The following is a 113,633-nucleotide window of genomic DNA, read 5'->3' on the forward strand; positions in this document are numbered from 1 at the left end:
CACGCCTTGCTGGCGCCGGTCGGCACCTGGATCGACACGCCGCTGAACCAGCCGGTGGATTTTGCCGGCACGCCACGCCAGCGTTCGGATTTTCTGACCTGGGCGCAGATACGCGAAATTTCCAGGTCCGGGCTGGTAGAGATTGCTGCTCACACCGATGCCAACCACAAAGGCATCCTCGCCAACCCGCAGGGCAACCTGCAGCCGGCCGCTGCGACCCGGCGCTATGACCCTGTGACCAAGCGCTACGAATCCGAAGCCGATTTCCAGGCGCGCATTCGTACCGACGTGAAAAATATCTCCGAGAAGATTCGCAAGGTCACTGGCTACAAACCACGGGTCTGGGTCTGGCCGTACGGGGCCGCCGACGGTACGTCGCTGACCGTCGTCGGCGAGGAGGGCTATGAAATGGCCCTCACTCTGGACGACGGTCTCGACACGCTAGACAACCTGATGAGCGGGCCGCGCTTTCTCGTCGCCTCCGATCCTGACGGCGAGCATTTTGCCAACAGCATCGTCTCGGTGCAGGCCGAAGGGCCGATGCGCGTGGTGCATGTCGATCTCGACAACGTCTACGACCCGGACCCGGCGCAGCAGGACATCAACCTCGGCAAACTGGTGCAACGCATGTCTGATCTGGGCGCCAGCACGGTATTCCTGCAAGCCTTCGCCGATCCCAAGGGCGATGGACTGGTGCACTCACTGTACTTTCCCAACCGTCACTTGCCGGTGCGCGCCGACCTGTTCGACCGCGTCGCCTGGCAACTGCGGACCCGCGCTCATGTGAAGGTCTATGCGTGGATGCCAGTGCTGAGTTTCGAACTGGATTCGAAGCTGCCGCGCGTGACCCGCTGGGACCCGGAAACCGGCACTGCATCGGTCGATCCGAAGCAGTACAAACGCCTGTCACCGTTCAATCCCGAAGTGCGCAAGATCATCGGTGAAATCTACGAAGACCTCGCGCGCCTGACCTCGGTCGACGGTGTGCTTTATCACGACGACGCGGTGCTGTCGGATTTCGAAGATGCCACGCCAGACGCGCTGAAAGCCTACGCCGCCCAGGGCTTGCCCGGCTCGATTGCCGCGCTGCGCGACGATCCGGCGGCGATGCAGCGCTGGACGCGCTTCAAGAGTCGCTACCTGATCGACTTCACCAACGAGCTGACCGCCAAGGTCCGTGCGATTCGCGGCCCGCAGGTGCTGACCGCGCGCAACATCTTCGCCGAACCGATGCTCAATCCGCAGAGCGAAGCGTGGTTCGCGCAGAACCTCGATGACTTCCTCGCCACTTACGACTGGACGGCGCCGATGGCGATGCCTCTGATGGAAAAACAGACCGTGGCCGAGTCTGGCCCGTGGCTGGAAGCCTTGGTAGCGACGGTGAAAAAACGCCCCGGTGCGCTAAATCGCACGGTGTTCGAATTGCAGGCGCGCGACTGGAACCAAAAGGATCAGGCCGACATCGATGCCGCACAACTGGCGGACTGGATGGGCCGGCTCAAGCGTCAGGGTGCGACCAGTTTCGGCTACTACCCGGACAACTTCCTCGACAATCTGCCAGACCTGAAAACCGTAAGGCCTGCACTCTCCAACAAATGGAATCCATAACATGCTGGATAGACTGTTAGCCCTGCTTGTTCTGGCGATCGTGCTCGGCGTTCCGCTGGGGCTGATCTTCGTGGTCACCGGCCAGTTCCTGATGTCGTTCGTGTTCTTCTACCCGCTGTTCATGTCCGGGTTGTGGATCGCCGGCGGCCTGTATTTCTGGCTGCACTGGGAGCGCCACTGGCCGTGGCAGGACGACACGCTGCCGCCACCGCTGGAAGGCGAGCCGCTGATTTCGATCCTGATCCCTTGCTACAACGAAGGCGATAACGCCGCCGACACCATCCACGCGGCGCTGGCGCAGCATTACCCGAACATCGAAGTCATCGCGATCAACGACGGCTCCAAGGACAACACCGCCGAAGTGCTCGATGCGCTGGCCAAGGAAGATCCGCGCCTGCGGGTTCTGCATCTGGCGGAAAACCAGGGCAAGGCTGTGGCCCTGCGCATGGGCGCGATTGCTGCGCGCAGTGAGTATCTGGTGTGCATAGATGGTGATGCGTTGCTGGCGCCCAATACTGCGGCTTATCTGGTCGCGCCGATGCTGGATAACGCACGCCTTGGCGCGGTGACCGGCAACCCGCGCATTCGCACGCGTTCGACTTTGATCGGGCGCGTACAGGTTGGCGAATTCTCCTCGATCATCGGGCTGATCAAACGCACTCAGCGGGTGTTCGGACGCATCTTTACCGTTTCCGGTGTGATCGTCGCGTTCCGCCGCACTGCACTGAACCGGGTTGGCTACTGGAGCCCGGACATGATCACTGAAGACATCGACATCAGCTGGAAACTGCAGCTCGATCACTGGAGCATTTTCTACGAACCGCGTGCACTGTGCTGGATCCTCATGCCCGAGACCCTCGGCGGCCTGTGGAAGCAGCGTCTGCGCTGGGCTCAGGGCGGCGCCGAAGTGCTGTTCAAGAACATTCGCGGCATTTGGCAGTACCGCCATCGCTACTTGTGGCCGCTGCTGTTCGAATACTGCCTGTCCACCGGTTGGGCCTTCACCTTCCTGTTGTCGGTGATTTTCTGGGGCATGGGCAAGTTCATGGTCATGCCCGATGCGATCGCTGTCGATCACTTGATGCCACCGGCCTTCACCGGCCTGCTGCTGGCGTTCGTGTGCCTCGTGCAGTTCGGCGTCAGCATCATCATCGATCGCCGCTACGAGCCGGGCCTGGGCAAGACCATGTTCTGGGTGGTGTGGTACCCGTTGGTGTTCTGGCTCGTCAGTCTGCTGACCACGTTGGTCAGTTTCCCCAAGGTGTTGTTCAGCCAACACAAGAAACGCGCGCGCTGGGTCAGTCCTGATCGGGGCATCCGCCCGCTGGGCGACGACCAGGAGGAAGTCATCAAATGAAAATTATCCGCACTCGCCAACGGCCATTTCTGCTGGTGATCGACATCATCCTCACGGTGCTGGCCTGGGTCGGCCTGCTGTTGCTACTGGTGCGCGGCTTATGGCCATTGATCGAGACCACCGGCGGCCCGCGCATCGATAATTCGGCATTCGATGCCTTGGGCACTCTGCAGGTGTATATGTGGGTCGCGCTGGTCAACGCGGTGATCCTGATCGGGTGGGCGCGTTATCAACAACGCAAAAGTCGCAGTTTCGCCCAGCGTCGTCTGCCGTCGCCGGTGATTGGCGATGAAGGTCTGAGCCAGAGTTTCAAACTGTCCGACGAGCGTTTCCAGAAACTGCGCGCGCCGGGGGTTATGACCATTCACAACGATCACGAAGGCGACATCAGCCACGTCGAAACACACTTCTGGCCGGTACAGCAACAAGCCCTCCCCGCGCCCCTGGCGCCACTGGAAAACCCGCGGGTGATCTTTCTGCATGCCGAAGAAGACGACAGTCGCGAGCCGGTGAAACGCCTGACCTGATCTCCACGCGGCCTGTGTAGGAGCTGCCGAAGGCTGCGATCTTTTGATTTTGCTTATGTAAAAACAAGATCAAGAGATCGCAGCCTCGTTGCACTCGTCAGCTCCTACACCGCTCCTAACAGCTTCTGCGGGTCGATGTCAGGCCTGAATCAGCGTCCAGGCTTCTTTCATTCGTAAAGGTTGCTTCATCCGCTCGGCCAGCAATGCCATGGCGCGCTGTTTGTCGCAAGCCACCGCCGCAACGACGATACCGTTTTTCGCGAACAGGCCAATGAATGGCGGCTTTTCCGGCTCGCCGCTGAACTCGATTTCGTCCCATTCTGTCGCGTGACCGAGATAGTCGTAATTCTTGCCAAAGTGGTAGGTCCAGAAGAACGGCACATCCAGATAATGCTCCTCGCCGCCAAGCATGTTGGCAGCGGCGATGCGCGCGTGTTGCTGGGCCAGCCGCCAGTGTTCGATGCGGGTTGGCTGGCCGCTCAGCGGGAACGTGGCGATATCGCCAATGGCCCACAAGCCATCGGTCACGCGCATGCCGTCATCGACGCGCAACGATAGGTCTTCTTCCTTGGGCAGTGAGCCGAACGCCTCGGTAGCCGGATGGACGCCGACGCCGACGAGAACCAGATCTGCCGCCAGACGCAAACCATTGTCGAGCAGCACGCCCTCGACCTTGTCTTCGCCAAAGATCTCAGTAGCCTCGTGCTCGCTGATGAACTTCACCCCGTGCTCTTCGTGCAACGCGCGAATCGCCTTGCCCACGGCGTCGCCCAATTGCTTGGCAAACGGGACTGCGTGGCGGGCCAGAACGGTGACGTCGAGGCCGTACTCGCGCAGCGCCGCCGCGCATTCGAGGGCGATGAAGCTGTCGCCGACGATCACTGCGCGCTGCCCCGGTTGCGCAGCGTTGATGATCTGTTCAGCCTGGGCTTTTGAGCGCAGGACGAAGACGTTGGCCAGTTCGGCGCCGGGCAGTTTCAGCGAATTGGGCGCGCCACCGGTGGCGAGTACAGCAGCGTCGTAGTGCAGGATGCCGCCATTGTTCAGATGAAGGGTTTTGCCTGGAGCGTCGAGTGAACTGACTTCACCTTGCACGCGCTCGATGCGCTGCGCTTGATAGAAGGCTTCATCGCGCAGGGGCGGAACCTCTTTCGGTGACATTTCCCCCGCGAGCACAAATTTGCTCAACACCGTGCGGTCATAGCCGGCATCCGGTTCGCCATCGACCAGCACGATGCGTCCGCCGAAACCCTTCTCCCGTAGCGCCGCCGCGCAAGCCGTGCCCGCCGCCCCGGCGCCGACCACCACGAACGTTCTTGGATCGTCAGCGGGCGGGGTGTGCGGATCGGGCAGGGGCTGGTCATCAACCCACACATCATCACCGCGTAACTCCAGCGGGTAGCGCTTGAGACTGTCCAGCGATGGCGGCTCGCACAGGCCGCCGTCCTCGGCGCGGTAAGCGGCTTTATGCCAGGGGCAGATCAACCTGCCGTGACACAACGCACCCTCGGCCAACGGCGCACCGGCGTGTGGACACTGCCCCTGAAACGCCCGCAATTCTCCGTTGGCCCGCAGCAGAACAATCTTGCAGTCACCAATTTCGACTTGCAGACCACGGTCTTGCGGGACATCGGATAGGCGGGCGACACGGTGCAGGGACATCTTCGGTTTCCTCGCAGGCATTTCTCATGTGAGTTGAGGTCGCCGCGCGAGGTTCAGCCATTTGCTAGTGCCAAGGCACGAACGGTACAGCTATAGTTTGCGGGCCGACGACGGCCTCACTGCACAAGGTGCTCCCGGAATGACCCGATTGACCTCTCTCAACCCATGGCTGGCGGCCATTGCCGTGACCCTTTGCGTGCAGTTCCCGGCACAGGCCCAGGAGCGCTTCACCCTGAGCATCCCCGGCGTGTCGGACAACCGCCTGTTCACTGCGGCCGCCGCCAGCGACGCGCCTGGTTGCGGCGGCAAGAACCAGTCGCCGGCGCTGAGCTGGAACGCCGGCCCGGCCGGTACCCAGAGCTACGCGATCGTCATGCACGACCCGGATGGGCAGAAAGGCCTGGGCGTGGATCACTGGATTCACTACGGCATCAAACCCACCACCCACCAGATCGCGGCCGGTGTCGGCGCCAAATCCGCGCTCGAAGGCGTCGGCGGCACCAACAGCAAAGGCAACACCCATTACATGGGCCCATGCCCGCCAGTGGGTGACAGCGCGCACCACTACATCATCCAGATCTACGCCCTCGACCTCGCCCCGGACGCCCTGCCCGCCGGCCTGACCCGTGCCGAACTGATGGAAAAAATCAAAGGCCATGTGCTGCGCAACAGCAGTGCGGTGCGACGCTATCACCGCTGAGGTTCGCCGCTCCCGAGCGGCGGACTGCCCTGATACCCCAGGCATTTGGCATTGCCCCGCGAAAACGCGCACTATCAAGCCATTGCCAATGCGCTGGAGGACACCGTGGCAGCAAAAATCGACCGCATCGCCCAACTGCTCAACTGCCCGGAGAAGGGCGAACAAATGCGGCGTGCAGTAACCGAGACACGTAAGGAATTTCTGCTGAATCAGCCGGAAGAAGACCTCGTTGAAGAAGATGAAGTGTTTGACGAAGCTGAGGAGGAGGGGGATGACGACGATGAATATGATGAGTTTGACTGGACGACGGAGTGACGGCGTTCCAGCAACTTTGTCATTGGCCACAAAAAAGCCCCGGACCATCACAGCCCGGGGCTTTCTCGTTTGATTCATGGTGCACCAGGCGGGATTCGAACCCACGACCCCTGCCTTCGGAGGGCAGTACTCTATCCAGCTGAGCTACTGGTGCAGCGGGCGACATCATACCTAGGTCGGCTCGGGGCGTCCATGCCGGGTTTGGCGGGTTTTGTCAGTGTGCGTGTCGGCGCAAATCGCTGCATTCCTTAAAGCGGTAACGTCCTGCAAAACCCTCGCTTGGCGCTTTGCCGGGGTTGATCTAAGGTTTTTCCTGCGGCAAGGGTTTTTGATGCGTTGATCTGAAAAGCGGCATTTTTGTTCTTTTTTTCGAACGACCTATTGTCCTTTACCCCCTTTGAACCTACGATCCGTTTGAGATTTCAAACGCTCGTTGACGGGATGTTGCAGCGCAGGTGCGCCCGCTCGTGCACTGTAGATGCGCCACACTCCGCTCACTGATTTCCCTGACGGCAGCCTTGCGAGGCGCCTTTCTACAATCATAATTTGCTCCGCGCAGGCCGCGGTGCTGTTAAGGAAAGCCGACATGCAGCTTAAAGACACCCAGTTGTTCCGCCAGCAAGCCTTCATCGATGGCGCTTGGGTCGATGCGGACAACGGTCAGACGATCAAGGTCAACAACCCGGCCACTGGCGAAATCCTCGGTACCGTGCCAAAAATGGGCGCCGCTGAAACCCGCCGCGCCATCGAGGCCGCTGACAAAGCGCTGCCGGCCTGGCGTGCGCTGACCGCCAAAGAGCGTGCCGGCAAGCTGCGTCGCTGGTTCGAACTGATGATCGAGAACCAGGACGACCTCGCGCGCCTGATGACCCTCGAGCAAGGCAAGCCGCTGGCCGAAGCCAAGGGCGAAATCGTTTACGCCGCATCGTTCATCGAGTGGTTCGCCGAAGAAGCCAAGCGCATCTACGGTGATGTGATTCCGGGACATCAGCCGGACAAGCGCCTGATCGTGATCAAGCAGCCAATCGGCGTCACCGCCGCGATTACTCCGTGGAACTTCCCGGCAGCGATGATCACTCGCAAGGCCGGCCCAGCACTGGCCGCCGGTTGCACCATGGTGCTCAAGCCGGCTTCGCAAACTCCATTTTCCGCTTTCGCCCTGGCCGAACTGGCTCAGCGCGCAGGCATTCCGGCGGGTGTGTTCAGCGTGGTGTCCGGCAGCGCCGGCGACATCGGTAGCGAGCTGACCAGCAACCCGATCGTACGCAAACTGTCCTTCACCGGCTCGACCGAAATCGGTCGCCAGTTGATGGCCGAATGCGCCAAGGACATCAAGAAAGTCTCGCTGGAACTGGGCGGCAACGCGCCGTTCATCGTGTTCGACGACGCCGATCTGGATAAGGCCGTTGAAGGCGCGATCATTTCCAAATATCGCAACAATGGCCAGACCTGCGTCTGCGCCAACCGTCTGTACATTCAGGACGCGGTCTACGATGCGTTCGCCGAGAAGCTGAAAGTGGCAGTGGCCAAACTGAAGATCGGCAACGGTCTGGAAGACGGCACCACCACCGGCCCGCTGATCGACGAAAAAGCCGTAGCCAAGGTGCAAGAGCACATCGCTGACGCCGTGAGTAAAGGCGCCACCGTTTTGGCTGGCGGAAAGGCGATGGAAGGCAACTTCTTCGAGCCAACCATTCTGACCAACGTGCCGAAAAACGCTGCGGTGGCCAAGGAAGAAACCTTCGGCCCGCTGGCGCCACTGTTCCGCTTCAAAGACGAAGCCGAAGTGATCGCGATGTCCAACGACACCGAGTTTGGTCTGGCTTCGTACTTCTATGCGCGCGACCTCGGTCGTGTGTTCCGTGTTGCCGAAGCGCTGGAATACGGCATGGTGGGCGTCAACACCGGGCTGATCTCCAACGAAGTCGCGCCGTTCGGCGGCATCAAGGCTTCGGGTCTGGGCCGCGAAGGCTCCAAGTACGGCATCGAAGATTACCTGGAAATCAAATACCTCTGCCTGGGCATCTGAGCCGGGAAAGGGATCGCTGCAAACGCAAAGGGCACGAGAGCGCTGTCCCTTTGCGTCGTTTGAAACCTGCATTTTCTCCGCGGCCGGGAACGCCGTGGCAGTCGATCATCGCATGCTGCCACCGCCGCTTCCTCACGCTTCATCCTTGAACCGCGCCGCCCGATGAGCGGCGAATGAGGACTGTAATGAGCAAGACTAACGCTGAACTGATGGCCCGCCGCACCAATGCCGTACCTCGTGGTGTTGGCCAGATTCACCCGATCTTCGCCGAGTCGGCCAAGAACGCCACCGTGACCGACGTTGAAGGTCGTGAGTTCATCGACTTCGCCGGCGGCATCGCTGTACTGAACACCGGCCACGTGCACCCGAAAATCATTGCCGCTGTGACTGAACAGCTGAACAAGCTGACCCACACCTGCTTCCAGGTGCTGGCCTACGAGCCGTACGTTGAGCTGTGCGAAAAAATCAACGCCAAGGTGCCCGGTGATTTCGCCAAGAAAACCCTGCTGGTCACCACCGGTTCCGAAGCGGTGGAAAACGCCGTGAAGATCGCCCGTGCCGCCACTGGCCGCGCTGGCGTGATCGCTTTCACCGGCGCCTACCACGGTCGCACCATGATGACCCTGGGCCTGACCGGTAAAGTCGTGCCGTACTCGGCTGGCATGGGCCTGATGCCAGGCGGCATCTTCCGTGCGCTGTACCCGAACGAACTGCACGGCGTGAGCATCGACGATTCGATCGCTTCCATCGAGCGCATCTTCAAGAACGACGCCGAGCCGAAAGACATCGCTGCGATCATCATCGAGCCGGTGCAGGGCGAAGGTGGTTTCTACGTCGCGCCGAAAGAATTCATGAAGCGCCTGCGCGCGCTGTGCGACCAGCACGGCATACTGCTGATCGCTGACGAAGTGCAGACCGGCGCTGGCCGTACCGGTACCTTCTTCGCCATGGAACAGATGGGCGTTGCCGCCGACCTGACCACTTTCGCCAAATCCATCGCTGGCGGTTTCCCGCTGGCCGGCGTCTGCGGCAAAGCCGAATACATGGACGCCATTGCTCCGGGCGGCCTGGGCGGCACCTACGCCGGTAGCCCGATCGCTTGCGCCGCTGCGCTGGCGGTAATGGAAGTGTTTGAGGAAGAGCAACTGCTGGACCGCTGCAAGGCTGTCGGTGAGCGTCTGGTCACTGGCCTGAAGGCGATTCAGGCCAAGTACCCGGTGATCGGCGAAGTGCGTGCGTTGGGCGCGATGATCGCGCTCGAGCTGTTCGAAAACGGTGACAGCCACAAGCCAAACCCGACCGCTGTAGCCGCTGTGGTGGCCAAGGCGCGTGACAAGGGCCTTATCCTGTTGTCCTGCGGCACTTACGGTAACGTGCTGCGTGTGCTGGTGCCGCTGACTTCGCCGGACGAGCAACTGGACAAAGGTCTGGCGATCATCGAAGAGTGCTTCTCTGAACTCTGATCCATTGCTGTGACCTGCTCGACAAAAACCCGCTTCGGCGGGTTTTTTTATGGCTGTAGAAACACATCGGACGTGTTTGCGCTGTATCGAATCGCCAGCATTGGCTAAGGTTCAGGCATTGCAAGGAGAGCGCGCATGACTGCCGTTGATTTACCCGCCGTACCCCGGGTGCTGATTGCCGAGGCCGATCCGTGGTCCCGCGACCTGCTCAAACAAGTGCTGCTCAACGTGCGCTGCGATGCGCGGCTGGATCTGTGTGCCGATGGCCAACAAGCGTTGTCGTTGCTTGGCGAGGTGCCCTATGACCTGGCCATCGTCGATTGGGAGTTGCCCGGCGTCGATGGCTTGAATGTGCTGCGCAGCGTGCGTCAGCGCAAACGTAATCCGCCGCTGCCGTTCATTTTGATGAGCAGCCGCAACGACAGCGCCAGCGTGCGCGAAGCGATTCCGCTGGCGCCGACGGCGTACCTGACCAAACCGTTGAACATGGAAGGCCTGACCGAGCGTTTGCAAGGTTTGCTGCTCAATGCTGGCGAAGCGGTGGTTTGCGAAGTGCCGGCATTGGCGCCGGGCATGACCCTGTCGGTGTTCCTTGAGCGGCGTCGCGAGCAGGCTGATGGCGCGCCGCTGATGACCGATGTGCAAGTGGCGGTCAAGCGCAGCCTCAATCCCGAGGGGCTGGACCTCAAGCTGCTGGAGGAAGAGGCGCGTACCGATCCGCAGATTACCGCCGTGCTGATCGCAGCCGCCAATAGTGCCGCGCAACACTACGGCGCGCCGGTGCAGACCCTGGCTCAGGCGCTGCATCGACTCGGCACCGGGCAGAGCATGAACCTGATTCTCGGGCTGGCGCTCAAACGCAGCGCGCGGCTCAGCGATCCATGCCTGGCGGACTACGCAGAGCGTTATTGGGGGCTTTCTCTGCATACTGCGGAATATGCGCGTACGCTGGCGCGCTTGCTCGATCTCGATCAGGAGCGCTGCTATTGCGCGGGTATGCTGCATCGGCTCGGTGATCTTGCGCTGCTGCGCTGTTTGCAGGAATGGCAGCAGGCCGGCGGCGAGCTGGACGAGTTGGAAGAGGTCGGTGAAGCGTTGGCGAAGTATGGCGCTTCTTATGGCTCGGCATTGCGCACTCGCTGGCGACTGCCGCTGGAGTTGCGCGAGTTGATTGCTTCGGTCTATCAGCTGGGCGGCGGCGTGTATTCCCGCGAGGCGCTGGTGATGAACATGGCGGCGCAGATGGCGCGGCTGACCGAGCACGAAGGCGTCGAGGAGCTGGCGAAGAGCCGGACGGCGCGTTTGCTCAAGATCGGCTTGCCGGAGTTGATGCGGATGCGCAAATAACCCGATTCCGCATTTCAAACTGTGGGAGCGGGCTTGCTCGCGAAGGCGTCATGTCAGTGCATACAACACTTGACGGACACGACGCTTTCGCGAGCAAGCCCGCTCCCACTTCGAATATTCATATGACTGAACGGTGTGCTCAGGCCGCAATAATCCGGTTCTTGCCCTGCCGCTTCGCCTCGTACATCGCCGCGTCCGCCCGGGCGAACAGGCTGTCTAGGCTCTTGTCTTCGTCCGTGAGGTTGGTCAGGCCCTGGCTCACGGTGATGCTGAACGGCTGACCGTCGTGGTTGAAGCGCAGTCGCTGGATCTCCTGCTGCAATCGTTCCGCCACCTGCACGGCCATCTCCGGCGCACAGCCGGGGAACACCGCCGCGAACTCCTCACCGCCAATCCGCCCGAACAGGTCGCCACGGCGCAATGAGCCGCGGCCGCACTCGGCAATCCGTTGCAGCACGTTGTCGCCTTCGGGGTGGCCGTAGCTGTCGTTGATCACTTTGAAGTCATCGATGTCCAGTAGCAGGAAGGCCAGCGGCGTGCCTTGCCGGCGCGCCTCGGCGAACTCGCGATGGGCGCATTCGAAGAAGTGGCGGCGGTTGCTGCTTTGCGTCAGCACATCGGTGGTGGCCAAGCGCTGCAGCTCGGTTTCCATGTGCTTCTTGTCGGTGATGTCTTCGGCGATGCCGACGATGATCACCGGTTGCCCAGGCTCGTCCTGCCGATTGATAAAACATTTGTCGCTGAGCCAGCGTACCTGGCCGTCAGCAGCGATGATGCGGTATTCGCGATCTTCCACCGCACCTCGGTGCAGAACTTCGGCGAGGCTCTGTTCGGCGCACTCCAGATCATCTGGGTAAATACTGTCACGCCACTGGTTGTAGTCAGCGAGCAACAGCGCGGCGGAACGGCCGAAAATCCGTTCATAGGCCGGACTGACGTACAGCACCTGTCGGGTTTCCCAGTTGAAGGCCCAGAGCACGGCATTGACGCTGACCAGCAGCGAACTGATCAGCTGTTCGCGCTCGCTCAGGCGCGCCACTTCGCCTTGCGCATGCATCAGCGCCATCAGCGTTTGCGCGGCCTCGGGCCATTGGGTGAAGGATGTGTCTTTCTGGTTGTTGTTGACCATCGGCACAAATCTCAAAGGGCGCGTCGCAATGTCGACAACGGCCACAGGACAGCCCGCCGGGATGGCGAAGTGTCATTGAGATAAAGGATTTTCGGCGAAGTTCCCGGCCACTACCGAGTCCCGCCAGGCGGCGAGGTGCAGGAGCTGATGCAGGCAACGAGGCTGCGATCTTTTGATCCAGAATCAGAAGATCGCAGCCAATGCCGGGTCAGACAGCCGCAGGACGCAGCGAGTAGGTTTTCAGCTGATCGGCAAAGTCACGCAACGACTGGATGCCACTGGCCTCCGCCTCGTGAATCCATTCCTTGATGGCGGCGAGCATGTCGTGGCCATTGGAGCTGGTCTTGACCCAGATCTGCTGCAGAGCCAAACGTTTTTCGTAAATGACTTTCAGCGCCTGGCTGTGTTCGAGCATGGTCTGGATGCGCAGGTGATGACGGTCTTCCAGCAGGCTGGTTTCCCGCGACAGCAGGCGTTTGGCCCGGTGGAACTGGTGGCGCACCGAATGATCGACCTTGGCCAGCTCTTGCTTGACCAGCGGGCCGATCACCAACTTGCGGTACTGGGCCATGATCTGGAACCGGTTGTTGAGGATCGCCATGGCGGTGTCCATATCCAGGCTGCCCTTGCCTTCGACGCGGTGGGCGATCGGTGCGACTCGCTGCACCTTGGCCAGACGCAGGAAGCAGAAGACCTTGATCCACGCCCAGCCGAGGTCGAATTCCCACTTCTTCACCGACAGCTTGGCCGAGTTGGGGTAGGTGTGATGGTTGTTGTGCAGTTCTTCGCCGCCGATCAGGATGCCCCACGGCACCAGATTGGTCGCCGCGTCACGGCATTCGAAATTGCGATAGCCGACAGCATGGCCCAGACCATTGATAACCCCCGCAGCCCACACCGGAATCCACATCATCTGGATGGCCCAGATAGTGATGCCGATGGTGCCGAACAGCAGCAGGTCGATGACGCCCATTATCGCTACGCCCAGCAGTGGGTAGCGGCTGTAGACGTTGCGTTCGATCCAGTCTTCAGGGCAGTTCTTGCCGTAGATGCGCAGGGTTTCCGGGTTCTGCGCTTCGCTGCGGTACAGCTCGGCACCGGTGCGCAGCACCGTGGACAGACCCTTGATCACCGGGCTGTGCGGGTCATCTTCGGTTTCGCATTTGGCGTGGTGTTTGCGGTGGATGGCAGTCCACTCGCGGGTGTTCTGTGCCGTGGTCAGCCACAGCCAGAAACGGAAAAAGTGCTTGAGACCCGCATTCAGCTCGAGCGAGCGGTGGGCCGAGTATCGGTGCAGATAGACCGTGACGGCAATAATAGTCACATGGGTCATCAGCAGGGTGACCGCGACCAGTGACCAGGCCGACAAGCCAAGAAAACCTTCGTACCACATAGGCTATAGGGCCCTCGATAAAGATAAAAACAGCCGTTGCATTATCACCAAGCACACAGATAAAACCAGTCGGCCTTTCAGATAAGAAGTCGCTGAATGTTTCTTCACCTATAATTCCAACCTTTTTGTAGGGACATGGACGACCGAATGTCTGCGACTTACCGCGATGCCCTGCGTGCAGCGCTGCTCTACCTCGTACTGGCCGCCGCATGGCTGCAGGTTTCTGATCATTTATTAAGCAAATTCTTCGATGACTCCGCTGAGCTGGCCCGTTGGCAACTGATCAACGGTTATCTGCTGGCGGCGGTCAGCGCCGGGCTGATTTTTCTCGCGCGGGCGCGTCTTTGCCGGTTTCTCGGCATTGGTGCGCGTCTGCGCGAGCGCCATAGCGACCGTGAGCGCCTGCGTCAGGCGGCCGCCGTGTTCGACTGCACCCGCGAAGGTGTGCTGGTTACCGATCATCGGGGCCTGATCGTGCACGTCAATCGCGCCTTTATCGAGATCACCGGTTATCGGCGCGACGAGGTGATCGGCCAGCAGCCCAGCCTGTTCAAGTCCGGCCACCATCCGTCGGGCTTTTATCAGGCGATGTTTGCCACTCTACAAGCCGAAGGTGAGTGGAGCGGGGAGATCTGGAACCGACGCAAGACCGGCGAGATTTATCCACAGTGGCAAACCATCCGGGCGATTCACGATGATTTCGGTCGGCTCAGTCACTACGTTGCGGTGTTCTCCGATATCAGTGCGATCAAGGATTCCGAGTCCGAGCTCAAACACCTGGCCCATCACGATCCGTTGACCGATCTGCCCAATCGTCTGCTGTTCAGCGACCGCGCCGAGCAGGCGCTGGCGTCGGCGCAAACGCACAAGCGTGGCTGTGCGCTGCTGATGCTCGATCTGGATCACTTCAAGATGATCAATGACAGTCTCGGGCATAACGTCGGTGACCGATTGCTCAAAGCGGTGGCGACGCGTTTGCAGGAACTGTTCGGTTCCGGCATCACCCTGGCGCGGTTGGGTGGCGACGAGTTCGCGGTGCTCGCGGAAAGTTGTCCACAGCCTGCGCAGGCGGCGGCATTGGCGCAACGGATGCTGGACGCGTTAAAGGAGCCGATGCTGATTGACGGCAATCAACTGTTCATCAATGCCAGCATCGGCATCAGTCTGTTCCCCAGCGATGCCTTGAGCGCCGAGCAGTTGTTGCGCAATGCCGACAGCGCGCTGTTCAAGGCCAAAAGCAGCGGGCGCAATGGCTACGCACTGTATACCGAAGAGCTGACCGCCCACGCCCAGCAACGGGTCGAAATCGCCTTCGAACTGCGCCGCGCACTGGAGCAAGAGGAACTGCGCGTCTATTACCAACCAGTGCATGACCTGCAAAGCAGCCGTCTGATCGGCGTCGAAGCACTGGTGCGCTGGCAACATCCGCAGCGCGGGCTGGTGTCGCCGGCAGAATTCATTCCGATTGCCGAGCGCACTGGGCTGATCGCCGACATTGATGCCTGGGTGATGCAGCAGGCCTGCCGGCAGATGTGCCAATGGCAGCAGAGCGGTGTGGTGCTGGCGTTCGTCGCGGTGAATGTTTCGTCGCGGCTGTTTGCCCGGCGTGAGCTTTATCAGCAGGTGGCGCAGGTGCTGCACGACACGGGGCTGGATCCGGCGTATCTGGAACTGGAAGTTACCGAAAGCGCGGTGATGGACGATCCGGAGGTGGCGCTGGAGCAGATGCATCGTTTGCGTGAACTGGGTGTGCGCCTGGCCATTGATGATTTCGGCACCGGTTATTCCTCGCTGCTGCGGCTCAAGCGGCTGCCGGTGCAGAAACTCAAGATCGATCAGGGCTTCGTCGCAGGTTTGCCGTGGGATGAGGATGACGTGGCGATTGTCCGGGTGATCATCGCGCTGGCGCGGAGCATGGGCATGCAGGTGCATGCCGAAGGGATCGAGCAGGTTGAGCAGGCGGCGTTTTTGCTGGAGCACGCGTGTGATCTGGGGCAGGGGTATTGGTTTGGGCGGCCGTTGCCTGCGCAGGATATCGATTGGGCAAGAGCGCCTGTGATTGAGTGAAGGATCAAAAGATCGCAGCCTTCGGCAGCTCCTACATGGATCGGTGTAGGAGCTGCCGAGGGCTGCGATCTTTTGCTTTTAGAGGCTGCAACCCCCTGTGAAGGCAGGTAAACAATTCTGGTTATATAAACATTCTTAAATAGTCTTTTTAAGAATATCCATGCCTCTCTTATATTGCTCCCACGCCGAACGCAGTGCCGCCCACTGCCAGGCAAATCCCCTTCAAAGGAGCAGCACCATGAGCGCATCCCTTCGCAGCGTTGACGGTCAGGACGAAAGCACCATCTTGCGTGAAATCCAGAGCGCGCTGCGCGATCTGCGGTTTGGCGCGGTGGAGATCACTGTGCATAACGCCCAGGTCGTGCAGATCGAACGCAAGGAGAAATTCCGCTTGCAGCAGCCCGGTAAGCAGCCGGGCTGAGATCAAAAGATCGTCCGATCGCGGCCCGAGCCTTCGGCGGCGCCTGCAGGGGGCTGTGTGTGTAGGAGCTGCCGAAGGCTGCGATCTTTAAAACGGCACCACAATTTCCGAAATACATAAGAAAAAGCCACCACCAGGAATTCCAGGAGCTTTCACCATGTCGTCGATTCGCCGTTACGCTTTGGCCGCGCTGGTCAGTGCCGTGTTTGCCGGTTCCGCCGTTGCCAAGGATTACGAACTGCTCAACGTGTCGTATGACCCGACGCGCGAGCTGTATCAGGAATACAACGCCGAATTCATCAAGTTCTGGCAGAAAGATCATGCCGGCGACACGGTGAAAATCCAGCAATCCCATGGCGGTTCGGGCAAGCAGGGTCGTGCGGTCATCGACGGTCTGCGTGCTGACGTGGTGACCCTGGCGCTGGCTGGTGACATCGACGAAATCGCCAAGCTCGGCAAGAGCCTGCCCGCCGACTGGCAGACGCGCCTGCCGCAAGCGAGCACGCCGTACACCTCGACCATCGTGTTCCTGGTGCGCAAGGGCAACCCGAAAGGCATCAAGGACTGGGGCGATCTGGTCAAGAACGACGTCTCGGTGATCACGCCGAACCCGAAAACGTCGGGCGGTGCGCGCTGGAACTTCCTCGCCGCGTGGGCCTATGGCCTGAAAGCCAACGGCGGTGATGAAGCCAAGGCCAAGGAATATGTGCAAACCCTGTTCAAGCATGTGCCGATCCTCGACACCGGCGCCCGTGGTTCGACCATTACCTTCGTCAACAACGGCCAGGGCGACGTGTTGCTGGCTTGGGAAAACGAAGCGTTCCTGGCGCTGAAAGAAGACGGCGGCGCAGACAAGTTCGACATCGTCGTGCCGTCGCTGTCGATTCTTGCCGAACCACCCGTGGCGGTGGTCGACAAGAATGCCGAGAAGAAAGGCAACGCGCAGATCGCCGAGGCCTACCTCAAGCACCTGTACAGCCCGGCCGGCCAGGAAATCGCCGCGAAAAATTTCTACCGACCTCGTGACAAGGACGTAGCGGCCAAGTACGCCCAGCAGTTCCCGAAACTGGAACTGGTGACCATCGACAAGGACTTCGGCGGCTGGAAATCCGCGCAGCCGAAATTCTTCAACGACGGCGGCGTGTTCGACCAGATTTATCAGGCGCAGTAATCTGACCCATAACGGGCCTGAAGCTCAGGCACGAAACCATGTGGGAGCGGGCTTGCTCGCGAAGACGGTATGTCAGGCGACGTAAATGTTGAATGAATACCCCCATTCGCGAGCAAGCCCGCTCCCACATTGATGCGTTTTCAACCAGGGACTTTTATGTCGCGTCGTATCTCCCCCGTCATACCCGGCTTCGGGCTGACGCTGGGTTACACCTTGGTGTACCTCAGCCTGATTGTGCTTATCCCGCTGGCGGCGATGTTCGTCCACGCCGCCCAGCTGACCTGGGATCAGTTCTGGACGATCATTTCCGCACCGCGGGTGCTGGCGGCGTTGAAGCTGAGCTTCGGCACCGCGCTGTGCGCGGCGATCATCAACGGCATCATCGGCACGCTGCTGGCCTGGGTGCTGGTGCGCTACAACTTCCCGGGGCGCAAGGTCATCGACGCGATGATCGATCTGCCGTTCGCGCTGCCCACCGCCGTGGCCGGTATCGCACTGACTGCGCTGTACGCCCCGGCCGGACTGGTCGGGCAGTTTGCCGCTGACCTGGGTTTCAAGATCGCCTACACCCCGCTGGGCATCACTTTGGCGCTGACCTTCGTCACACTGCCGTTCGTGGTGCGCACGGTGCAACCGGTGCTGGCCGACATTCCCCGTGAAGTCGAAGAAGCGGCGGCGTGCCTGGGTGCGAAGCCATGGCAAGTATTTCGCCACATTCTGGTTCCGGCACTGCTGCCCGCCTGGCTGACCGGTTTTGCTCTGGCGTTCGCCCGAGGTGTCGGCGAGTACGGTTCGGTGATTTTCATCGCCGGCAACATGCCGATGAAAACCGAGATCCTGCCGCTGCTGATCATGGTCAAGCTCGACCAGTACGATTACACCGGCGCCACGGCCATCGGCGTGTTGATGCTGGTGGTTTCCTTTGTCCTGTTGCTGCTGATCAACTTGCTGCAGCGGCGCATCGAAACCCCATAGGGAGGCGCGAACATGTCCCAATCGTCTATTGCGGCTGCCTCTGCGGCCAACGCTGCGCGGCGTGGCAGTGCGACTTCGCGCAGAGTCCTGATCGGCCTGGGCTGGCTGATCTTTTTCCTGTTTCTGCTGCTGCCGTTGTTCATTGTGGTATCGCAGGGTTTGAAGAATGGCCTTGGTGCATTTTTCACCGCGATTTTTGAACCGGACGCGCTTTCGGCATTGAAACTCACCGTGTTTGCGGTGCTGATATCGGTGCCGCTGAACCTGGTGTTCGGCGTCAGCGCCGCGTGGTGCGTGAGTAAATACTCGTTCCGCGGCAAGAGCATGCTGGTGACACTGATCGACCTGCCGTTTTCGGTGTCGCCAGTGATCGCCGGTCTGGTCTACGTGCTGATGTTCGGCGCTCAGGGTCTGTTCGGGCCGTGGCTGCAGGATCACGACATCCAGATCGTCTTCGCCCTGCCGGGCATTGTGCTGGCGACGATTTTCGTCACCGTGCCATTTGTGGCCCGCGAGCTGATTCCGCTGATGCAGGAACAAGGCACGCAGGAAGAAGAAGCGGCGCGCCTGCTCGGCGCCAATGGCTGGCAGATGTTCTGGCACGTCACCGTGCCGAACATCAAGTGGGGCCTGATTTATGGCGTGGTGTTGTGTACCGCGCGGGCCATGGGTGAGTTCGGTGCGGTGTCGGTGGTGTCCGGGCACATTCGCGGGGTGACCAACACCTTGCCGCTGCACGTCGAGATCCTCTACAACGAATACAACCACGTGGCCGCGTTCGCCGTGGCGAGCCTGTTGCTGATCCTGGCGCTCTTCATCCTGCTGCTCAAGCAGTGGAGCGAAAACCGTATCAACCGCCTGCGCGCCAGCGCCGCGGAGGAATAATTCATGTCGATCGAAGTGCGTAACGTCAGCAAGAATTTCAATGCGTTCAAGGCGCTGGACAACATCAGCCTGGACATTCAGAGCGGTGAGCTGGTGGCGCTGCTGGGGCCTTCGGGCTGTGGCAAAACCACTTTGCTGCGTATTATTGCTGGCCTGGAAACTCCGGATCAGGGCAACATCGTCTTCCACGGTGAAGACGTCTCCGGGCACGATGTGCGTGATCGCAACGTCGGTTTCGTGTTTCAGCACTACGCCTTGTTCCGGCACATGACGGTGTTCGACAACGTCGCGTTCGGTCTGCGCATGAAACCGAAAAACCAGCGCCCGAGCGAAAGCCAGATTGCAGGCAAGGTTCACGAACTGCTGAACATGGTGCAACTGGACTGGTTGTCGGATCGTTACCCGGAGCAGTTGTCCGGTGGTCAGCGTCAGCGCATCGCCCTGGCCCGTGCCCTGGCGGTGGAGCCGAAGGTGTTGCTGCTCGACGAGCCGTTCGGCGCCCTCGATGCCAAAGTGCGCAAGGAGCTGCGCCGCTGGCTCGCGCGGCTGCACGAAGACATCAACCTGACTTCGGTGTTCGTGACCCACGACCAGGAAGAAGCGATGGAAGTCGCCGACCGCATCGTGGTGATGAACAAAGGCGTGATCGAGCAGATTGGCTCACCGGGCGACGTCTACGAAAACCCGGCCAGCGATTTCGTTTATCACTTCCTCGGCGATTCGAATCGTTTGCTTCTCAGCGACGACAATCACGTGCTGTTCCGCCCGCACGAAGTGTCGTTGTCCAGGCATGAACTGGAAGATCACCACGCGGCAGAGGTGCGTGATATCCGGCCGTTGGGCGCGACTACCCGAGTGACGCTGAAGGTTGAAGGGCAGACGGATCTGATCGAGGCTGAAGTGGTGAAGGATCACGACAGCCTGATCGGCCTGGCCAAGGGTGAAACCCTGTTCTTCAAGCCGAAGGTCTGGCAGAAAGTCGCCAGCCTCTAAGATCAAAAGATCGCAGCCTGCGGCAGCTCCTACAGGGGTTTCGGTTGGTCACACATTTCGTGATCGACCAAACCCAATGTAGGAGCTGCCGCAGGCTGCGATCTTTCAAGCGGCCTAAGCCGCCGCTTTGCGATTCGGATTGACCCGCACCACCCCCGCCCGCAACTCGATCTCTTGTTTCAATTCCTGCCGCATCCCCAGCAAAAACGCCAACTCGGCGACGACAAACAGCGGCCCGACAACCAGCCCGCTGATGTCATCGACAAACGCTGGTTTGCGTCCTTCATAGTGATGCCCGACAAACTGGATCACCCAGCCCACCACAAACATCGCCAGGCCACTGCTCAGCCAGACCATGGTGCTCTGCTGCGCCAAAACATGCCCGGCCCAGACCGACAAACCCATGAGCACGGTCATTAACACCCCCAACTTCATCTCGAGGCGCAGGTAAAACCAAGCCGACGCCAGCGCGACGACAACGGCTGGAGATATCCACAACCCGCCCAGCGCCCATTGCGGCCGAGACAGCAGAACAGCCACCGCCACCACAATCAGCGGAATGCCGATAAAGTGGCTGGCAATGTTGCGCGGGTCGCGATGATAGGTGGCGTATTGACTGAGGTGGTCGACGAGGCTTTTCATTGTTGTTCCTCCAGTGGGGTTGGATGCATCATCCCTCGGGATCCGCGTTCGCTCTGTCGGGCAGGCGACACTCCAGGAGTGGTTATGCAAATTCGTGCACGGTTGCTCAGCGGCCAGTGGTTCAGTCATCTGCCTGGATCTTTTCAGGATAGCCTGCTGGCGCTGGCCCGGGAGCGGCGGCTGACGGCGGGGCAACGGCTGTTCCAGCGCGGCGATGCGCCGTGCGGTCTGTACGCGGTGCTCGATGGCGCCGTGCGCATTGGCGCGGTGAGCGAGCAGGGCAAGGAAGCGTTGTTGAGCCTGGTGGAGGCGCCGCACTGGTTCGGCGAAATCTGCCTGTTCGACAGTCAGCCACGTACCCATGACGCCTATGCGGTCGGGCCGTGTACCTTGCTGAATATTGCGCAGGCGGCGTTGCTCAAATTGCTCGACGAACAGCCGCAGTATTGGCGGCATCTGGCGTTGCTGATGAGCCACAAGTTGCGCCTGGCCTTTATTAATCTCGAACAGCTGAGCTTGCTGCCGGCCCCGGCGCGTCTGGCCCATCGCTTGCTGATGATCGCCGAAGGCTATGGCGAACTCGACGCACCACGCCGGGTGCTGCAACTGCCGCAAGAGCAACTGGCCGCAATGTTGTCGCTGTCGCGGCAGACAACCAATCAGATCCTCAAGGATCTGCAGGGGCAGGGGATTATTGGTTTGGCGTACGGCGAGATCGAAATCCTCGATGCCGCGCGATTGCGTGCACTGACCACGATTTGACTAACGCCTCACATCAACTGCGGAATCGGGCTTGCTCGCGAAAGCGGTGTGCCTGTAAACGCGTCCGTCGACTGACACTGCGCCTTCGCGAGCAAGCCCCCACATTTGATTGGCGTAGAGATCAAGAACCGCGATAGGTCGAGAAACCGTACGGGCTCAGCAGCAGCGGGATGTGGTAATGCTGATCGGTCTGCTTGACCTGAAAGATCACCGGAATTTCCGGGAAGAACGTCTCGTGCTTGATCTTCTGGTAGTACTCACCGGTCTTGAACACCACGCGGTATTCACCGGCTTCAAAAGTCTGTTTGGCCGGGAACAGTTCGGCGATTCGCCCCTGTTCGTTGGTGGTGCCCTGGGCCAGTGGCTGCCAGTTTTCACCGACGTGTTTTTCCAGGGTGACGTTGATGCCCGGTGACGGCAGGCCGTTTTCCAGGTTGAGCACGTGCACGCTCAGCGGGTTGCCAGCGGCCAGTGCCAGGCTTGAAACAGCGCTCAGGCCGAGGGCTGCAAGGGTCATGCGCAAGGTGGTCATGGTTGGATCTCCTTAGTGGAACGGGTGGTGGTCAGGCCGGCTTTGTCGGCGGCGGCGCGAGCGCAGTTTTCGTCTTGCTCACCGCCGCCGGAGCCTGCCACGCCCATGGCGCCGACCAGTTCGCTGCCGGCGAACAGCGGAATGCCGCCGCCGAGCAACAGCAATTCATCGAGTGTGTTGAGGTTGGCGGTTTCCGGGTTGCTGCGGGCGCGCTCGGCGAACAGCCGCGTCGGCGTCTTGGTCGAGAGCGCGGTGTAGGCCTTGCGCTGGCTGGCGGCGGTGTTGTGCGGGCCGACGCCGTCACCACGCAAGGTCACCAGCAGATTGCCGCCATGGTCGAGCACCGACACTGTGCCGGTGCAACTGCTCATCGCTTTGTCGGCCAGCCAGCGTGCGGTTTTCAGGTCGAGATCGGCGTGGCGCGGCAGTTCTGGCGTGGCGCTCGCGGCGCCGCTGAGGCCGAGGATCAGGCTGGCGACAAGGTATTTGACGGTCATGTGCAGGCTCCGATTGGGAAGGTCTGCACCTTAACCGGCGCACTTCGTCAGAACCCCGTCAGGCGGATTACAAGTTTGTAATGGGCAACGGCGCCGAACACGCCTAGCCTGTGTACCTGATCAATCGAGGTGTGCCATGCGTTTGCTGGTCGTAGAAGATGAAGCCAAAACCGCCAACTTCCTCGCCAAGGGCCTGGGCGAGTCGGGTTTTGCCGTGGATGTGGCGCTCAATGGTCTCGATGGCCGCTATTTCATCGAGCAGCAGGAATACGACCTGATCATCCTCGATGTGATGCTGCCGGGCCTCAACGGCTGGCAATTGCTGCAACTGATCCGCCAGCGCGGCGCCACGCCGGTGCTGTTTCTCACCGCCAAGGACGCCATCGAAGACCGCGTCCGTGGTCTTGAGCTGGGCGCCGATGATTATCTGCTCAAACCTTTCGCCTTCGCCGAACTGCTCGCGCGGGTGCGCACACTGCTGCGACGCGGGCCGATGCGCGAAGCCGAGTCGTACAGCATCGCCGATCTGGAAATCGACGTGCTGCGCCGCCGCGTCAGTCGTGGTGGCCAGCGCATCGCCCTGACCAACAAGGAGTTCGCCCTGCTGCAATTGCTCGCCAGCCGCCAGGGCGAAGTGCTTTCGCGCACGCTGATCGCTTCGCAGGTGTGGAACCTGAATTTCGACAGCGACACCAACATGGTCGAGGTCGCCGTCCGGCGTTTGCGCGCCAAGGTCGACGATCCGTACATGCCGAAACTTATCCACACCGTGCGCGGCGTCGGTTATCAACTGGAAGCGCCGGACGATGTGGAGTAAATCGATCGCCTGGCGTCTGGCACTGGCGTTCGCCGTAGTCTGCGCGCTGGTGCTGAGCGCAATCGGCGTTTTTCTCTACCGCTCGCTGGCCTCGGAATTGGCCTTTCGGGACGACATGGCCCTGCTTGGTCGTCTCGAGCAAGTGCGCGCCTTGCTCGCCGACAGCGACAGCCTCGACGCCTTGCAGGCACGGCCACGGCTGTACCAAAACATGCTCGGCAACCTCGACAGCCTGCTGCTGGTGCGCCGGGCTGACGGTTCCAGCGTGATCGCGATCAACCCGCGCCAGCGTGAGTTGCCGGCGCTCGATGCGTTACCGCAAGAGCAAATGCCGCAGCGCCGCGACGTGCTCACCTGGCAGGCGCACGACGGTGCCGAACTGGCCTTGCTGTCCGGCCAGGCGCTAGGCCCCAACGGTGAAACCCTGACCGTGATTGCCGGCAAGGTGCTCAGCGAGCGCGAGCAGATGCTCGGCATTTATCGCCTGCGCCTGTATTTGTCCGTCGGCCTCGGCGCGTTGCTCGCTTTTGCGCTAGGCCTGTTGTTGCTGCGTCGGGGACTGCAACCGTTGCATCAGTTGAGCGAGGCCGTACGCAGTATCGATCTGCGCAGCCTTGATCGACGCCTGCCGGTTGACGGCACGCCGACCGAGTTGCGCGAACCGGTGCACGCGCTCAACGCCATGCTCGTGCGGCTGGACGACAGCGTGCAGCGCCTGTCGCAATTCTCTGCCGACCTCGCCCATGAAATCCGCACGCCGCTGCACACCTTGCTCGCGAGCAACGGCCAGGCCCTCAACCACCCGCGCAGCACGGCTGAATATCAGGAAGTGCTGGCCTCGAACATGGAAGAGTTCGAACGGCTCAAGCGCATGGCCGAGAACCTGATGTTCCTCGCCCGCGCCGAACAGGCCGAACGCGCGCTCAATCTGCAACCTCTGGACTTGCGCAACGTTGGCGACGAGCTCTGCGATTACTTCGAAGCCCTGGCCGATGATCGCGAACTTCAGCTGCAAAACCGCATGCACGGCAAATTGCTCGCCGACCAGCAACTGCTGCAACGCGCCCTCGGCAACCTGCTGGCCAACGCTGTCCGCCATGCCGACCCCGGCACCCTGATCAGCCTGCAACGCCGCGACGAACCGGATAGGTGCTGGCTGCAAGTGCACAACCACGGCCCGGTCATCGCGCCTGAGCATCTTGGCAAACTGTTCGACCGCTTTTATCGCGTCGATCCTTCGCGTGCTGAACCGGGGGATTCGGGTGGGTTGGGACTGGCGATTGTGCAGTCGATCATGCAGTTGCATGGCGGACAGGTGCGGGTGAGGAGTGATGCTGACGGCACCGTGTTCGAGCTGGGCTTTTTGATGATTTGAAGGACGCCTTCGCGAGCAAGCCCGCTCCCACAGGGGAATGCATTTCAAATATGGGAGCGGGCTTGCTCGCGAAGAGGCCAGTCGATGCACGGCAAATGCCGAGTTACTCAACGCAACCCATCGCGAAACTGCCCCGGCGTCATACCCGTCCAGCGCTTGAACGCGCGGCTGAAGCTGCTGGTGTCGGCGAATCCCAGCAGATAACTCACCTCACTCAACGAGCATTGCGGGTCGCGCAGGTGCAGCAGCGCGAGGTTTTCGCGGCTTTCGTTGAGCAAGGTGTCGAAGCGGCAACCTTCATCCGCCAGATGCCGTTGCAGGCTGCGCAGGCTCAGGTGCAAGGCCTGGGCGATGCGTTCGGCGCTCGGTTCGCCTTCGGGTAATTGTTCTTCAATGGCATCGCGCACTTTGCGTTCCCAGGTCAGCGGCTTGAGCTGGGCGAGGGTGCGTTTGAGCACCGCTTCGTTGTGTTCGGCCAGTTCCGGGTTGGCGTCGTCGAGGTGGCTATCGAAGTCGGCGAGGGCGAATTCCAGGCGATCCTCGGCGCAGCCGAAATGCACAGATGCGCGAAAGACTTTGTGCCATTGATGGGCATCGGTCGGTTCAGGGCGGCGCAGATAAACCGCCAGCGGCGCGTAATCACGGCCGAGTCGATTGCGGCAGGTGCGCACATAGATCGCGGCGAAGGCGTCGATGGCTTCGAAGGCCGGCGCCGGGTTGCCTGGGGGAATTTTCAGGCGGAATTGATAGCGGTCTTCGTGGCGGCTCAGCTCCAGTTCCAGCGCATCGCTGACCACCGGGTGATAACGCACGATGCGCTCGAACACCTCGCGCAAACTGCCGCTGGCTACCAGCGCATAACCGAGCGCGTGGAAGGTAGTCGGGCTGACAAAACGCGACACGCGCAAGCCCAGCGCCGGGTCGCCGCTGGCCTCGACGGCAAGCGCCCATAAACGCGTGGTGCCGGACAGCGGATAGCGCGCGTTGGGGTCGTCCATCAGGCTCGGGTCGAGCCCGGCCTGTTGGCACAAGGCAAAGCTGTCCAGCCCCAGCGCGTCGAGTTGTTTGCGCAAGGCGCGGGTCCAGCTGGCAAGGGAGGTCGGTTCCTTCATGCGGATTGGCGCGTCCGGTCAACAGGTTGGCGTTCTTGGCTAGCGCGGATCGAACCACGGCGAGGCACGATGCATTCATCTTAGACCCGAGGATGGAAGCATGGACGGTACTTCTGCAAGCCCCGAACGACTGAATGCGGCGCAGCGCTCGGCACATATTCGCCAGGTGGTGCTGGCCAAAGGTGTGGAATTGCGTGAGCGCTACCCGATTCTTCAGCATCAGGATGCTCTGGGCACGGGGATTCTGGCGTTCGCGCTGGCCGGAATGATCGGCTCGGCGGCGCTGTACATCACCGGCCATATGGCTTGGTGGGTGTGCCTGCTGCTCAATGCGTTTTTCGCCTCGCTGACCCATGAGCTGGAACATGACCTGATCCACAGCATGTACTTCCGCAAACAGCGCGTGCCGCACAACCTGATGATGGCCCTGGTCTGGCTGGCGCGGCCGAGCACGATCAATCCCTGGATCCGTCGGCATCTGCACCTCAACCATCACAAAGTGTCCGGCACCGAAGCCGACATGGAAGAGCGCGCGATCGCCAACGGCGAGCCGTGGGGTTTTGCGCGACTGTTGATGGTGGGCGACAACGTGATGTCGGCGTTCATCCGCCTGCTCCGCGCCAAGACCTGGGCGCACAAGCTGAGCATCGGCAAACGCGTGCTCAAGGTCTACGCACCGCTGGCGCTGCTGCACTGGGGCGCGTGGTATGTATTTCTCGGCTTTCACGCGGCCAACGGCATCGCGCATTTGCTCGGCTCGCCCATCGAGTGGTCGGCCACCACGCTCTCGGTGATGCAGGTGATCGATATCGCCGCCGTGGTGATCATCGGCCCCAACGTATTGCGCACTTTTTGCCTGCACTTCATCAGCTCGAACATGCATTACTACGGTGACGTCGAACCGGGCAATGTGCTGCAGCAATGCCAGGTGCTGAACCCTTGGTGGCTGTGGCCGTTGCAGGCGTTCTGCTTCAACTTCGGCAGCAGTCACGGGATTCATCATTTCGTGGTCAAGGAGCCGTTCTACATTCGCCAGATGACCGTGCCGGTGGCACACAAGGTGATGCGCGAGATGGGCGTGCGCTTTAATGATTTTGGGACGTTCGGGCGGGCGAACCGGTTTGTTCGGCAGGCTGAGATGGTGAGCGAAGAGGTACGTTCAGCTCAGGCCTGATGGGTTGTTTTCAAGCGCCTCTTCGCGAGCAAGCCCACATTGGATCTGTGATCGACACAAATCCCCTGTGGGAGCGGGCTTGCTCGCGAAGGCGTCAGATCAGGCAACGTCAATCCGGCTGAAACGGCGAAGCACTGAGGATCACTCCGGTCTCCTCGACATAGCGCTGCCAATGCCCGATCAGATCAGTGAGTTTCAGCGGCTGACTCAACGCCAGATCATGAATCTCCCCCGGATCGCTAGCCAGATCATAGAGCTGCCAGGTCGCCGGCCCGACAGGCCCGGGAATCCACACGGCCTTCCACGAGCCCTGGCGAATCGCCCGTCGGCCGAACAACTCCCAACCGGTCACCGTGTGTTCGTCATGCACCTGCGCGGTCTCGCCGGACAAAAAGCCCAGCCACGACTTGCCGCGCAGTGGCGCCACCGCTTTGCCTTTCCACTGTTTGCCCGGATGCCGCACGCCAGCCAGATCGAGAATGGTCGGGGTAATGTCCATCACCGTGCCGAAACCATGGCTGATCTGCCCTTTGAGTGGCAGTTGCGGATAGTGCAGCAGCGCCGGCACGCGAATCCCGCCCTCGGTGGTGAAAGCCTTGAACAAGCGTGACGGCGCGGTTGCCACTTGCGCCCAGTTCGGCCCGTACCAGACGTAGGAATTGGCCCGGCCGATGTTGTCGAGGCTGTTGTCGTAATGCTGGTTGAGGTAGGTCATCAGCTCCGGGCCGAACTTGGGGAACGCTTCCAGCAGCGCGCCTTCGGCCCCGTTGTCGGACATGAACAGGATGAACGTGTTGTCGAGCTGGCCTTGCTGGCGCAGGTAATCGATGACCCGGCCGATGTTCCAGTCCATGCGCTCGACCATCGCCGCGTAGACTTCCATGGCGCGTGCGGAAATCTGCTTTTGTTCATTGCTCAACGCGTCCCATTGTGTGCTGAGTTGTATGAGTGGATGCGGTTCGACGTCCGCTTCGATCAGGCCCAGTGCCTTGAGTTTTTCAAGGCGCTCGAGGCGCAGCACTTGCGGGCCAGCGTCATAGCGGCCGCGGTATTTCGCGACGATCTCGGCCGGTGCCTGCAGCGGCCAGTGCGGCGCGGAGAAGGGCAGATAGGCAAAGAACGGCCGGGTCTGATCGCGCTCCTTGAGGTACTGCAGCAGCTTGTCGCCGAAGGCATCGGAGGAATAGAAATCCTTCGGCAACTCGTCAACAAACTGATCGTCCTCGATGTACAGCGCCGGGGTGGATTTCAGCAGGCCCGGCGTTTGCTCATCGTAGGTCGGCTCGAAACCATAGTGGTTGGCAGCGCCCGGCAACAGTGAAAACGAGCGCTCGAAACCGCGCGCATGGGGCGCCAGTTCGGCCTTAAGACCGAGATGCCATTTACCACTCATCAAAGTTTGGTAACCAGCCTCACGCAGCAGCTCAGGCAGCGCGACGACGCGGTCGTTGAGGTAGCCCTCGTAACCGGGTTTGCCGATCAGTTCCGGGGTCAACGCTTCGGCCATGGTGCCGATGCCGGCGATGTGGTGATCGGTGCCGGTCAGCAGCATCGAGCGCGTCGGCGAGCAGGTCGGTGCGGTGTGGAAATCGGTCAGGCGCAGGCCGTTCTCGGCCAGCGCATCGAGGTTCGGCGTAGCGATTTCGCCGCCGAACGCACCGATGTCGGAAAAGCCTAGGTCGTCGGCCAGAATCACTAGAAAGTTGGGACGTTGCGGCATCGCGAAACTCCTGTTCAGCAGGCAATGAACGTCAGCGGCAGATCGCGGATCTGCACCGGTGCGCTCGGTTGGTAATGGTCATCACTGGTCAGCTCGTGCAGCAGTTCTTCGCGCAGCTGATGAAAGTCGTAACTGCTGCGCTGGCGCGGGTGCGGCAGGGCGATGTCGACCACTTGCTTGATCCGCCCCGGACGCGGCTCCATCACCACCACGCGGTCGGCCAGAAAAATCGCTTCCTCGACATCGTGGGTCACCAGAATCGTGGTGATCTGTGCCCGCTCGCGGATCGCCAGCAGCTCGTCCTGCATTTGCTGGCGGGTCAGTGCGTCGAGGGCGCCGAAGGGTTCATCGAGCAACAGGATCCGCGGGCTGGCGACGAGGCCGCGCGCTATCGCCACGCGCTGCGCCATGCCGCCGGAGAGTTGATGCGGATAGGCTGCGGTGAAATCGCTGAGGCCGACCAGCTCGATAAAGTCTGTGATGCGTTGTTGTTTCTGCGCTGTGCTCAGCGGCTCATTGACCAGGCCCAAGCCGATGTTGTCGGCGACCGTCAGCCACGGAAACAGACGATGTTCCTGAAAGACGATGCCGCGCTCGCCGCCGATGCCGCTGACGGCCTTGCCATCGACACTGATCTGTCCGCGAAACTCGGTGTCGAGGCCGACCAGCAGACGCAGCAAAGTGGATTTGCCGCAGCCGCTGGAGCCGACGATGGCGACGAATTCGCCCTCGGCGATGTCCAGGTTGAATTCGCGAATTGCCTCCAGTTCGAAACCGTTGACGGCGAAGGATTTGCCTACGTGGTTAAAGCTGACAATCGGTGCGTTCATGCGTGTCTCCAGCGGGTCGCGCGAATTTCCAGGCGTTGGCCGATCAGGTTGAGCAGGGCGCCGGTGAGGCCGACCAGCAGCATGCCGGCCATGATCAGATCCATGCGCAGCAACTGTTGCGCGCCGATCATCTGGCTGCCGATGCCGCCATTGGACGGCATGAAATATTCAGCGCCGATGGTGCCCAGCCAGGCGTAGATCAGGCTCAATCGCAGCCCGGCGAAAATTCCCGGCGCAGCGCCGGGCAGCACCAGTCGGCGCAGACGCTGGCCGAGGCTCAGGCGCAGCACCTGGGCGGCCTCGTTGAGTTGCGGCGAGAGGTTGACGACGCTGCGCTGGGTGGCGATGAACAGCGGGAAAAATGCGGCGAGCGCGACGAACACCCACTTGGCCAGTTCTCCGAGGCCGAACCACGCGGTCAGCAGTGGCACCCAGGCGAAAATCGCAATCTGCCGCAGTGCGGCGAGTGTCGGGCCGACCAACCGTTCGCTGAAACGCGACAGGCCGAGGAGCAAGCCCAAGGCGAAACCGAGGCCGCCACCGATCAGCAAGCCGCCGAGGGTGCGGCTAAGGCTCAGCGCCATGCCGTTGACCAGCGTGCCGTCGAGCAGTCCGTCCCATGCCGTGCTCAGCACAGCCGCCGGGCTGACCAGAATATTCGCGTCGATCCACTGCTGATCATTGGCCATCTGCCAAAGCGCCAACAAGCCCAGCGGCAGCAACCACGGTTGCAGGCGTTGCCAGCCTTGGTAGCGCGGGCCGCGTGTGATGTGTGCAGTGGCCGGGTGCGGCCAGTGCACCAGTTTGCGGTCGAGCAGACCGATGCCGCGATCCATCGCCACGCCGATCAGACCGATGACCACAATGCACACGAACACGATGTCGAGCATGAACAACTGCCGCGCCCAGACCATCAGATAGCCGATGCCTTCACTGGAGGCCAGCAGCTCGACCGCCAGCAATGAGGTCCAGCCGGCGGCGAGTGCCAGGCGCACGCCGGCCATGAACGCCGGCAGCGCAGCGGGAAGCACCAGGCGACGAATCAGCAGACGCGGCGGCAGGCGCAATACGGCGGCGGCTTCGCGCAGTTTCGGTTGTGCATCGCGCACGCCGACCAGTGTGTGCAAAGTCACCGGCACCACGATGGCCTTGATCAGCACCACCAGTTTCAGCACTTCACCGATGCCGAAAAACACCATGAACAGCGGAATCCACGCCAGCGTCGGCACCTGCGCCAATCCAGCAAATGTCGGAAAAACCAGGCGCTCCAGACGTTGGCTGAAACCCAGCGCGGCGCCGAGCACCGCGCCGGTCGAAACGCCTGCAAGCAAACCCCAGAACAGCCGTTGCAGGCTGATCCACAAATGGCTCCACAGCTCGCCATGCGCCAGTTCCACAGCGCTGCTCCACACCAGCGATGGCGCCGGCAGGATCTGCTCGCTCATCCACTGATTGCGCGCGGCCAGCCACCACAGGACGAACAGGCTGACGGGCAGCAGCCAGGGCAACAGGCGTTGATTCAGACTGGGCCAGGTGCGACGGCTTTTCAGCGGCGGCGCGGCCAGCGGCAGACGGAGCAGGGATTGACGGGCCATGGGTGACCTCCGTTGTCGGGTTGGATCAAGATCGAGTCAAGAGAGAAGATCGCATTCCGCCTGTAGGGGCTGCCGAAGGCGGTGATCTTTAGCGGTATTAGCCACGTTAAAACAGTTATAAGGGAAAATAATAAATATCAATTTGGGAATAAGCGAAGCCATTTAAGGCTTGCAGCCCTTAACGCATCCAATGCATTCGAAGAATATTTTCGATGCTGTTAATGCATATCCCGCTGCAAGCCGCTCACATCGTCGCTTAGCTCATAAAGATATAAAAATGTGCATTTATAGTATTTAAGTGAAGGTGCGCATTCAGCCTACTTTCGCCTCCTCAGCGATCAAGGAGCCGCACCCATGAACCTCCCTTTCAAACGAATCATCCGCCTGCTGACCGCCCCGGCGCTTGCAGGCTTTCTCGCGCTCAGCGCCCAGGCCGAGGAGCTCAAGGAAATCCGCATCGCCGTGCCCGACCTCAGCGCCGGCACCCAACACAGTGGCGGCGGCATTGTCGATGTGCTGCGCGATCAGCAGATCTTTGAAAAGGCCTTCGCCGAGCAGGGCATCAAGATCCAGTGGAGTTTCTTCAAGGGCGCCGGGCCGGTGATCAATGAGGCGTTTGCCAATGGCCAGGTCGATCTGGCCTATCTCGGCGACCTCGCCGCGATCATCGGCAAATCCAATGGTCTGGACACGCGCCTGCTCAGCGCCACGGCGCGCGGGGTCAAGCAATACCTGGGCGTTGTGCCGGGCTCGGGGATCAAAACCCTCCAGGATCTCAAAGGCAAACGCGTGGCGATCTTCCGCGGTACGGCGACGCAGCTGTCGTTCGATGCGGCGCTTGCCAGTCAGGGCCTCAGCGAGAAGGACGTGAAGGTCATCAATCTGGATTTCAACGCGGCGGTCTCGGCACTCGCGGCCAAGCAGATCGATGCCTCGTGGGGCAGCTCCGCGCTGAGTGCGTTGCAAGCCAAAGGCCTGGCGGAATTGCCGCTCAACACCAAAGACCTCGGCGGCGCTGGCAGCGTGCAGGCGGTGTTGCTGGGTAATGGCGAATTTGTCGACGCCCATCCTGAGGTCATTGCGAAACTGCTCAAGGCGCAGCAGCAAGCGGTCGAATGGCTGACTCAGGAGAGCAACAAGGACGCCTATGTACAGCTGGTATCAGGGCTGGCCAGTTATCCGCCGGTAATCCTGGCTCAGGATCTGAAGGATCAGAATTTGAGCGAGATTTTCCCGTCGACGCTGGATCCGGTGTTCTTGAGCGGCCTGCAGGACAAGGTCGACCTGGCGGCGCAGCAGAAGCTCATTCGCAAACCGTTCAAGGTCAGCGATTGGGTGGCGCCTGAACTTTCTGCAGCCAGGCTTTAGCTTCCAGATCGTTCCCACGCTCCGCGTGGGAATGCAGCCGAGGACGCTCCGCGTCCTTTGTGACGCAGAGCGTCACGGGATTCATTCCCACGCAGAGCGTGGGAACGATCGGCGTCTGCCAAAGGTTTTTCAGACAGCGACGCTGACGTCCTGCCGATCCAACGCCACCAGCGTCTCGATCATTGCCCTCGCCGCTGGCGACAAGCGGAATCCGGTGCGGCTGACGATGCCGCAGCGCGCGTTCATGCTTTCGAGGTTCTGCGGCAGGTTGCGCCAATGCAACAGCACCAGCGAACCCTTGGCGACATCCTCGACAAACGCCTCCTCCGTGCCGACGCCGATCGCGTTGGATTGCAGCACCACTTTGACCAGCGCCGGAAAGTGCTCGGTTTCGATGGTCGGCGAGAAATCGATGCGCCCGCTGAGGTTCGCCAGCAGCTTGCGAATGCCCGGTGGAATCAGCGTCGCGGCCAGCGGATAGTCGAACATGTCGTTGGTCGACAGGCTTTCCTTGGCCAGCAACGGATGCCCCGGCCGGCAGAAAAACACGCCGCGCTTGGGCGTCAGCGGTTGCGTCTGGAAATTCGGGTCGGACTCGAAATGGCGGATGTCGGCGATGAAGAATTCGATCTCTTCGCGACTCAGCGCGCGGCTGAGTTTTTCCCAGTTATCCACCTGAAAACAGGTGCGCACTTTCGGGTGCGCATTGATGAATTGCGCCACCGCGTCCGGCACCAGTTTCACCGCCGGCGCCGGCCCGCAACCAAAATGCACTTCGCCGGCGTCGAGCTTGGTCATTTGTGTCACTTCAGCGCTGAGCAATGCCGCGCCCTGCACCAGGCTCAGGGCGTGTTGCAGCACCACTTGGCCTTCGGGCGTGGGGCGCAGATCCTTGTTGCCGCGATCAACCAACACGCAACCGAATTCCTGCTCCAGCCCCTGAATGCTGCGGCTGAACGCCGGTTGAGTGATGCCCATGGCGTCGGCCGCGCGGACAAAACTGCGGTGTTCGTTGAGGGCGATGAAGTAGCGCAACTGGCGAAGATCCATATGCTTTTCCGGCATCCTAAAAATAGCTCGAAGGCATTTGCGACGAGGGTTGCTTGAGGTTTTAAATGCAAGCTCTTATTCCGTCAACGAAGCATGTGAATATCTATTAGATATAAATGGAATATAGATAGAGCGTTGTTTCGCTGCCGTCAAAACCGCAAACCGTCGATGAGGGTCTTCCCATGAGCAATGCCGCACTCGCCGTAAAATCCGTTTCTCACGCGTTGGAAATTCACCCGGTAGCCGGTCGTATCGGTGCCGAAATCCGCGGCGTGCACCTGTCCGGTGAGCTGGACGCCGCCACGGTCGAAGCCATCCAGCAGGCGCTGGTCGAATACAAAGTGCTGTTCTTTCGCGAGCAGACGCAGCTCGACGATCAACGTCAGGAAGCCTTCGCCCATCTGCTTGGCGAACCGGTGGCGCACCCGACCGTGCCATCGCGCGAAGGCACCCGTTACCTGCTCGAGCTGGACGGCGCCGAAGGTCAGCGCGCCAACTCCTGGCACACCGACGTAACCTTCGTGGACGCCTACCCGAAAGCCTCTATCCTGCGCTCGGTGGTCGCCCCGGCATTCGGCGGCGATACGCTGTGGGCCAACACCGCAACGGCATACAGCGGCTTGCCGAGCGAGCTGCGTGAACTGGCCGACAAACTCACCGCCGTGCACAGCAACGAGTACGACTACGCCGGTGCGAAGCCGGACGTCTCGGCGGAAAAACTGGAGCGCTATCGCAAGGTCTTCACCTCGACCGTTTACGAAACCGAGCATCCGGTGGTGCGCGTGCACCCGATCAGCGGCGAAAAGAGCTTGCTGCTGGGGCATTTCGTCAAACGCATCAAAGGTTATTCACAGGCGGATTCGGCACACCTGTTCGGCTTGCTGCAGAGCCACGTGATCCGCCAGGAAAACACTGTGCGCTGGCGCTGGCAGGCCGGTGATGTGGCGATCTGGGACAACCGCTCGACGCAGCATTACGCGATTGATGATTACGGCACCCAGGATCGCGTGGTGCGCCGCGTGACGCTCAAGGGCGAGGTGCCGGTGGGGGTGAATGGGCAGCGCAGCCAGACTATCAAAGGTCCGGATATCGTCGGCGTCTGAATGATCGTTCCCACGCTCTGCGTGGGAATGCCTCGATGAACGCTCTGCGTTCGCTGTTGGGACGCGGAGCGTTGTGGGCTGCATTCCCACGCGGAGCGTGGGAACGATCGCTTGAACCTGTGGGAGCGAGCCTGCTCGCGAAGGGCTTTCACCACACTCCGATCTGAACGACCTTCTCGGTTTCCGGCTCGCCATAACGAAACCGCTGCCCGCGCAAATCGATCTCTTGATGGCTGATCGTCGTACGCCGCTTCAATCCGCGCAGCCATTCAAACAGATACCCCGCATGCTCCTCGCGCACCGCCGCGTACGCCGGGTCCTCACCCAGATCGCGCAGCTCCTGCGGGTCATTCAGCAGATCAAACAGCTGCGGTCGAAAGCCGTCGTACGCCAGGTATTTCCAACGCTCGCTGCGCACCATGGTCATGCGGCAACGGTCGATCGGCTGGCCGAGGCGTTGCCGCGCCGGGGCTTGAAAGGCGTAGTCGTATTCGCTGATTGCATAGCGACGCCAATCGGGATTTTCCCCGTGTAGCAACGGGATCAATGAGCGCCCTTCCAGTCGATGTTCCGCACTCGGTAATCCAAGCGCTTGAATAAACGTTGGCAACGCATCAATGGTTTCCGCCAGCCGATCATCGACAGTGCCGCGAGTGACATCCGCCGCCGCCCGAGGATCGCGAACAATCAACGGCACGCCTACCGCCTGCTCGAGCAAAAACTCCTTTTCGCCCAGCCAGTGATCGCCAAGGAAATCGCCGTGATCGCTGGTGAACACGATCAGCGTGTCGTCCCAGCGCCCATTGCTCTGCAGAAAATCGAACAGCCGCCCCAACTGATCATCCACTTGCTTGATCAGGCCCATGTAAGTGGGGATTACATTTAATCGTACTGAATCGCGGGAAAAGTTGAGGCTTTCCTCATGCTGACAAAAGGCAGTGTATACGGGGTGTTTGCTGGCTTTGGAGGGCGCCGCGCGGACTGGCTGCAGGATCGATTTCGTACTGTACAAGGCGTGGTATGGCGCCGGTACGATGTACGGCCAGTGGGGTTTGATGTACGAGAGGTGTAAACACCAGGATTTCTCGCCTTGCTCAGCGATGAAGTCGATGGCGCGATTTGTAGTGTAGACAGTCTCTGAGTGTTGCTCGGGAATTCGTGCTGGCAAATTCGCATGACGCATTTTCCAGCCGCTGAGGATTTCCCCGTTCTCGCCTTCGGCGGCATTCGCCCAGTCATGCCAGGGATTGCGCCCCTCGAAACCGTGTTCGCGCAGGTAATGGGTATAAGGGGCGGATTCGCGCTTGTCGTCGAACAGCGTGTCGTCGGGGTAGATGCCGTCGTGGCGCAGATAGGGTTCGAAGCCGACCTCGTTGAGCAATTCGGCTTGTGCGCTTTGCGGGTTGATCGCCAGGCGCTGCAAGGCGTCGACATTTGCCGTCGCATGGGTCTTGCCGACCAGCGCGGTGCGAATGCCGTGAGGTCGCAAGTAATCGCCAATCGTCAGCTCATCCAGCGGCAACGGCACGGCGTTCCATGCCACTTGATGGCTGCTGACATAGCGCCCGGTGTAGGCCGACATCCGCGACGGGCCGCAGATCGTGCCTTGGGTGTAGGCACGGCTGAAACGGACGCCTTCGGCGGCGAGGCGATCAATGTTTGGCGTGTGCAGATGCGGGTGTCCGTAGCAGGACAAGTAATCGCGGCGCAGTTGATCGCACATGATGTACAGCACATTGCGCACGGGGTTGGGCGGGGTGGGCATGGGGTTCACCGGTCAGTGGGACAGGTGAGGGTTTTCGCTGTCGGTGGGGGTTTTCGGCAAGTGCATTTGGGGAATGAAGATCATGCAGGGATTGCATCAGTGCCTGGCTGAAGCGATAGCGGTGGATCAGACGGCAAAATTCTCCAGCGAACACACCTCCTCATCCACCGCGTCAATCGCCTTGATCTGCTCGATCATCGCTTCGGCCAGGGGCGACAACCGATACCCGGCGCGGCTGACAATGCCATAGCGGGTGTACAGCTCCTCCAGGTCATCGGCCAGGCCTTCAATCTTCAAACAGACCAGCTCACCCTTGGCCAGATGCAGCGCATCGGAATACGCGCCGACAATCCCGATCGCTTCTGATCGCAGCACCACACTCAACAGACTCGAGCCGTTTTCGCATTCCACATTCGGGGTGAAATCCGGGCGACCGCTGAGGTCGACGATGACCTTGCGCAGGTTTGGCGGGCGGATGCTGACCGCCAGTGGATAACTCAGCAACTGCTCGGCAGTGATGCGTTCAAACGCTGTCAGCGGATGCCCGGCGCGGCAGCAGAAATGCCATTTGCGCGCTCGTAAGCGGTGGGTCTGGTAATCCGGGTCGGCCTCGAATTGCCGGGTGTCGGCGACGAAGAATTCGAATTCTTCGCTGAGCAGGCGTTTGCTCAGGCTTTGCCAGTCATCGACCTGAAACTGCACCCGCGCTTTCGGGTAGCGGCCGATGAACGCGCCGATCGCGCGCGGAATCAATCCGGCCGCCGGAGCCGGCCCGCAGCCAAAGCGCAACTCCCCGGCTTCGAGGCCGTTGAACTGGCTGATCTCGTTGGCCATCTGCTGCGCACCGCTGACCAGCCGCCGCGCATGTTCGAGCAGCACCTGGCCCTGTTTGGTCGGCGGCAATTCCTTGCGTCCACGGTCGACCAATTGGCAGCCGACGCTGTGTTCCAGCGCCTGAATGCTGCGGCTGAAAGCCGACTGCGACAGGTTCACTGCCTGCGCGCCGGCGACGAAGCTGCGTTGCTCAACCAGAGCGATGAAGTGACGCAGTTGGCGCAAGTCGATATGCATTTTTCACATAAAAAATATCCGGGAAATGCATTGGATATGCATTAGGTCGACTCCTTATAAAGGCAATCTCTTATGCAGTAAATATTTGTAAATCCATAAATAAATAACTGAAAAGAATATGCAGCGTTGAAAATGTCTGTGTGTTTTTTGACCAGGAGCCGCGTCATGAGTCCGTTGAATCTCGCGTTACCCCTATCCCCCCGACGGCTCAAACGCCTGCCTTTGGCGCTGTTACTGGCGGGCAGCGCCAGCTGGACTCACGGTTATGCTGCAGAAGCCGAAACCCCGCCACCGGTCCCGGCAGGCACAGCGGCGGCCAACGGTTCGCAGCTGGAAACGGTGACCGTTACCACCCGCCGCCGCGAAGAAAGCTCGCAAGATGTGCCGACGCCCATGAGTGTGGTCAGCGGGCAGAATCTGGAGACGCAACGGGTCTACCGAATTCAGGATTTGCAGCAACTGGTGCCCAGCGTCAACGTCGCCTACATGCATGCGCGCCAGTCCAGCGTGTCGATCCGCGGCCTGGGCAACAACCCGGCCAGTGATGGGCTGGAAGGCAGCGTTGGCCTGTACATTGATAACGTCTATCTAGGCCGTCCGGGGATGGCGGTGTTCGATCTGATGGACATCGAACAGCTCGAAGTTCTGCGCGGGCCGCAGGGCACCCTGTTCGGCAAGAACACCACTGCCGGGGTCATCAACATCAGCACCCGCGCGCCCAGTTTCACGCCCGAGCGCAGCATCGAAACCTCGGTCGGCGAGGACGGTTATTTCCAGACGAAGGGCACGATCTCCGGGCCGCTCAATGATCAACTGGCTGGGCGCTTTTCCGCGTATCGCACGCGCAGTGACGGCGACATCAAGAACGAATACGACGGCCACGACCTCAACGGCGGCTCCCGCGAGGGCTTTCGCGCGCAGCTGCTGTTCAAGCCCAATGAAGATTTCAACCTGCGCTGGATCGGTGATTACAACGAAGAAGATTCCAGCGCCGGCACCCGCGTGCTTTACAACACCGGGCCGACCATCAACGGCGTCAACCTGTATGAATCTCGGGCCAGCGCGGCCGGTGCGACGCTGGTCAACGGTCGGCACCGCAAGGTCAATCTCGACAACGACCAGCACGTCACCGTGCATCAGGGCGGCACGTCGGTGGAAGCCAACTGGACCTTGCCGAGCGACTTCACCCTGACGTCGGTCACCTCTTATCGTTTCTGGAATTTCACCCCGCGCAACGACGATGGCCTCAACGTGCCGGCCAGTTACAACGCTGGCGTGTCGGTGGAAGACAAACAGTATTCGCAGGAATTTCGCCTGGCCTCGCCCAAGGGTGAGTTCTTCGATTACGTGGTCGGCGCCTACTATTTCGGCTCGGATCTGGACAACAAATCCTTTGCCTATTACGGCCCGCAGGCCGACATCTGGAACGGCACGCCGGCCGGCAGCCTGGCCAATGTCACGAGCGTCGGCAAGGGGCACATCAAGACCGACAGTTTCGCCCTGTTTGCCCAGGGCACCTGGCACCTCAGCGATCGCCTGGATTTCACGGCCGGGGTGCGTGGCACCTACGAAGAGAAAAACGCCTCGGTCAGCCGCAACGCGCCGCTCGGCGGTGTAGCGGTGGCGGGCGCGGCAGCCAATGCGCGCCGCGGGCGTGCCGGCGCTTACGATTCCGGTGACTTGAATCAGTACAGCTCCAGCCCCTCGGGACTGCTTAATCTGAGCTATCGCATCACCGACGACGTGCTTGGTTACGCCACGCTGTCCCACGGCGAGAAATCCGGCGGGGTCAACCTTGCGGTCGGCTCCGCACCTACCGCTGGCGCCGACTCACTATTGATCGGCACCGAGCGCGCCAACAACGCCGAACTCGGATTCAAAAGCACCCTGTGGGATCACCGTCTGCAACTTAACGCCAACGTGTTCTGGACCCAGGTCAACGCTTACCAGACCAACGCCTATGACGCCGCCAACCGCGTGCAATACCTGACCAACGCCGGTTCGGTGCGCTCGCGCGGCATCGAGTTCGAAAGCACCGTGGTGCCGTTGCGTGGCCTGACGCTGAACTTCAACGGCTCGTACAACGATGTCAGCTACCTCTCTTACAAAGATGCGCCGTGCCCGCCGGAAGTCAGTCAGGCCCCGGGCGCGCCGGCCTCATGCGATCTCAGCGGCCATCAAGTGGTCGGCGCGTCGAAATGGATCGGCAACGCCAACGGCGAATACAAATGGAATCTGGACAACGGCTTAGAACCCTACGTCACCGGCAGCTATGCGTTCCGCTCCAAAGCGGTGGGCACGGTCGAGGATTCCGACTACGGGCAGATCCCCAGTTACGCGGTGGTCAACCTCTCCACTGGCCTGCGCGGCGATTTCAATCAGGGCCAGTGGGATGTCTCGCTGTGGCTGAAAAACGCCTTCGACAAAACCTACTACACGACCCTGTGGACCGGCGGCAACGGCGGCTATGAAGGCCTGCTCGGCACGCCACGGACCCTCGGCGTTACCGGTCGCTACGACTTCTGATCGAGCTTTCAAGGAGCTGCACCATGTTGCCCATCAAAAGCGCTTTACCTCTGCTGTTATCCGGCGCAGTCCTGAGCAGCGGCGCCTTCGCCGCGCCCAGTGTGTACCCGACCGGCGTCACCCGTTATGACCCGGACAAGGCGTTCAACCAGTACGTGATCTTCAGCGGCGCCGACAAGCAGACGCACCTGATCGACATGAATGGCAACGAAGTGAAAACCTGGGCGCAGGCCGGTTTCCCTTCAGCCATCATCGACCCGCAACTGGTCGGCGGTAAACGCGGCCACGTACTGCTGCAATTGAGTGACAAGGATCCCGGCAAGCTCGGCTCGGCGGGCAATGGCTTGGGCAATCAGAGCGTCGGCGAACTCGACTGGGACGGCAAAGTCGTCTGGCAGTGGGGCGACAAGGCACCCGGTGGGGCGGCGCAGCAGCATCACGACCAACGCCGCTTGAGCAATGGCAACACCGTGGTGCTGGCGAACAAAGTGCACAAGGTCAATGGCTTCAAGACGCCCGAAGTCATCGACGATGTAATCTACGAAGTCAGCCCCGACGGCGCAGTGAAATGGCAGTGGCTCGCCTCGGAACATCTGGGCGAATTCGGCTTCAGTGCCGAGCAGTTGAAACTGGTGCGCGCCAGTGACAACCCGGATTACCTGCACATCAACAACCTCAGTCTGGTCGGGCCGAACAAGTGGTTCGACGCCGGTGACAAGCGCTTCAGCCCGGACAATCTGTTGATCGATTCACGCAACGCCAACTTCATCGCCATCATCGATAAAAACAGCGGCAAAGTGGTCTGGCGACTGGGGCCGAACCTGCCGTTGATCAATCCGAAAACCGCGCAGAAACTGCCGCGCCCGGTCGATCAGTTCGTCGGTCAGCACGACGCGCGCATCATTCCCGCCGGACTGCCTGGCGCCGGCAATCTGCTGGTGTTCGATAACCAGGGTTCGGCGGGCTATCCGAACGTCACCCTCGGCTTGATAGCCGGTTCACGGGTGCTGGAAATCGACCCGCAGCAAAACCAGATCGTCTGGCAGTACAGCGCGGCCAATTCGAAGCAGCCGGGCTGGGCGTTCTATAGCTCGTTCATCAGCAGCGCGAGGCGTTTGCCCAACGGCAACACCTTGATCGACGAAGGCATGAATGGCCGATTTTTCCAAGTCACCGCCAGCGGTGAAAACGTCTGGGAGTACGTCAGCCCGTATCTGGGCAAAGCGCCGGGCAGTGACGCGATCAGCAATTGGGTATATCGAGCGTTGCCAGTGAGCTATGACTGGGTGCCGGCCGGTACGCCGCGCTCGGAAACTGCAGTGATCGCGCCTACCGTCGGCGTCCGGCAAACCAATGCCAGTCGTTGAACGAGCGCGGATGAATGCCGTGAACGAATACTTTTCATGCCGTAAAAGCATGCGATTTGTCGTCGGTTGCTGCAGCCCTTGTGGCGCGCGGCCTCGGTAAAAAAGGGCATTTTGTATATTCCTCGAAGGTCTATACATAACGTCAAAGATTACTTTCGGTGATAAGCGTCCACAGCCAATGATGATCCCGTCGACTACGCCGTGGGGGCATTACGAATGGCAAGTCGATCGCTTTGGTTAGTAGAACGAAAGAGACCGCAGGGAGTTGAACAATGGGCAATGTCCAGACCGTCGCCAGCGCAGGGGATTTGCTGTGGCGGCCAACGCCGGGTGGCGAACTGGTCGATCTTGGCCGGCCGCACCGTGTGCCGTTGGGGCAGTTGCGTTTGCAGCGTGCACCCAAGGGCATTTTGAGTCGGCGCGAAACCCTTCTGCTCGGTGTGCTCGCATTGGTCGTGCATGGCGCGGTGATTTACTGGGTCAGCCAGAAACCAACGCCAGCGCTGCCGGTGGTGCCGCCGGAAATTCCGCCGATGAGCATCGAGTTTTCGCGTCCGGCTCCGCCAGCGCCGCCGGTTGTTGCGCCGCCACCACCGGCGCCGGTGGTCGAACCGCCACCGCCGATGGAAGAGGAATTGGCGGTAAAACCGCCGCCGCCCAAGCCGATCGCCAAACCCAAACCGGTGGTGAAACCGCCGCCCAAACCCGCGCCCAAGGCACTAGAGCAGCCGCCAGCGCCAGCGAAATCGGCAGCGCCCGTCGCCGCACCAGCGCCAGCCGCGCCACCGGCACCTGCACTCGTTACCCCGGCGTCAGCCAACGCTGCGTATCTGAAAAACCCCGCGCCGGAATACCCGTCGCTGGCTCAGCGTCGCGGTTGGGAAGGCACGGTGTTGTTGCGAGTGCATGTATTGGCCAACGGCAAGCCGGGCGAGATCCAGATTGCCAAAAGCAGTGGCCGCCAGCAGCTCGACGACGCCGCGCTCAACGCTGTGAAGCGCTGGAGCTTCGTCCCGGCCAAGCAGGGTGATGTCGCTCAGGACGGCTGGGTCAGCGTGCCCATCGATTTCAAGATTCATTAAACCGAAACCAAATTCGCGCGAAATGTTTACACGAGGGAACACATCATGACGTTACTGGCATCTCCACTGGAATCCATCGAAAGTGCGGTGATCTGGCTGCTGGTGGTTTTTTCCGTCGCCACTTGGGGCCTGGCTTTGCTCAAGGCTGTGCAGTTCGGTCGTTTGAGGGCGCAGGATCGGCGCTTTCATAAACGCTTCTGGGCGGCGTCGAGCCTGGATGCCGCCGCCGAGCTGAGCGAAACCCAACCCGGTGCCGCAGCGCGGGTGGCGCAGGCCGGTTACGCGGCGATCCAGGTGGGCGAGGCGCCGCCGGCGAATGACCTGAGCCAGGCGATCAACCATCAGGATCGCCTCGAGCGCGCCCTGCGCCAGCAGATCGTCCGCGAACGGCGTTCGCTGGAAACCGGTCTGGCGGTGGTCGCGAGTATTGGCAGCACCTCGCCGTTCATTGGTTTGTTCGGCACGGTATGGGGAATCATGGAGGCGTTGAAAGGGATCAGCGCGGCGGGTTCGGCAAGCCTGGAGACAGTGGCCGGCCCGATCGGTGCGGCACTGGTCGCAACCGGCGTGGGTATTGCCGTCGCGGTGCCGGCGGTGTTGGTTTACAACTACTTTCTGCGCCGTCTGAAATTGACCGCAGCGGATCTCGATGACTTCGCCCACGACTTCTACAGCCTGGCGCAGAAGAGTGCGTTCCGCGTACTGATCCACCCGACCGCGCACAAGGTGGCGACGCCGGGCAACGCTGCAAAAGTGAAGGAGGCGTCTTGATATGGCCTTCTCCACGCAAGACACGGATGAGGTGCTCAGCGAAATCAACGTGACGCCGCTGGTGGATGTGATGCTGGTGCTGCTGGTGGTGTTCATCGTCACCGCGCCGCTGTTGACCAATGCGATACCGATCAACCTGCCGAAGACCGAAGCGGTGGCGCCGGTCGAGCAGAAGGATCCGCTGGTGGTGAGCATTGACGGCGCCGGCAAGCTGTTTATCAACAAGGACGAGATTCAGCCTGACTTGCTCGAATTCAACCTCAAGTCGGCCAAAGCGAAGGACCCGCAAGTGCGCGTGCAGTTGCAGGCCGATGATGGGGTGAATTACGGCGAAGTGGCGCGAGCCATGGCTTCGATCGAACGGGCCGGGATCACCAAGTTGTCGGTGATCACTGCGCGGTGACAGATTTTGTTTTTCCGGGGCCGTCTCCTTGGCAGGGTGCGGCCCTTTTTTATTCCGCAACTTTTGTCCCGCAGGCAGCTCCTACACGGTTCCTTATATTCAATTCAGGTATTAATAAATAGCTTCTTATTCCTTAACGGATATAACTCATCTCCCTATACTCGACCCGGAACAGACACGACGCAGGAGGGCTCCCCATGCGCAACGAATCAATCCGCTACCTGATTGTGCCGGGCTGGCAAGGATCGCCAGAAGATCATTGGCAAACCCATTGGCAGAACAGCCTGCCGAACAGCGCGCGGGTCGAGCAGGCCGATTGGCTGGCGCCGCGCCGTGAGGACTGGGTCGCCGCGCTGGCCGAAGCGATTGCCGCCGACAGCACACCGGTGATCCTGATCGCTCATAGTCTCGGCTGCATCACCGTCGCCCACTGGGCGGCGACTGCGCCGCTGCAATACCTGCGTCAGGTGCGCGGGGCGTTGCTGGTCGCGCCTGCAGACGTCGAGCGTCCTGCGTGCGCGCCGGCGCTGCGCAATTTCGCGCCGATTCCGGCCGATCTGTTGCCGTTCCCCAGTCAGGTCGTCAGCTCCGACAACGACGCCGCCGTCAGTGCGCCGCGCGCATTGGAACTGGCGCGCAACTGGGGCGCGGAGGCGGGGATTCTTGCCGGGGCCGGGCACATCAACGTCAAGTCCGGGCATCAGCGCTGGGAGCAGGGGTTTGCCTACCTCTATCGCCTGCAAAACCGCTTGGAACACCACGCCCGCCGTCGCGCCTGACCTTATTATTCAACGCCCCCGTCGGCTGGCGGTTTTGGGCGGGAGCCTGCCATGAGTTTGGAAACCTTCGGTCAGCCCTTGCTGACCTTTCCCGATGCGGAAAAAAGCCCCCTGAGCATTCGCGCCAAGGCGCTGGTGTTTGTCGACCCCCGCTCGCGTCAGTTGCGTGAAGAGCTGGAGCAACTGGCACCGCGCTCGATCTCGATTTTGATCCGTGGCGAGACCGGCACGGGCAAGGAGTTGCTCGCCCGGCATATCCATCGCGCCAGCGACCGCAGCGGTCTGTTCGTTTCGGTGAACTGCGGCGCGATCAGCCCGACCTACGCCGACGCCGAACTGTTCGGCTACGCCGCCGGCAGTCATAGCGGTTCGGCCAGCAGTCGCGCCGGCTGGTTCGGCTCGGCCAATGGCGGCACCTTGTACCTGGATGAGATCGGCGACTTGCCGCTGCCGATCCAGATCAAATTGCTCGCGGCATTGGAAAACCACGAAGTCACCCGTGTCGGTGCGCATCAGCCAAGTCCGGTGGATGTACGCCTGGTTGCGGCGACCAGCATCGATCTGGCCCAGGCTGTGGATGCCGGGAAATTCCATGAGCGACTCTATCACTACCTCAGCGAAGGTCATCTCGAGCTGCCAGCCTTGCGCGCGCGCACCGGCGATATCCTCTCGCTCGCCGAATATTTCCTCGGCATCTACAGCCAGCGTCTCGACCTGCCCGTGCCGCTGATCAGCGAAGCCGCGCAGAACGTGCTTGAAGAACACGGCTGGCCTGGCAACACCCGCGAGCTGGAAAATGTCATTCACTTTGCTCTGCTGGTCAGCACCGGTGACGAGATCCTGCCGGAACACCTGAACCTGCCTGACGCGTCTGCGCCGCAGGTTCAGATCGAACGTCTGGTCAGGCAGACCCATATAGGTGGTAGCAGTGCAGAGCGTAAGGCCTTGAAAGATTGGCTGATTCGCTTGAGCGAGGCGGTGTGAACATTTTCTTCAACATGAACAAAATGGAATATGAAGCTGAATAAACGTTATTGTCCGGGAATAAAAAATCCGGGTATTGTCCGCCTCACGCCAGCGATATCACTTCACTGGCACACGTATTAAATGCCGTCGTCGCTGACGACCGTGATTTTCGATAAGGACACTGCATGAAAAAGGTTCTGTTGTTTACCGCATTGGCGGCTGCGCTGACGGCTTCTTTCGCCAACGCTGGCGAGAAACTGGTGGTTGCCGCGACGCCGGTGCCCCACGCTGAAATCCTTGAGCTGATCAAACCGACCCTGGCCAAAGAAGGCGTGGATCTGGAGATCAAGGTGTTCACCGACTACGTGCAACCGAACGTACAGGTTGGCGAGAAGCGTCTGGATGCCAACTATTTCCAGACCCTGCCCTACCTGAACAGCTTCAACCAGGGCAAATACAAGGACGACAAATCCAAGTATCTGGTGACCGTGCAGGGCGTTCATGTTGAACCGTTCGGTGGCTACTCGAGCAAGTACAAGACCCTGGCTGAACTGCCGGACGGCGCGACCATCGCCATCCCCAACGAAGGCAGCAACAGCGGCCGCGCACTCATCCTGTTGCAGAAGGCTGGCCTGATCGAACTGAAAGATCCGAAAAACGCTCTGGCCACGCCGAAAGACATCGCCAAGAACCCGCACAACTTCAAGTTCAAGGAACTGGAATCAGCCCTGCTGCCGCGCGTGCTGAAAGAAGTTGATCTGGACATGATCAACACCAACTACGCGCTGGAAGCCAAGCTTAATCCGCAGAAAGATGCGCTGGTGATCGAAGGCGCTGACTCGCCGTACGTGAACTTCCTCGTTGCCCGCGAGGACAACAAGAACAGCGACGCGATCCAGAAACTGGCCAAAGCGCTGACCAGCCCGGAAGTCAAAGCGTTCATCGAGAAGAAGTACAGCGGCGCGGTGTTGCCGGCGTTCTGATCTGACGCTTCGTTCCGATATGAAAACGCCGATGGCCAGTGATGGTCATCGGCGTTTTTGTGCTTTTTAGAGAAAAGATCGCAGCCTTCCGCAGCTCCTACAGGGGAATGCGGTCTCCTGTAGGAGCTGCCGAAGGCTGCGATCTTTTGATCTGGCCCTTGCTTCAGGCCACCCGCGTTTTCAAGGCCCGGCGCAGCGCCCTCAGCAATTTCACGATGTCCTGCGGATCCAGCCGCTGCGGCACTTTTACATCCATGTTGTTGTTCCTTGTGATGAATGGCCCGAGAGTCTGGCCAAAAGCTGTGGGTCCTTGGAGGTCTTTCGTGAAAAAAAGATATGTCCTACAACGCAAAGGAAAATAGCCTTCTTATTCCTTCCCGGCAAACCTGCAGGATAGTTTTTTGGGTGATATCAATATGCTTTAACGGTATTTAAATTCTTGTTTTTATACCTATAAAGTCAGTGCCTGCCGGACAGCCACCCGCTGTCCATGGATTGCATCACCGCCGCTTACCGAGCGGCGTCAGGACGCTTCATGACTTTCGACTACGCCTTTATCCTCAGCACCCTGCCGGCCTTTCTCAAAGCCGTGGGCGTGACCCTGCAGGTCGGTCTGATCGCGATCGGCACTTCGCTGCTGGTGGCGCTGCTCAACGCGACGATTCTGGTGTTTCGCACGCCTTATCTGCAAAAACTGGTCGGCTGCTATGTCGAGCTGGCGCGTAACACGCCGCTGCTGATCCAGTTGTTCTTCGTTTACTTCGCTCTTCCGGCTCTGGGAATCAAGGTCTCCGGTTACGCCGCAGCAATCATCACCATGACTTTTCTGGGCGGCGCCTACCTCACCGAAGTGCTGCGCGCCGGGGTCGATGCGGTGCCCCAGGCGCAACTCGAATCGGGGCGTTCGATTGGCCTGTCCCACGGCCAGTTGCTGCGCTACGTGATCCTGCCGCAGGCGGGGATCCTCAGCCTGCCGTCACTGTTCGCCAATTTCATTTTCCTGTTGAAGGAAACCACTGTGGTCTCGGCGGTGGCGGTGCCGGAAATCCTCTACACCACCAAGAGCTACATCGCGCTCTATTACAAAACCTACGAAATGCTCGCCGTGCTGACGCTGATCTGCGTGCTGCTGTTCTTGCCGCTGTCGCTATTGCTCAGCCGTCTGGAAAGGAGGCTTCAGCATGGCCAGTTCGGGTCTTGAGTTGCTTTGGGTGTCGTTGCCGCAATTGGCTAAAGGCGCCGGGCAGACGCTTTCAATCTCGTTTCTGGGCATCGCCATCAGCACGGTGGGCGGTGTGCTTTACGGTGTGTTGCGCACGTTGAACGTAACGTGGCTGAACGCGGTTTTGCGCGTTTATCTGGAGCTGTTCCGGGCGATTCCGGTGCTGGTCTGGTTGTATCTGCTGTTCTTCGGTTTGCCGATTTTCTTTGGCCTGAGCCTGCCGAGCTTCTGGTGCGCGGTGTTGGTGCTGTCGCTGTGGGGCGCCAGTGAGGTCGGCGAAGTGGCGCGCGGTGCGCTGCATTCGTTGCCGCGCGGGCAGCGCGAAGCGGGGCTGTCGATTGGTCTCAATACTGCGCAACTGTATGGCTACGTGCTGCTGCCGCAAGCGCTCAAACGCATGACGCCGCCGACCATCAACGTCTACACGCGGATCATCAAGACCAGTTCGCTGGCGGTGCTGATCGGCGTCGTCGACGTGATCAAGGTCGGCCAGCAGATCATCGAGCGCACCTACGAATCGGTGCTGATCTACGGCGCGCTGTTCCTGTTTTTCTTTTTTATCTGCTACCCGCTCTCGGCCGCCTCGCGCGTGCTGGAGCGGCGCTGGACGCAAGCATGAGCGCACTGATCGAGTTTCACGGTTTTAACAAATTCTATGGCGCGCAGCAGGTGCTCAATGGCATCGACCTGCAAGTGCAGAGCGGCGAAGTGATCGTCATTCTTGGCCCCAGCGGTTGTGGCAAAAGCACCTTGCTGCGTTGCCTCAATGGTCTGGAAGAAGCGCACAGCGGCAGCCTGAAATTCGTCGGGCGGGAGCTTCTGAACAAAGCCACTGACTGGCGCGAAATCCGTCAGCAGATCGGCATGGTGTTCCAGAGTTATCACCTGTTCCCGCACATGAGTGTGCTCGACAATCTGCTGCTCGGCCCGCTCAAGGTGCAGAAGCGCCAGCGTCGCGAAGCGCAACAGCAGGCCGAAGCCCTGCTTGAGCGTGTTGGCCTGCTCGCCAAGCGCGATGCTTTCCCGCGTCAGCTCTCCGGCGGCCAGCAGCAACGCATCGCCATTGTTCGTTCGCTGTGCATGAACCCCCGGGTGATGCTCTTCGACGAAGTCACCGCCGCCCTCGACCCGGAGATGGTCAAGGAAGTGCTGCAAGTCATTCAGGACCTGGCCCGCGAAGGCATGACCCTGTTGATCGTCACCCACGAAATGGCCTTCGCCCGCGCGGTGGCCGATCGCATCGTGTTCATGGATGCCGGCCGCATCCTCGAACAGAACCCGCCCGAGATTTTCTTTACGAACCCGCAAACCGCACGCGCGCAGCAGTTTCTGGAGAAGTTCTCCTTCGTTGCAACATCGCCAAAAACGAATCCGAAAAAGGAACTGGAACCGCTATGAAAACTGCCGCGTTGTTACTGCCTCTGCTCAGCCTCGCCTTACTCGCCGGTTGCGGTAAAACCGAAGAGCCGCCAAAGCCGAAAGTCGCCAGCGAAAGCGCTGCGCCCGCCGGTTATCTGGACAAGATCAAGGCCCGCGACAAACTGATCGTCGGCGTCTTCACCGACAAGCCACCGTTCGGCTTCGTCGATGAGGCTGGGCGCTACGTCGGCTTCGACACTGACATCGGCCGGCGTTTCGCCAAGGATCTGCTCGGCGATGAAAGCAAGGTCGAGTTCGTCGCTGTCGAACCCGCGAGCCGCATTCCGTTTCTGCAAAGCGACAAGGTCGACCTGATCCTCGCCAACATGACCGTCACCCCGGAGCGCAAGGAAGCGGTGGAATTCACCAACCCGAACCTCAAGGTGGCCGTGCAGGCGCTGGTGCCGCAGGGCAGTTCGGTGAAGGCACTCGATGATCTGGCGACGCGCACCACGATTGTCACCACCGGTACCACCGCCGATATCTGGCTGACCAGGAACCACCCGGACTGGAAACTGCTCAAGTTCGAAAAAAACTCCGAGTCGCTGCAGGCCTTGGCCAATGGTCGTGGCGATGCCTACGCGCAGGACAATCTGGTGCTGTTCAGCTGGGCCAAGCAGAACCCGGGCTATCGCGTGCTCGAGGAAAAACTGGGTGCCGAGGCGCCGATTGCGCCGGCAGTGAAGAAGGGCAATCTCGAGTTGCGTGATTGGGTCAACAGCGAGTTGGCCAAGTTGGGCGAGGAGAAATACCTGCTCAAGCTGTATGACCAATATGTGCGCAAGGAACTGAGTGATGACACCCGGCCTGAGAGTGTGATTGTTGAAGGAGGCAAGTGGCAGGGGTGATTTCCTGTTGATCGTTCCCACGCAGAGCGTGGGAACGATCGGAGTGGGTTAGTCCGGCCAGTGCCACGCCGGCTCATCCAGCACTCGCTGGCCGACAATCCCGGTCTGCCCCAGCGTCTTCTCCAGCACGATGCAATTGCACTCCGGATCTTCCTGCAATGCCGAGATCAGCCGCCGCGCATGGGACACCACCCACACCTGGCACTGTTGCGAAGCGCGAATGATCAGCCGCGCCAGCGCCGGCAGCAGATCCGGGTGCAGACTGGTTTCCGGTTCGTTGAGCACCATCAGCGACGGTGGCCTCGGCGTCAGCAACGCCGCAACCAGCAGCAGATAACGCAAGGTGCCGTCCGACAGCTCTGCCGCCGACAACGGCCGCAGCAAACCTTCCTGATAAAACTCGATGGCGAAACGGCCGCCGGCCTGCGCTTCGATATGCACCCGTGCGCCGGGGAACGCATCGGTGATCGCTGCACGCATTGCGTCGCCGTCACCGATTTCGATAATGGTCTGCAGCGCCGCCGCCAGGTCGCGGCCGTCGTGGTGCAGCACCGGCGTGCGTGTCCCCAGTTGCGGCTGACGCACCGGCGCGTCGGCATCGCTGCGAAAGTGATCATAGAAACGCCAGCGGCGGATGAACTCGCGCATCTGGAACACTTCCGGCGAGCTGCGCAGGCTGCCGACCTGATCGAACAGGCTGTCGAAATTCGGCGTGTGCTGCGCCAATACATCCCATTGGCGCTCGGTACGTGCGCGGATCAGCGGGCCGTCGCGATCCACCAGCAGGCTGGCGGGACGGTAATGCGGGCCAGCCCAGATACATTCGCGCTTGATCTGCGGATCGAGGCCGAAGCGCGACGGGATCGGTCGCGAATGTTCAGGGAGCATGAAATGCCCGTTGGAGTCGGGCAGACCGAGGCTGATCGAGTAACTGAAATCCTCACCGGCAAATCCCAGTCGCAGTCGCTTCACCCCTTGGCGCACCGTCGGCTGGATCGCCACTTCAGCGTTGCGCATGCGCCGGCTGATGGTTTCCGGCCCGGCCCAGAACGTCGAATCCAGCCCGCCTTCGCGCGCCAGCGCATTGACCACGCCGCCCTGCGCGGTTTCCGCCAGCAGGCGCAAGGCGCGGTAGAGGTTGGACTTGCCGCTGCCATTGGGACCGGTGATCAGGTTCAGGCGCCCGAGCGGAATCACCAGTTTGTTGATCGAGCGGTAATTGGCCACCGCCAGGGTATGCAGCATGGAATTCCTTCTCTGTAGGTGCCCCTTGTAGGAGCCGCCGAAGGCTGCGATCTTTTGATCTTGATCTTTAAAAACAAAGATCGCAGCCTTCGGCAGCTCCTAAAGGGAAATGTTGTGATCGCTCAGGCGAACGTTGAACCCTGTCCTAAGCTCACAGTCGTATCGTCACTTGCACGTTCGTACACAGGAAGGAGTCTGCATGGCAAGTCCCGGAATGAAAACAGCGGTCATGCTGAGTCTGTTCACGTTGCTGACCGCGTGCGGCGACAAGAAACCTGCTGAGGAATATTTGCCACGGGTCTTTGTGCAAGAGGTCGAACCGGCCAATTACGCCGCAGCGGTGACCCTCACCGGTGATGTGCAGGCGCGAGTGCAGACGCAGCTGTCGTTTCGCGTCGGCGGCAAGATCATTGAGCGTATGGTCGATGTCGGCGACCGCGTCACCGCCAGGCAGGTGCTGGCCAGACTCGATCCGAAAGATCTGCAGACCAACGTCGATTCCGCTCAAGCCCAGGTCGCCGCCGAACAGGCCCGCGTCAAGCAGACAGCAGCGGCGTTCGTCCGTCAACAAAAGCTGCTGCCCAAGGGCTACACCAGCCAGAGCGAATACGATTCCGCCCAGGCGGCGCTGCGCAGCAGCCAGAGCGCATTGAGCGCGGCGCAGGCGCAGCTGGCCAACGCCAGGGACCAGCTCAGCTACACCTCGCTGATCGCTGATGCACCCGGTGTGATCACCGAGCGTCAGGCCGAAGTCGGCCAAGTGGTACAGGCCACCGCGCCGATTTTCAGCCTTGCCCGCGATGGTGACCGCGACGCGGTGTTCAATGTTTACGAATCGTTGCTGGCCGAGCGGCCATCCGATCGTTCCATCGTGGTCAGCCTGCTCGATAACCCCGAGATCAAGACCACCGGCACCGTGCGCGAAATCACCCCTTCGGTATCGGCACAATCGGGCACCGTGCAGGTCAAGGTCAGCCTCGACAAGCTGCCGCCAGGCATGCAGCTTGGTTCGGTCGTGAGCGCCACCGCCAAAGGCACCGGCAAATCGGCGGTGGAACTGCCCTGGTCGGCACTGACAAAAAACATCAGCGACCCGGCGGTATGGCTGGTCGATGACAAGGGTGAAGCGCAGTTGCATACGGTCACGGTCGGTCGTTACCTGACCGGCAAAGTGATCATCAGCGAAGGCCTCAAGGGCGGCGAGAAAGTCATTGTCGCCGGCGGCCAGTTGCTGCACCCCGGCATGAAAGTCGAGATTGCCGAAAACACTTACAAGGATCTGCAGCCGGGAGCGCAGCCATGAAGCGCCTCGGCCTGTTGTGCATCGCGCTGCTGCTGGGCGCCTGCTCGGAAAAGGAAACACCGCCGGAACCGGTACGGCCGGTGCTGTCGGTCACGGTCAAGGCACTGAACGAAGAGAGCCTCGGGCGCTTTGCCGGCAGCATTCAGGCGCGCTACGAGAGCAACACCGGTTTCCGCGTCGGTGGACGTATCGCCAGCCGTAACGTTGACGTCGGCGCCGAGGTGCAGAAGGGCACCTTGCTCGCCACCCTCGACCCGTCCGACCAGCAGAACCAGTTGCGTTCGGCCCAGGGCGATCTGGCGAGGATTCAGGCGCAACTGATAAACGCTCAGGCCAACGCACGCCGGCAGCAAGCGCTGTTCGATCGCGGCGTCGGTGCACAGGCACAGCTGGATGTCGCCAACACCGAGCTTAAAACCACCCAGGCCTCGCTCGATCAGGCGCGGGCGGCGGTCAGCCAGAGCAAGGATCAATTGAGCTACACCGAGCTGCGCTCTGATCACAAAGCCGTGGTCACTGCGTGGAACGCCGAAGCCGGGCAAGTGGTGACGGCCGGGCAGCAAGTGGTGACGCTGGCGCAACCGGACATCAAGGAAGCGGTGATCGATCTGCCCGATACGCTGGTCGATCAGTTGCCCAGCGACGTGGTGTTCTCGGTGGCCGCACAACTGGACCCGAGCATCAACACCACGGCGATCATCCGCGAGATCGAGCCCCAGGCACAAAGCGCCACGCGCACCCGCCGTGCACGCCTCACCCTGACGGATACGCCGGACGGTTTCCGCCTCGGCACTGCAATCAGCGTGACCCTCAGTTCAGCGATCAAACCACGGATCGAATTGCCGCTGACGGCGCTGCAGGAATTCGACGGCAAAACCCGTATCTGGGTGATCGACACGCAAAACAAAACCGTCAACCCGCGAGACGTCAGCGTGGTCAGCCGCAGTGACAACAGTGTGGTGCTCGCTGGCGGCGTGCGAAACGGCGAGCGCGTGGTCAGCGCCGGCGTCAACAGTCTCAAACCCGGACAATCGGTAAAACTTGACGAGGACAGTCAATGAAAGGCTCTTTCAACCTCTCCGAATGGGCCCTCAAGCATCAGTCTTTCGTGTGGTACCTGATGTTCGTCGGGCTGCTGATGGGCGTGTTCTCGTACTTCAATCTGGGTCGCGAAGAAGACCCGTCGTTCACCATCAAGACGATGGTGATCCAGACCAAATGGCCGGGCGCGACCCAGGAAGAAACCCTTAAACAGGTCACCGACCGCATCGAGAAAAAACTCGAAGAACTCGACTCCCTCGACTATGTGAAAAGCTACACGCGCCCCGGCGAATCGACGGTCTACGTCTACCTGCGCGACACCACCAGCGCCGAGGACATTCCGCAAATCTGGTACCAGGTGCGCAAGAAGATCGACGACATTCGCGGCCAGTTTCCCCAAGGGATTCAAGGGCCGGGATTCAACGACGAGTTTGGCGATGTGTTCGGCTCGGTCTATGCGTTCACCGCCGACGGCCTGACCATGCGCCAGCTACGTGATTACGTGGAGCAGGCGCGCGCCGAGATTCGCAGCGTGCCGGGGCTGGGCAAGGTCGAAATGGTCGGCCAGCAGGACGAAACGATTTACCTGAATTTCTCCACGCGCAAACTCGCAGCGTTAGGCATCGATCAGCGTCAAGTGGTGCAAAGCCTGCAGTCGCAGAACGCGGTAACGCCGGCCGGGGTGATCGAGGCCGGGCCCGAGCGGATTTCCGTGCGCACGTCGGGGCAATTCGCCTCGGAAAAGGATCTGGCCGAGGTCAATCTCAAACTCAACGACCGTTTCTATCGTCTGGCCGATATCGCCGACATCCGCCGCGGCTACGTCGACCCGGCCACGCCTGAATTCCGCTTCGACGGCAAACCGGCGATCGGCCTGGCGATTGCCATGCAGAAGGGCGGCAACGTTCAGGAGTTCGGTAAGGCACTGCACGAGCGTATCGACCAGCTCACCGCTGACTTGCCGGTCGGCGTCGGCGTGCACACGGTGTCCGATCAGGCGGTGGTGGTGGAAGAAGCCGTCGGCGGGTTTACCAGCGCACTGTTCGAAGCGGTCATCATCGTGCTGGTGGTGAGCTTCATCAGCCTCGGCGTGCGTGCCGGCCTGGTGGTGGCCTGCTCGATTCCGCTGGTGTTGGCGATGGTCTTTGTGTTCATGGAATACAGCGGCATCACCATGCAGCGAATTTCCCTCGGCGCGCTGATCATCGCCCTCGGCCTGCTGGTGGACGACGCGATGATCACCGTGGAAATGATGGTCACACGCCTGGAAATGGGCGAGAGCAAGGAGGAGGCGGCGACGTACGCCTACACCTCGACGGCGTTCCCGATGCTCACCGGTACGCTGGTGACTGTCGCCGGTTTCGTGCCCATCGGCCTCAACGCCAGCTCGGCCGGTGAATATACATTCACCCTGTTCGCGGTGATCGCCGTGGCAATGATCGTGTCGTGGGTGGTGGCGGTGTTTTTCGCACCGGTGATCGGCGTGCACATCCTCAGCGACAAGGTGAAGGCGCACGATGCCGAGCCGGGTCGCGTTGGCCGGGCGTTCAATGGCGGGCTGCTGTGGGCCATGCGCAATCGCTGGTGGGCGATCGGCGTCACCGTACTGCTGTTCGTGCTGGCGGTGTTCTGCATGCGTTTCGTGCAGAACCAGTTCTTCCCCGCTTCGGATCGGCCGGAAATTCTGGTCGACCTGAACCTGCCGCAAAACGCCTCGATCGACGAAACCCGCAAAGCGGTGGACAAGCTCGAAGCCACGCTCAAGGGCGACCCGGACATCGTGCGCTGGAGCACTTACATCGGCCAGGGCGCGATCCGTTTCTACTTGCCGCTGGACCAGCAACTGCAAAACCCGTACTACGCGCAACTGGTGATCGTCAGCAAGGATTTCGAAGCCCGCGAGGCACTGAGCCAGCGCCTGCGCGAGCGCTTGCACAAGGACTTCGTCGGCATCGGCAGTTACGTTCAGGCCCTGGAGATGGGCCCGCCGGTAGGGCGTCCGATCCAGTACCGGGTCAGCGGCAAGGACGTCGATCAGGTGCGCAAATACGCCATCGACCTGGCCACCGAACTGGACAAGAACCCGCACATTGGCGAGATCATCTACGACTGGAACGAGCCGGGCAAAGTCCTGCGCATCGATATCGCCCAGGACAAGGCACGCCAGCTCGGCCTGTCTTCGGAAGACGTGGCGAACCTGATGAACAGCATCGTCAGCGGCTCGCCGCTGACTCAGGTCAATGACGATATTTACCTGATCAACGTGGTCGGTCGCGCGGTGGAGTCCGAACGTGGTTCGCCGAGAACCCTTGAGAACCTGCAGATCGTCACGCCGAGCGGCACCTCGATTCCGCTGCTGGCGTTCGCCACCGTGCGCTATGAGCTGGAACAGCCGCTGGTGTGGCGTCGTGACCGCTTGCCGACCATCACTATCAAGGCCTCGGTGCGCGACGAGATTCAGCCGACCGACCTGGTGAAACTGCTCAAGCCATCGATTGACGCCTTTGCCGCCAAACTGCCGGTCGGCTACAAAGTCGCTACTGGCGGTACGGTCGAGGAAAGCGGCAAGGCTCAAGGGCCGATCGCCAAGGTCTTGCCATTGATGCTGTTTCTGATGGCGACGTTCCTAATGATCCAGTTGCACAGCGTGCAGAAGATGTTCCTGGTCGCCAGTGTCGCGCCGCTGGGACTGATCGGCGTGGTCCTGGCGCTGGTGCCGACTGGCACGCCGATGGGCTTTGTGGCGATTCTGGGGATTCTCGCGCTGATCGGCATCATCATCCGCAATTCGGTGATTCTGGTGACGCAGATCGACGAGTTCGAGCAGAAAGGCTACGCGCCGTGGGACGCGGTGGTTGAAGCCACCGAACACCGACGCCGACCGATCCTGCTTACCGCTGCGGCGGCGAGCATGGGCATGATCCCGATTGCCCGCGAAGTGTTCTGGGGCCCGATGGCCTATGCGATGATCGGCGGGATCGTCGTGGCGACGCTGCTGACGCTGCTGTTCCTGCCGGCGCTGTATGTGGCCTGGTACAAGATTCGCGAGCCTGAAAAGGAATCTTCCTGAAGCAAGAACCAGAGATCGCAGCCAACGGCAGCCCCTACAGGGAAACGCATTCCAACGCAGGAGCTGCCGACGGCTGCGATCTTTTGATCTTCAATCAACTCGACGCCACACGCTCGCCAGCCACGGCTGCTGCTCGCGCGGCAACCCGGCGGGTCGGTAATAGTGCTCAAGCTCGACAAAGCCTGCCGCTGTCAGCAAAGCGCGCCAGGCGTCGAGATCGTGGTACGAGCCATAACGCGGCCCATTCCACCCTTCGCGGTTGTCCCCACGCGGATTGGAGCTGAACAACACGCCGCCCGGTTTCAAAGTGCCGTGCAATTGCTGCAACACGTGCGGCAATACCTGCAACGGCACATGAAACAGCACGGCATTGGCGAAAATCCCGTCAAAGCGTTCCGCCGGCAGATCAAGCTTGAGAAAGTCCTGCTGCCAGACTTCGCAGCCGCTGTCCTCGCGGGCCATGCGCGCAAACTCCTGCGAGCCATCGAGGCCGATCGCGACGTGGCCCATGCGCGTGAACGTCTGCAGGTCCCGTCCAGGGCCGCATCCGAAATCGAGAATCGTCAACGGCGAATCAGCCTGAATGTGGCGCAGCAAAGCCTCGATATTATGGCTGACATCGTGGTCGCGAGTGCCCTCACGGAAATCCTCGGCCACTGAGTTGTAATGACCAAGGGTCGTGGCGGTGATCTGTTCGAGGTCGCTGGGCGTCTGTTTCATGGTCGATGCTGTATGGGCGATGAGAGAGCGGACTATAAGCTTTTTCGCGGGCAAAAAAACGCCGCCTGCGCTGGTGCTAGTGCTAGTGCAGGCGGCCATGAGTGCCAGACTTCAGAGCTGCTTGGCTCCCAGGCAATCGATCGAACGGTCCATCATCGCTTTGGCCATCTCCAGCAGATGCCAGACCGAGAACACCATGGCTCGATCCGCGCCCCCAAGCTGGTCACCGCATTGATGGACGGTCACCGAGGCGCAGCGCAGCAGGTCGGCGACGTACAACTGCGCGTCTTCCAGCGTCACATCTTCGCTGATGCTGTAGACGCGTTTCTGTCCCGCCAACGTGACCTGAGTGCCGGCCAGATGCGAATCAACGGCGCGGCACAGTGCAGAGCGGTCCTTGAGCAAATCCTCGGTGAACCGCTTGCTGGAGGTAAGGCTGAGTGGCGGATCGGCAAGATTTTTTTCCATGGGCAAACTCCTGACTTCAAGTGGGAGCCAACCATTTCGCGAGTAAACGAGCAGGACGGCGGCTGCACGTGGATCAGTCGCCGGCCGCCGGTCATCGGCGCACCCGAAAGTGCCCTGCATGCAGCCAACATCGGACAGCTAACGCCTCTGCCGAGGTCAGGCCTGACTGCACGCCCAGCGAATCCGGACAACTGAATCCGGTCACCGCAAAACAGTGACGACCGGAGATTAGCTACAGGGTATTTCGGGTACAAGCGGGCAAATCATTCTAGGAATCGTCCTGCAAAGCCGCGTGGTTCGGGCTGGCGAAACGATAAAATTTGCGTAGGAAACATCTGATTTTCGCTAAGGGCATTGCCCAAAAAACTGCAATCACATGGGCTTGGTTGATGGCCACCTGCCGCTATCGACCTTAGCGCTTATTCAGCCCCCGCGCCAGCCTGTCGCCACCCAACTGAATTACCGCCACCAACGCCACCAGCAAGACAATCACCGTCAACATGATCTGGCTGTCGAAGCGCTGATAGCCGTAGCGGTAAGCGATATCCCCCAGCCCGCCCGCACCAATTGCACCGGCCATGGCGGATGAATTGATCATTGTCACCAGAGTGATGGTGAAGCCCCCGACGATTCCAGGCAGCGCCTCGGGCAACAGCACATGCCAGACGATATGCCAGCGTCGGCAACCCATCGCCTGTGCGGCTTCGATCAGGCCATGATCGACCTCGCGCAGGCTGACTTCGGCGATCCGCGCAAAAAACGGCGTTGCCGCGATTGTCAGCGGCACCACCGCGGCCCACACGCCATAGGTCGTGCCGACGATCAAACGAGTGAACGGAATCAGCGCGACCATCAGAATCAGAAACGGGATCGAGCGGAACAGATTGACGAAGGCGCCCAAGGCCCGGTTCAACACCGGCGCTTCGTAGATCCCGCCCTTGTCGCTGGTAACCAGAATCACCGCCATGGGAATACCCGCCAGCAGCGCGATCAGCGACGACACGCCGACCATCAGGAAGGTGTCGATAAAACCCTGCAGCAAGCGATCAAACCACATAACCCAAGACCTCGACCCGTTGCGCCCACTGTCCGGCGCGTTCACGCAATTGTTCGGTGCTCAAAGCCGAGCCGCTGACGGCCAGCAACAGCTGCCCCAGCGCATGACCCTGAATCCGTTCCACACCGCCCTGAAGCAGCTTCACTCGGCCACCCAATGCCGCGAATAACGCGGCCAGATCCGGTTCATCAGCGGCGCTGCCGGTGAACTGCAAACGCAATACAGCAGCGGCATCAGAAACCGTTGATTGCGCCTGCAAACGGCTTTGCAGTTCTTCCGGCAAGGCGTGTTGCAGCGGCGCGAGCAGGGTCTGGCTGACTGCGTGTTGCGGATTGCCGAACACTTGCCACACCGGCCCTTGCTCGACCACATGGCCATGCTCAAGCACGACGACGCGGTCACAGATCTCGCGGATCACCGCCATTTCGTGAGTGATCAGCACAATGGTCAGGCCCAGGCGTTTGTTGATCTCGCGCAGCAGGCCGAGGATCGACTGCGTGGTTTCCGGGTCGAGCGCCGATGTCGCTTCATCGCAGAGCAGAATGTCCGGGTCATGCACCAAGGCGCGGGCGATACCGACACGCTGTTTTTGCCCACCGGAGAGTTGTGCCGGATAGGCTGTGTGCTTGCTTTGCAGGCCGACCAGCTCTAGCAGTTCGCGAACCTTGTTCTCGCGCTGTTCCTTCGGCACACCGGCCACTTTCAGCGGTAATTCGACGTTCTGCCAGACAGTCTTGGCCGACATCAGATTGAAGTGCTGGAAGATCATGCCGATGCGCCGACGCAATGCGACGAGACGGTCTTCGTCGAATTCGCCGATGTCGACCTGATCGATGAGCACACGGCCCGAAGTCGGTTGCTCAAGACGATTGATCGTACGGATCAACGACGACTTGCCGGCGCCGCTGCGACCGATGATGCCGAACACTTCACCGCGCTGAATCGCCAGGTCGACGCCCTGCAACGCTGCGACCGGGCCTTGCCGGCCGTTGTAGGTTTTGCCCACGCCGATAAAGCGTACGTGGGCGCGATTCAGCTCGGGGTGCAGCTCGGTTTTTTCAGCGTTGTGTGGCTCTGGAAGCTCCAGTCGCCGTTGGATGGCGGCAGTCATGTTCAGCTTTCCCAACCGGCCTGGTAGAGCTTGCCGTGGGCCTTGTCCAGTGCCGCACGAACCGCCGGCGAGTGCTGATAGATGTCGACGAACTTGATCAGGCGCGGGTCGGTTTTGCTCTTTGGCTGGATGACGAACTGGATCACGTATTCCTTGTGATCGAGACCATCGAACAGCAGCGCCGAGCCGGCATCGAACGTCTTCGCCAGCCGAATATAGGCCGGGTAACCCTGAACCAGGTCGGCGTCGTCGTAAGCGCGCACCAGTTGCACGGCTTCGACCTGAAGGATCCTGATGTTCTTCGGATTGGCGACGATGTCGTCCTCGGTGGCCTTGTAGCCTACACCCGGTTTCAGGGTGATCAACCCGGCCTTGGCGAGCAATTGCAGACCGCGACCGCTGTTGATCGGGTCGTTGGCGATGGCAACGCTGGCGCCTTCGGGCAGCTCATCGAAGCTTTTGTACTTCTTGGAATACAGGCCGACGTTGTTGATGATTCCCGGGGCGAACGGCACCAGATCAAAACCTGACGCGGCTTTGGCGTTTTCCAGGAACGGGATGTGCTGGAAATAATTCACGTCGATGTCGCCAGCGGCGAGGCTGACGTTGGGCGCGATCCAGTCGGTGAATTCCACAAGTTCGACTTTCAGGCCTTGCCTGGAGGCTTCTTCGACGGCGGCTTCCAGCGGAATCGCAAACGCTGCGGTGGTGCCGATTTTCAGCGGCGCATCGCCAGCAAACACCGCCGAGCTGAACAGGCCGAAGGCCAGGGCCAGTGCTTTGACTGGGTGGGACAGGATTTTTCTGGTCATGGTGGTTTTTCCAGTCAGTGCATAAATTTTGGGTGTCTGGTCGGGCCTCTTCGCGAGCAAGCCCGCTCCCACATTCTGGAATGCGTAGCCCTGTGAGAGCGGGCTTGCTCGCGAAGCTTTTAGCGACGAAACGCGGAGCCGGTGTGTTGCTCGGGTAACTGCGCCTCACCGTGAAACAACTTCTCGCGCAAGGTCCCGCGGTCATACGCGGTTTTGTACGAACCGCGCCGCTGCAGCTCTGGAATCACCAGTTCGATGAAATCGACATAGCTTTGCGGCGTGACGATGCGGGTCAGGTTGAAGCCATCCAGCCCGGTTTCGGCGATCCACGATTCCAGTTCATCCGCCACTTGCTCGGGCGAGCCGACCACGGTGATGTAGCGGCCACCGAGGGCGTGCTGGTCGAGCAATTTGCGCCGGGTCCAGTCGTTGTTCTGCAGGGTTTTCGTCGCCGATTGAATGGCGTTGCTCTTCACGTACTGGATCGGTTCGTCGATTTCGTACTGGGCAAAGTCGATACCGGTGGACGCGGAAAAATGCGCCACGCCGGCTTCGGCGCTGGCGTAGCTGAGGTACTCGGCATGCTTGGCCCACGCCGCTGCTTCAGTGGTGCCGACGATCACATTGAGGCCCATGAACACCTTGATGTCTTGAGGATTGCGCCCCGCTTCAACGGCGCTGGCACGGACCTTGTCGACCTGCACCTTGGTCGACGGTTTGTTCTGGCCGCTGATGAATACGCACTCGGCGTGACGCCCGGCAAACAGCAATCCACGATCGGAAGTGCCGGCCTGAAACAACACCGGCGTACGCTGCGGTGAAGGCTCGCAGAGGTGATAGCCCTCGACCTGATAGAACTCGCCCTTGTGCTCGACCTTGTGGACTTTCTCCGGATTGGCGTAAATGCGCTTCTCGCGGTCGTTGAGCACCGCGCCGTCCTCCCAGCTGCCTTCCCAGAGCTTGTACAGCACCTGCAGATATTCTTCGGCCTGGTCGTAGCGGCGGTCATGTTCGACCTGTTCACGCAGACCCATGGCCTTGGCGGCGCTGTCCAGGTAACCGGTGACAATGTTCCAGCCGACCCGGCCACGGCTCAGATGATCAAGCGTCGACATGCGTCGGGCAAACAGGTACGGCGGCTCGTAAGTGAGATTGGCGGTGAGGCCGAAGCCGAGGTTTTTGGTCACTGCAGCCATAGCCGACACCAGCAGCAACGGGTCGTTGACCGGCAACTGGATCGACTCTTTCAGCGTGACGTCCACCGAGTTCTGATAAACATCGTAGACGCCGACGATGTCGGCGATGAACAAGCCATCAAACAGCCCGCGCTCCAGCAATTGCGCCAGTTCCGTCCAATATTCGATGGTGTTGTAGCGCGTCGAGGTGTCGCGCGGATGCGTCCATAAACCGTGGTTGATGTGGCCGATGCAGTTCATGTTGAACGCGTTGAGCAGGATCTTCTTTTTCGCAGCGCCCATCAGATCGTCCCTCGCAGCGGAGGGTTTTCATCGTTGAGGTAGTAATTGCCCACCGCGTGATACTTCCAGCGCACCGGGTCGTGCAACGTGTGCACGCGAGCGTTGCGCCAGTGGCGGTCGAGGCCGTGTTCGGCGAGGGTGGCCTGGCTGCCGGCCAGTTCGAACAAAGTGCTGCCCGCCGCCAGAGAGGTTTCCGTGCTGATCGCGCGTGCTTCGGCGACCGCGATCGAGGCCGCTGCAACAGTTTCGGCAGTGGTGTCAGCCTGTGCGGCGTCGAGAATTTCGCCGGCGCGTTCAAGCAGGGCTTCGGTGGCGTGGAGGCGGATACTCAGGTGGCCGAAGCTTTTCAGCGTCAGCGGATCTTCGGTGGCCTTGTCATTGCCGGAATCGATCCACGGACGGGTTTTGCTGCGCACGAAATGCAGAGCGTCTTCGTAAGCGGCGCGGGCGATCCCGGTGTCGATAGCGGCGTGAAGAATTTGTGCCAGCGGGCCGACCGTGGTCGGCCGTTCGAAAGCACTTTGAAACGGCAGCACGTCTTCAGCCCCGACATAGACGTCTTCGAACACCACCGAACCGCTGCCGGTGGTGCGCTGGCCAAAGCCGCTCCAGTCGTCGATCACGGTCAGACCTTTGCTGTTGCGGGGGACGAACGCGAGTTGCTGTACGCCGTTTTCATCGACCACCGACGTCGGAATGCGCTGCGCGTAAATCGCTCCGGTCGAGTAGAACTTGCGACCGTTGATGCGATAACCAGCGCCGTCGCGGGTGAGACTGGTGACGCGGTCGTGAGCGGTTTTGGTACCCAGCTCCGCCAGTGCATTGCCGAAGCGTTGGCCGGCGAGGGCCTCGGCGTACAAACGCTGTTTCTGTTCATCGCTGCCATTCACGCGCAGTACTTGCAGTGCGTAGAAATGGTTCTGCGGAATCTGCCCCAGCGAGCCGTCGGCCTGCGCAATCAGAGCAATGACCTTGGCCAGGGTGACGTTGGATACGTCCGCGCCGCCGTATTTTTTTGGCACGCTGATACCCCACAGGCCAGAGCGGGAAAACACTTCCAGTTCTGCCAAGGGCAGGCGGCGTTCGCGGTCGCGGATCGCGCTGTCGCGTTTGAAGTCTTCGGCCAGGTCGCTGGCAACAATCAGGGCTTGCTCATCGCTGGTGATGACCGCGACGTGATGGGAAAGCGTCATGTTTTTCCTCCAGATGTCTGGTCGTCTCAGATCCAGGAATGGCGAGCCGGCAAGGTGCCGTTCAGGCGATAGGCGCCGACCGCGTGATACTTCCAGCGCACCGGGTCGTGCAGGGTGTGCACGCGGGCGTTGCGCCAATGACGGTCGAGATTGAATTCGGCGAGGGTCGCGCGGCTGCCGGCCAGTTCGAAGAGCTTCTCGCTGGCCAGCAGCGAGATCTCGGTGGTCAGCACTTTCGCCTCAGCCACGGCGATCGAAGCGCGTGCGGCGGATTCGGCGGTCAGCGGCGCGGCGTGGACCTGATCGAGGACTTTGCCGGCCTTGCGCAGCAGCGCTTCGGCGGCGTGCAGTTCTATTTTCAGTTTGCCGATATCGGCGATCACGTAGAGGTCATCGCTGGCGCGCTCGACCTTGGCATCGATCCATGGTCGCGCGCGGGTTTTGACGAATTCGATGGCGTCGTCAATGGCGCCACGGGCGATGCCGGCGTCGATCGCCGCTTGAATCAGCTGCGACACTGCGCCTTGGGTATTCGGCTTCTCGTTGATCTTCCAGTTGTCGATGACCAGGCTCGACTCGACGCGCACGTTGTTCAGCAGGATCGTGCCGCTGGCGGTGGTGCGCTGGCCGAAGCCCGACCAGTCATCGACGATGCGCAAACCGGGGGTGCCGCGACGAACAAAAGCCAGTACCTGCTTGCCCTCATCATTGAGCGCTTTCACCGCGACCCAGTGTGCAAACAGCGCGCCGGTGGAGTAGAACTTCTGGCCGTTGATCAGGTAACCGTCGCCATCGGCGGTGATTCGCGCTTTGAGTTCCAACGTGTTTTTTGTGCCGCGTTCCGGGCCGGCATTACCGATGCGCCAGCCTTCCAGAACACTCTGGAACAACTGCTTTTTCTGTGCTTCGGTGGCGCTGCCGAGCACCAGATTGATGATGCCGAACTGGTTCTGTGGAATCTGCCCGAGCGCCGGGTCGGCGGCGGAAATGATCGCGAAGACTTCGGCCAGCGTGACGAAGGAAACCTGCGGGCCTCCGTATTCACGCGGGATGGCAATGCTACCGAGTCCGCTGCGGGTGAATTGTTCGATTTCCGACCACGGCAGTTTTCGCTGGCGGTCGCGTTTGGCCGCCTGCATGCGGGCCGCTTGCGCCAGCTCATGGGCGGCCTTGATGGCTTGCGCGTCGTTGCGCAGTACTTGCGCGGGCAACAACAGTGGGGCGATATCCAGATCGGACTGCACGTTTGCATCTGCAAGACTGGACATCAGTGCCGCTCCCTGGCTGCACGCAATGCCCTGGCGATCTGCACTGGGGTGATTGTGTTCCGGACCATACCTACCTCACATTTCAAGAAAAACGTCGCGAAGCGCGACGAATGAAAGAATGTCCGGTGGTCCGGTGCATATACCCTAAGCGCGTATAAAAATTAAATAAACTAACTTTTAGGAATATGTATAGAAGGCGGGATGTTCGGGCTGGTCATCGTGTTGCAAGTGAGAGGACGTGCCTCTCACCCCGACCGGAACTCATTTGGCGCGCGTTTCGGCGGCCTTGAATTCGGGCTTCAATGGGACTTTCACATATGAATTCACGCAACCGATTTTCAACGTACGCGGCGGCGCCCAGCGTGAATTGTTGCCGACCCGATCGAGGATGCAGTACGTCACATCCAGCCGCAGATCTTCGCCTGCTTCGACAATCACCGCCGGTGGCACCCAGACCTGAATCGGCAGCCCGACATCGGCGGCCGTAATCGGCGCCAGGTCCATGCGTGTATCGCCCCAGCGCAACGTGATGGCGTCGTCTTCGGCCATGTTCAGGTAAGGCTCGATGGTCAGCGGTACGCCGCGTTTGATCTGGCTGGGGTTTACGCCCTGACGGCGGATCGCTTCGGGGATGACAACCGGCGCCAGTCGCTGGTTTTCGTCTTCGCATTGCGCAGTGGGCTGACCACCCGGGCAATCGAGTTTGACCTGCACCCGGGTCGCGGCCGACAACGCCGGGCCCTGGCCGACCTGCATCACCCGGTAGTGAATGCGCGCGGTGCCGTTAGTGATGAAACTCTCCGGTACGCGCAGGCTGACCGAGTCGCCCACATCGGCCGCGCTCAGGACTTTTGACGCGACATAACATTTGTTCCAGAACAGTTCGATCAGGTCGCCAACGTCCATGTCGGGATAGGGCGGCACATCGATCAGCAGGTGGGCCGCTGTCGCCAGGTTGATGCCGGTTTTTTGTGCGCATACCAGCGTTGGCGCTGCAAGTTCGGGGGTGTGCGAAATGCGGGTCATCGGTTTCTCTCCTTGAAGTCTCGCAGCGAAATCCGTTTCTGGAAAACAAAAGGCGCGAATCAACTGGCAATAAAAGGACCAGTATTTACTCAGCATTAGTGCGGATTGTTTGAACTAAGTAGCGCCGGTTGCCGACTAGATAAAAGTCTGCGGAGAGGGGTGTCAATAGAAGGGATTAGTTAATCTGTGAATTACAGGTTAATCAGAAAGTTCCTACGTCACTGAGGTATTAAGCCTAGGCGCAGTAGTAAAGAGGGCTACAGGAAAACGCCGATTCGGCCGCATTTTTTAAGGGTTTGAACTTGGGCAAACGTGTGTGGATGTGAGCGTTCATGGATGAGTGGAACCATTGCGCAATGTATATCCGCGCACTGAGTAACAAATGTTCAAACGATTCGAGTAATGGAGAAAGGCATAACTTCCATCCGTGGAAGTTGGCCAGGATTGCACCGGTAGTTCTCAGGCATGGTTGAGAAACTTGCTAAGAAACTGTTGAGTGCGTTCTTCTTTCGGATTGGCAAAAAGTGCTTTTGCTTCACCTTGCTCGACAATGACGCCCTTGTCGAAAAACACCACGCGATTGGCCACGTCACGGGCAAAGCCCATCTCGTGAGTGACAATCACCATGGTGCGATTTTCTTCGGCAAGACCGCGAATGGTCGCCAGCACTTCGCCGACCAGTTCCGGGTCGAGTGCCGAGGTCGGCTCGTCGAACAGAATCACTTCCGGCTCCATCGCCAGCGCCCGGGCAATCGCCACGCGCTGTTGCTGCCCACCGGAGAGACGACGCGGATAAGCGTCTTCCTTGCCCGCCAGGCCGACTTTGGTCAGCAGCTTTTTGCCCAGGGCAATCGCTTGATCGCGAGGCATCTTCTTGACCACGATCGGGCCTTCTATGACGTTTTCCAGGGCGGTGCGATGGGGGAACAGATTGAAGTTCTGGAACACGAAGCCGACGTGTTGGCGCAAGTTGCGCACCAGACCCTGCTGCTGGTTCAGCGGGCGGCGGGTATCGATTTCGATATCGCCGACCTTGATCCGGCCGCTGGTGGGTTCTTCAAGGAAATTCAGGCAGCGCAGGAACGTCGTTTTTCCCGAGCCACTGGGGCCGATGATCGCGACGACTTCGCCCTCCTTTACCTCAAGGTCGATGCCATTGAGCACGACCTGACCCTTGAATTGCTTGGTCAGTTTTTCCACGACAATCATCGGGTCAGGACTCCTGGTCATGCCGATTGACACGCTCTTCCAACTTGTTCTGGAAGTGCGAAAGCACCGTGGCCAGAATCCAGTAGATCAGTGCGGCGGCAAGATACATGGTGAAGACTTCGAAAGTCCGGGCGGTGATCAGCTGAGCCTGACGGAACAGCTCCGGCACCTGAATGGTCGCGGCCAGCGCCGTGTCCTTGACCAGCGAAATAAAGCTGTTGCCCAGCGGCGGCAACGCCGTGCGCATCGCTTGCGGCAGGATGGCCCGGCGCAGGGTCTGCGCGCGGGTCATGCCGATACTCGCAGCGGCTTCCCATTGACCGCGTTCGATCGAACCGATCGCAGCTCGCAGGATTTCACAGGCGTAGGCGGCCATGTTCAGCGAAAAGCCGATCAGCGCTGCCGGCAAGGGATCAAGCTCCATGCCCAGTTGCGGCAAGCCGTAATAAATGACGAACAGTTGCACCAGCAGCGGCGTGCCGCGAAAGAACGACACATAAACGCGAGCTAGCCAACTCAGCAGCTTGAACCGCGACAGGCGCATCAGCGCCAGAGCGAAGCCCAGCGCCAATCCGAAAAACATACCGCCGAGGCTGAGAACGACTGTGAAATAAGCGCCCTTTAGCAGAAAGGGCGCGGAGTTCACGAGCAGGGCTGTGGTTTCGGCGATCTGCTGGCTCAACTGTGGGAAGTCCAGTCCGAATCCGAATTGAAAACCAGCTTCCATTATTTAGTGACGTCTGCGTTGAAGTATTTCTTCGACAGTTTTTCAAGGGTACCGTCAGCACGCAGTTCGTCGAGTGCCTTGTTCACCGCAGCCAGCAATTCAGGCTCGCCTTTGCGCAGGGCGATGCCGGACTCCTGACGGGAGAAAGCTTCACCGGCAGCGACAGTTTTTGGCGCTTTCTTGGCGTACTCAAGTGCGGCCAGACGATCGATAAGGATGGCGTCGATACGACCGTTGTTGAGGTCGGCGAACTTGGTCGGATCATCGTCGTATGTACGCACGTCTGCACCCGGCACGTTGGCGCGAACCCATTGTTCGTAGTTGGTGCCCAGGCCTACACCGACCTTCTTGCCGGACAGGTCGGCGGCGGTCTTGATGTTCAGGGCCGACTCTTTGCTTTTCAGCACGAGAGCCTGAATGCCGGAGACGGTGTACGGTTCGGAGAAGTCATACTTCTTCTTGCGCTCGTCGGAGATGGTGACCTGGTTGACCACCAGGTCCAGACGCTTGGACTCCAGCGCGGCGAGGATGCCGTCCCATTTGGTTGGCTGGATCTTGGTCTTGACCCCGAGTTTTTGCGCCAGCGCTTCGGACAGCTCGACTTCGAAACCGGACAGCTTGCCGTTCTCGTCAACGAAACTGAACGGTGGATAAGTGCCTTCCAGGCCGACGTTGAGAACGCCTTTGTCCTTGATCTGTTGCAGCTGCTCGCCGGCCACTGCCTGACCGATCAGGCCGGCGCTCAGGGCCAGACCCAGCGAACCGACCAGCAGAGTGCGACGTAGTGCGGAAAAATTCATGACAAGCCCCTGTGTTTTCTTATGGAAGACGCTTAAGGAAATGTAGGCAAATGGGTGATTTGAACGACAGCGCTATCCTGCCTTAAAGCAGCTTATGCGTCTCGCCCGAAATTCGCCTGCGGCGAGACTATATGATGTCGTTTATAGACTTGAAAATACTCAATATCTAAATTGTTATTCCTTTCTTGCATAATGATCGTTCCCCCGATCGGCGTGGGAATGCTTCAAGGCACGCCACGTTCCAGCTCTGGAAGGGACGCAGAGCGTCCCGGGCTGCATTCCCACGCGGAGCGTGGGAACGATCAGTTACAGGAAATCCTTGTAAGCAAACAACGCCGGCGCGCCACCGGTGTGCAGAAAGATGATCGGGCCGTTATCGAAGCGCTGCCGGCCAATGCCGTCGAGCAGACCGGCCATCGCCTTGCCGGTGTAGACCGGGTCAAGCAAGAGACCTTCCTGACCCGCCAACAGTTTCACCGCCGCCAGTGTGCCGGCATTCGGTTCGCCATAACGCGGGCCGAAATATTCATCCCACAGCTCGACCTTGAAGTTGCCCGGCACCTCGACGCCAAGCAGATCTGCCGTGCGCTCGGCCAAACCCTGCACCTTCGGCCGCTGATCTTCTTCACTGCGCGAAACCGTCACGCCAATCACAGGCAGTTGCGGCAGCGCCTCACTCAGCGCCAGCGCCAGACCACTGTGAGTCCCGGCACTGCCAGACGCCAGCACGACTGCGGCGAAATCGAGGCCACTGTCCTTGATCTGCTCAGCCAACTCCAGCCCGGCGCGCACATAACCCAAAGCACCGAGCGCATTGGAGCCGCCAATCGGCACCAGATACGGCTTCTTGCCGTTGCTGCGCAAACGCGCGGCGAGGGCGGCCAGTTGTTCGTCGGCATTGTCGAGGTTGTCGACCATCTCGACCCTGGTATCGAACAGATCGAGCAGCAGCCGGTTGCCGTTACCGGTGTAATTGCCGTCGTCCGTGCCCAGCGGGTTTTCCAGCAGCGCCACACAACCGAGACCGAGCCTGGCGGCCAGCGCAGCGGTCTGACGAACGTGGTTCGATTGCAGCGCACCGGCGGTAATCAACGTGTCGGCGCCCTGCGCGAGCGCATCAGCGACAAGGTATTCGAGTTTGCGCAGCTTGTTCCCGCCCATGGCCAGCGGCGTCAGGTCATCGCGCTTGATGTACACCTCGCGGCCGAGCCAGGCGGACAAGCGTTCGAGCTTTTCCAGTGGCGTGGGATGGCTCAGCAGGTCGAGACGGGTAAAGCGTTGCAGCTGTTGTTTGATCATGAGTCTGTACTGGCGCAAAAGAATGAGAGGACTATAGGCAGGCGTTTTTACCCGGGCAACCGCCAATCGCTTATAGCCAAATGGACTGAGGCCAGCACTATCGGTTCTTAATTCGTCGGCCAGGGCATGCCGTAAAGTAGGCGCCGTTGACGCGGCCAGACAGTCCGGCCGCCCGTGAGGAGTCTTTACCGTGAGCGAGCGTTCCAGCCATTGGCAATTGCAGACCGTCGTCAGCCAACTGCGTAGCGCACGGGATCAGTGGCGTGCACAGAATGGTCGGGCTTCAGGAGAGCAGGGTGGCCGCGAATTGCCGTCCCGGGCGGCGATGGCGCAAATCCTTGAGGCGTTGTGCGGCGCGCTGTTCCCGATGCGTTTGGGGCCAGTTGATCTACGTGAAGAAAGTGAAGATTTCTACGTCGGGCACACGCTCGATGTTGCGCTGAATGCTTTGTTGGCACAGACGCGCCTGGAGCTGCGTTACGTCGCTCGACACAGCGCGCAGGATGACAGTGAAGTCGAGGCTCGGGCCATTCGGATCGTGCAGGATTTTGCGTTGGCCTTGCCGGGGTTGCGCACACTGCTCGATACCGATGTGCTGGCGGCTTACCACGGCGACCCGGCGGCGCGCAGTGTTGATGAAGTGCTGCTGTGCTATCCGGGCATTCTTGCGGTGATTCACCACCGCTTGGCACACCATTTGTACCGTGCCGGTTTGCCTTTGCTGGCGCGGATAAGCGCGGAGATCGCCCATTCGGCGACGGGCATCGATATCCACCCTGGCGCGCAGATCGGCCGCAGTTTTTTTATCGATCACGGCACCGGCGTAGTGATTGGCGAAACCGCGATCATTGGCGAGCGCGTGCGCATTTATCAGGCCGTCACGTTGGGCGCCAAGCGGTTCCCGGCCGATGAGGACGGGCAATTGCAGAAGGGCCATCCGCGCCACCCGATCGTCGAAGACGATGTGGTGATTTATGCCGGAGCGACGATTCTGGGGCGGATCACCATCGGCAAGGGATCGACCATTGGCGGCAACGTGTGGCTGACGCGCAGCGTGCCGGCGGGGGCGAATCTGACCCAGGCGAATCTGCAGCATGATGACGGGACGCAAAAATAGCCTGCAAACATGCGACCTGTAGGAGCTGACGAGTGAAACGAGGCTGCGATCTTTTGATCTTTGCTTTTAAACATCAAGATCAAAAGATCGTCCGAACGCGGCCCGAGCCTTCGGCAGCTCCTAGAGGTTCGGGCATCAGGCATTTTGCTGTTGAACAAATCCCCTCAGACCCGCGTCATATCCCTCCTTGGGCGCTGTAGGAAACCTACCACCCAGCCCTGCGATTAGTCCTTACCACCGCATTCATGGTTAACTTGAACGTTCATTCAAGTTAAACCGGTGGTTCGCTGCCCGCTCACAACAGGAGGCTTGCCTTTGCTGAGTCCGATCATTTCAGCCACGTTTCAACCCCTCGAGGTGCACGTTTCATGAGTGCATCGTCTACCCCCGCCAGCGGTCTGGTGCGCATGAATCCGCCGGTGTTCTACTTCGCCGCGACGGTCATTTTGCTGTTTGGTCTTGTCGTCATCGCCATCCCCGAGCAGGCCGGCGCCTGGTTGCTGGAAGCGCAAAACTGGGCGGCCAATACGGTCGGCTGGTACTACATGCTCGCGATGACCCTGTATCTGGTCTTCGTGGTGGTCACCGCCTTATCCGGCTACGGCAAGATAAAACTCGGTGCCGACCACGACGAGCCCGAATTCAGTTACCTGTCCTGGGCCGGCATGCTGTTCGCCGCCGGGATCAGCATCACGCTGTTCTTCTTCTGTGTCTCCGAGCCGTTGACGCACATGCTGCAGCCGCCGCAGGGCGAGGCCGGCACGGCTGATGCCGCGCGGCAAGCGATGCAGATTCTGTTTCTGCACTGGGGTCTGCATGGCTGGGGCGTGTTCGCCTTCGTCGGCATGGCGCTCGCCTATTTCGCTTACCGTCACAACCTGCCGCTGGCGCTACGCTCGGCGCTGTATCCGCTGATCGGCAAACGCATCAACGGCCCGATCGGCTACGCGGTCGATGGCTTCGGCATCATCGCCACGGTGTTCGGCCTCGGTGCCGACATGGGCTTCGGCGTGCTGCACCTCAATTCCGGTCTCGACTATCTATTCGGTATCGCTCATACCCAGTGGATTCAGGTCGGCCTGATCACCCTGATGATGGGCGCGGCGATCATCGTTGCCGTCTCCGGCGTCGATAAAGGCGTGCGGGTGATGTCCGATATCAACATGCTGCTGGCCTGCGGGTTGCTGCTGTTCGTGTTGTTTGCCGGACCCACGCAGCACCTGCTCAATACGCTGATCCAGAACGTTGGCGATTACCTCGGCGCCCTGCCGATGAAGAGTTTCGACCTCTACGCCTATGACAAGCCGAGCGACTGGCTGGGTGGCTGGACAGTGTTCTACTGGGCCTGGTGGATTGCATGGTCGCCGTTCGTGGGCCTGTTCATCGCACGGATTTCCCGTGGTCGCACCATTCGTGAATTCGTCTTCGGCGTGCTGTTGATTCCGCTCGGCTTCACCCTGGCGTGGATGTCGATCTTCGGCAACAGCGCCCTCGATCAAGTCCTCAATCACGGCATGAGCGCACTGGGCATGTCGGCCATCGACAATCCGTCGATGAGCATTTATCTGTTGCTGGAAACCTATCCGTGGAGCAAAACCGTCATCGCCGTGACGGTGTTCATCAGCTTCGTGTTCTTCGTCACCTCGGCGGACTCCGGCACCGTCGTGCTCTCGACCCTGTCGGCCAAGGGCGGTAACCCGGACGAAGACGGGCCGAAATGGCTGCGGGTGTTCTGGGGCGCGATGACTGCGCTGATCACCAGCGCGCTGTTGTTCTCCGGCAGCATCGATGCACTCAAGTCAGCGGTTGTCCTCACGTCGTTGCCGTTCTCGTTGATTCTGCTGCTGATGATGTGGGGCCTGCACAAGGCGTTCTATCTGGAATCGCAGAAGCAGATCGCGCAGCTGCATTCGCTGGCGCCGGTGTCCGGTTCACGGCGCGGCACTGGCGGCTGGCGCCAGCGCCTGAGTCAGGCCGTGCACTTCCCGTCGCGCGACGAGGTGTATCGCTTCATGGAAAGCACGGTGCGCCCGGCGATCGAGGAAGTGACCGCCGTGTTCGTCGAAAAAGGTCTGCACGTGGTCACCCAGCCGGATCCGGCGCATGACAACGTCAGCCTGGAAATCGGTCACGGCGAGCAACATCCATTCATCTATCAAGTGCAGATGCGCGGCTACTTCACGCCATCGTTCGCGCGCGGAGGCATGGGTTCGAAACAACTCAACAACCGCCGCTACTACCGCGCCGAAGTGCATTTGAGCGAGGGCAGTCAGGACTACGATCTGGTCGGCTACACCAAAGAGCAGATCATCAACGACATCCTCGACCAGTACGAACGGCACATGCAGTTCCTGCATCTGGTGCGTTGATCGGCGGCTGAGCGCCGGGTCTTTTCAAGGCTCGGCGCTCAAAGCGAACGCGCGTCGCTTTCGGCAGTTTTGTGAAACGTTTCAGCTATTGATCGAGTCTTTATTTTTCAGCGCACTCGTCGGCGTATGCTGGGTTCCTCGCAACGCCGTCGATACCTGAAACTGACAAGAGAGCATTCGATGACTTACACCGCTGCCGAAAACCGCTACGACTCCATCCCCTACCGCCGCGTTGGCCGCAGCGGTCTGGTGCTGCCAGCGCTGTCGCTGGGCCTTTGGCACAACTTTGGCGACAGCACGCCGATCGATACACAGCGCGCGTTGCTGCGCACCGCGTTCGATCTGGGCATCAACCATTTCGACCTCGCCAACAACTACGGCCCGCCGTACGGCAGCGCCGAAATCAATTTCGGCCGCCTGCTGCGCGAGGACTTCAAGCAGTATCGCGACGAGCTGATCATCTCCAGCAAGGCTGGCTGGGACATGTGGCCCGGCCCTTATGGCCAGGGCGGTGGGTCGCGCAAATACGTGCTGGCCAGTCTCGACCAGAGCCTGCAACGCTTGGGTCTGGATTACGTGGATATCTTCTATTCGCACCGCTTCGACCCGGACACCCCGCTGGAAGAAACCGCCAGCGCTCTCGCCACTGCAGTGCAACAGGGCAAGGCTTTGTACATCGGTATCTCGTCCTACTCAGGGGTGAAAACGCGCGAAATGGCCGCGCTGCTGAAAGAGTGGAAAGTGCCGCTGCTGATTCATCAACCGGCGTATAACCTGCTCAATCGCTGGGTAGAGAAGGATCTGCTCGATACCACCGATGAACTCGGCACCGGCGTGATTGCCTTTACGCCGCTGGCGCAGGGCTTGCTCACCGACAAATACCTCAACGGTGTGCCGGCCGATGCGCGAGTCAATCGCCCGGGCGGCGGTTCGTTGCAGGCTTCGCACTTGTCCGAGGCCAACATCGCTCACGTGCGAGCGTTGAACGAGATTGCCCAGCGTCGCGGGCAGAGCCTGGCGCAATTGGCACTGGCGTGGACGCTGCGTGATCCGCGGGTGACTTCGGCATTGATCGGCGCGAGCCGGCCGGAGCAAATTATCGAGAACGTTGGCGCGTTGAAGAATCTGAGTTTCAGTGCCGAAGAGCTGGCGGAGATTGACCGGTTTGCCCAGGAGGGCGGGATCAATCTTTGGGAGAAGCCTTCGACGGCGGAGTAAGCCTTCCGAAGACTGATCGTTCCCACGCAGAGCGTGGGAACGATCAGGCTCAGCGAAAGAACGGCACATCCCCCAACACCGTCGCCCGCTGCATCACCCGCCGCGCCGGGCGGTAGTCGTCCACTGCGTAATGCTGGGTCACGCGGTTATCCCAGAAGGCGATGTCGTCCTTCTGCCAGCGCCAGCGAATGGTGAACTCCGGCCGCGTTGCATGGGCGAACAGAAACTTCAGGATGGCCTCGCTCTCGGTTTCCGACAGCTCGTTGATCTTCGAGGTAAATCCTTCATTGACGAACAACGACCGTCTCCCACTGACCGGATGCGTACGTATCACCGGGTGCGACAGCGGTGGATTCTTGCGCCGCGCTTCTTCCCACTGCGCCAGCGCCTCGGGCGTGTTGCCGTAGCGCTCCAGCGGAAACGAGCGGGTGAAATCGTGGGTCGCGGTCAGGCCTTCCAGCAGGTTTTTCATTGGCGCCGACAACGCTTCATACGCCGCAATCCCGCTGGCCCACAACGTGTCGCCACCGAACTCCGGCAACAACTTGGCGCTGAGCACGGCGCCCATCGCTGGCGTCGGCAGGAAGGTCACGTCGGTGTGCCAGATCGCGTTGTCACGTACGTCGGTGACTGCGGTGTCGAGGATCAGAACTTCCGGTTGTTCCGGCACGTTCGGGTAGATCGGGTGAATGTGCAGGTCGCCGAAATAATGCGCGAAACGTGCCTGCTGCGCCGGCTCGATCGGCTGGTTGCGAAAGAACAGCACCTGATAGTTGAGCAGCGCCTGCTCGATGGCATCGCGGTGTTCCAGGCTCAGCGGCTGGCTGATATCGAGGCCGCTGATCTGCGCGCCGAGGGCCGAGCTTAACGGGATGATGTTGAGGCTGCTCATGGTCTTTCTCTTCAATTCGGTGAGACCACCCTTTGTAGGAGCTGCCGAAGGCTGCGATCTTTTGATCTTGCTTTTTAAGAAGATCAAGATCAAAAGATCGCAGCCTTCGGCAGCTCCTACAGGGGGGATTCAAAAGATGTTTTAGTGCGCCTGGCCGTGCCATGGCACGAGTTTGCGCTGCAGGGCGCGCAGGCCCATTTCCATGGCGAAGGCGATCAGGGCGATGACCAGAATCCCCAGCACCACCACATCGGTCACCAGGAACTGCGCAGCCGACTGCACCATGAAACCGAGGCCGCTGGTGGCCGCGATCAATTCGGCAGCGACCAGCGTCGACCAGCCAACCCCCAGACCAATGCGCACGCCAGTGAGAATGTCCGGCAACGCGCTTGGCAAAATCACATGACGAATCAATTGCGCGCGTGTCGCGCCTAACGACTGCGCCGCACGCAGTTTTGCCGGATCAACGGTGCGCACCCCCGTTGCGGTGGCGATGGCAATCGGCGCGAAAATCGCCAGATAGATCAGCAGCACTTTCGACAACTCGCCAATGCCGCACCAGATCACGATCAGCGGCAGATAGGCCAGCGGTGGAATAGGGCGGTAGAACTCGATCAGCGGGTCGAGCACACCACGGGCGATGCGGTTGGCACCGATCGCGATGCCCACCGGCACGGCAGTCAGAATCGCAAAAGCGAGACCCAGACCGATGCGGCTCAGGCTGGCACCCAAGTGCTGCCACAGCGTCGAATCCATGTATCCCGAAGTCGCCAGCAGCCAGCCCTTTTGCAGCACGGCGGCGGGTGGCGGCAGGAACAACGGTTCGATCAAACCAGTGGCCGTCACGGCCCACCAGATCGCCAACAAGGCGAACAAGGTCAACAGGCTGATCCAGCGCGTGCTGAGGCTGCGGCCCACCGGGATGCTCACCGAAGATGTTTTCACCGCCGCAGCGGTTGCGTCGTAACTGCTCATGCGCGCTCCTGCCGGGTTACGGCGCTGCGTTGCGAGAAGACTCTGCTCAGCACGTGCTCGCGGGTTTCGATAAACCGCGGATCGGATTTGATCGCACGGGCCGACTCGCCAGCGGCATAACGCTGGCCGAAGTTCAGCTGCAGACGCTCGACGATCTGCCCCGGATTCGGCGCCAGCAGGATCAGATCCGTAGCGAGGAACACCGCTTCTTCAATGTCGTGGGTAATCAGAAAAACCGGCTTGGCCGTGCGTTGCCAAACTTGCAGCAACAGCTCCTGCATCTGTTCGCGAGTAAATGCATCAAGCGCACCGAACGGCTCATCCATCAGCAGCACGCGCGGGTCGGCGGCGAGGGCGCGGGCGAGGCCGACGCGTTGTTTCTGGCCTCCGGACAATTGCCAGATGCGCCGTTCTTCGAAGCCAGCGAGATCGACCAGTGCGAGCATTTCACGGGCGCGCTGTTCGCGTTTGTCCTTGCTGGCACCGGCCAGTTCGAGGCCGAAGGCGACGTTGGCCAATACATCCTGCCAGGGCAGCAAGGCGTCGTCCTGAAACACCACGCCACGTTCGGCGCTCGGGCCTTTGACCGGCACGCCGTCGAGGGTGATGCGCCCGGCGCTCGGTTCGACGAAACCGGCAATCAGGTTCAACAGCGAAGTCTTGCCGCTGCCGGACGGGCCGAGGGCGACCAGCAACTGCTGCGGCCCCAGGGTCAGAGAAATATCCGCGAGCACCGGCTCCGGGCTGCCCGGGTACTGTGCGCTGATGCGCTCCAGCTGTAGCAAGGCCATCGCTGTTATCTCCCGATCAGTTGGTGATGTATTTGGCGCTGACGTATGGCGCGTAGTCCGGCAGCACGGCGTCGACCTTGCCCTGCTCCTTGAGGAACGCGGCGGTGTCGGTGATGGCTTTGGTGGTCGGCGCGCCAAGGTCGCTGACCTGATCAGCCGCCAGCGGGTAGACGTTGCCCTGCAGCAGCAATGGGATGTCGCTGGCTTTGGCGCCAGACAGCTTCACCAGTTTGTCGACGTTGCTCTGGTTGGCCAGCCAGGCCTGCGGATCCTTGCGGTAAGCGGCGTAGGCGTCGAGGGTGACCTTGGCGAATGCGGTGACGATTTGCGGATGCTTCTCGGCGAAGTCCTTGCGCACGATCCACGCATCGAAGGTCGGCGCGCCGAACTTGGCCAGTTCGCCGGAGGTGATCAGCACTTTGCCGTTTTCCTTGGCCACGCCCAGTGCCGGATCCCACACGTAAGTGGCGTCGATATCGCCGCGTTTCCATGCGGCGATGATCGCTGGCGGCGCGAGGTTGAGCACGGTGACTTTCGACGGATCGATGTTCCAGTGCTTGAGCGCGGCGAGCAGGCTGTAGTGCCCCGTGGACACAAACGGCACGGCGATTTTCTTGCCGATCAGATCCTGCGGAGTCTTGATGCCGGAACCTTCACGCGCGACCAGTGCTTCAGCGGCGCCGATCTGCGTGGCAATCAGGAAGGTTTCTACCGGTACCTTGCGGGTGATCGCGGCGGTCAACGGGCTCGAACCCAGGTAGCCGATCTGCACATCGCCGGACGCGATGGCGGCGATGATGTCGGCACCGTTATCGAATTTGCGCCAGCTGATATCGGCCTTGGTGGCTTTCTCGTAAGCGCCGTCGGCCTGAGCGACTTTGGCCGGGTCGACGGTAGTCTGGTAGGCGACAGTGAGATCGGCAGCCTGGGCCAGGAAGCTTGCAGCGGCCAGTGAGGCGGCGGCGAGCAGGCGAAGGGGGAATTCAGTTTCAAGTGAGAGCTCCAGATCAGGCGACCGAGTGTCGGCGTGAAAGGAGACTAAATGATCTAAGAATCGAAAAATAAATAACTTTTTCGAATGAGCTTATGAGCGGAAAAATCTAAGACAGGAGAGGATGTGAGCCTTTGACTGATCGTTCCCATGCTCTGCGTGGTAACGCCTCAAGGGACGCTCTGCGTCCAAAGTGACGCGGAGCGTCACAGGCTGCATTCCCACGCAGAGCGTGGGAACGATCAAAGGATGTTCTATATCAATTGCTGATCGCGAGGATGCTCGCCTGATACGCGCCGACAAACACATCAAAATCGCCGACCTCGTTCTGCTCAAGCTCGGCCTGCTGCGCCAGCGACGAGCGCGCCACTTCCTCGAACTTCGCCTGCTCATCCGCCGGCAACGGCTCGCTGCGGAAGAACTCGGCATGGGCCTGGCTCTGCCGCAGCGAGAACTGCGCAAAGCTTTCCTTGTGCTCGGCCATCGCCGCCAGTACCTGCGCCGACGGTGTCAGGGACGGATCGCTGACTTTCGCCAGTTGCGCATCCAGCGCCTGGCTGTGCGCATCGCCGCCGTGGCTCTGATCGAGCAGCGCAGCCAGCGGAGCGATTTGCTCAAGCAGTTCGCCAGCCCAGGTCTTCATTTCGACCGCTTGGCCGTCGCGCTGCAATTGCAGTCCCGGACGGCGGCCTTCCTTGACCACGCTGAGGAAGTTCGAAGTGGCGTTGCCGCACGAAGTATTGGTCAGCAACGGGCTGTCGTTCAACGCGCAGTACAGCAGGAACGCGTCGAGGAAGCGCGACTCGGTGAGGTCGATGCCCATCGGCAGGAACGGGTTGATGTCCAGGCAACGCACTTCGACGTACTGAATGCCGCGCGCCATCAAGGCCTGGATCGGCCGCTCGCCGGTGTAGGTCACGCGTTTCGGGCGGATGTTGGAGTAGTACTCGTTTTCGATCTGCAGGATATTGGTGTTGAGCTGCACCCACTCGCCATCCTTGTGCGTGCCGACTTCAACGTACGGCGCGTATGGCGTGGCTACCGCTTTGCGCAGGCTATCCGTATAGCTCGCCAGATCGTTGTAGCACGGCGTCAGGCCGGCCTGGGCGTTGCTCTGGTAACCGAGGTCGCTCATGCGCAGGCTGGTCGCGTACGGCAGATACAGCGTGTCCGGATCGAGCTGTTCGAGCTGATGCGAACGCCCGCGCAGGAAACCCGCATCCAGCGCCGGCGAGGCACCGAACAGGTACATCAGCAGCCAGCTGTAGCGGCGGAAGTTGCGGATCAGGGCGATGTACGACACCGACTGGAAGTCGCGATCGGTGCCGACGAAACCTTCGGCCTCACGCAGTAGCGGCCAGAGCTGTTCCGGCAGCGAGAAGTTGTAGTGAATCCCGGCGATGCACTGCATGGTCTTGCCGTAACGCAGGGCCAGGCCCTTGCGGTAAACGTACTTGAGCTGACCGATGTTGGAGGTGCCGTAATAGGCGATCGGGATGTCTTCCTCGGCCGGCAACGGGCACGGCATCGACGGGCTCCACAGGTACTCGCTGCCGAGTTTGCTGTAGGCAAAGCGGTGGATCTTGTCCAGGCTCGCCAGTGTGTCGGCAGGATCCGGCAGGGCAGGCGTGATGAATTCCAGCAGCGACTCGGAGTAGTCGGTGGTGATCTGTTCGTTGGTCAGCGCGGAACCCAGGGCTTCGGGGTGCGGCGTTTGCGCCAGGCGACCTTCACTGGTCACGCGCAGGCATTCACGTTCGATACCGTGCAGGCACTGCTTGAGCAGAGAGAGGTTGGCGCGCTCGCCGAGCAGAGCCAGGCGGCGGTTGAGAAGTTCGCTCAATTTGGATTCCTTCACGCGTCAGTCGCCCCAATATGGGGGTGGGCAGGACGGTCTACAAGGGTGAAGTTGAAACTGGCGTTATCGCCTGGTTTTTTGGACTGGAATAGTCCTTTCGAACCGCCTACTTCAATCCCTGAATCTGGCAGACGCACGCGAAGATCATGCAGTACCTGTGGGAGCGGGCTTGCCCGCGAAGAGGGAGTGTCAGTCAATATCAAGTCATCTGACACACCGCCCTCGCGAGCAAGCCCGCTCCCACAGAAAAGCTCGACGCTGCGATCACAGCGCCGAAATTAACTCAAAATGATGAACAACATCTACAAGACAGCGAAGGTGCCTTGCGCTTTTGCGACCAGTTTGTCGCCCTGCATCACCTCGGCTTCGACCACCAGCGTACGACGGCCCGGGTGGATCACCCGCGCCGTGCACAGCACCTCACCGTCGGAGACGGCGCGGATGTAGTTGATCTTGCATTCGATGGTCGCGCTCTGCTGATCAAAGCCATGGCTGCTGGAACACGCCATGCCCATGGCAATATCGACCAGACTGAACAGCGCGCCACCGTGCAGCTTGCCGCCACGGTTGCGCAGCTCGGGCTCAAGCGCCAGGGCGACTTGCGCCACCCCGGTCTCGAGACTGTGCAGGCGGCAGCCCAACAGCTTGAAAAAGGCGCTCTCGACGAGCCCGGCCGGCATGTCCATCAGCGTTTCTTCAATTGCTTGGCGTTGGCAAACAACGAGGCCATTGCGTTGTTCACCGGCGCGGCGGTAGCGGTTTCCTTGCGCGGCGCATTGCCGGAAGACTGGCGCGGTGCCGAGCCTGGACGCGAGCCACGGGCGCCGTCGACCTTCTCGCCCGGGGTGTCGCTCATGCGCATCGACAGGCCGACGCGTTTGCGCGGGATGTCGACCTCCATGACCTTCACTTTCACCACGTCACCGGCCTTGACCGCTTCGCGTGGGTCCTTGATGAACTTCTCCGACAGCGCCGAGATGTGCACCAGACCGTCCTGGTGCACGCCGATGTCGACGAACGCACCGAACGCCGTAACGTTGGTGACCACGCCTTCAAGGATCATTCCCAGTTGCAGATCCTTGAGGTCCTCGACGCCTTCCTGGAACTCGGCGGTTTTGAACTCCGGACGCGGGTCGCGACCGGGCTTTTCCAGTTCCTGGAGAATATCGGTGACGGTCGGCAGACCGAAGGTTTCGTCGGTGAATTTCTTCGGATCCAGGCGCTTGAGAAACGCCGCATCGCCAATCAGCGAACGAATGTCACGGTCGGTTTCAGCGGCAATGCGCTGCACCAGCGGATAGGCTTCCGGGTGCACCGCCGAGGAATCCAGCGGATTGTCGCCGTTCATCACGCGCAGGAAACCGGCAGCCTGTTCGAAGGTTTTCTCGCCCAGACGCGCGACTTTCTTCAGCGCCGCACGGGTCTTGAACGCGCCGTGTTCGTCACGGTGAGCAACGATGTTTTGCGCCAATGTGGCGTTGAGGCCGGAGATCCGCGCCAGCAGTGCCACGGAGGCGGTGTTCACATCGACACCGACGGCGTTCACGCAATCCTCGACCACGGCATCAAGACCCCGCGCCAGTTTCAGCTGCGAGACATCGTGTTGGTATTGGCCGACGCCGATGGATTTCGGGTCGATTTTTACCAGTTCGGCCAGCGGATCCTGCAGGCGACGGGCGATCGACACGGCGCCACGGATCGACACGTCCAGATCCGGAAATTCCTTGGCCGCCAGTTCCGATGCCGAGTACACCGATGCGCCGGCTTCGGACACCATGACCTTGGTCATTTTCATTGCTGGATATTTTTTGATCAGCTCGATCGCCAGTTTGTCGGTCTCGCGGCTGGCGGTGCCGTTGCCGATGGCGATCAGGTCCACCGAATGCTTGGCGCACAGCGCAGCGAGAATGGCGATGGTCTGGTCCCATTTGTTGTGCGGCACGTGCGGGTAAACCGTGGCGTGGTCGAGCAGCTTGCCGGTCGAATCGACCACCGCCACTTTGCAGCCAGTGCGCAGGCCCGGGTCGAGGCCCAAAGTGGCGCGCGGGCCGGCCGGTGCGGCCAGCAGCAAGTCGTGCAGGTTGTGCGCGAAAACGTTGATCGCTTCGGTTTCGGCGCCATCGCGCAGCTCGCCGAGCAGGTCGGTTTCCAGGTGCGTGTAGAGCTTGACCTTCCAGGTCCAGCGCACCACTTCACTGAGCCACTTGTCCGCAGGGCGGTTCTGGTTCTGGATGCCGAATTGCTGGCCGATCATGCCTTCGCACGGATGCATGGTGCCCGGTAGCTCGTCGCCGACCTTCAGCGCGGAGCTGAGAATGCCTTCGTTGCGGCCACGGAAAATCGCTAGGGCACGGTGCGACGGCATGCTTTTCAGCGGCTCGTCGTGTTCGAAGTAATCGCGGAACTTGGCGCCTTCCTCTTCCTTGCCGGCAATGACGCGGGCACTGAGGGTGGCTTCCTGTTTCAGGTAGTTACGCAATTTTTCCAGCAGGCTGGCGTCTTCGGCGAAACGCTCCATGAGGATGTACTTGGCGCCTTCCAGCGCAGCCTTGACGTCCGCCACGCCTTTTTCCGCATCGACGAAGCGCGCGGCTTCGGTTTCCGGCGATAGGTTCGGGTCGTTGAACAAGCCGTCGGCCAGTTCGCCGAGGCCGGCTTCGAGGGCGATCTGGCCCTTGGTGCGGCGCTTCTGCTTGTACGGCAGGTACAAGTCTTCCAGACGGGTTTTGGTGTCGGCGAGCTTGATGTCGCGCTCGAGAGCGGGGGTGAGCTTGCCTTGCTCCTCGATGCTGGCGAGGATGCTGATACGCCGTTCGTCGAGTTCTCGCAGGTAGCGCAGGCGCTCTTCCAGATGACGCAGTTGGGTGTCGTCGAGGCTGCCGGTGACTTCTTTTCGGTAACGGGCGATGAAGGGAACGGTAGAGCCTTCATCGAGTAGCGCGACGGCCGCTTCGACCTGCTGTGGGCGTACGCCGAGTTCCTCGGCGATGCGGCTGTTGATGCTGTCCATAAAACCACCTGACATAGTATGAAAAGCAGGCTCGCAGGCACGCAGATAAAGGCCTGGAGGCTGATTGAGCGGCTGGAAAATTGCCGCTGCCTGGATCAAGAGGCTGCCCATTGACCCGTGAAATCGAACAGTTGCTGCACAGGGCCGGAAAAAATACCGGCCACTTACGGTAACGATTCAGACGTTGCCTGGCGCAAAACGCCGCGCATTATAACCAGCGTTCTGTCATTCGGGGGCGTTGCAGGCTGTAGGCATAAACCCCGGTTTTCTGGCAGTGAAGGAAAAATCTGCTAACAATGCACACGGTGCGTATAACGGCAGCTACGCCATAATGCGCGCCGAGCTAAAAGGAGCATCCAATGAGCAGCACTGCACAAACTGCTGAAGGCGAAAAAATTCTCATCGTTGACGACGATCCGGGGCTGAGCAGCCTGCTGGAACGCTTCTTCGTCAGCAAGGGCTATCGCGCCCGTACCGTTCCGAACACCGAGCAGATGGACCGTCTGCTGGCGCGTGAAGTGTTCAATCTGGTCGTTCTCGACCTGATGCTGCCGGGCGAAGACGGCCTTACCGCTTGCCGCCGCCTGCGTGGGGCGAACAACCAGATTCCGATCATCATGCTCACCGCCAAGGGCGATGAACTGAGCCGTATCAAGGGCCTTGAACTGGGGGCCGACGATTACCTGGCCAAGCCGTTCAATCCCGACGAGCTGATGGCGCGTGTCAAAGCCGTATTGCGCCGTCAGGCCGCACCGGTGCCGGGCGCACCGGGCAGCGAAGACGAAAATGTCACCTTCGGTGATTACGTATTATCGCTGGCCACCCGCGAGCTCAAGCGCGGCGATGAGGTGCACATGCTCACCACCGGTGAGTTCGCTGTACTCAAGGCGCTGGTAATGAACGCGCGTCAGCCGCTGACCCGCGACAAGCTGATGAACCTCGCCCGTGGTCGTGAATGGGATGCGCTGGAGCGATCCATCGACGTGCAGATCTCGCGTCTGCGTCGGATGATCGAACCCGATCCGTCGAAGCCGCGCTACATCCAGACCGTCTGGGGCGTGGGTTACGTGTTCGTTCCGGATGGCACCGCCACCAAGTGATCGGTGATTTGTAGGAGCGGGTCTGCAAGGCTCTGGTCGCACGGCCATGGCCACAGACTCGCAATCCGCAATATGCGAGCATTGCTCGCTCCTGCAAGTGTGTAGCGGTTAAAGATGAAAACCCCCGTCTGGTTCCCCCAAAGTTTTTTCTCTCGCACCCTTTGGCTGGTGCTGATCGTCGTGCTGTTTTCCAAGGCGCTGACCCTGGTTTATCTGTTGATGAACGAGGACGTGCTGGTGGATCGCCAATACAGCCACGGCGTCGCCCTGACGCTGCGCGCCTATTGGGCCGCCGATGAAGAAAACCGTGCAAAGATTGCCGATGCCGCAACCCTGATCCGTGTGGTCGGCGCCGGCGTGCCGGAAGGCGAACAACACTGGCCGTACAGCGAAATCTATCAGCGCCAGATGCAGGCGGAGCTGGGGGCCGACACCGAAGTGCGTTTGCGCATGCACTCACCACCGGCGCTTTGGGTGCGCGCGCCAAGCCTGGGCGATGGCTGGCTGAAGGTGCCGCTTTACCCGCATCCGCTGCGTGGCCAGAAAATCTGGAACGTGCTCGGCTGGTTCCTCGCCATCGGCCTGTTGTCGACAGCGTCGGCGTGGATTTTCGTCAGCCAGCTCAACCAGCCGTTGAAGCGTCTGGTGTATGCCGCACGGCAGCTCGGTCAGGGCCGCAGCGTGCGCCTGCCGATCAGCGACACGCCCAGCGAAATGACCGAGGTTTACCGCGCCTTCAACCAGATGGCCGAAGACGTCGAGCAGGCCGGACGCGAGCGCGAGTTGATGCTCGCGGGGGTGTCCCACGACTTGCGCACACCGCTGACGCGCTTGCGCCTGGCGCTGGAATTGATGGGGGCTCACACCGATCTGACTGACGACATGGTTCGCGACATCGAAGACATGGACGCGATTCTCGACCAGTTCCTCGCGTTCATTCGCGACGGACGCGATGAGTCAGTCGAAGAAGTCGACCTCAGCGATCTGGTGCGCGAAGTGGCGGCGCCCTATAACCAGAACGAAGAGAAAGTGCGTCTGCGTCTGGAACCGATCCAGCCATTCCCGCTGCGTCGCGTGTCGATGAAGCGCCTGCTCAACAACCTGATTGGCAACGCCTTGAATCATGCCGGTAGTGGCGTCGAAGTGGCGGCGTATGTGTCGGGGGATACCAGCGCTCCGTATGTGGTGCTGAGCGTGATGGACCGTGGCGCCGGGATTGATCCGTCCGAGCTTGAGGCGATTTTCAACCCGTTCACCCGGGGCGATCGGGCTCGGGGCGGCAAAGGCACGGGGTTGGGGTTGGCGATCGTCAAGCGAATTGCGGCGATGCATGGCGGCAACGTCGAGTTGCGCAATCGGTCCGGAGGCGGGCTTGAAGCGCGCGTGAGATTGCCGCTTGGGTTGATGTTGCCTAGAGATGCCGTGTAACGGCTGAAAAAAGATCGCAGCCTGCGGCAGCGCCTACAGGAAACGCATGCCCATGTAGGCGCTGCCGAAGGCTGCGATCTTTTGCTTTACCCCTTGCCTTTGGTGCGGGTCATATTCGGCCCGCCATTTTTTTCCAGATGTTCGATGATGATCCCGGCCACGTTCTTGCCGGTGGTGGTCTCGATCCCTTCCAGGCCCGGCGATGAATTCACTTCCATCACCAGTGGGCCGTGGTTCGAACGCAGGATATCCACACCCGCCACTGCCAGGCCCATGACCTTTGCAGCGCGTAACGCGGTCATGCGTTCTTCCGGGGTGATCTTGATCAGGCTGGCGCTGCCCCCACGGTGCAGGTTGGAGCGAAATTCGCCCGGTTTGGCCTGGCGCTTCATCGCCGCGATCACCTTGTCGCCCACCACGAAGCAACGGATATCTGCACCGCCGGCTTCCTTGATGTATTCCTGAACCATGATGTTCTGCTTCAGGCCCATGAACGCTTCGATCACCGACTCGGCCGCCGTCGCGGTTTCGCACAGCACTACGCCGATGCCCTGAGTACCTTCGAGCACCTTGATCACCAAAGGTGCGCCGTTGACCATGGCAATCAGGTCGGGAATATCGTCCGGCGAGTGAGCAAAACCGGTGACGGGCAAACCGATTCCGCGCCGCGACAGCAGCTGCAGCGAACGCAATTTGTCCCGCGAGCGGGCAATGGCCACCGATTCGTTGAGCGGGAATACGCCCATCATTTCGAACTGACGCAACACCGCGCAGCCGTAGAACGTTACCGACGCGCCGATCCGCGGGATCACCGCGTCGAAACCTTCCAGTGGTTTGCCGCGGTAGTGGATCTGCGGCTTGTGGCTGGCAATGTTCATGTAGGCGCGCAAGGTGTCGATCACCACCATTTCATGCCCGCGCTCGATTCCGGCTTCGACCAGACGGCGGGTGGAATACAGACGCGGATTACGCGACAGCACAGCGATCTTCATGCAACACCTGTGGAGGAGGTAGATACCGGGAACACCGGCTTGTCTTGTACATACTTGATGCCCGGATTGACCACCAACTGGCCATCGATCAGGGCTTTGGAACCGAGCAACAGGCGATAACGCATCGACTTGCGGCAGGCCAGGGTGAACTCCACCGGCCAGACCCGATCACCCAGGGCCAGCGTGGTGCTTATCACGTAGCGCACCTGCGCATGGCCGTTGGAGCTTTTGATGGTTTTGCGCGTGACCAGCGGAGCTTCGCAGCGCCGGTGACGTAACTGCACGACCGTGCCGAGGTGCGCAGTGAAACGCACCCATTTCTCGCCGTCGCGTTCGAACGGCTCGATGTCGGTAGCGTGCAGGCTGGAGGTGCTGGCGCCGGTGTCGATTTTTGCGCGCAGGCCCGCCACTCCCAGGCCCGGGAGCGCCACCCACTCGCGCAGACCGACAACGGTCAAATGATCAAATGTCTTCAAAGAAAAAAACCAAGGGTTAACGCTTCCAGGCCTTGTCCGGCACCTGGGCCAACGCTTTGAATGCAGGTTTGGCGAACCAGTAGCCCTGCATCAGAAATATTCCACAGTCTGCGAGAAAATCCCGTTCCCCGGCGCTTTCTATGCCTTCGGCAATGACTGTAACGTCCAACTCCGCACACATTGTGACAATCCCCCGCACAATCACCTGACGGACGCGGTCTTGATCGACGTCACGGATCAGCGCCATGTCGAGTTTGATCAGATCCGGTTGGAAATCTGCCAGCAGATTGAGCCCCGAATAACCGGCACCGAAATCGTCGATGGCGGTCTTGAAGCCGAATTCGCGGTATTCACGCAGAATATTGGTCAAATGGCGATAATTATCTACGTGCTCGATTTCCAGGGTTTCGAAAATCAGCCGGTCGATTGGAAAGTTGTGTTTTCGTGCGGCCTCCAGCGTGCTGCGAATGCATAGCTCTGGACGGTAGACGGCGTTGGGCAAAAAGTTGATCGACAAGTGTGTCTGCATATTAAGGCTCGCCGCACCTTCGATGGCGCGGGTCCGGCAGAGCTGGTCGAAACGGTAGCGGTTGTCTTCTGTAACCTGATTTAACACGGACAACGCGCCTTCACCGGCCACGCCTCGCACCAGCGCTTCGTGGGCGAACACCGATTGGTCACGCAAGTCGACGATCGGCTGGTAGGCAAAGGAAAAATCGAAGTTCAGCGGCTCGCTCTGCTGGCAGCCCTGGCAACCGCCCTTGGGCGAGGTCAAAGAAGTTGGAAATTTAGTCACGCGGTCACTCCAGGCCGGTCAGGCGGCGAAGATCACAGTCTATCTGGAGGGCCGAGTTCTTGCGCCCGACAGAAACGGTAGTACAGTTCCGACTACTGGCTGAGCGAGGAATTCATATGGGACAGAAGCAGGAAGAGGACGACAAGGTCCGTCTTGATAAATGGCTATGGGCGGCGCGGTTCTATAAAACCCGTGCCTTGGCCAAAGCAGCAATTGAAAGTGGCAAGGTGCATTGTCGTGGCGAGCGGTGCAAACCTGGCAAGGAGCCACGCATTGGTGATGAGTTCGAGATTCGCACCGGTTTCGAAGTTCGTACCGTGAGGGTCGAGGCCTTGTCCATCGTGCGTCGTGGCGCACCCGAGGCGCAGACTTTGTATGCCGAGACCGAGGCGAGTATTGCCAAGCGTGAAGCGGCCGCGGCCATGCGCAAGGCCGGGTCATTGGGCGTGAGCACCGACGGCAAGCCGAGCAAGAAACAGCGGCGTGATCTGTTCAGGTTTCGCGGCAGCAATGACGAATAAAAAGATCGCAGCCTACGGCAGCTCCTACAGTTGAATGCGATCCTGTGCAGGAGTTGCCGAAGCTGCGATCTTTTCGAAACGTCACCATTTACCGGGCGGAAATGACGCTCATCCGCGACACCATCGGCAGCTTGCCCAGCAGCGCGAAAACCGGCGCGGTGAGCTTCAACCAGAAGTTCGCCGCGTGATGGGCAAATGGCGTGTAGTAACCCCAGCCCAGCGCCCATACCGCCAGCAGCACGCCCCCAATGTAGTCGTCCTGGCCCCAATGCGCCCCGGCGACCAGGCGCGGCATCATGAACAGCACGGCCAGGCCCCAGACCGTCAGAAACTGCCCGACCGTGCGGCTGAAGACGCCCATGAACAGTGCCCAGATCAACAGCACCGACGCGTGATCACCGGGAAAGCTCTGCCCCGAGCGGTCCTTCAGCTCCCAGGTTTTCTCCAGGTGGGGAAAGTAATCGCTGATGTGCACGGCGCCCTCAAGCACCATCGATGGACTGCTGTGCTGCCAGCCCATGTGATCGGCGAATTTGGAAAACAGCGCGCGGATCACCACCATCAACAGAAGAATCGAGAAAAAACCGAAGAATGCGCGGCGCACGTCGATCGCCCTGAAGATCCAGTCGCCCTTGATCAGCAGCGTCAGAAGAATGAGTCCGACGACGATGTCGAACGGGCGCAGACTTGCAATTGCCCAGATGTGGAGCCATATCGGGTTGCTGGCCAGCGGTGCATTCAGCGAACGGAACAGCCACTCGTCGAAAATCACACACAGCATCTGGCCCGTAGGCCATAACCAGAAAGCCAGTAGCGCCAACGGCACTACGTTACACAGAACCAGCCGGCCGAGGTTCCACCTTGATTGGAACAAACCCGGATTGTTCATAAAATGCCTCCCATGGCGAAAAAGCGCCGGCACCAAAAAAAGTGCCAGCAAGCGCAAATTTTCACGTTTTGTAACCATTTTGTCATCACATTCAGATACCCAGACCTATGACCGACCTAGCGGATACCGATTTCACACAGCGCTTCATCTTCGATGACAGCGATACTCGCGGCGAACTGGTAGCGCTGGAGCGCAGCTATGCCGAAGTCCTTGCCAAACACCCGTACCCGGAGCCGGTCGCGCAGTTGCTCGGCGAACTGATGGCGGCCGCTTCCTTGCTGGTCGGCACGCTCAAGTTCGATGGCTTGCTGATCTTGCAGGCGCGTTCGGAAGGGCCGATTCCGCTGCTGATGATCGAATGCTCCAGCGAGCGCGAAATTCGCGGCCTGGCGCGCTATAACGCCGAAGAGATCGCGGCGGACGCCACACTCGGCGACCTGATGCCGAACGGTGTTCTGGCGCTCACTATCGACCCGACTGTTGGCCAGCGTTATCAGGGGATTGTCGACCTTGACGGCGAAACCCTGTCCGATTGCTTCACCAACTACTTCGTCATGTCGCAGCAAGTCGGCACGCGCTTCAAGCTGTTCGCCGACGGTCGTCGTGCACGCGGCATGTTGCTGCAACAACTCCCCGCCGATCGCTTGAAAGACGAAGAAGATCGCGCCGCCAGCTGGCAGCACCTCACCGCGCTGGCCAGCACTCTGGGCGCCGATGAACTGCTCAGTCTGGACAACGAAACCGTCCTGCACCGGCTCTATCACGAAGAGCAGGTGCGCCTGTTTGATGTCCAGCATTTGCGCTTCAGCTGCAGCTGCTCGCGGGAACGCTCCGGCAATGCGCTGGTCAGTCTTGGGCTGGAAGATGCGCTGGCGCTGGCAGCCGAGCAGGGTGGCAAAGTCGAAATCGATTGCCAGTTCTGCAATCAGCAGTACCTGTTCGACGCGGCTGATATCGCTCAGTTGTTCGCTGGCGCGGGCGTCGATACGCCGTCAGATACCCGTCACTAAAACGGTTCAGCGCAGGTAAATTCACTGCGCAATGACGGAATATCGCCGTTACGACGGGAGGACCCTACTCTTTTTGGGCTTTTCTGGCATAATCCGGCCCACTTTTTTCGCGGTAGTAGTGCACGACTTTCTACTACAAAACGTTTGGAGCACACTCGGCCACTGGCCGACGGGGAACCTCATGACGCAAGCCAATAACGCCGTGTACACCGATCTGAGTGTTGATGATCTGGTAAAAGAAGCCCTGAATCGCGGTGAAGGCGAGCTTGCCGATACCGGCGCTCTGGTTGTTCGCACCGGTCACCGCACCGGTCGTTCGCCTGTCGACCGTTTCATCGTTGAAGAGCCTTCCACTCAGGCCGCTATCGCCTGGGGCCCGATCAACCGCAAGTTCCCGGCCGACAAGTTCGATGCCCTGTGGGCTCGCGTCGAGGCCTTCAACAACGCGCAAGAGCATTTCGTTTCCCACGTGCATGTAGGCGCGGCGGAAGATCACTACCTTGCCGTGAAAATGACCACGCAGACTGCCTGGCAGAACCTGTTCGGTCGTTGCCTGTTCATCAATCCGGCCCAGTACAACCCGGCTGGCCGTGAAGAATGGCAGGTGCTCAACGTCGCCAACTTCGAGTGCGTGCCCGAGCGTGACGGCACCAACTCCGACGGCTGCGTGATCATCAACTTCGCGCAGAAGAAAGTGCTGATCGCCGGCATGCGTTACGCCGGTGAGATGAAGAAAGCCATGTTCTCGGTGCAGAACTTCCTGCTGCCGGCCGCTGACGTGCTGCCAATGCACTGCGCTGCCAACATCGGCGAAGAAGGCGACGTGACCCTGTTCTTCGGTCTGTCGGGCACCGGTAAAACCACCCTGTCGGCCGACGAAAGCCGTTACCTGATCGGTGACGACGAGCACGGCTGGGGCGAAGGCGTTGTCTTCAACATCGAAGGTGGTTGCTATGCCAAGTGCATCGACCTCTCCGAGAAGAACGAGCCGGTCATCTGGAAAGCCATCAAGCACGGCGCGGTGCTGGAAAACGTCGTCATCGACGACGCCAAGCACGCCGACTATGCCGATGTCAGCCTGACCCAGAACAGCCGCGCCGCATATCCGCTGGAGCACGTTGCCAAGCGTTCCGAGAAGAACCTTGGTGGCGAGCCAAACGCGGTGATCTTCCTGACCTGCGACCTGACCGGCGTACTGCCGCCAGTGTCGATCCTCAACGAAGAGCAAGCGGCCTACCACTTCCTGTCCGGCTACACCGCGCTGGTGGGCTCGACTGAAATGGGTTCGGGCAGCGGCATCAAGTCGACTTTCTCCACCTGCTTCGGCGCACCATTCTTCCCGCGTCCGGCTGGCGAATATGCAGAACTGCTGATCAAGCGCATCCGCGGTTTCGGCTCCAAGGTCTACCTGGTCAATACCGGCTGGACTGGCGGCGGCTACGGCGTCGGCCAGCGCTTCAACATCCCGACCACCCGCGCAGTGATTGCCGCGATTCAGAGCGGCGCACTGATCGGTGCTGCCACCGAACACCTCGACACCATCAACCTCGACGTGCCACTGGCCGTTCCGGGCGTCGACACCAACCTGCTCAACCCGCGCAATACCTGGGCTGACAAGGCGGCGTACGACGAGGCAGCGAAAGCACTGGCCGGTCTGTTCATCGAGAACTTCAAGAAGTTCGAAGTGAGCGACGCGATCAAGGCGGCTGGGCCGAAGTTGTAAATATTGGTTTGCGATGATTGAAAAAACCGCCCTTTGGGGCGGTTTTTTTTATTCTCGATCTTGACCCGTAATGCCTTCACATGAAATTCGCGGGATGGAGCTTCGCCCCACCGGGATCGGGATGGCAGACAGGGCATCGCGCAGAGCCGGAACGGGACGAACTGTTTGCCGGACGTTGCTACCGATTTTTCAACGATTTTCAACGCAGATGCCCGTAACTGGAGATGTCCAGCAGGCTAGTGGTCAGTCCGGTTGCCGGCCGGTAGATCGTGCCTTTCACTGCCGAGAACGGCACGCCTTTGCTGCCGAGCGAAACATAGCGCTCGCCTTGATCCAGTTCGGTGAAATAAGTGTAGGACTGGCTGTGCATCTTCTTGTAACGCGCTTCGTCGCTGACGATGGCGCCGGTGAGGCGCAGCAGGTCGGCATCGCTCAGATTGAGGGTTTTGGCAAGTGACACGCCCCAGCGCTTGAGGGAGGTTTCTGCCAGATGGCGAACGATGCGTCCGGGCTCGATCAGAGCGTTGAGGTCGCTGCTGCTGCTTGGCTCGCCGCCAAGCGCTGTGGCGTTGCCCGCGAGGGTGGCGTGGCGACCGGCCATTGGGTAGATCGAGGTTTTGGTACCCGTGGCTGTTTGTGGAATCACGCAACTGAAACCTTTCGAGCGCTCGTCGCGGGCATAGAAAGCGATGAATTCCTTGACGTTGGATTGCAGTTTTACCCGGTTCTCCTGAAAGTTTCCGATTCCCGGAACTGGATCGATCGCAAAGATATTCACCGGAACATGTCTGAGGGCCGCGTCCTGGAACATTGCATTGGCGAGCATAAGACAACTGATGCCGCCACGACTCCAGCCAACCAGATTGACTTGCGTGGGAATAACGCCGTCCTTGCGGAAAGTCTTGATGATTTGTTCCTGTAATTTCTGTTGGGTGATGCTGCGATCGCCATAGTTATAATTGCGCCATAACCAGGAGCCTTCAACTTTTGCATCTTCAATAGGAATGCCTGCGTCTTTGAGACGGTTATATTCTGCTTTGGTCAGTTGTTTGCGCTGCCAGTCGCATTTACCTTTGATGATGTTTATGGCGTGTTGCACGTTTTCCTCCCATCCCCTACCAAACAGAGTGCCAGTCAGGCCGTATTCAGACGTCTTGGTGAACAGGTCATCGGCTTGCAGATTGCCGCTGCCAGGGCCATCGACGACACTCCACTCGGCAAATTCACGTCCGCTGTGGTGGGCAGCAAGCGTGGAGACGATTTCGCCATCCCAGAAGTTTTTATGACGTTGGTCAAACTTGTTAAAGCCGGTGCCGCAAAAAAATATCGTCAAAATTGTCATTTTTTTTGCCCTTCGTTTACTTGGAAGAGCATGCAATTTAGTTTGAGCGGATTGAGTTGATAAGTTTCTCGTTGTTTCGATTCTTGTAGTTGCACAAGCTTGTTTCTTGTGTTTTTTCTGTCTTGAAAGTTTATTGCGGTTAATTTTTTAACTGTTAGGAAGGCTTTATCTGGCTGACGATCCCTTGGGTGCGCTTGATCCCCTGTATTATTCCGTATCGTTTTGACCTGCAACCTTTTCTCGACTCGCTGCAATCGCCCGCTAGGCTTTGGACAAGGCAGCAGTCAACGGAGTGACAGCAAATGCACAACACCCTGGAACAGGTTTTTGGTTATCCACAGTTCCGGCCCGGTCAGGAGGCCGCCATCAGCGCGGTGCTGGCGGGGCGTTCGGCGGCGGCGATCTTTCCCACCGGCTCCGGCAAATCGCTTTGCTACCAACTGCCGGCGCTTCTGCTGCCGCATCTGACACTGGTGGTCTCGCCGTTGCTGGCATTGATGCAGGATCAACTGGCGTTTCTCAAACGCCACGGCATCTCGGCAGGGAGCATCGATTCGGCACAGAGCCGTGAGGATGCCAACGACGTAATGGCCCGTGCGCGTTCGGGTGAATTGAAAATTCTGATGATTTCCGTCGAGCGTCTGAAAAACGAGCGCTTCCGCAACTTCCTGCAGCAGGTGTCGATCTCGTTATTAGTGATCGACGAGGCGCACTGCATTTCCGAATGGGGCCATAATTTTCGCCCCGATTACCTGAAACTGCCGGACTACCAACGTCAGTTCAACATTGCGCAGGCCCTGCTGCTTACCGCCACGGCCACACCAAAGGTCATCGCCGACATGCAGGCCAGATTCGCCATCGCACCGGACGATGTGGTGACCACCGGTTTCTATCGTTCCAATCTCAACCTGCTGGTCGAGCCTGTACGCGGTCAGGACAAACGTCGGCGTCTGGTCGAATGGATGGCCGCACGTCCCGGGCAACCGAGTATTGTCTACGTGACGTTGCAGAAGACCGCCGAACACATTGCCGAACACCTTCAACGCAACGGAACGCAGGCCGAGGCTTACCACGCAGGCTTGCCCCACGATCAGCGTGAAGGCATACAGCATCGCTTCATGGTCGGTCAGTCCAACTGCATCGTTGCCACCATCGCCTTCGGGATGGGCATCGACAAGAGCGACATCCGCAACGTGGTGCATTTCGATCTGCCCAAATCCATCGAAAACTACAGTCAGGAAATCGGCCGTGCCGGGCGCGACGGGCAGCCCTCCGATTGCCTGGTATTGGCCAACCGCGACAGCCTCAATGTGCTGGAGAATTTCGTTTATGGCGATACGCCTGAGCGCGCTGGGATTCGTCATGTGCTCGATGAACTCAAAGCCTCAGTGCCGGAGGGGCAGTGGGAATTTTTGCTCGGGCCACTGGCCGATCAGAGCAATATTCGTTCGTTGCCGTTGAAGACGTTGCTGGTGCAGCTGGAACTGCGGGGTCTGATCGCGCCGCGTTACGCCTATTACGCCGAATACCGCTTCAAATATCTGCTTGAGCCTGAAGCACTGCTCCAGCGCTTCGAGGGCGAGCGAAGGGATTTCGTGGCGGCGATCATCCAGACATCGACTCGCGCACGTACCTGGGCCACGGTGGATTTCGAGGCGATGTACTCGCAGTATTCCGCCGAGCGCAATCGAGTGGTGACAGCGCTGGACTATTTTCAGGAAAAGGGCTGGGTCGAGCTTGAAAGCAAGCAGATGACCGAGGTGTACAGCCTGCTGCACAGCGATTTTGACAGCGATGCCCTGAGCGCTGAACTGCACGGGTATTTCACTCGGCACGAACTGACGGAGGTGGCGCGGATTCACGCCATGCTCGAGGTGTTCGCCACTGAGCGCTGCCTGGGTTATCGCCTGGCGGAGTATTTCGGCGATCTCAATGTTCCTGAGCGTTGTGGCCATTGCTCGGTGTGTCACGGCCAGACCGCACGATTGCCTGAGCCGCCAGCATTGCCGCCGCTTGTGGATAAAAACTTCGCGCAGCTGTGTGGGGAATTTATCCACAGGCATGAGCAACACACAGGCAGCTTCCCCACGGCCGAACGGCTGACGCGGTTCCTGTGCGGTATCAGCGTGCCGTTGTTCACCAGGCTCAAGGCTCGCGCGATACCAGGATATGCGGCACTGGAAGAGTACCGCTACGCTGAGGTCCGCGAGTGGGCGGACTACCATTTGCTCGATCAGGCGCGCAATTCTGGGCGAGCTGGATCCATCTGCTGAATATCGATCATCACGCTAATAAACTTCAAAAACCGCTGTTGCCTGATTAAGGTTGGAAGCTGTCTCAGGGCCACTTACAAGAGAACAACATGAGCCAGACATCCTTTGATATCCAGCAGGCTGCCGTGATCGGCGCGGGCACCATGGGCCGTGGCATTGTCATGTGCTTGGCCAATGCCGGCGTGAGCGTGCAGTGGGTCGATAACAACCCGCAGATGCTCGAGCAAGCTCTGACAACGGTCGCCGACACTTATGCACACAGCGTGCGTCAGGGCCGCATCGATCAGGCCGAGGCGGATGCGCGAATGGCTCGCGTATCAGCGGCGGCGGATTACGCGGCGATTCGCAATGTCGACCTGGTGATCGAAGCGGTGTACGAAAACCTTGAGCTGAAGCAGAAGATCTTTCGCGAACTGGATGGCCTGCTCAAGCCCGAGGCACTGCTGGCGAGCAACACCTCGGCGCTGGATATCGACGCCATTGCCGCCGCAACCCGGCGCCCGGCACAGGTCCTGGGCCTGCATTTCTTCAGCCCGGCGCACATCATGAAGCTGCTGGAAATCGTGCGCGGTGCGCAGACCTCGCCAGCAGCGCTGGAGGCAGCGCTGGCGCTCGGCAAGCGCATGGGCAAGGTCAGCGTGGTGTCGGGCAACTGTCACGGTTTTATCGGCAACCGCATGCTGCATCCGTATGTACTCGAAGCACGCAAGATGCTCCTCGAAGGCGCTTATCCACAGCAGGTGGATGCTGCGCTGCAAGGCTTCGGTTTCGCCATGGGGCCGTTTCGCATGTACGACGTGGTCGGCATCGATCTGGAGTGGCGTGCTCGGGAGCTCGCTGGCAAAGGTCAGGATGCGCCGCAGTTGCAGATCGATAACCGACTGTGCGAGATGGGCCGGTTCGGGCAGAAGTCCGGCAACGGTTACTACCATTACGAACCAGGCAGTCGCCAGGCCGAGCATGATCCCGAGGTGGATGCTCTGGTGCTACGGGTCAGCGAAGAGCTGGGATTTCAGCGTCGCGACATCGGCCCGGGCGAAATTCTCGAGCGCTGTCTGCTGGCGCTGGTCAACGAAGGTGCGAAGATTCTGCAGGAAGGCATTGCCGGCTCGGCCCATGACATCGATCTGGTGTACTTGAATGGCTATGGTTTTCCAGTGCAGAAGGGCGGGCCGATGGCTTGGGCGGATCAGCAGGGACTGGCGGATATTCATCAGCGCTTGCTGGCGCTGGAGGCGCGTCAGGGCGATCAATGGAAACCGGCGCGGCTGATTGGCGAGCTGGCGGCGCAGGGGAAGGGGTTTGCAGATCGTTAATTTGACAGGCTGTGCAGGCGCCTTTGCGGGCAAGCCCATTCCTACAGGTAAAGGGTCGTCCTCACGGTCAAATCCATTCTAGAAAATGCGAGAGTCCTGCATGAATCAACGCTCCGACTACCCCCACTTCCAGCCGATCACTACACGCTGGCACGACAATGACGCCTACGGTCATATCAACAATGTTACCTACTACAGCTTCTTCGATACGGCGGTGAACACGTATCTGATTCAGGTCGGGGGCCTGGATATTCATGACGGCGAAGTGGTGGGATTCGTGGTCAGTTCGGCCTGCGATTACTTCGCGTCCATCGCTTTCCCCGATCTGATCGAGATCGGGCTGCGGGTCGGCAAGCTTGGCAACAGTTCGGTGCAATACGAACTCGCGGTGTTCAAGGTCGGCGAAAACGAGGCGTGTGCGGCGGGGCGGTTCGTGCATGTATTCGTGGATCGGGCGAGCAATCAGCCGGTGCCGATTCCTGCCGGTTTGCGCGGGGCGCTGGAGAGGCTGGTCATCTAGACGCGAAAAAAAATCGCAGCCCAAAGGGCCGCGATTTTCGTTCAAGCCTTCGCCTTAGTGGTGGCGATAGTACTTGTGATGCTTACGATGGCCGTAGGCATGGCCGCGACCTGGATGACCACGGTCGCGGTAGTAGCGACGGTCATCATGGCCCCGGTCGTAGCGACGATCATCGTCGTCACTCTTGTTGCCCATGTAGTTACCCAGCGCGCCACCTGCACCGCCACCAGCGGCAGAGCCGATCAGGCTGCCGGTGGTGCCACCGAGGCTGCGACCAACCACGTTACCGCCGGCTGCACCCAATGCACCGCCGATGGCTGCTTCGCCACGGCTGCGCTTGTCTGCGCCGACTGCGCTACCACCCGCGCCGCCCAAGGCTGCGCCGATGGTGGAACCTGTATTGCCGCCTAACGACTGACCGACGACCGAGCCAAGAACCCCGCCCAATGCGCCGCCCACACCTGCTTCGGTGGTGCCTCCGGCAGAAGCGAAGCCACTGACCAGGCCAAGGGACAACAAGAGAATCGAGGAGAACTTCATAGAGGATGAGCCTCAAAGGGATGACGGCGCCGATCCTGAGGCTCTGCAATGGGCGTGACAATCAAAATCCGACGAATAACACGACTTGTATACAAGATTGCAAGTTACTGTTTTTTCAACGGAACTTAACCGATTTTCGCCGGTCTTTAACTACTTCGGACAGGCCGTTTTTATGCAAAAACGGCCTTTTTTGTGGGTGGTCGAAAAGTACAATCTCAAAGATCGCAGCCTTCGGCAGCTCCTACAGGAAACGGTGTAGGAGCTGCCGAAGGCTGCGATCTTTTGATCTTTATTTAAGCTGATTTGGCCATGATCAACCCGGTCTCACTCGCCGCTTCCAGCCGGATCGCAATGAACTTGGATGTCGGCGTGTGGCTGCCATCGCCCGTGCTCTCCAGTGGCACCAGCGGATTGACTTCCGGATAGTACGCCGCTGCCTGCCCGGCAGGAATGTCGAACGCCAACAAGGTAAAACCTTTCACCCGGCGTTCGCGACCGTCGTCCCAGATCGACACGATGTCGGCCTTCTGCCCCGGACGGAAGCCCAGACGAATGATGTCAGCCTCATTGGCAAACAGCACGTCGCGCTGGCCCTTCACGCCGCGATAACGGTCGTCGAGGCCATAAATCGTCGTGTTGTACTGATCGTGGGACCGCATTGATTGCAGGATCAGATCCGGCACCTGCCCGGTAGCACGGGTGCGCTCATGGACCAGATCTTTCGGCAACTGATTGGCGCGGAAATTGGCGCGGCCCGACGGCGTGTTCCATTTGCGGGCGCCAGCCGAGTTGCCCAGATAGAAGCCGCCCGGGTTTTTGATCTTGTCGTTGAAGTCTTTGAAACTTGGAATGGTGTCGGCGATCAGTTCGCGAATGCGCCCGTAATCGGCTACCAGCCAGTTCCAGTCCACCGGTTGGCTGCCCAGCGTCGCGGCAGCGATGCCGGCGATGATCGACGGTTCCGAGCGCATCTGGTTCGACAGCGGCTGCAACTGGCCGTTGGACGCGTGGACCATGCTGAACGAGTCTTCCACCGTCACCGCTTGCGGGCCTTCGGTCTGGATGTCGATGTCGGTACGGCCCAGGCACGGCAGGATCAGCGCGTCTTTGCCGTGAGCGAGGTGGCTGCGGTTGAGCTTGGTGCTGATCTGCACGGTCAGGTCGCAGTTGCGCAGCGCTTCGAAGGTGCGCGAGCTGTCCGGCGTGGCCTGGGCAAAGTTGCCGCCCAGCCCGATGAAGACCTTGGCACGACCTTCGGCCATCGCATGGATCGCCTCGACCACGTTGTGACCGTTATGACGCGGCACCTTGAACTGGAAGCGACGCTCGAGGGAGTCGAGGAACGCCACTGGCGGACGCTCGTTGATGCCCATGGTGCGGTCGCCCTGCACGTTGCTGTGACCGCGCACCGGGCACAGACCAGCGCCCGGCTTGCCGATGTTGCCGCGCAGGAGCATCAGGTTGGCGATTTCCTGAATGGTCGGCACCGAGTGGCGATGCTGGGTGATGCCCATCGCCCAGCACATGATCACGTTTTTGCCTTTGGCGTACATGCGCGCCGCTTGCTCGATCTCGATCAGCGTCAGGCCGGACTGCTCGACGATCTGCTCCCACGAGGTGTCGTCGACAGTGGCGAGATATTCCAGCACGTTGGCGCTGTGGGCATTGAGGAAATCATGGTCGAACACCGCTGGCTCACCAGCCTTTTGCGCATCGCGTTCCCATTGCAGGAGGAACTTGGCCATGCCGCGCAGCACCGCCATGTCACCGCCGAGCGCCGGGCGGAAGTACGCGGTGTTGGTCGGCTTGTCGCCGTTGGTGAGCATTTCGATCGGGTGCTGTGGATGCTGGAAACGCTCCAGGCCGCGCTCTTTCAGCGGGTTGATGCACACCACCTGGGCGCCGCGTTTCACCGCTTCACGCAACGGTTCGAGCATGCGCGGGTGGTTGGTGCCGGGGTTCTGGCCCCAGACGAAAATCGCATCGGCGTGTTCGAAGTCGTCGAAGGTCACCGTGCCTTTGCCGACACCGACGCTCTGCGCCAATGCCACGCCGCTGGCCTCGTGGCACATGTTCGAGCAGTCAGGGAAATTGTTGGTGCCGTAAGCCCGTACGAACAATTGATAGAGATACGCCGCTTCGTTGCTGGCGCGGCCCGAAGTGTAGAACTCGGCCTGATCCGGGCTAGGCAGATTGCGCAGGTGCTTGCCGATCAGGGCGAAAGCATCTTCCCAGCTGATTGGCTTGTAGCGATCGGTTTCAGCGTTGTAGACCATCGGCTCGGTCAGCCGGCCCTGATATTCCAGCCAGTAGTCGCTCTGCTCCAGCAACGCAGTGACGCTGTGTTTGGCGAAGAATTTCGCATCGACGCGACGCTTGGTCGCTTCCCAGTTCACCGCTTTGGCGCCGTTCTCGCAGAACTTGACCATGCCGCTCTCCGGCGAATCACCCCAGGCGCAACCCGGGCAGTCGAAGCCACCGTTCTGGTTGGTCTTGAGCATCATGCGCAGGTTCTTCAGGGCGTTGTCGCTGGTCAGCCACGCCTGAGCCACACTGATCAGGGCGCCCCAGCCGCCGGCGGCACCTTTGTAAGGCTTGTAGCGCGGGACAGGTTTCTGGTCGGCTTGATGATGTTGGCTCACGCTTGATTCTCCATCGCGGGGCTGTACACCCGCGGCGCACTTTTCTGCGGCAGGTGGATGAGATTGAGGTTGTGGCGCCGGGCCCATTGCACGGCCAGGCCGGTGGGTGCCGACAGGCTGACGAGGGTCTGGATGCCGGCACGCAAGACTTTCTGGATCAGTTCGAGGCTGCAACGGCTGGTGACAATCGCCAGCCCGCCCTCTGTGGATATCTTCTGGCGAATCAGTCCGCCGATCAGCTTGTCCAGCGCGTTATGGCGGCCGATGTCTTCGCGACCGAGCAATAATTCACCGCTGGCATTCATGAACACCGCCGCATGCACCGCGCCGCAGTGCTGGCCGAGCGGCTGGAACGCGCCGATGCGCTGGCGCAAACCGTCGAGCCATTCGATCGGTGGCAACGCTGCGCCCGGCAATACGTTGAGATCGGGCAAGGCCTGTTCGACCGCTTCGACGCCGCACAGTCCACAGCCGCTGGTGCCGGCCAACTGGCGCCGCTGTTGCTTGAGGTTCCAGAACGCACGGTTGGCGATGGTCACTTGCGCGTATTGCGCAGAGCCTGCGCCTGTCAGTTGCAGATCGTAGATATCGCTGGCGTCTTCGATGATGCCGCTGCCGAGGCTGAAACCGACGATGAAATCCTCAAGGTCCGTCGGCGTGACCAGCATCACTGCCTGGCTGATGCCGTTGTAGGCGATCGCCAACGCAACTTCCTCGGCCAGCGCGGTGCTGGCCGATGCCTCAAAAGGTAGATCGCTGTAGCTGTAGGTCTGGCTGGCGGCAGGCGCGGGCGTTTCAATTGCTGGCGCCGCGCAGGCTGGGCGCTTGGCGTTCATGGCATCACCGACGGTTTGATCTAGGTCAAGACTAGGCGCGGCAAGATGTCGCGTCTAATCGCTATTACCGATCTACCGATAGATGCCGTCGATCAAGCGTCTTTTGGCAATTTCTGATACAGCGCGAAACAGGCTTCTGCCAGCGCTGAGCGGGGGGCGCCACGGCGCATGATCAGGCCCAGCGGTGCGAGGGTATGAGCGTTCTCGATCGGTTGCAGACGCAGGTGATCGGCGAGGGTTTCCGCGCCGCCATCGAGCGGCATGATCGCGCAGCAAAAACCGCCGTGAACCGCTTGCAGCAGTTGATGCACGGCGTCGGTCTGCAGCAGCGGCTGCGGGGTCAGGCCGCGGCTGTGGAAGTTGTGGTCGATGGACTGGCGAAAATGCATGCCGCTGGTGAGCATGCACAGCGGCAGTTCGATCAGCGCTTCCCAGCTCAGGGGTTCTTCGCCGAAGTTGAACGAGCGCTCGTCGTAAAGCAGGCCCATGCGCGTCTCGTTGAAGGCCAGCGAATCGAAGCGCTCGTTGTCCAGGCGTTCAAGGTACGACACGCCGATGTCGATGCGATTGTTCGCCAAGTGTTCGAGCACCTGTTCGGAACTCAGCGACGACAGCTCGAAGCGCAGGTCCGGGTGCGCCGCATGCAGACGTTGCATCAGCGGCAACGGATCGAAACTCGACAGCGGCACCACACCCAGGCGCAGCGTACCGATCAGGTTGCCGCGACAGGCCGCCGCTTCCGCTTGCAAGCCGTCGTACGCCGCCAGCACCGTGCGCGCCCACGCCAGCACGCGCTCGCCCGGCGCGGTGAAGCCTTCGAAGCGCTGGCCGCGATTGACCAATGGCAGATCAAGTTCTTCTTCGAGGCTGCGCAGGCGCATCGACAAGGTCGGTTGAGTGATGTGGCAGCGCGCGGCGGCCTGGCCGAAATGGCGGGTTTCGTCGAGGGCGATGAGGAATTTCAGCTGCTTGATGTCCATCTTCGCTCCGGGCGGTTGGCGGGGTAGGGCGATTCTACCGCCTGCGGCGCGGCAGCGTCATTGGTCGGACTGGAACCGGGTTTGGCTGGGGTGGTCTAGGCTTGGGCGTCTGGAACCCAAATCAAGGAGTGTGCGCTATGAGTCTTTTGAGCTTTGTAAAAGAGGCCGGTGAGAAGCTGATCGATCTGTTGACCCCAGGCAATGCCAACGCCAGTGAGCAGTTGAAGGAACATATCAGCAAGGTCGGGCTGGGCAATCCCAACGTGCAGGCGACCGTGGATGGCGACAAGGTGACGGTGACCGGTGAAGTGGCGAGCCAGGAGGAAAAGGAAAAGATCCTGCTGGCCGTGGGCAATATTGCGGGCGTAGGCAGTGTCGATGATCAGATCACTGTGACCGGACCGGTCGTCGTGGCTGCCGAGTTTGTCGAGGTCAAGGCAGGTGACACGCTCAGTGCGATTTCACTGCGCGTCTATGGCAATGCCAACCAGTACCAGAAGATCTTCGACGCCAACAAGCCGATGCTCAAGGATGTGAACAAGATTTATCCAGGGCAAAAGCTGCGTATTCCAAAGTAACGCAGTCATGTAGGAGCTGCCGAAGGCTCGGGCCGCGATCGGCAGCTCCTGCAGGAATCACAGTCCGGCGATGAGATCGCGGTAGTCCTCGACTGCGGCAAATTCTGCGGTGTCCTTCGGCCCTTTGCGGCTGTCCGGTTCTTTCACCGCGAGCAGATGCGCCACGCCAAAATCCCGTGCACTGCGCAGGATTGGCAAGGTGTCGTCGATAAAAAGGCTGCGCGCCGGATCAAAACCGATGTCGGCCTGAAGGGCATCCCAGAACTGCGGGTTCTCCTTGGGATAACCATAGTCATGCGAGCTGATCAGCCGCTCGAAGTACGGTGCCAGTTCGATCCGTTCCAGTTTCAACGACAGCGAATCGCGGTGCGCATTGGTGATCATGATCACCCGTTTGCCGGCACGCTTGATCGCGTCGAGAAAAGTATCGGCATCCGCGCGCAGAGCGATCAAGTGCGCGGTTTCCTGTTTCAATTCGCGCACCGAAAGCTTCAGCTCCGCGCTCCAGAAATCCAGGCAATACCATTGCAACTGGCCGGCGTGGCGTTCGAACAACGGCTGCAACTCCAGTTCGGCCATGGCCCGGCTGATACCGTGCAGTTCGGCGTAGCGCTGGGGCAGGTGCTCGAGCCAGAAATGATTGTCGAAGTGCAGATCCAGCAGCGTGCCGTCCATATCGAGCAGAACGGTATCAATGTCGGACCACGGTAAAGATGGCATGGCAACGTCTCGAACGGTGAAAGGATATCCGACGCAAACAATCGGGAAAGCCGCGTTATAGTAGCGCGTTCACGCCAAGGAGCTTTGCATGCGCCAGAAACCCACCGTACTCGCCCGCGAGATCGTCGCTACCAGTCGCCTGTTTCGCGTCGAAGAACTCAAGCTGCGATTTTCCAATGGCGTGGAGCGCACCTACGAGCGTTTGGTCGGCAAAGGTGCTGGCTACGGCGCGGTGATGATTGTCGCCATGCTCGACGCTGAACATGCGGTGCTGATCGAGGAATATTGCGGCGGCACTGACGAATACGAACTGTCTTTGCCCAAAGGCCTGATCGAGCCGGGCGAAGACGTGCTGGCGGCAGCCGAGCGGGAGCTCAAGGAAGAGGCCGGTTATGGCGCGCGCCAACTGGAACATCTGACCGAGCTGTCGCTGTCGCCCGGCTACATGAGCCAGAAGATCCAGGTGGTGCTGGCCACCGATCTCTACGAAGAACGGCTGGAAGGCGATGAGCCGGAGCCGATGCGGGTCGACAAGGTCAACCTGCGCGAACTGTCGACGCTGGCGCTCAACCCGCAATTTACCGAAGGCCGCGCGTTGGCGGCGCTGTATTTGGTCCGTGACCTGCTGAGCCAGCGCGGGATATTCAGCTATGAGTGAGACGTCGATGAATTATCCCCATCCGTTGATGGCACCGGTAATTGAGCTGGCTCTGCAGGCTGGCGAGGCGATTCTGCCGTTCTGGCGTGTCGGCGTTGAAGTCACGGCAAAGCCCGATGATTCGCCGGTGACGGCCGCCGACCTGGCTGCGCATCACCTTATCGTTGCCGGGCTGGCGGCGCTTGATCCGAGCATTCCGGTGTTGTCGGAAGAGGACGCCAATATCCCGCAGAGCGTGCGCGCCGGTTGGCAGCGCTGGTGGCTGGTGGATCCGCTGGACGGCACCAAGGAGTTCATCAGCGGTAGCGAGGAATTCACCGTCAACATCGCACTGATCGAAAACGGCCAAGTGGTGTTTGGCGTGGTGACGATGCCGACCAGCGGTCGTTTTTACGTCGGTGGCGCCGGGCTCGGTGCATGGCGTGGCGACAAGGGCGCAACGCCGGTGCCGATTCAGGTACGCGATGTGCCAGCGCCGGGCGAGGCGTTTACCGTGGTGGCCAGCCGTCGACATTCCAGTCCCGAGCAAGAGCGTTTGCTGGCCGGTTTGAGCGCCAGTCTCGGTGAGCTGCAACTGGCCAATATCGGCAGTTCATTGAAATTTTGTCTGCTCGCCGAAGGTGCTGCCGACTGCTATCCGCGTCTGGCGCCGACTTCGCAGTGGGACACGGCGGCAGCTCAAGGTGTGCTGGAAGGGGCGGGAGGCGAGGTGCTGGATCTGAACGGTGAAGCGTTTTGTTACCCAGCGCGGGAATCGCTGTTGAACGGGTTTTTTCTGGCATTGCCGGCGAAGGCTGCGTGGCGTGCGCAATTGTTGGAGTTGGCACGCTCCTGAGATCTTTTGCTTCAGCGGTGCAAAACGTACTGCCCGGTAAATCTCACCGCATCGTCTGCACTTCCCACATTCAGGATCCGGGTATCCAGCGTCAACCGCGCTCGCCCATAACGCCGGTACATCGCCAGAAACTTCTTCCATATTGCCGCATCAGGCGCCGGGCAAATCGCCACGGCGTCTCCGGTCACCGGCAGCGGATAACTGATCTGCCCTTCCTGAATGACGATGTGTCCGTCGCCAATTCCTTCTTCCTTCAAACGCAAATGCAACCAGCCCCAACCGGCCAGCACCGCGCCGCAGTACAGGCTGCCGCCAAACATGGTGCTCTTGTGGTTGATGTTGGGTGCGAGCGGCAGGTGCAGGCTTAATTGTTGCTCGCGCCACTCGAGCACCTCGAGACCCATCTCGGCAGTGAGCGGAATGTCGTGGTGCAGCACCGTTTGCAGGTATGCGCTTTCGCTGCTCATTCGCTCTCTTCCCCATGGCTGCTGTCGCCGAAATTCAGGCCATGTTTGCGCAATTTGTCGTGCAGGGTTTTGCGCGGAATGCCCAGGGCTTCGGCGAGGCTGCGCACCGAGCTGTGCGAGCGCGCCAGTTCGGCGGCGATCAGCGATTTCTCGAAATTTTCCACCTGCTCGCTGAGGCCGCCGCTGACTAGTTCGACAGGCGTGCCGCCGCTGCCATCAGCACTATTATCCAATGCCAGCTCCAGTCCCAGCGCAAACCGCTCGGCGGCATTTTGCAGCTCACGCACATTGCCCGGCCAGGTGTGACGCAGCAGCAGAGCGCGTTGTGCCGGTTGCAATGGGTGGGGCGGCAAACCGTGGCGAGCACTGGCTTCGTCGGCGTAATGCTGGAACAGCACCAAGGCGTCTTCGCCTCGTTCGCGCAGCGGCGGGATGCGCAACGGCGCGACGTTGAGACGGTAATACAGGTCGGCGCGGAAGCGGCCCTGGTCGGCGGCCTGACGCAGGTCTTCCTTGGTCGCGGCAATGACGCGAATGTCCAGCGGGATCAGTTGGTTGCCGCCCAGGCGTTCGACGACACGCTCCTGCAACATGCGCAGCAATTTCACTTGCACGTCCATGCTCATGCTTTCGATTTCGTCGAGAAACAGCGTGCCGCCGTTGGCAAATTCGAATTTGCCGATGCGACGTTTCTGCGCTCCGGTGAAGGCGCCGGGTTCGTGGCCGAACAGCTCGCTTTCCACCACCGATTCCGCCAGCGCGCCAGCGTTGATCGCCACGAACGGGCCGTTGCGCCGGCTCGACAAGTCATGCAATGCACGGGCTACGACTTCTTTGCCAGCACCGGTTTCGCCGAGGATCAGCACGTCAGCCTTGGTCGCTGCCAGCGCACCGATCTGCTCGCGCAGGCGCAGCATCGGCGTCGAATGGCCGACCAGTCGCGCGCTCAGTTCGTTGCGATCGCTCAGGGCCAGACGCAGGCTGCGGTTGTCCAGCACCAGTCGCCTTAGCGAGAGGGCACGGCGGACGCTGTCGAGCAGGGCATCGCTGGCAAACGGTTTTTCCAGAAAATCGTAAGCGCCGGCGCGCATCGCTTGCACCGCCAAGGGCACGTCGCCATGGCCGGTGATCAGCAGCACCGGCAACTCGGGATCCTGCGCGTGCAGTTCACTGAGCAGTTCGAGGCCGTCCATACCCGGCATGCGAATGTCGCTGACCACCACACCCGGCCAGTCACGCTCAAGTTGCGCAGCCAGGCCCTTGGCTTCGGACAGCGGCAGGATTTTCAGGCCGGCCAGGTCCAGGGTCTGGCCGAGGGCCTGGCGCAAGTGCGGATCGTCGTCGATCAACACTACCTGGATGCGATTGTCGATGGTCATGCACTTCGATCCTCGGACGGTTGCAGGCTGACCCCGGGCGCGCCGGCGCGCAGGCGCAGGGTGATCAGGGCGCCGCCTTGCTTATGGTTGGCGAACGACAACTCACCGCCGAAAGCGCGCATCAGCGTTTCGCAAATGGCCAGCCCCAGACCCAGGCCTTGCGTGCGAGTCTTGGTGGTGTAAAAGGGCTCGCTGGCGCGGCCAAGGGCTTCCATGCAGAACCCGGGGCCGTTGTCGCGAATGTACAGATTGACGCCGTCGGCGGTGGCTTCGGCACTCAGCCACAATTTGCGCGGCGGGCCTTTTTCAGTCAGGGCATCGAGAGCGTTGGCGAGCAGGTTACCGAGAACCTGGCGCAAGCGGGTTTCGCCGGCCTCGACCCACAGCGTCGCGGCGGGCAGGTCGCGGATCAGTTCGACTTCCATGCTGCGCCGACGTTTGGCCAGCAAGGCCAGCGCATCGTCCAGCGCCGGTTGCAGGGCGACGCTCTCCGGGGCGTGGCGGTCTCGACGGGCGAAGGCGCGCAGGTGGGCGATGATCGAGGCCATGCGCCCGGTCAGTTCGCTGATCAACTTGAGGTTGCCGCGCGCGTCGTCGGTGCGCTGATGATCGAGCAGCACTTCGGCGTTTTCCGCGTAGCTGCGGATCGCCGCCAGCGGCTGATTGAGTTCGTGGCTGATGCTTGCCGACATCGTCCCCAGTGCCGACAGTTTGCCGGCCTGAACCAGATCATCCTGCGCGCGAACCAATTCCTGTTGCGCGGTTTCGCGTTCCAGCACTTCCTGCTTCAGGCGTCGGTTGAGGCCTTCAAGATCGCTGGTGCGCTCGGCAACCCGGCCTTCGAGCTCACGTCGCGCCTTGGCCTCGAAGGCGATGCGCTCCAGATAATGGCGACGGCGCTGCATCATCAGACCCAGCAGCAGCATCACCACCAGCAGCGTCGCCCCGCCAATCGCGACGACGGTGCGCACCGGGCGGTCGATCAGCGTGCGCGGCGCGAGGATGCTGACGCTCCAGCCGGTTTCGGCGATATCGTGGGTCTGGATCAGCCAGGCGTCGGGGCTGAGGTTCAGCGGCCGCGGCTCGCGCGTCGGGTACGGCTGGATCGCAGTGATCGCCGAGCGCTCTGTATCGCTCAACTCGCGGGTCGAGCGGAAACGCCATTCGGGGCGCGAGGTGAGGATGACCACGCCGTTATGGTCGGTCACCAGCAGTTGTTCCGGGGTTTTGCCCCACAGGCTTTCGGTGTGGTCGAGGTCGACCTTGATCACCAGCACGCCGATGATCTTCTCGCCGTTGCGCACCGCGGCGGCGAAGAAGTAGCCGCGTTTGGCGGACGTCGTGCCGAGGCCGAAGAAGCGCCCGAGGCGCCCGGCCATGGCTTCGCTGAAATACGGGCGAAAGGCGAAATTGCGGCCGACGAAACTGTCACGTTTGTCCCAGTTCGACGCCGCCAGCGTCTGGCCAGAGGTGTCCATCAGGTACATGACTTCTGCGCCAGTCTGCGCGGCGATGTTTTTCAGCAGGCGGTTGGCGTTGCCTTGGGTGACGCCGTCATCCGGCGCGCCGAGGACTGCGCGCAGGGCCGGCAAGTCGCCGAGAATCTGCGGCAACACTTCATAGCGATGCAGGGTGCCGAGCAGGTTGGCGACGTAAAGATCGAGGGTCTGGCGATTCTGCCCGGCGAGTTCGCTGCGGTAATAGCGCTCGGCGAGGTGTTCCAGCGGCCACAGCAGCGGCGCCAGGCACAGGGCCAACAGCGCGAGGCTGCGCCAGCGGGGTCTGCGAGGGAGAGATGCTTTCATGAGCCGGTAGCGCCTGTAGGGACAGGCGCATTATGCCTTTGCTCTGTACGAAAACTGCCTGCGCATCGATCATGCTGCGTTAAAAACAGGCTCGGAATGCTCATTTAGGTACCTGGACTCCGCTTCCTCGCCTGTTTTTGCCTTGCCTGATCACCGCTCGGCGAGTTTTCGTACAGACCTGGCCTCAGGCGAAGACGTCAGCGTCCTTGAGCAGCGCGGCTGCCTGGTCCTTGGCCGACAGCTTCGGCGCTTCGTCCAGTTGCCAGTCGATGCCCAGCGCCGGGTCGTCCCAACGAATGCTGCGTTCGGAGGTCGGGTCGTAATAGTTGGTGGTCTTGTAGAGGAATTCAGCAAAATCACTCAGCACCACGAAACCGTGAGCGAAACCTTCCGGCACCCACAGCTGACGATGGTTTTCCGCCGACAGGCGCACCGCCACCGATTTGCCGAAATGCGGCGAGCTGCGACGGATGTCCACCGCCACATCAAGCACTTCACCCACGGTCACGCGAACCAGTTTGCCCTGGGTGTTCTGCAACTGGTAATGCAGGCCACGCAGCACGCCTTTTTGCGAGCGCGAATGGTTGTCCTGGACAAATTGCGTATCGAGACCGGTGGCGTCCTGAAACGCCTTGGCATTGAAACTCTCGTAGAAAAAACCGCGCTCGTCGCCGAACACCTTGGGTTCGATGATCAGAACACCGGGCAGCTCGGTGGTGATGACATTCATGAGGATTTCCATTGATGAGTGTGAATGGCCGACATTCTTGCGCAAAGTGCTGCAGGGCGCGAGTGCGGACTGCGCCGCAGCCTCAATCGACCTCACCAAAAAACCAGTGTTCCTCTTCGCAAGTCTGGCCATCCCAGCCTTCTACTTCGTAGCGCAAGCCTCGTTCGCCCATCCCCTGTGGCAAAACGAGCCCCCAGTCTTGCGCCAGGCTCTTACCGGTTTCGATGTATTCGCTGTCGCGGGCAGGGATATGACTGCGGTGGTATTGCAGATCCGTATAGATACAGATTTCGCTGGAAAACATGCCGGGAACACAAACGGCTGCGACCACCCTGCAGTCAAGTGCATGCTCCGGCCGAGCCAGGCGAAGATGCTGCGCCGCGTCGATCAAGTGCTGAGCACATTGTCTTTTCAGATCGGTTGTCGCCTGTTTTCCTTCGACCATCGCCATGTGGATCGGAATTTTCCAGTTCCAGTATTTATCCTCGAGAGTCAGGCCGGCCGGAAAGCATCCCTCGAAATCAGCGGACCACGCGGCCAGAGCTCGCATGCGGCGAGGGATGTTACGGACTTTTTTGTTCGTGAGGGCGAGGCGACGATGGGACATGACGTGAGCTTGCATCCGTGCTGTGAAATTCGGGGCGCAGGTTGCCCAGAGCTGCGCTGAAACACAATCTGAAAGTCTTGTAGGAAAGTTTGCCTGGAAGGCTTTTGCGATCACATTTCCATTTTCGTTTAACCGTCAACGTCCTGAGGGGTTGCGCAACCGCTAAGGCAATGGCGATATAAGCGCCTAATAAAATTTCAGGGGTCGTTTCATGCCGCTCGCCACGTTGATACATCGCGCCAGTTTGCCCGGTCCGCAGGTTTCAGAGGCGCAGGCGCTGCAATGGCTGGCCGAATATTACGGAATTGGCGGCACGTTGCAGGCGCTCGGCAGCCAGCAGGATCTGAATTACCGCGTCGACAGCGCAAATGGGCGCTTCGTGTTGAAAGTCTGTCGTGGCGATTACGCGCTTGTGGAGCTGCAAGCCCAGCACGCCGGGCTCAAGTATCTGGCCGAGCACTCGCCGATCAAGGTGCCTCGCGTGATTGCTGCCAATAACGGTGAAGACCTGTTGTCGCTGCAAGCCAATGGCGAAGCGGTTCATGTGCGGTTGCTGGAGTACATCGACGGGCAGCCGTTGACCGATTTCGATCATCTTGGCCAGGACGTGGTCGCCGGGTTTGGCCGGCTCTGTGGCGAGATGGATCTGGCCCTGGCAGGTTTCGATCACCCGGGCCTTGAGCGCACCTTGCAATGGGATGCGCGTCACGCCGATGCTTTGATCAGTCATCTGTTGCCAGTGATCAGCGACGAGCCGCAGCGTGCGGCGATCAGCGCTGCTGCCGAACAGGCCCGGCACCGCTTGCGGCCGTTGCTGGACAAGCTGCCGGTGCAGACGATCCACATGGATATCACCGATGACAACGTCGTTTGGGCCCGCGATGCTCAGCGGCATTGGCAGCTGCAGGGTGTGATCGATTTCGGTGATCTGGTGCGCACCTGGCGCATCACTGATCTGTCGGTGACCTGTGCGGCTTTGCTGCACCACGCCGATGGCGATCCGTTTGTCATCCTGCCGGCGGTCCAGGCTTATCACGCGGTCAATCCGTTGCAGTACGCTGAGCTGCAAGCGCTGTGGCCATTGATCGTGGCGCGGGCGGCGGTGCTGGTGCTCAGTGGCGAGCAGCAGGTGAGCATCGATCCCACCAATACCTACAGCCGCGACAACCTCAGCCATGAGTGGGAAATTTTCCGCGTCGCGACCTCGGTGCCCCTGGCGCTGATGGAAGCGGCCATTCTGGCGGCCCTCGACCAGCCCCTGCCGAGTGGCGAAAACATTCAATTTGCGCCGCTGCTGCCCGGCCTGGTCGGGCGCGAATTTGCGCTGATCGATCTGGGCGTGTTGAGCCCGCACTTCGAGGCTGGCAACTGGGAGCAGGAGGGCATCGATCAACGCTTGCTGACAGAAGCGGCAGCGGTGCATGGGCTGGCGGCGACGCGTTATGGCCAGTACCGCTTGTCACGCACCCGGCCGGACAGCGCGACTGAGCCGGACACGTTCCCGTTACATGTCGAATTGCGTGTGCCCATCGGGGCCGAAGTGCAAGCACCGTTCGCCGGCGTTCTGAATCAAACGTCGGACGGTGCGCTGCAACTCGATGGCCCGCAGTTCAGCGTCCGCCTGTGGGGCGTGACGCCGATTCCTGGCCATGGCGCAGCACTGAAGAAAGGCCAGAAACTCGGTGCGGTCACGGCGCCGCTGCTCGTGCAGTTGTGCCGGGAAGCGGAGCTCGACGCGCCGCTGTTCTGCACGCCGACCCGCGCATCAGCCTGGCGGACTTTGTGCCCATCACCGGCGACCTTGCTCGGGCTGGCCTGCGATGCCGAGCCTGAGCTGGACGCGAAAACCCTGCTCGAACGCCGCGACGCCAGTTTCGCCCGCACGCAAAAACACTATTACGTCGACCCGCCACGTATTGAGCGCGGCTGGCGCAATCACCTTATCGACATGCAGGGCCGTTCGTATCTGGACATGCTCAACAACGTCGCGGTGCTCGGCCACGGTCATCCGCGGATGGCGGCGGTCGCGGCGCGGCAGTGGTCGTTGCTCAATACCAACTCGCGCTTCAACTACGCAGCAGTCGCCGAGTTTTCAGAGCGCTTGCTCAAGCTCGCACCGCCGGGCATGGATCGCGTGTTCCTGGTCAACAGCGGCAGCGAGGCCAATGATCTGGCGATTCGTCTGGCCTGGGCCTTCAGCGGCGGGCGCGACATGATCAGTGTGCTTGAGGCGTATCACGGCTGGACAGTCGGCGCTGATGCGGTTTCGACCTCGATTGCCGACAACCCGAAAGCCCTGGAAAGTCGCCCGGAATGGGTGCATCCAGTGACCGCACCGAACACTTATCGCGGCGAATTCCGTGGCCCGGATTCGGCGCCGGATTACGTGCGCAGCGTCGAACATCATCTGCAGAAACTGGCTGAGCAGAAGCGCCAACTGGCCGGTTTCATCTGCGAGCCGGTCTACGGCAATGCGGGGGGTATTTCTCTACCGCCGGGCTATTTGCAGCAGGTGTATGAACGAGTCCGCGCGCAAGGCGGGGTGTGCATCGCTGACGAAGTGCAGGTCGGTTACGGGCGCATGGGCCATTTTTTCTGGGGCTTCGAAGAGCAGGGCGTAGTGCCGGACATCATCACCATGGCCAAAGGCATGGGTAACGGCCAGCCACTTGGCGCGGTGATCACTCGCCGGGAAATAGCCGAGGCGCTGGAGGCCGAGGGTTATTTCTTCTCATCGGCGGGCGGCAGTCCAGTCAGTTGCCAGATCGGCATGGCGGTGCTGGATGTGATGGAGGAAGAAAAACTCTGGGAGAACGCCCAGGTGGTCGGCGGCCACTTCAAGGCGCGGCTCCAAGCATTGATCGATAAACATCCGCTGGTGGGTGCGGTGCACGGCTCCGGGTTTTATCTGGGCCTGGAGCTGATCCGCGATCGGCAGACGCTGGAGCCGGCAACCGCCGAGACCGCGTTGCTGTGTGATCGTCTGCGCGAGTTGGGGATTTTCATGCAGCCGACCGGCGATGACTTGAACATCCTCAAGATCAAGCCGCCAATGGTGACGTCGCGCCAGAGTGTGGATTTCTTTGTCGATATGCTGGATCGGGTGCTTGCTGAAGGCCTGTAAGCACCGCACATCCTCCTGTGGGAGCGGGCTTGCTCGCGAAAGCGGTATTTCAGTCACCCTCTCTAGTGACTGAAATACCGCTTTCGCGAGCAAGCCCGCTCCCACGTTTGTTTTGGACGATAAATTCGATTTGTATCGGTATTTTCTGGGTTTATTTAGATAGAAGGCGTTTCAGTCGCTTTTAAAGCCGATATTTATCGGTTATAAAGTCGCCATTGCTCCGGGGTGGCGATCGCTTGTCCGGTGCGCGCGTTTTCTTTTCGGTCGAATTCTTTGACCGTCAAAGCACTAGCCCGGAGATGATTCATGAGCCGTATCGTTACCGTCGCCGCCACGCAGATGGCCTGTTCGTGGGATCTTGAAGCCAACCTCGAAACCGCTGAAAGGCTGGTCCGCGAAGCTGCCGCCAAAGGCGCGCAGATCATCCTGATTCAGGAGCTGTTCGAGGCGCCGTACTTTTGCCAGAAACCGAATCCG

100 protein-coding genes and 1 tRNA gene (2 of these 101 cut by a window edge) are annotated in these 113,633 nt (G+C 60.4%); 51 read left to right on the top strand and 50 right to left on the bottom strand.

What is annotated here, in order from left to right:
- The 3 genes in view from pgaB to pgaD are tightly spaced (at most 1 nt apart) and all read left to right on the top strand, a layout consistent with a single transcriptional unit that may run on beyond the window.
- Nucleotides 1-1,608 carry the 3' portion of a poly-beta-1,6-N-acetyl-D-glucosamine N-deacetylase PgaB gene (gene pgaB, locus ACP7D9_RS15435; RefSeq protein ID WP_312998302.1) on the top strand. Its footprint begins 390 nt before the window's first position, so 1,608 of the gene's 1,998 nt are visible here — the last part of the coding sequence; the start codon falls outside the window, past its left edge; the stop codon is at nt 1,606-1,608.
- Nucleotide 1,609: 1 nt separating this feature from the next.
- Nucleotides 1,610-2,965 (top strand): poly-beta-1,6-N-acetyl-D-glucosamine synthase, encoded by a 1,356-nt coding sequence (gene pgaC / locus ACP7D9_RS15440; protein ID WP_101157054.1) that lies wholly within the window; start codon nt 1,610-1,612, stop codon nt 2,963-2,965.
- Nucleotides 2,962-3,492, top strand: a complete 531-nt coding sequence (gene pgaD / locus ACP7D9_RS15445) for a poly-beta-1,6-N-acetyl-D-glucosamine biosynthesis protein PgaD (protein WP_101157052.1) — start codon at nt 2,962-2,964, stop codon at nt 3,490-3,492. The genes pgaC and pgaD overlap by 4 nt, the downstream gene beginning before the upstream one ends.
- A 138-nt stretch (nt 3,493-3,630) precedes the next feature.
- Here pgaD and ACP7D9_RS15450 read toward each other — a convergent pair whose 3' ends face one another.
- On the bottom strand, nt 3,631-5,154 hold the full coding sequence (locus ACP7D9_RS15450) for an FAD-dependent oxidoreductase (RefSeq protein ID WP_426158393.1): 1,524 nt from the start codon (nt 5,152-5,154) through the stop codon (nt 3,631-3,633).
- A gap of 139 nt (nt 5,155-5,293) precedes the next feature.
- Between ACP7D9_RS15450 and ACP7D9_RS15455 the strand changes: the two genes are divergently transcribed.
- Nucleotides 5,294-5,854 (top strand): YbhB/YbcL family Raf kinase inhibitor-like protein, encoded by a 561-nt coding sequence (locus ACP7D9_RS15455; protein ID WP_101157047.1) that lies wholly within the window; start codon nt 5,294-5,296, stop codon nt 5,852-5,854.
- A 45-nt stretch (nt 5,855-5,899) separates the two neighbouring features.
- Nucleotides 5,900-6,169: a hypothetical protein gene (locus ACP7D9_RS15460; RefSeq protein ID WP_071174021.1), complete on the top strand. Its 270-nt coding sequence runs from the start codon at nt 5,900-5,902 to the stop codon at nt 6,167-6,169.
- Between the two features lie 77 nt (nt 6,170-6,246).
- Here ACP7D9_RS15460 and ACP7D9_RS15465 read toward each other — a convergent pair.
- Nucleotides 6,247-6,323 (bottom strand) — tRNA-Arg (locus tag ACP7D9_RS15465).
- Nucleotides 6,324-6,755: 432 nt separating this feature from the next.
- On the opposite strand from ACP7D9_RS15465, the gene gabD reads away from it, so the two are divergent.
- The 3 genes from gabD (at nt 6,756) to ACP7D9_RS15480 (ending at nt 11,008) form a co-directional block, all read left to right on the top strand.
- Entirely contained in the window at nt 6,756-8,198 is a 1,443-nt protein-coding gene (gene gabD / locus ACP7D9_RS15470; protein ID WP_024011131.1) for an NADP-dependent succinate-semialdehyde dehydrogenase, read from the top strand.
- A 185-nt stretch (nt 8,199-8,383) separates the two neighbouring features.
- Entirely contained in the window at nt 8,384-9,661 is a 1,278-nt protein-coding gene (gabT, locus tag ACP7D9_RS15475; protein ID WP_101156998.1) for a 4-aminobutyrate--2-oxoglutarate transaminase, read from the top strand.
- 135 nt (nt 9,662-9,796) lie between these two features.
- Nucleotides 9,797-11,008: an HDOD domain-containing protein gene (locus ACP7D9_RS15480; RefSeq protein ID WP_426158397.1), complete on the top strand. Its 1,212-nt coding sequence runs from the start codon at nt 9,797-9,799 to the stop codon at nt 11,006-11,008.
- 139 nt (nt 11,009-11,147) lie between these two features.
- On the opposite strand, the gene ACP7D9_RS15485 is transcribed toward ACP7D9_RS15480, so the two are convergent.
- Both ACP7D9_RS15485 and desA read right to left on the bottom strand, forming a co-directional pair.
- Entirely contained in the window at nt 11,148-12,137 is a 990-nt protein-coding gene (locus tag ACP7D9_RS15485; RefSeq protein WP_426158399.1) for a GGDEF domain-containing protein, read from the bottom strand.
- A gap of 208 nt (nt 12,138-12,345) precedes the next feature.
- Nucleotides 12,346-13,530 carry a delta-9 fatty acid desaturase DesA gene (gene desA, locus ACP7D9_RS15490; RefSeq protein WP_312998272.1) on the bottom strand — a complete coding sequence of 395 codons (1,185 nt, stop codon included), beginning with the start codon at nt 13,528-13,530 and terminating at the stop codon, nt 12,346-12,348.
- Nucleotides 13,531-13,677: 147 nt separating this feature from the next.
- Between desA and dibA the strand changes: the two genes are divergently transcribed.
- The 6 genes from dibA to ACP7D9_RS15520 all read left to right on the top strand — a co-directional run bounded on the left by dibA (nt 13,678) and on the right by ACP7D9_RS15520 (nt 20,042).
- Nucleotides 13,678-15,597: a phosphodiesterase DibA gene (gene dibA / locus ACP7D9_RS15495; RefSeq protein ID WP_312998269.1), complete on the top strand. Its 1,920-nt coding sequence runs from the start codon at nt 13,678-13,680 to the stop codon at nt 15,595-15,597.
- Between the two features lie 238 nt (nt 15,598-15,835).
- Entirely contained in the window at nt 15,836-16,018 is a 183-nt protein-coding gene (gene oscA / locus ACP7D9_RS15500; RefSeq protein ID WP_007917682.1) for a sulfur starvation response protein OscA, read from the top strand.
- 157 nt (nt 16,019-16,175) lie between these two features.
- On the top strand, nt 16,176-17,189 hold the full coding sequence (locus ACP7D9_RS15505) for a sulfate ABC transporter substrate-binding protein (protein WP_101156989.1): 1,014 nt from the start codon (nt 16,176-16,178) through the stop codon (nt 17,187-17,189).
- A 156-nt stretch (nt 17,190-17,345) separates the two neighbouring features.
- Nucleotides 17,346-18,164: a sulfate ABC transporter permease subunit CysT gene (cysT, locus tag ACP7D9_RS15510; RefSeq protein WP_312998264.1), complete on the top strand. Its 819-nt coding sequence runs from the start codon at nt 17,346-17,348 to the stop codon at nt 18,162-18,164.
- A gap of 12 nt (nt 18,165-18,176) precedes the next feature.
- The gene (gene cysW / locus ACP7D9_RS15515; protein WP_090288166.1) at nt 18,177-19,049 is read left to right on the top strand and encodes a sulfate ABC transporter permease subunit CysW; all 873 of its coding nucleotides are present in this window, start codon (nt 18,177-18,179) and stop codon (nt 19,047-19,049) included.
- Between the two features lie 3 nt (nt 19,050-19,052).
- The gene (locus ACP7D9_RS15520) at nt 19,053-20,042 is read left to right on the top strand and encodes a sulfate/molybdate ABC transporter ATP-binding protein (RefSeq protein WP_312998256.1); all 990 of its coding nucleotides are present in this window, start codon (nt 19,053-19,055) and stop codon (nt 20,040-20,042) included.
- A 114-nt stretch (nt 20,043-20,156) separates the two neighbouring features.
- On the opposite strand, the gene ACP7D9_RS15525 is transcribed toward ACP7D9_RS15520, so the two are convergent.
- On the bottom strand, nt 20,157-20,684 hold the full coding sequence (locus ACP7D9_RS15525) for a DUF962 domain-containing protein (protein WP_426158403.1): 528 nt from the start codon (nt 20,682-20,684) through the stop codon (nt 20,157-20,159).
- Between the two features lie 84 nt (nt 20,685-20,768).
- Between ACP7D9_RS15525 and ACP7D9_RS15530 the strand changes: the two genes are divergently transcribed.
- The gene (locus ACP7D9_RS15530) at nt 20,769-21,446 is read left to right on the top strand and encodes a Crp/Fnr family transcriptional regulator (protein WP_426158405.1); all 678 of its coding nucleotides are present in this window, start codon (nt 20,769-20,771) and stop codon (nt 21,444-21,446) included.
- Nucleotides 21,447-21,567: 121 nt separating this feature from the next.
- Here ACP7D9_RS15530 and uraH read toward each other — a convergent pair whose 3' ends face one another.
- Together uraH and ACP7D9_RS15540 are read right to left on the bottom strand one after the other, a co-directional pair.
- Nucleotides 21,568-21,978, bottom strand: coding sequence for a hydroxyisourate hydrolase (uraH, locus tag ACP7D9_RS15535; protein ID WP_101156981.1), 411 nt, complete (start codon nt 21,976-21,978; stop codon nt 21,568-21,570).
- Nucleotides 21,975-22,475 (bottom strand): GlcG/HbpS family heme-binding protein, encoded by a 501-nt coding sequence (locus tag ACP7D9_RS15540; protein WP_426158408.1) that lies wholly within the window; start codon nt 22,473-22,475, stop codon nt 21,975-21,977. The genes uraH and ACP7D9_RS15540 overlap by 4 nt, the downstream gene beginning before the upstream one ends.
- A gap of 136 nt (nt 22,476-22,611) precedes the next feature.
- Here ACP7D9_RS15540 and ACP7D9_RS15545 point away from each other — a divergent pair, with 136 nt between their 5' ends.
- Both ACP7D9_RS15545 and ACP7D9_RS15550 read left to right on the top strand, forming a co-directional pair.
- Complete coding sequence (locus tag ACP7D9_RS15545) at nt 22,612-23,292, top strand: heavy metal response regulator transcription factor (RefSeq protein ID WP_041477440.1); 681 nt, start codon at nt 22,612-22,614, stop codon at nt 23,290-23,292.
- Nucleotides 23,282-24,667, top strand: coding sequence for a heavy metal sensor histidine kinase (locus tag ACP7D9_RS15550; protein WP_426158410.1), 1,386 nt, complete (start codon nt 23,282-23,284; stop codon nt 24,665-24,667). Before ACP7D9_RS15545 ends, ACP7D9_RS15550 begins: the two co-directional genes overlap by 11 nt.
- Nucleotides 24,668-24,774: 107 nt before the next feature.
- Here the strand turns inward: ACP7D9_RS15550 and ACP7D9_RS15555 are convergent, their stop codons facing one another.
- Nucleotides 24,775-25,779 (bottom strand): AraC family transcriptional regulator ligand-binding domain-containing protein, encoded by a 1,005-nt coding sequence (locus ACP7D9_RS15555; RefSeq protein ID WP_426158412.1) that lies wholly within the window; start codon nt 25,777-25,779, stop codon nt 24,775-24,777.
- 100 nt (nt 25,780-25,879) lie between these two features.
- Here ACP7D9_RS15555 and ACP7D9_RS15560 point away from each other — a divergent pair, with 100 nt between their 5' ends.
- A complete protein-coding gene (locus tag ACP7D9_RS15560) occupies nt 25,880-26,953 on the top strand; it encodes a fatty acid desaturase (protein WP_426158414.1) in 1,074 nt (357 codons plus the stop codon).
- Between the two features lie 109 nt (nt 26,954-27,062).
- Here ACP7D9_RS15560 and ACP7D9_RS15565 read toward each other — a convergent pair whose 3' ends face one another.
- Genes ACP7D9_RS15565 through ACP7D9_RS15575 form a run of 3 tightly spaced genes read right to left on the bottom strand, consistent with a single transcriptional unit; the run spans nt 27,063 to nt 31,098 of the window.
- Nucleotides 27,063-28,673: an arylsulfatase gene (locus ACP7D9_RS15565; protein ID WP_426158416.1), complete on the bottom strand. Its 1,611-nt coding sequence runs from the start codon at nt 28,671-28,673 to the stop codon at nt 27,063-27,065.
- 14 nt (nt 28,674-28,687) lie between these two features.
- Nucleotides 28,688-29,503, bottom strand: coding sequence for an ABC transporter ATP-binding protein (locus ACP7D9_RS15570; RefSeq protein WP_426158418.1), 816 nt, complete (start codon nt 29,501-29,503; stop codon nt 28,688-28,690).
- On the bottom strand, nt 29,500-31,098 hold the full coding sequence (locus ACP7D9_RS15575) for an ABC transporter permease (protein ID WP_426158420.1): 1,599 nt from the start codon (nt 31,096-31,098) through the stop codon (nt 29,500-29,502). The genes ACP7D9_RS15570 and ACP7D9_RS15575 overlap by 4 nt, the downstream gene beginning before the upstream one ends.
- Nucleotides 31,099-31,452: 354 nt before the next feature.
- Here ACP7D9_RS15575 and ACP7D9_RS15580 point away from each other — a divergent pair, with 354 nt between their 5' ends.
- Entirely contained in the window at nt 31,453-32,466 is a 1,014-nt protein-coding gene (locus tag ACP7D9_RS15580; protein ID WP_426158422.1) for an ABC transporter substrate-binding protein, read from the top strand.
- Nucleotides 32,467-32,595: 129 nt separating this feature from the next.
- On the opposite strand, the gene ACP7D9_RS15585 is transcribed toward ACP7D9_RS15580, so the two are convergent.
- Nucleotides 32,596-33,516, bottom strand: a complete 921-nt coding sequence (locus ACP7D9_RS15585) for a LysR family transcriptional regulator (RefSeq protein WP_426158424.1) — start codon at nt 33,514-33,516, stop codon at nt 32,596-32,598.
- Between the two features lie 182 nt (nt 33,517-33,698).
- On the opposite strand from ACP7D9_RS15585, the gene ACP7D9_RS15590 reads away from it, so the two are divergent.
- Complete coding sequence (locus tag ACP7D9_RS15590; protein WP_426158425.1) at nt 33,699-34,619, top strand: TauD/TfdA dioxygenase family protein; 921 nt, start codon at nt 33,699-33,701, stop codon at nt 34,617-34,619.
- 148 nt (nt 34,620-34,767) lie between these two features.
- Here ACP7D9_RS15590 and ACP7D9_RS15595 read toward each other — a convergent pair whose 3' ends face one another.
- Nucleotides 34,768-36,384, bottom strand: coding sequence for an alkaline phosphatase family protein (locus tag ACP7D9_RS15595; protein ID WP_426158427.1), 1,617 nt, complete (start codon nt 36,382-36,384; stop codon nt 34,768-34,770).
- A 126-nt stretch (nt 36,385-36,510) separates the two neighbouring features.
- Nucleotides 36,511-37,455 (bottom strand): LysR family transcriptional regulator, encoded by a 945-nt coding sequence (locus ACP7D9_RS15600; RefSeq protein ID WP_426158429.1) that lies wholly within the window; start codon nt 37,453-37,455, stop codon nt 36,511-36,513.
- A 165-nt stretch (nt 37,456-37,620) separates the two neighbouring features.
- Here ACP7D9_RS15600 and ACP7D9_RS15605 point away from each other — a divergent pair, with 165 nt between their 5' ends.
- The 12 genes from ACP7D9_RS15605 (at nt 37,621) to ACP7D9_RS15660 (ending at nt 49,821) form a co-directional block, all read left to right on the top strand.
- Nucleotides 37,621-39,981 carry a TonB-dependent receptor gene (locus ACP7D9_RS15605; RefSeq protein WP_426158431.1) on the top strand — a complete coding sequence of 787 codons (2,361 nt, stop codon included), beginning with the start codon at nt 37,621-37,623 and terminating at the stop codon, nt 39,979-39,981.
- Nucleotides 39,982-40,004: 23 nt separating this feature from the next.
- Nucleotides 40,005-41,348 (top strand): aryl-sulfate sulfotransferase, encoded by a 1,344-nt coding sequence (locus ACP7D9_RS15610; protein WP_426158433.1) that lies wholly within the window; start codon nt 40,005-40,007, stop codon nt 41,346-41,348.
- Between the two features lie 272 nt (nt 41,349-41,620).
- Entirely contained in the window at nt 41,621-42,430 is an 810-nt protein-coding gene (locus ACP7D9_RS15615; protein ID WP_426158435.1) for an energy transducer TonB, read from the top strand.
- A 45-nt stretch (nt 42,431-42,475) separates the two neighbouring features.
- Nucleotides 42,476-43,201 (top strand): MotA/TolQ/ExbB proton channel family protein, encoded by a 726-nt coding sequence (locus ACP7D9_RS15620; protein WP_426158437.1) that lies wholly within the window; start codon nt 42,476-42,478, stop codon nt 43,199-43,201.
- Between the two features lies 1 nt (nt 43,202).
- Nucleotides 43,203-43,604, top strand: coding sequence for an ExbD/TolR family protein (locus ACP7D9_RS15625; protein WP_426158439.1), 402 nt, complete (start codon nt 43,203-43,205; stop codon nt 43,602-43,604).
- Nucleotides 43,605-43,801: 197 nt separating this feature from the next.
- Complete coding sequence (locus tag ACP7D9_RS15630) at nt 43,802-44,383, top strand: alpha/beta hydrolase (protein WP_426158441.1); 582 nt, start codon at nt 43,802-43,804, stop codon at nt 44,381-44,383.
- Between the two features lie 51 nt (nt 44,384-44,434).
- The gene (locus tag ACP7D9_RS15635) at nt 44,435-45,367 is read left to right on the top strand and encodes a sigma 54-interacting transcriptional regulator (protein ID WP_426158443.1); all 933 of its coding nucleotides are present in this window, start codon (nt 44,435-44,437) and stop codon (nt 45,365-45,367) included.
- Between the two features lie 167 nt (nt 45,368-45,534).
- The gene (locus ACP7D9_RS15640; protein ID WP_016772222.1) at nt 45,535-46,332 is read left to right on the top strand and encodes a MetQ/NlpA family ABC transporter substrate-binding protein; all 798 of its coding nucleotides are present in this window, start codon (nt 45,535-45,537) and stop codon (nt 46,330-46,332) included.
- Nucleotides 46,333-46,867: 535 nt separating this feature from the next.
- Nucleotides 46,868-47,533, top strand: a complete 666-nt coding sequence (locus ACP7D9_RS15645) for an amino acid ABC transporter permease (RefSeq protein WP_312998183.1) — start codon at nt 46,868-46,870, stop codon at nt 47,531-47,533.
- On the top strand, nt 47,514-48,173 hold the full coding sequence (locus ACP7D9_RS15650) for an amino acid ABC transporter permease (RefSeq protein ID WP_426158445.1): 660 nt from the start codon (nt 47,514-47,516) through the stop codon (nt 48,171-48,173). The genes ACP7D9_RS15645 and ACP7D9_RS15650 overlap by 20 nt, the downstream gene beginning before the upstream one ends.
- Nucleotides 48,170-48,952 carry an amino acid ABC transporter ATP-binding protein gene (locus tag ACP7D9_RS15655; protein ID WP_426158447.1) on the top strand — a complete coding sequence of 261 codons (783 nt, stop codon included), beginning with the start codon at nt 48,170-48,172 and terminating at the stop codon, nt 48,950-48,952. Before ACP7D9_RS15650 ends, ACP7D9_RS15655 begins: the two co-directional genes overlap by 4 nt.
- Nucleotides 48,949-49,821 (top strand): transporter substrate-binding domain-containing protein, encoded by an 873-nt coding sequence (locus tag ACP7D9_RS15660; protein ID WP_426158448.1) that lies wholly within the window; start codon nt 48,949-48,951, stop codon nt 49,819-49,821. The genes ACP7D9_RS15655 and ACP7D9_RS15660 overlap by 4 nt, the downstream gene beginning before the upstream one ends.
- Before the next feature lie 48 nt (nt 49,822-49,869).
- Here the strand turns inward: ACP7D9_RS15660 and ACP7D9_RS15665 are convergent, their stop codons facing one another.
- On the bottom strand, nt 49,870-51,066 hold the full coding sequence (locus ACP7D9_RS15665; RefSeq protein WP_101156922.1) for an AAA family ATPase: 1,197 nt from the start codon (nt 51,064-51,066) through the stop codon (nt 49,870-49,872).
- A 199-nt stretch (nt 51,067-51,265) separates the two neighbouring features.
- On the opposite strand from ACP7D9_RS15665, the gene ACP7D9_RS15670 reads away from it, so the two are divergent.
- The 3 genes from ACP7D9_RS15670 to ACP7D9_RS15680 are packed head-to-tail and all read left to right on the top strand — an operon-like array spanning nt 51,266 to nt 56,480.
- Nucleotides 51,266-52,369 (top strand): efflux RND transporter periplasmic adaptor subunit, encoded by a 1,104-nt coding sequence (locus tag ACP7D9_RS15670; protein WP_426158449.1) that lies wholly within the window; start codon nt 51,266-51,268, stop codon nt 52,367-52,369.
- Nucleotides 52,366-53,430 carry an efflux RND transporter periplasmic adaptor subunit gene (locus ACP7D9_RS15675; protein WP_101156918.1) on the top strand — a complete coding sequence of 355 codons (1,065 nt, stop codon included), beginning with the start codon at nt 52,366-52,368 and terminating at the stop codon, nt 53,428-53,430. The genes ACP7D9_RS15670 and ACP7D9_RS15675 overlap by 4 nt, the downstream gene beginning before the upstream one ends.
- Complete coding sequence (locus tag ACP7D9_RS15680) at nt 53,427-56,480, top strand: efflux RND transporter permease subunit (protein ID WP_426158450.1); 3,054 nt, start codon at nt 53,427-53,429, stop codon at nt 56,478-56,480. The genes ACP7D9_RS15675 and ACP7D9_RS15680 overlap by 4 nt, the downstream gene beginning before the upstream one ends.
- Nucleotides 56,481-56,570: 90 nt before the next feature.
- On the opposite strand, the gene ACP7D9_RS15685 is transcribed toward ACP7D9_RS15680, so the two are convergent.
- From ACP7D9_RS15685 to ACP7D9_RS15745, 13 genes are all read right to left on the bottom strand, one after another.
- Entirely contained in the window at nt 56,571-57,200 is a 630-nt protein-coding gene (locus ACP7D9_RS15685) for a class I SAM-dependent methyltransferase (RefSeq protein WP_426158452.1), read from the bottom strand.
- Nucleotides 57,201-57,311: 111 nt separating this feature from the next.
- On the bottom strand, nt 57,312-57,668 hold the full coding sequence (locus ACP7D9_RS15690) for a DUF6124 family protein (protein ID WP_042608557.1): 357 nt from the start codon (nt 57,666-57,668) through the stop codon (nt 57,312-57,314).
- A gap of 412 nt (nt 57,669-58,080) precedes the next feature.
- Nucleotides 58,081-58,725 (bottom strand): methionine ABC transporter permease, encoded by a 645-nt coding sequence (locus tag ACP7D9_RS15695; RefSeq protein ID WP_065261159.1) that lies wholly within the window; start codon nt 58,723-58,725, stop codon nt 58,081-58,083.
- Nucleotides 58,715-59,836, bottom strand: a complete 1,122-nt coding sequence (locus tag ACP7D9_RS15700) for a methionine ABC transporter ATP-binding protein (RefSeq protein ID WP_426158453.1) — start codon at nt 59,834-59,836, stop codon at nt 58,715-58,717. Before ACP7D9_RS15700 ends, ACP7D9_RS15695 begins: the two co-directional genes overlap by 11 nt.
- A gap of 2 nt (nt 59,837-59,838) precedes the next feature.
- Nucleotides 59,839-60,648, bottom strand: coding sequence for a MetQ/NlpA family ABC transporter substrate-binding protein (locus tag ACP7D9_RS15705; RefSeq protein WP_397478571.1), 810 nt, complete (start codon nt 60,646-60,648; stop codon nt 59,839-59,841).
- Between the two features lie 119 nt (nt 60,649-60,767).
- Nucleotides 60,768-62,126 carry an LLM class flavin-dependent oxidoreductase gene (locus ACP7D9_RS15710; RefSeq protein ID WP_426158456.1) on the bottom strand — a complete coding sequence of 453 codons (1,359 nt, stop codon included), beginning with the start codon at nt 62,124-62,126 and terminating at the stop codon, nt 60,768-60,770.
- Complete coding sequence (locus ACP7D9_RS15715) at nt 62,126-63,319, bottom strand: SfnB family sulfur acquisition oxidoreductase (protein WP_426158458.1); 1,194 nt, start codon at nt 63,317-63,319, stop codon at nt 62,126-62,128. Before ACP7D9_RS15715 ends, ACP7D9_RS15710 begins: the two co-directional genes overlap by 1 nt.
- Before the next feature lie 26 nt (nt 63,320-63,345).
- Nucleotides 63,346-64,587 carry an SfnB family sulfur acquisition oxidoreductase gene (locus ACP7D9_RS15720; RefSeq protein ID WP_101156902.1) on the bottom strand — a complete coding sequence of 414 codons (1,242 nt, stop codon included), beginning with the start codon at nt 64,585-64,587 and terminating at the stop codon, nt 63,346-63,348.
- Between the two features lie 261 nt (nt 64,588-64,848).
- Complete coding sequence (locus ACP7D9_RS15725; protein WP_312998140.1) at nt 64,849-65,613, bottom strand: hypothetical protein; 765 nt, start codon at nt 65,611-65,613, stop codon at nt 64,849-64,851.
- A 459-nt stretch (nt 65,614-66,072) separates the two neighbouring features.
- On the bottom strand, nt 66,073-66,822 hold the full coding sequence (gene tcyN / locus ACP7D9_RS15730) for an L-cystine ABC transporter ATP-binding protein TcyN (RefSeq protein ID WP_101156898.1): 750 nt from the start codon (nt 66,820-66,822) through the stop codon (nt 66,073-66,075).
- Between the two features lie 4 nt (nt 66,823-66,826).
- On the bottom strand, nt 66,827-67,549 hold the full coding sequence (gene tcyL, locus ACP7D9_RS15735; RefSeq protein WP_256589696.1) for a cystine ABC transporter permease: 723 nt from the start codon (nt 67,547-67,549) through the stop codon (nt 66,827-66,829).
- Nucleotides 67,549-68,349, bottom strand: coding sequence for a cystine ABC transporter substrate-binding protein (gene tcyJ / locus ACP7D9_RS15740; RefSeq protein WP_101156896.1), 801 nt, complete (start codon nt 68,347-68,349; stop codon nt 67,549-67,551). Before tcyJ ends, tcyL begins: the two co-directional genes overlap by 1 nt.
- Nucleotides 68,350-68,655: 306 nt before the next feature.
- Nucleotides 68,656-69,648, bottom strand: a complete 993-nt coding sequence (locus ACP7D9_RS15745; RefSeq protein WP_426158460.1) for a D-cysteine desulfhydrase — start codon at nt 69,646-69,648, stop codon at nt 68,656-68,658.
- Between the two features lie 190 nt (nt 69,649-69,838).
- Between ACP7D9_RS15745 and epsC the strand changes: the two genes are divergently transcribed.
- From epsC to mgrA, 3 genes are all read left to right on the top strand, one after another.
- Entirely contained in the window at nt 69,839-70,765 is a 927-nt protein-coding gene (gene epsC / locus ACP7D9_RS15750) for a serine O-acetyltransferase EpsC (protein ID WP_101156892.1), read from the top strand.
- Nucleotides 70,766-71,172: 407 nt separating this feature from the next.
- Nucleotides 71,173-73,134, top strand: coding sequence for a choline transporter BetT (betT, locus tag ACP7D9_RS15755; RefSeq protein WP_160768576.1), 1,962 nt, complete (start codon nt 71,173-71,175; stop codon nt 73,132-73,134).
- 180 nt (nt 73,135-73,314) lie between these two features.
- A complete protein-coding gene (mgrA, locus tag ACP7D9_RS15760) occupies nt 73,315-74,352 on the top strand; it encodes an L-glyceraldehyde 3-phosphate reductase (RefSeq protein ID WP_312998133.1) in 1,038 nt (345 codons plus the stop codon).
- Between the two features lie 49 nt (nt 74,353-74,401).
- On the opposite strand, the gene tauD is transcribed toward mgrA, so the two are convergent.
- The 7 genes from tauD to ACP7D9_RS15795 form a co-directional block, all read right to left on the bottom strand.
- Nucleotides 74,402-75,244 (bottom strand): taurine dioxygenase, encoded by an 843-nt coding sequence (gene tauD / locus ACP7D9_RS15765; RefSeq protein WP_397478566.1) that lies wholly within the window; start codon nt 75,242-75,244, stop codon nt 74,402-74,404.
- Nucleotides 75,245-75,385: 141 nt separating this feature from the next.
- The gene (tauC, locus tag ACP7D9_RS15770; protein WP_312998129.1) at nt 75,386-76,219 is read right to left on the bottom strand and encodes a taurine ABC transporter permease TauC; all 834 of its coding nucleotides are present in this window, start codon (nt 76,217-76,219) and stop codon (nt 75,386-75,388) included.
- Nucleotides 76,216-77,010, bottom strand: coding sequence for a taurine ABC transporter ATP-binding subunit (gene tauB / locus ACP7D9_RS15775; protein ID WP_312998126.1), 795 nt, complete (start codon nt 77,008-77,010; stop codon nt 76,216-76,218). The genes tauC and tauB overlap by 4 nt, the downstream gene beginning before the upstream one ends.
- Before the next feature lie 16 nt (nt 77,011-77,026).
- Nucleotides 77,027-78,016, bottom strand: a complete 990-nt coding sequence (tauA, locus tag ACP7D9_RS15780; RefSeq protein ID WP_426158709.1) for a taurine ABC transporter substrate-binding protein — start codon at nt 78,014-78,016, stop codon at nt 77,027-77,029.
- A 244-nt stretch (nt 78,017-78,260) separates the two neighbouring features.
- Nucleotides 78,261-79,844: a glutamate--cysteine ligase gene (gene gshA / locus ACP7D9_RS15785; protein ID WP_101156876.1), complete on the bottom strand. Its 1,584-nt coding sequence runs from the start codon at nt 79,842-79,844 to the stop codon at nt 78,261-78,263.
- A gap of 317 nt (nt 79,845-80,161) precedes the next feature.
- A complete protein-coding gene (locus tag ACP7D9_RS15790) occupies nt 80,162-80,545 on the bottom strand; it encodes a PaaI family thioesterase (RefSeq protein ID WP_426158464.1) in 384 nt (127 codons plus the stop codon).
- A complete protein-coding gene (locus ACP7D9_RS15795) occupies nt 80,545-82,869 on the bottom strand; it encodes a Tex family protein (RefSeq protein ID WP_312998115.1) in 2,325 nt (774 codons plus the stop codon). The genes ACP7D9_RS15790 and ACP7D9_RS15795 overlap by 1 nt, the downstream gene beginning before the upstream one ends.
- A gap of 359 nt (nt 82,870-83,228) precedes the next feature.
- On the opposite strand from ACP7D9_RS15795, the gene ompR reads away from it, so the two are divergent.
- Nucleotides 83,229-83,969 (top strand): two-component system response regulator OmpR, encoded by a 741-nt coding sequence (ompR, locus tag ACP7D9_RS15800; protein WP_039756430.1) that lies wholly within the window; start codon nt 83,229-83,231, stop codon nt 83,967-83,969.
- A 114-nt stretch (nt 83,970-84,083) separates the two neighbouring features.
- Nucleotides 84,084-85,397 (top strand): ATP-binding protein, encoded by a 1,314-nt coding sequence (locus tag ACP7D9_RS15805; protein ID WP_312998110.1) that lies wholly within the window; start codon nt 84,084-84,086, stop codon nt 85,395-85,397.
- 86 nt (nt 85,398-85,483) lie between these two features.
- Here ACP7D9_RS15805 and rimK read toward each other — a convergent pair whose 3' ends face one another.
- From rimK to ACP7D9_RS15820, 3 genes are read right to left on the bottom strand one after another with little or no spacing between them, the layout of a single operon-like run.
- Nucleotides 85,484-86,389 carry a 30S ribosomal protein S6--L-glutamate ligase gene (rimK, locus tag ACP7D9_RS15810; protein WP_024011184.1) on the bottom strand — a complete coding sequence of 302 codons (906 nt, stop codon included), beginning with the start codon at nt 86,387-86,389 and terminating at the stop codon, nt 85,484-85,486.
- Nucleotides 86,386-86,847, bottom strand: coding sequence for an ATP-dependent zinc protease family protein (locus ACP7D9_RS15815; RefSeq protein ID WP_172667902.1), 462 nt, complete (start codon nt 86,845-86,847; stop codon nt 86,386-86,388). Before ACP7D9_RS15815 ends, rimK begins: the two co-directional genes overlap by 4 nt.
- 34 nt (nt 86,848-86,881) lie before the next feature.
- Nucleotides 86,882-87,661: an EAL domain-containing protein gene (locus ACP7D9_RS15820; RefSeq protein WP_426158466.1), complete on the bottom strand. Its 780-nt coding sequence runs from the start codon at nt 87,659-87,661 to the stop codon at nt 86,882-86,884.
- Between the two features lie 116 nt (nt 87,662-87,777).
- Here ACP7D9_RS15820 and ACP7D9_RS15825 point away from each other — a divergent pair, with 116 nt between their 5' ends.
- Nucleotides 87,778-88,182, top strand: coding sequence for an RNA-binding S4 domain-containing protein (locus tag ACP7D9_RS15825; RefSeq protein WP_312998101.1), 405 nt, complete (start codon nt 87,778-87,780; stop codon nt 88,180-88,182).
- An 88-nt stretch (nt 88,183-88,270) separates the two neighbouring features.
- Here the strand turns inward: ACP7D9_RS15825 and ACP7D9_RS15830 are convergent, their stop codons facing one another.
- Nucleotides 88,271-89,071, bottom strand: a complete 801-nt coding sequence (locus ACP7D9_RS15830) for a phosphatase PAP2 family protein (protein ID WP_426158467.1) — start codon at nt 89,069-89,071, stop codon at nt 88,271-88,273.
- A 107-nt stretch (nt 89,072-89,178) separates the two neighbouring features.
- On the opposite strand from ACP7D9_RS15830, the gene hslO reads away from it, so the two are divergent.
- The gene (gene hslO, locus ACP7D9_RS15835) at nt 89,179-90,081 is read left to right on the top strand and encodes an Hsp33 family molecular chaperone HslO (protein WP_426158468.1); all 903 of its coding nucleotides are present in this window, start codon (nt 89,179-89,181) and stop codon (nt 90,079-90,081) included.
- A 181-nt stretch (nt 90,082-90,262) separates the two neighbouring features.
- A complete protein-coding gene (locus ACP7D9_RS15840) occupies nt 90,263-91,804 on the top strand; it encodes a phosphoenolpyruvate carboxykinase (protein WP_101156859.1) in 1,542 nt (513 codons plus the stop codon).
- A 199-nt stretch (nt 91,805-92,003) separates the two neighbouring features.
- Here the strand turns inward: ACP7D9_RS15840 and ACP7D9_RS15845 are convergent, their stop codons facing one another.
- Nucleotides 92,004-93,146, bottom strand: coding sequence for a hypothetical protein (locus ACP7D9_RS15845; RefSeq protein WP_426158469.1), 1,143 nt, complete (start codon nt 93,144-93,146; stop codon nt 92,004-92,006).
- A 302-nt stretch (nt 93,147-93,448) separates the two neighbouring features.
- On the opposite strand from ACP7D9_RS15845, the gene ACP7D9_RS15850 reads away from it, so the two are divergent.
- From ACP7D9_RS15850 to ACP7D9_RS15860, 3 genes are all read left to right on the top strand, one after another.
- Complete coding sequence (locus tag ACP7D9_RS15850; RefSeq protein WP_426158470.1) at nt 93,449-95,419, top strand: RecQ family ATP-dependent DNA helicase; 1,971 nt, start codon at nt 93,449-93,451, stop codon at nt 95,417-95,419.
- An 89-nt stretch (nt 95,420-95,508) separates the two neighbouring features.
- On the top strand, nt 95,509-96,735 hold the full coding sequence (locus ACP7D9_RS15855; protein WP_101156852.1) for a 3-hydroxyacyl-CoA dehydrogenase: 1,227 nt from the start codon (nt 95,509-95,511) through the stop codon (nt 96,733-96,735).
- A 100-nt stretch (nt 96,736-96,835) separates the two neighbouring features.
- The gene (locus ACP7D9_RS15860; RefSeq protein WP_101156851.1) at nt 96,836-97,255 is read left to right on the top strand and encodes an acyl-CoA thioesterase; all 420 of its coding nucleotides are present in this window, start codon (nt 96,836-96,838) and stop codon (nt 97,253-97,255) included.
- Nucleotides 97,256-97,309: 54 nt separating this feature from the next.
- Here ACP7D9_RS15860 and ACP7D9_RS15865 read toward each other — a convergent pair whose 3' ends face one another.
- The 4 genes from ACP7D9_RS15865 to ACP7D9_RS15880 all read right to left on the bottom strand — a co-directional run bounded on the left by ACP7D9_RS15865 (nt 97,310) and on the right by ACP7D9_RS15880 (nt 102,253).
- Nucleotides 97,310-97,795: a glycine zipper domain-containing protein gene (locus tag ACP7D9_RS15865; protein WP_016772172.1), complete on the bottom strand. Its 486-nt coding sequence runs from the start codon at nt 97,793-97,795 to the stop codon at nt 97,310-97,312.
- Nucleotides 97,796-98,088: 293 nt separating this feature from the next.
- Nucleotides 98,089-100,437 (bottom strand): FdhF/YdeP family oxidoreductase, encoded by a 2,349-nt coding sequence (locus tag ACP7D9_RS15870; RefSeq protein WP_101156849.1) that lies wholly within the window; start codon nt 100,435-100,437, stop codon nt 98,089-98,091.
- A complete protein-coding gene (gene fdhD / locus ACP7D9_RS15875; RefSeq protein WP_426158473.1) occupies nt 100,434-101,273 on the bottom strand; it encodes a formate dehydrogenase accessory sulfurtransferase FdhD in 840 nt (279 codons plus the stop codon). Before fdhD ends, ACP7D9_RS15870 begins: the two co-directional genes overlap by 4 nt.
- Nucleotides 101,274-101,365: 92 nt before the next feature.
- Entirely contained in the window at nt 101,366-102,253 is an 888-nt protein-coding gene (locus ACP7D9_RS15880; protein WP_101156845.1) for a LysR family transcriptional regulator, read from the bottom strand.
- Nucleotides 102,254-102,390: 137 nt separating this feature from the next.
- Between ACP7D9_RS15880 and lysM the strand changes: the two genes are divergently transcribed.
- A complete protein-coding gene (gene lysM / locus ACP7D9_RS15885) occupies nt 102,391-102,831 on the top strand; it encodes a peptidoglycan-binding protein LysM (protein WP_123585632.1) in 441 nt (146 codons plus the stop codon).
- Nucleotides 102,832-102,888: 57 nt separating this feature from the next.
- Here lysM and yrfG read toward each other — a convergent pair whose 3' ends face one another.
- Entirely contained in the window at nt 102,889-103,551 is a 663-nt protein-coding gene (yrfG, locus tag ACP7D9_RS15890) for a GMP/IMP nucleotidase (protein ID WP_071174081.1), read from the bottom strand.
- Nucleotides 103,552-103,639: 88 nt separating this feature from the next.
- On the opposite strand from yrfG, the gene nudE reads away from it, so the two are divergent.
- Both nudE and cysQ read left to right on the top strand, forming a co-directional pair.
- Nucleotides 103,640-104,209, top strand: coding sequence for an ADP compounds hydrolase NudE (gene nudE / locus ACP7D9_RS15895; RefSeq protein ID WP_101156841.1), 570 nt, complete (start codon nt 103,640-103,642; stop codon nt 104,207-104,209).
- Nucleotides 104,210-104,216: 7 nt separating this feature from the next.
- Nucleotides 104,217-105,044: a 3'(2'),5'-bisphosphate nucleotidase CysQ gene (cysQ, locus tag ACP7D9_RS15900; RefSeq protein WP_426158476.1), complete on the top strand. Its 828-nt coding sequence runs from the start codon at nt 104,217-104,219 to the stop codon at nt 105,042-105,044.
- Nucleotides 105,045-105,055: 11 nt separating this feature from the next.
- Here cysQ and ACP7D9_RS15905 read toward each other — a convergent pair whose 3' ends face one another.
- The 5 genes from ACP7D9_RS15905 to ACP7D9_RS15925 form a co-directional block, all read right to left on the bottom strand.
- On the bottom strand, nt 105,056-105,511 hold the full coding sequence (locus tag ACP7D9_RS15905; protein WP_426158478.1) for a thioesterase domain-containing protein: 456 nt from the start codon (nt 105,509-105,511) through the stop codon (nt 105,056-105,058).
- Entirely contained in the window at nt 105,508-106,890 is a 1,383-nt protein-coding gene (locus ACP7D9_RS15910) for a sigma-54-dependent transcriptional regulator (RefSeq protein ID WP_426158479.1), read from the bottom strand. Before ACP7D9_RS15910 ends, ACP7D9_RS15905 begins: the two co-directional genes overlap by 4 nt.
- Complete coding sequence (locus ACP7D9_RS15915) at nt 106,887-108,695, bottom strand: sensor histidine kinase (RefSeq protein ID WP_101156834.1); 1,809 nt, start codon at nt 108,693-108,695, stop codon at nt 106,887-106,889. The genes ACP7D9_RS15910 and ACP7D9_RS15915 overlap by 4 nt, the downstream gene beginning before the upstream one ends.
- A gap of 184 nt (nt 108,696-108,879) precedes the next feature.
- Nucleotides 108,880-109,425, bottom strand: a complete 546-nt coding sequence (rfbC, locus tag ACP7D9_RS15920) for a dTDP-4-dehydrorhamnose 3,5-epimerase (RefSeq protein ID WP_101156832.1) — start codon at nt 109,423-109,425, stop codon at nt 108,880-108,882.
- A gap of 82 nt (nt 109,426-109,507) precedes the next feature.
- Nucleotides 109,508-110,032 (bottom strand): DUF3916 domain-containing protein, encoded by a 525-nt coding sequence (locus tag ACP7D9_RS15925; protein WP_426158482.1) that lies wholly within the window; start codon nt 110,030-110,032, stop codon nt 109,508-109,510.
- A 211-nt stretch (nt 110,033-110,243) separates the two neighbouring features.
- On the opposite strand from ACP7D9_RS15925, the gene ACP7D9_RS15930 reads away from it, so the two are divergent.
- A complete protein-coding gene (locus ACP7D9_RS15930) occupies nt 110,244-113,156 on the top strand; it encodes an aminotransferase (RefSeq protein ID WP_426158484.1) in 2,913 nt (970 codons plus the stop codon).
- 306 nt (nt 113,157-113,462) lie between these two features.
- Nucleotides 113,463-113,633, top strand: the 5' end (the start) of a protein-coding gene (aguB, locus tag ACP7D9_RS15935) for an N-carbamoylputrescine amidase (RefSeq protein WP_101156829.1). It continues 708 nt past the right edge of the window; the window shows 171 of its 879 coding nt (coding positions 1-171); the start codon lies at nt 113,463-113,465; its stop codon lies off the right edge, out of view.

Source organism: Pseudomonas sp. TSRC2-2 (assembly GCF_049897785.1).
Taxonomy (GTDB): domain Bacteria; phylum Pseudomonadota; class Gammaproteobacteria; order Pseudomonadales; family Pseudomonadaceae; genus Aquipseudomonas.

Excerpts from the sequence above, each read along its gene's own strand:
- pgaC (WP_101157054.1), top strand. The coding sequence starts at position 1,610 with ATGCTGGATAGACTGTTAGCCCTGCTTGTTCTGGCGATCGTGCTCGGC.
- pgaD (WP_101157052.1), top strand. The coding sequence starts at position 2,962 with ATGAAAATTATCCGCACTCGCCAACGGCCATTTCTGCTGGTGATCGAC.
- ACP7D9_RS15450 (WP_426158393.1), bottom strand. The coding sequence starts at position 5,154 with ATGTCCCTGCACCGTGTCGCCCGCCTATCCGATGTCCCGCAAGACCGT.
- ACP7D9_RS15455 (WP_101157047.1), top strand. The coding sequence starts at position 5,294 with ATGACCCGATTGACCTCTCTCAACCCATGGCTGGCGGCCATTGCCGTG.
- gabD (WP_024011131.1), top strand. The coding sequence starts at position 6,756 with ATGCAGCTTAAAGACACCCAGTTGTTCCGCCAGCAAGCCTTCATCGAT.
- gabT (WP_101156998.1), top strand. The coding sequence starts at position 8,384 with ATGAGCAAGACTAACGCTGAACTGATGGCCCGCCGCACCAATGCCGTA.
- ACP7D9_RS15480 (WP_426158397.1), top strand. The coding sequence starts at position 9,797 with ATGACTGCCGTTGATTTACCCGCCGTACCCCGGGTGCTGATTGCCGAG.
- ACP7D9_RS15485 (WP_426158399.1), bottom strand. The coding sequence starts at position 12,137 with ATGGTCAACAACAACCAGAAAGACACATCCTTCACCCAATGGCCCGAG.
- desA (WP_312998272.1), bottom strand. The coding sequence starts at position 13,530 with ATGTGGTACGAAGGTTTTCTTGGCTTGTCGGCCTGGTCACTGGTCGCG.
- dibA (WP_312998269.1), top strand. The coding sequence starts at position 13,678 with ATGTCTGCGACTTACCGCGATGCCCTGCGTGCAGCGCTGCTCTACCTC.
- oscA (WP_007917682.1), top strand. The coding sequence starts at position 15,836 with ATGAGCGCATCCCTTCGCAGCGTTGACGGTCAGGACGAAAGCACCATC.
- ACP7D9_RS15505 (WP_101156989.1), top strand. The coding sequence starts at position 16,176 with ATGTCGTCGATTCGCCGTTACGCTTTGGCCGCGCTGGTCAGTGCCGTG.
- cysT (WP_312998264.1), top strand. The coding sequence starts at position 17,346 with ATGTCGCGTCGTATCTCCCCCGTCATACCCGGCTTCGGGCTGACGCTG.
- cysW (WP_090288166.1), top strand. The coding sequence starts at position 18,177 with ATGTCCCAATCGTCTATTGCGGCTGCCTCTGCGGCCAACGCTGCGCGG.
- ACP7D9_RS15520 (WP_312998256.1), top strand. The coding sequence starts at position 19,053 with ATGTCGATCGAAGTGCGTAACGTCAGCAAGAATTTCAATGCGTTCAAG.
- ACP7D9_RS15525 (WP_426158403.1), bottom strand. The coding sequence starts at position 20,684 with ATGAAAAGCCTCGTCGACCACCTCAGTCAATACGCCACCTATCATCGC.
- ACP7D9_RS15530 (WP_426158405.1), top strand. The coding sequence starts at position 20,769 with ATGCAAATTCGTGCACGGTTGCTCAGCGGCCAGTGGTTCAGTCATCTG.
- uraH (WP_101156981.1), bottom strand. The coding sequence starts at position 21,978 with ATGACCACCTTGCGCATGACCCTTGCAGCCCTCGGCCTGAGCGCTGTT.
- ACP7D9_RS15540 (WP_426158408.1), bottom strand. The coding sequence starts at position 22,475 with ATGACCGTCAAATACCTTGTCGCCAGCCTGATCCTCGGCCTCAGCGGC.
- ACP7D9_RS15545 (WP_041477440.1), top strand. The coding sequence starts at position 22,612 with ATGCGTTTGCTGGTCGTAGAAGATGAAGCCAAAACCGCCAACTTCCTC.
- ACP7D9_RS15550 (WP_426158410.1), top strand. The coding sequence starts at position 23,282 with ATGTGGAGTAAATCGATCGCCTGGCGTCTGGCACTGGCGTTCGCCGTA.
- ACP7D9_RS15555 (WP_426158412.1), bottom strand. The coding sequence starts at position 25,779 with ATGAAGGAACCGACCTCCCTTGCCAGCTGGACCCGCGCCTTGCGCAAA.
- ACP7D9_RS15560 (WP_426158414.1), top strand. The coding sequence starts at position 25,880 with ATGGACGGTACTTCTGCAAGCCCCGAACGACTGAATGCGGCGCAGCGC.
- ACP7D9_RS15565 (WP_426158416.1), bottom strand. The coding sequence starts at position 28,673 with ATGCCGCAACGTCCCAACTTTCTAGTGATTCTGGCCGACGACCTAGGC.
- ACP7D9_RS15570 (WP_426158418.1), bottom strand. The coding sequence starts at position 29,503 with ATGAACGCACCGATTGTCAGCTTTAACCACGTAGGCAAATCCTTCGCC.
- ACP7D9_RS15575 (WP_426158420.1), bottom strand. The coding sequence starts at position 31,098 with ATGGCCCGTCAATCCCTGCTCCGTCTGCCGCTGGCCGCGCCGCCGCTG.
- ACP7D9_RS15580 (WP_426158422.1), top strand. The coding sequence starts at position 31,453 with ATGAACCTCCCTTTCAAACGAATCATCCGCCTGCTGACCGCCCCGGCG.
- ACP7D9_RS15585 (WP_426158424.1), bottom strand. The coding sequence starts at position 33,516 with ATGGATCTTCGCCAGTTGCGCTACTTCATCGCCCTCAACGAACACCGC.
- ACP7D9_RS15590 (WP_426158425.1), top strand. The coding sequence starts at position 33,699 with ATGAGCAATGCCGCACTCGCCGTAAAATCCGTTTCTCACGCGTTGGAA.
- ACP7D9_RS15595 (WP_426158427.1), bottom strand. The coding sequence starts at position 36,384 with ATGCCCACCCCGCCCAACCCCGTGCGCAATGTGCTGTACATCATGTGC.
- ACP7D9_RS15600 (WP_426158429.1), bottom strand. The coding sequence starts at position 37,455 with ATGCATATCGACTTGCGCCAACTGCGTCACTTCATCGCTCTGGTTGAG.
- ACP7D9_RS15605 (WP_426158431.1), top strand. The coding sequence starts at position 37,621 with ATGAGTCCGTTGAATCTCGCGTTACCCCTATCCCCCCGACGGCTCAAA.
- ACP7D9_RS15610 (WP_426158433.1), top strand. The coding sequence starts at position 40,005 with ATGTTGCCCATCAAAAGCGCTTTACCTCTGCTGTTATCCGGCGCAGTC.
- ACP7D9_RS15615 (WP_426158435.1), top strand. The coding sequence starts at position 41,621 with ATGGGCAATGTCCAGACCGTCGCCAGCGCAGGGGATTTGCTGTGGCGG.
- ACP7D9_RS15620 (WP_426158437.1), top strand. The coding sequence starts at position 42,476 with ATGACGTTACTGGCATCTCCACTGGAATCCATCGAAAGTGCGGTGATC.
- ACP7D9_RS15625 (WP_426158439.1), top strand. The coding sequence starts at position 43,203 with ATGGCCTTCTCCACGCAAGACACGGATGAGGTGCTCAGCGAAATCAAC.
- ACP7D9_RS15630 (WP_426158441.1), top strand. The coding sequence starts at position 43,802 with ATGCGCAACGAATCAATCCGCTACCTGATTGTGCCGGGCTGGCAAGGA.
- ACP7D9_RS15635 (WP_426158443.1), top strand. The coding sequence starts at position 44,435 with ATGAGTTTGGAAACCTTCGGTCAGCCCTTGCTGACCTTTCCCGATGCG.
- ACP7D9_RS15640 (WP_016772222.1), top strand. The coding sequence starts at position 45,535 with ATGAAAAAGGTTCTGTTGTTTACCGCATTGGCGGCTGCGCTGACGGCT.
- ACP7D9_RS15645 (WP_312998183.1), top strand. The coding sequence starts at position 46,868 with ATGACTTTCGACTACGCCTTTATCCTCAGCACCCTGCCGGCCTTTCTC.
- ACP7D9_RS15650 (WP_426158445.1), top strand. The coding sequence starts at position 47,514 with ATGGCCAGTTCGGGTCTTGAGTTGCTTTGGGTGTCGTTGCCGCAATTG.
- ACP7D9_RS15655 (WP_426158447.1), top strand. The coding sequence starts at position 48,170 with ATGAGCGCACTGATCGAGTTTCACGGTTTTAACAAATTCTATGGCGCG.
- ACP7D9_RS15660 (WP_426158448.1), top strand. The coding sequence starts at position 48,949 with ATGAAAACTGCCGCGTTGTTACTGCCTCTGCTCAGCCTCGCCTTACTC.
- ACP7D9_RS15665 (WP_101156922.1), bottom strand. The coding sequence starts at position 51,066 with ATGCTGCATACCCTGGCGGTGGCCAATTACCGCTCGATCAACAAACTG.
- ACP7D9_RS15670 (WP_426158449.1), top strand. The coding sequence starts at position 51,266 with ATGGCAAGTCCCGGAATGAAAACAGCGGTCATGCTGAGTCTGTTCACG.
- ACP7D9_RS15675 (WP_101156918.1), top strand. The coding sequence starts at position 52,366 with ATGAAGCGCCTCGGCCTGTTGTGCATCGCGCTGCTGCTGGGCGCCTGC.
- ACP7D9_RS15680 (WP_426158450.1), top strand. The coding sequence starts at position 53,427 with ATGAAAGGCTCTTTCAACCTCTCCGAATGGGCCCTCAAGCATCAGTCT.
- ACP7D9_RS15685 (WP_426158452.1), bottom strand. The coding sequence starts at position 57,200 with ATGAAACAGACGCCCAGCGACCTCGAACAGATCACCGCCACGACCCTT.
- ACP7D9_RS15690 (WP_042608557.1), bottom strand. The coding sequence starts at position 57,668 with ATGGAAAAAAATCTTGCCGATCCGCCACTCAGCCTTACCTCCAGCAAG.
- ACP7D9_RS15695 (WP_065261159.1), bottom strand. The coding sequence starts at position 58,725 with ATGTGGTTTGATCGCTTGCTGCAGGGTTTTATCGACACCTTCCTGATG.
- ACP7D9_RS15700 (WP_426158453.1), bottom strand. The coding sequence starts at position 59,836 with ATGACTGCCGCCATCCAACGGCGACTGGAGCTTCCAGAGCCACACAAC.
- ACP7D9_RS15705 (WP_397478571.1), bottom strand. The coding sequence starts at position 60,648 with ATGACCAGAAAAATCCTGTCCCACCCAGTCAAAGCACTGGCCCTGGCC.
- ACP7D9_RS15710 (WP_426158456.1), bottom strand. The coding sequence starts at position 62,126 with ATGGGCGCTGCGAAAAAGAAGATCCTGCTCAACGCGTTCAACATGAAC.
- ACP7D9_RS15715 (WP_426158458.1), bottom strand. The coding sequence starts at position 63,319 with ATGACGCTTTCCCATCACGTCGCGGTCATCACCAGCGATGAGCAAGCC.
- ACP7D9_RS15720 (WP_101156902.1), bottom strand. The coding sequence starts at position 64,587 with ATGTCCAGTCTTGCAGATGCAAACGTGCAGTCCGATCTGGATATCGCC.
- ACP7D9_RS15725 (WP_312998140.1), bottom strand. The coding sequence starts at position 65,613 with ATGACCCGCATTTCGCACACCCCCGAACTTGCAGCGCCAACGCTGGTA.
- tcyN (WP_101156898.1), bottom strand. The coding sequence starts at position 66,822 with ATGATTGTCGTGGAAAAACTGACCAAGCAATTCAAGGGTCAGGTCGTG.
- tcyL (WP_256589696.1), bottom strand. The coding sequence starts at position 67,549 with ATGGAAGCTGGTTTTCAATTCGGATTCGGACTGGACTTCCCACAGTTG.
- tcyJ (WP_101156896.1), bottom strand. The coding sequence starts at position 68,349 with ATGAATTTTTCCGCACTACGTCGCACTCTGCTGGTCGGTTCGCTGGGT.
- ACP7D9_RS15745 (WP_426158460.1), bottom strand. The coding sequence starts at position 69,648 with ATGATCAAACAACAGCTGCAACGCTTTACCCGTCTCGACCTGCTGAGC.
- betT (WP_160768576.1), top strand. The coding sequence starts at position 71,173 with ATGAATCCGCCGGTGTTCTACTTCGCCGCGACGGTCATTTTGCTGTTT.
- mgrA (WP_312998133.1), top strand. The coding sequence starts at position 73,315 with ATGACTTACACCGCTGCCGAAAACCGCTACGACTCCATCCCCTACCGC.
- tauD (WP_397478566.1), bottom strand. The coding sequence starts at position 75,244 with ATGAGCAGCCTCAACATCATCCCGTTAAGCTCGGCCCTCGGCGCGCAG.
- tauC (WP_312998129.1), bottom strand. The coding sequence starts at position 76,219 with ATGAGCAGTTACGACGCAACCGCTGCGGCGGTGAAAACATCTTCGGTG.
- tauB (WP_312998126.1), bottom strand. The coding sequence starts at position 77,010 with ATGGCCTTGCTACAGCTGGAGCGCATCAGCGCACAGTACCCGGGCAGC.
- ACP7D9_RS15790 (WP_426158464.1), bottom strand. The coding sequence starts at position 80,545 with ATGGACATGCCGGCCGGGCTCGTCGAGAGCGCCTTTTTCAAGCTGTTG.
- ACP7D9_RS15795 (WP_312998115.1), bottom strand. The coding sequence starts at position 82,869 with ATGGACAGCATCAACAGCCGCATCGCCGAGGAACTCGGCGTACGCCCA.
- ompR (WP_039756430.1), top strand. The coding sequence starts at position 83,229 with ATGAGCAGCACTGCACAAACTGCTGAAGGCGAAAAAATTCTCATCGTT.
- ACP7D9_RS15805 (WP_312998110.1), top strand. The coding sequence starts at position 84,084 with ATGAAAACCCCCGTCTGGTTCCCCCAAAGTTTTTTCTCTCGCACCCTT.
- rimK (WP_024011184.1), bottom strand. The coding sequence starts at position 86,389 with ATGAAGATCGCTGTGCTGTCGCGTAATCCGCGTCTGTATTCCACCCGC.
- ACP7D9_RS15825 (WP_312998101.1), top strand. The coding sequence starts at position 87,778 with ATGGGACAGAAGCAGGAAGAGGACGACAAGGTCCGTCTTGATAAATGG.
- ACP7D9_RS15830 (WP_426158467.1), bottom strand. The coding sequence starts at position 89,071 with ATGAACAATCCGGGTTTGTTCCAATCAAGGTGGAACCTCGGCCGGCTG.
- hslO (WP_426158468.1), top strand. The coding sequence starts at position 89,179 with ATGACCGACCTAGCGGATACCGATTTCACACAGCGCTTCATCTTCGAT.
- ACP7D9_RS15840 (WP_101156859.1), top strand. The coding sequence starts at position 90,263 with ATGACGCAAGCCAATAACGCCGTGTACACCGATCTGAGTGTTGATGAT.
- ACP7D9_RS15845 (WP_426158469.1), bottom strand. The coding sequence starts at position 93,146 with ATGACAATTTTGACGATATTTTTTTGCGGCACCGGCTTTAACAAGTTT.
- ACP7D9_RS15850 (WP_426158470.1), top strand. The coding sequence starts at position 93,449 with ATGCACAACACCCTGGAACAGGTTTTTGGTTATCCACAGTTCCGGCCC.
- ACP7D9_RS15855 (WP_101156852.1), top strand. The coding sequence starts at position 95,509 with ATGAGCCAGACATCCTTTGATATCCAGCAGGCTGCCGTGATCGGCGCG.
- ACP7D9_RS15860 (WP_101156851.1), top strand. The coding sequence starts at position 96,836 with ATGAATCAACGCTCCGACTACCCCCACTTCCAGCCGATCACTACACGC.
- ACP7D9_RS15865 (WP_016772172.1), bottom strand. The coding sequence starts at position 97,795 with ATGAAGTTCTCCTCGATTCTCTTGTTGTCCCTTGGCCTGGTCAGTGGC.
- fdhD (WP_426158473.1), bottom strand. The coding sequence starts at position 101,273 with ATGAACGCCAAGCGCCCAGCCTGCGCGGCGCCAGCAATTGAAACGCCC.
- ACP7D9_RS15880 (WP_101156845.1), bottom strand. The coding sequence starts at position 102,253 with ATGGACATCAAGCAGCTGAAATTCCTCATCGCCCTCGACGAAACCCGC.
- lysM (WP_123585632.1), top strand. The coding sequence starts at position 102,391 with ATGAGTCTTTTGAGCTTTGTAAAAGAGGCCGGTGAGAAGCTGATCGAT.
- yrfG (WP_071174081.1), bottom strand. The coding sequence starts at position 103,551 with ATGCCATCTTTACCGTGGTCCGACATTGATACCGTTCTGCTCGATATG.
- nudE (WP_101156841.1), top strand. The coding sequence starts at position 103,640 with ATGCGCCAGAAACCCACCGTACTCGCCCGCGAGATCGTCGCTACCAGT.
- cysQ (WP_426158476.1), top strand. The coding sequence starts at position 104,217 with ATGAATTATCCCCATCCGTTGATGGCACCGGTAATTGAGCTGGCTCTG.
- ACP7D9_RS15905 (WP_426158478.1), bottom strand. The coding sequence starts at position 105,511 with ATGAGCAGCGAAAGCGCATACCTGCAAACGGTGCTGCACCACGACATT.
- ACP7D9_RS15910 (WP_426158479.1), bottom strand. The coding sequence starts at position 106,890 with ATGACCATCGACAATCGCATCCAGGTAGTGTTGATCGACGACGATCCG.
- ACP7D9_RS15915 (WP_101156834.1), bottom strand. The coding sequence starts at position 108,695 with ATGAAAGCATCTCTCCCTCGCAGACCCCGCTGGCGCAGCCTCGCGCTG.
- rfbC (WP_101156832.1), bottom strand. The coding sequence starts at position 109,425 with ATGAATGTCATCACCACCGAGCTGCCCGGTGTTCTGATCATCGAACCC.
- ACP7D9_RS15925 (WP_426158482.1), bottom strand. The coding sequence starts at position 110,032 with ATGTCCCATCGTCGCCTCGCCCTCACGAACAAAAAAGTCCGTAACATC.
- ACP7D9_RS15930 (WP_426158484.1), top strand. The coding sequence starts at position 110,244 with ATGCCGCTCGCCACGTTGATACATCGCGCCAGTTTGCCCGGTCCGCAG.